Origin of the sequence: Aquimarina sp. AU58 (assembly GCF_900312745.1) — a bacterium.
In the GTDB taxonomy this organism is placed as follows: Bacteria; Bacteroidota; Bacteroidia; order Flavobacteriales; family Flavobacteriaceae; genus Aquimarina; species Aquimarina spinulae.
The window spans coordinates 403,701-519,043 of sequence record NZ_OMPD01000014.1; the positions used below are offsets into that span (position 1 = coordinate 403,701).

At 33.6% G+C, this 115,343-nt stretch carries 89 protein-coding genes (2 of these 89 cut by a window edge); 53 read left to right on the forward strand and 36 right to left on the reverse strand.

What is annotated here, in order from left to right; genetic code table 11:
- From DK441_RS26915 to DK441_RS13610, 27 genes are all read left to right on the forward strand, one after another.
- Nucleotides 1-132: the 3' portion of a DUF5908 family protein gene (locus DK441_RS26915; RefSeq protein WP_200822854.1), read on the forward strand. The gene continues 36 nt to the left of window position 1, outside the view; the window shows 132 of its 168 coding nt (coding positions 37-168); its start codon lies off the left edge, out of view; its stop codon occupies nucleotides 130-132.
- A gap of 3 nt (nucleotides 133-135) precedes the next feature.
- Nucleotides 136-861: a hypothetical protein gene (locus DK441_RS13485; RefSeq protein ID WP_109851193.1), complete on the forward strand. Its 726-nt coding sequence runs from the start codon at nucleotides 136-138 to the stop codon at nucleotides 859-861.
- 2 nt (nucleotides 862-863) lie between these two features.
- Nucleotides 864-2,609: a type VI secretion system tip protein VgrG gene (gene vgrG / locus DK441_RS13490; RefSeq protein ID WP_109851194.1), complete on the forward strand. Its 1,746-nt coding sequence runs from the start codon at nucleotides 864-866 to the stop codon at nucleotides 2,607-2,609.
- Between the two features lie 40 nt (nucleotides 2,610-2,649).
- Entirely contained in the window at nucleotides 2,650-2,940 is a 291-nt protein-coding gene (locus tag DK441_RS13495) for a PAAR domain-containing protein (protein WP_074405567.1), read from the forward strand.
- A gap of 2 nt (nucleotides 2,941-2,942) precedes the next feature.
- On the forward strand, nucleotides 2,943-3,353 hold the full coding sequence (locus tag DK441_RS13500) for a GPW/gp25 family protein (protein ID WP_074405566.1): 411 nt from the start codon (nucleotides 2,943-2,945) through the stop codon (nucleotides 3,351-3,353).
- 15 nt (nucleotides 3,354-3,368) lie between these two features.
- Nucleotides 3,369-6,857: a baseplate J/gp47 family protein gene (locus DK441_RS13505; protein WP_109851195.1), complete on the forward strand. Its 3,489-nt coding sequence runs from the start codon at nucleotides 3,369-3,371 to the stop codon at nucleotides 6,855-6,857.
- A complete protein-coding gene (locus tag DK441_RS13510; RefSeq protein WP_109851196.1) occupies nucleotides 6,845-9,547 on the forward strand; it encodes a hypothetical protein in 2,703 nt (900 codons plus the stop codon). The genes DK441_RS13505 and DK441_RS13510 overlap by 13 nt, the downstream gene beginning before the upstream one ends.
- Nucleotides 9,548-9,558: 11 nt before the next feature.
- On the forward strand, nucleotides 9,559-13,017 hold the full coding sequence (locus DK441_RS13515) for a PKD domain-containing protein (RefSeq protein ID WP_109851197.1): 3,459 nt from the start codon (nucleotides 9,559-9,561) through the stop codon (nucleotides 13,015-13,017).
- On the forward strand, nucleotides 13,010-14,578 hold the full coding sequence (locus DK441_RS13520) for a contractile injection system tape measure protein (protein WP_109851198.1): 1,569 nt from the start codon (nucleotides 13,010-13,012) through the stop codon (nucleotides 14,576-14,578). The genes DK441_RS13515 and DK441_RS13520 overlap by 8 nt, the downstream gene beginning before the upstream one ends.
- A gap of 11 nt (nucleotides 14,579-14,589) precedes the next feature.
- Nucleotides 14,590-15,165, forward strand: coding sequence for a hypothetical protein (locus DK441_RS13525; protein ID WP_035091343.1), 576 nt, complete (start codon nucleotides 14,590-14,592; stop codon nucleotides 15,163-15,165).
- 3 nt (nucleotides 15,166-15,168) lie between these two features.
- Nucleotides 15,169-16,038: a DUF6734 family protein gene (locus DK441_RS13530; protein WP_109851199.1), complete on the forward strand. Its 870-nt coding sequence runs from the start codon at nucleotides 15,169-15,171 to the stop codon at nucleotides 16,036-16,038.
- A 25-nt stretch (nucleotides 16,039-16,063) separates the two neighbouring features.
- A complete protein-coding gene (locus DK441_RS13535) occupies nucleotides 16,064-17,692 on the forward strand; it encodes a DUF4157 domain-containing protein (protein WP_109851200.1) in 1,629 nt (542 codons plus the stop codon).
- A 21-nt stretch (nucleotides 17,693-17,713) separates the two neighbouring features.
- Entirely contained in the window at nucleotides 17,714-18,343 is a 630-nt protein-coding gene (locus tag DK441_RS13540) for a hypothetical protein (RefSeq protein ID WP_109851201.1), read from the forward strand.
- Between the two features lie 27 nt (nucleotides 18,344-18,370).
- Complete coding sequence (locus DK441_RS13545; protein WP_109851202.1) at nucleotides 18,371-22,261, forward strand: DUF4157 domain-containing protein; 3,891 nt, start codon at nucleotides 18,371-18,373, stop codon at nucleotides 22,259-22,261.
- Nucleotides 22,262-22,277: 16 nt separating this feature from the next.
- The gene (locus tag DK441_RS13550; protein WP_108808033.1) at nucleotides 22,278-22,847 is read left to right on the forward strand and encodes a hypothetical protein; all 570 of its coding nucleotides are present in this window, start codon (nucleotides 22,278-22,280) and stop codon (nucleotides 22,845-22,847) included.
- 95 nt (nucleotides 22,848-22,942) lie between these two features.
- Entirely contained in the window at nucleotides 22,943-23,761 is an 819-nt protein-coding gene (locus DK441_RS13555; protein WP_109851203.1) for a peptidoglycan-binding protein, read from the forward strand.
- An 11-nt stretch (nucleotides 23,762-23,772) separates the two neighbouring features.
- A complete protein-coding gene (locus DK441_RS13560) occupies nucleotides 23,773-25,116 on the forward strand; it encodes an ATP-binding protein (RefSeq protein WP_074405555.1) in 1,344 nt (447 codons plus the stop codon).
- Nucleotides 25,117-25,453: 337 nt separating this feature from the next.
- Nucleotides 25,454-26,437, forward strand: coding sequence for a toll/interleukin-1 receptor domain-containing protein (locus DK441_RS13565; RefSeq protein WP_109851204.1), 984 nt, complete (start codon nucleotides 25,454-25,456; stop codon nucleotides 26,435-26,437).
- Between the two features lie 2 nt (nucleotides 26,438-26,439).
- The gene (locus DK441_RS13570) at nucleotides 26,440-27,510 is read left to right on the forward strand and encodes an isoaspartyl peptidase/L-asparaginase family protein (protein WP_109851205.1); all 1,071 of its coding nucleotides are present in this window, start codon (nucleotides 26,440-26,442) and stop codon (nucleotides 27,508-27,510) included.
- 158 nt (nucleotides 27,511-27,668) lie between these two features.
- A complete protein-coding gene (locus DK441_RS13575) occupies nucleotides 27,669-28,601 on the forward strand; it encodes a hypothetical protein (protein WP_160112093.1) in 933 nt (310 codons plus the stop codon).
- Between the two features lie 150 nt (nucleotides 28,602-28,751).
- A complete protein-coding gene (locus tag DK441_RS13580) occupies nucleotides 28,752-34,277 on the forward strand; it encodes an alpha-2-macroglobulin (RefSeq protein WP_109851207.1) in 5,526 nt (1,841 codons plus the stop codon).
- A 58-nt stretch (nucleotides 34,278-34,335) separates the two neighbouring features.
- The gene (locus DK441_RS13585; RefSeq protein ID WP_109851208.1) at nucleotides 34,336-34,848 is read left to right on the forward strand and encodes a hypothetical protein; all 513 of its coding nucleotides are present in this window, start codon (nucleotides 34,336-34,338) and stop codon (nucleotides 34,846-34,848) included.
- Between the two features lie 29 nt (nucleotides 34,849-34,877).
- Entirely contained in the window at nucleotides 34,878-35,171 is a 294-nt protein-coding gene (locus tag DK441_RS13590) for an antibiotic biosynthesis monooxygenase (protein ID WP_109851209.1), read from the forward strand.
- Between the two features lie 81 nt (nucleotides 35,172-35,252).
- Nucleotides 35,253-36,023 (forward strand): 5'-nucleotidase C-terminal domain-containing protein, encoded by a 771-nt coding sequence (locus DK441_RS13595; protein ID WP_109851210.1) that lies wholly within the window; start codon nucleotides 35,253-35,255, stop codon nucleotides 36,021-36,023.
- On the forward strand, nucleotides 36,013-36,930 hold the full coding sequence (locus DK441_RS13600; protein WP_109851211.1) for a bifunctional UDP-sugar hydrolase/5'-nucleotidase: 918 nt from the start codon (nucleotides 36,013-36,015) through the stop codon (nucleotides 36,928-36,930). The genes DK441_RS13595 and DK441_RS13600 overlap by 11 nt, the downstream gene beginning before the upstream one ends.
- Nucleotides 36,931-37,125: 195 nt before the next feature.
- Entirely contained in the window at nucleotides 37,126-39,486 is a 2,361-nt protein-coding gene (gene pbpC / locus DK441_RS13605) for a penicillin-binding protein 1C (RefSeq protein ID WP_109851212.1), read from the forward strand.
- 208 nt (nucleotides 39,487-39,694) lie between these two features.
- Nucleotides 39,695-41,986 carry a GEVED domain-containing protein gene (locus tag DK441_RS13610; RefSeq protein WP_109851213.1) on the forward strand — a complete coding sequence of 764 codons (2,292 nt, stop codon included), beginning with the start codon at nucleotides 39,695-39,697 and terminating at the stop codon, nucleotides 41,984-41,986.
- Between the two features lie 87 nt (nucleotides 41,987-42,073).
- Here DK441_RS13610 and DK441_RS13615 read toward each other — a convergent pair whose 3' ends face one another.
- Nucleotides 42,074-42,580, reverse strand: coding sequence for a YciI family protein (locus tag DK441_RS13615; protein WP_109851214.1), 507 nt, complete (start codon nucleotides 42,578-42,580; stop codon nucleotides 42,074-42,076).
- Between the two features lie 88 nt (nucleotides 42,581-42,668).
- Nucleotides 42,669-44,390: a CHASE domain-containing protein gene (locus DK441_RS13620; protein WP_109851215.1), complete on the reverse strand. Its 1,722-nt coding sequence runs from the start codon at nucleotides 44,388-44,390 to the stop codon at nucleotides 42,669-42,671.
- 396 nt (nucleotides 44,391-44,786) lie between these two features.
- On the opposite strand from DK441_RS13620, the gene DK441_RS13625 reads away from it, so the two are divergent.
- Both DK441_RS13625 and DK441_RS13630 read left to right on the forward strand, forming a co-directional pair.
- Entirely contained in the window at nucleotides 44,787-46,232 is a 1,446-nt protein-coding gene (locus DK441_RS13625) for a PAS domain S-box protein (RefSeq protein ID WP_109851216.1), read from the forward strand.
- On the forward strand, nucleotides 46,229-46,630 hold the full coding sequence (locus DK441_RS13630; RefSeq protein ID WP_074405541.1) for a response regulator: 402 nt from the start codon (nucleotides 46,229-46,231) through the stop codon (nucleotides 46,628-46,630). Before DK441_RS13625 ends, DK441_RS13630 begins: the two co-directional genes overlap by 4 nt.
- Nucleotides 46,631-46,729: 99 nt before the next feature.
- Here DK441_RS13630 and DK441_RS13635 read toward each other — a convergent pair whose 3' ends face one another.
- From DK441_RS13635 to DK441_RS13645, 3 genes are all read right to left on the reverse strand, one after another.
- Complete coding sequence (locus tag DK441_RS13635) at nucleotides 46,730-47,635, reverse strand: hypothetical protein (protein ID WP_109851217.1); 906 nt, start codon at nucleotides 47,633-47,635, stop codon at nucleotides 46,730-46,732.
- A 217-nt stretch (nucleotides 47,636-47,852) separates the two neighbouring features.
- A complete protein-coding gene (locus DK441_RS13640; RefSeq protein WP_109851218.1) occupies nucleotides 47,853-48,905 on the reverse strand; it encodes an SH3 domain-containing protein in 1,053 nt (350 codons plus the stop codon).
- A gap of 38 nt (nucleotides 48,906-48,943) precedes the next feature.
- Nucleotides 48,944-49,411, reverse strand: coding sequence for a CYTH domain-containing protein (locus tag DK441_RS13645; protein ID WP_109851219.1), 468 nt, complete (start codon nucleotides 49,409-49,411; stop codon nucleotides 48,944-48,946).
- Between the two features lie 71 nt (nucleotides 49,412-49,482).
- Here DK441_RS13645 and dinB point away from each other — a divergent pair, with 71 nt between their 5' ends.
- Nucleotides 49,483-50,616 (forward strand): DNA polymerase IV, encoded by a 1,134-nt coding sequence (dinB, locus tag DK441_RS13650; protein WP_109851220.1) that lies wholly within the window; start codon nucleotides 49,483-49,485, stop codon nucleotides 50,614-50,616.
- Between the two features lie 117 nt (nucleotides 50,617-50,733).
- Here dinB and DK441_RS13655 read toward each other — a convergent pair whose 3' ends face one another.
- Complete coding sequence (locus tag DK441_RS13655) at nucleotides 50,734-51,879, reverse strand: methionine aminotransferase (RefSeq protein ID WP_109851221.1); 1,146 nt, start codon at nucleotides 51,877-51,879, stop codon at nucleotides 50,734-50,736.
- A gap of 207 nt (nucleotides 51,880-52,086) precedes the next feature.
- Between DK441_RS13655 and DK441_RS13660 the strand changes: the two genes are divergently transcribed.
- Genes DK441_RS13660 through DK441_RS13670 form a run of 3 tightly spaced genes read left to right on the forward strand, consistent with a single transcriptional unit; the run spans nucleotide 52,087 to nucleotide 55,540 of the window.
- The gene (locus DK441_RS13660; protein ID WP_109851222.1) at nucleotides 52,087-52,758 is read left to right on the forward strand and encodes a succinate dehydrogenase cytochrome b subunit; all 672 of its coding nucleotides are present in this window, start codon (nucleotides 52,087-52,089) and stop codon (nucleotides 52,756-52,758) included.
- Between the two features lie 13 nt (nucleotides 52,759-52,771).
- Nucleotides 52,772-54,787 (forward strand): fumarate reductase/succinate dehydrogenase flavoprotein subunit, encoded by a 2,016-nt coding sequence (locus DK441_RS13665; protein ID WP_109851223.1) that lies wholly within the window; start codon nucleotides 52,772-52,774, stop codon nucleotides 54,785-54,787.
- A gap of 6 nt (nucleotides 54,788-54,793) precedes the next feature.
- The gene (locus tag DK441_RS13670; protein WP_025665805.1) at nucleotides 54,794-55,540 is read left to right on the forward strand and encodes a succinate dehydrogenase/fumarate reductase iron-sulfur subunit; all 747 of its coding nucleotides are present in this window, start codon (nucleotides 54,794-54,796) and stop codon (nucleotides 55,538-55,540) included.
- Nucleotides 55,541-55,780: 240 nt separating this feature from the next.
- Here the strand turns inward: DK441_RS13670 and DK441_RS13675 are convergent, their stop codons facing one another.
- Nucleotides 55,781-58,174, reverse strand: coding sequence for a M28 family peptidase (locus DK441_RS13675; RefSeq protein ID WP_109851224.1), 2,394 nt, complete (start codon nucleotides 58,172-58,174; stop codon nucleotides 55,781-55,783).
- Between the two features lie 213 nt (nucleotides 58,175-58,387).
- Here DK441_RS13675 and DK441_RS13680 point away from each other — a divergent pair, with 213 nt between their 5' ends.
- Nucleotides 58,388-58,858 (forward strand): CBS domain-containing protein, encoded by a 471-nt coding sequence (locus DK441_RS13680; RefSeq protein ID WP_109851225.1) that lies wholly within the window; start codon nucleotides 58,388-58,390, stop codon nucleotides 58,856-58,858.
- Nucleotides 58,859-58,900: 42 nt separating this feature from the next.
- Here DK441_RS13680 and DK441_RS13685 read toward each other — a convergent pair whose 3' ends face one another.
- From DK441_RS13685 to DK441_RS13710, 6 genes are all read right to left on the reverse strand, one after another.
- On the reverse strand, nucleotides 58,901-59,455 hold the full coding sequence (locus tag DK441_RS13685) for a pyridoxamine 5'-phosphate oxidase family protein (protein ID WP_109851226.1): 555 nt from the start codon (nucleotides 59,453-59,455) through the stop codon (nucleotides 58,901-58,903).
- 45 nt (nucleotides 59,456-59,500) lie between these two features.
- The gene (locus tag DK441_RS13690; protein WP_109851227.1) at nucleotides 59,501-59,848 is read right to left on the reverse strand and encodes a DUF2116 family Zn-ribbon domain-containing protein; all 348 of its coding nucleotides are present in this window, start codon (nucleotides 59,846-59,848) and stop codon (nucleotides 59,501-59,503) included.
- Between the two features lie 62 nt (nucleotides 59,849-59,910).
- On the reverse strand, nucleotides 59,911-60,813 hold the full coding sequence (locus DK441_RS13695) for a histone deacetylase (protein ID WP_109851228.1): 903 nt from the start codon (nucleotides 60,811-60,813) through the stop codon (nucleotides 59,911-59,913).
- A 5-nt stretch (nucleotides 60,814-60,818) separates the two neighbouring features.
- Entirely contained in the window at nucleotides 60,819-62,885 is a 2,067-nt protein-coding gene (metG, locus tag DK441_RS13700) for a methionine--tRNA ligase (RefSeq protein WP_109851229.1), read from the reverse strand.
- 102 nt (nucleotides 62,886-62,987) lie between these two features.
- Nucleotides 62,988-64,598 carry a DUF1501 domain-containing protein gene (locus tag DK441_RS13705; protein ID WP_109851230.1) on the reverse strand — a complete coding sequence of 537 codons (1,611 nt, stop codon included), beginning with the start codon at nucleotides 64,596-64,598 and terminating at the stop codon, nucleotides 62,988-62,990.
- Nucleotides 64,599-64,605: 7 nt separating this feature from the next.
- Nucleotides 64,606-66,114: a DUF1800 family protein gene (locus DK441_RS13710; RefSeq protein WP_109851231.1), complete on the reverse strand. Its 1,509-nt coding sequence runs from the start codon at nucleotides 66,112-66,114 to the stop codon at nucleotides 64,606-64,608.
- A 210-nt stretch (nucleotides 66,115-66,324) separates the two neighbouring features.
- Between DK441_RS13710 and DK441_RS13715 the strand changes: the two genes are divergently transcribed.
- From DK441_RS13715 to DK441_RS13745, 7 genes are all read left to right on the forward strand, one after another.
- Nucleotides 66,325-67,221: an LD-carboxypeptidase gene (locus DK441_RS13715; RefSeq protein WP_109853516.1), complete on the forward strand. Its 897-nt coding sequence runs from the start codon at nucleotides 66,325-66,327 to the stop codon at nucleotides 67,219-67,221.
- A 2-nt stretch (nucleotides 67,222-67,223) separates the two neighbouring features.
- On the forward strand, nucleotides 67,224-67,583 hold the full coding sequence (locus DK441_RS13720) for a YraN family protein (RefSeq protein ID WP_109851232.1): 360 nt from the start codon (nucleotides 67,224-67,226) through the stop codon (nucleotides 67,581-67,583).
- A gap of 96 nt (nucleotides 67,584-67,679) precedes the next feature.
- Complete coding sequence (locus DK441_RS13725; RefSeq protein WP_109851233.1) at nucleotides 67,680-68,804, forward strand: AraC family transcriptional regulator; 1,125 nt, start codon at nucleotides 67,680-67,682, stop codon at nucleotides 68,802-68,804.
- A gap of 154 nt (nucleotides 68,805-68,958) precedes the next feature.
- Nucleotides 68,959-70,038, forward strand: coding sequence for an AraC family transcriptional regulator (locus DK441_RS13730; RefSeq protein ID WP_109851234.1), 1,080 nt, complete (start codon nucleotides 68,959-68,961; stop codon nucleotides 70,036-70,038).
- Between the two features lie 103 nt (nucleotides 70,039-70,141).
- On the forward strand, nucleotides 70,142-71,530 hold the full coding sequence (locus DK441_RS13735) for a clostripain-related cysteine peptidase (RefSeq protein WP_109851235.1): 1,389 nt from the start codon (nucleotides 70,142-70,144) through the stop codon (nucleotides 71,528-71,530).
- 94 nt (nucleotides 71,531-71,624) lie between these two features.
- Nucleotides 71,625-72,743: an AraC family transcriptional regulator gene (locus DK441_RS13740; RefSeq protein ID WP_109851236.1), complete on the forward strand. Its 1,119-nt coding sequence runs from the start codon at nucleotides 71,625-71,627 to the stop codon at nucleotides 72,741-72,743.
- Nucleotides 72,744-72,823: 80 nt separating this feature from the next.
- Nucleotides 72,824-73,756 (forward strand): SMP-30/gluconolactonase/LRE family protein, encoded by a 933-nt coding sequence (locus DK441_RS13745; protein ID WP_109851237.1) that lies wholly within the window; start codon nucleotides 72,824-72,826, stop codon nucleotides 73,754-73,756.
- A 608-nt stretch (nucleotides 73,757-74,364) separates the two neighbouring features.
- On the opposite strand, the gene DK441_RS13755 is transcribed toward DK441_RS13745, so the two are convergent.
- The 3 genes from DK441_RS13755 to DK441_RS13765 form a co-directional block, all read right to left on the reverse strand.
- Complete coding sequence (locus DK441_RS13755; RefSeq protein WP_109851239.1) at nucleotides 74,365-75,555, reverse strand: serine hydrolase; 1,191 nt, start codon at nucleotides 75,553-75,555, stop codon at nucleotides 74,365-74,367.
- Between the two features lie 92 nt (nucleotides 75,556-75,647).
- On the reverse strand, nucleotides 75,648-76,508 hold the full coding sequence (locus DK441_RS13760) for a helix-turn-helix domain-containing protein (protein WP_235015765.1): 861 nt from the start codon (nucleotides 76,506-76,508) through the stop codon (nucleotides 75,648-75,650).
- Nucleotides 76,509-76,886: 378 nt separating this feature from the next.
- On the reverse strand, nucleotides 76,887-77,207 hold the full coding sequence (locus tag DK441_RS13765) for a hypothetical protein (RefSeq protein WP_109851240.1): 321 nt from the start codon (nucleotides 77,205-77,207) through the stop codon (nucleotides 76,887-76,889).
- Between the two features lie 241 nt (nucleotides 77,208-77,448).
- Here DK441_RS13765 and DK441_RS13770 point away from each other — a divergent pair, with 241 nt between their 5' ends.
- The gene (locus tag DK441_RS13770) at nucleotides 77,449-78,819 is read left to right on the forward strand and encodes a hypothetical protein (protein ID WP_109851241.1); all 1,371 of its coding nucleotides are present in this window, start codon (nucleotides 77,449-77,451) and stop codon (nucleotides 78,817-78,819) included.
- A 79-nt stretch (nucleotides 78,820-78,898) separates the two neighbouring features.
- Here the strand turns inward: DK441_RS13770 and mfd are convergent, their stop codons facing one another.
- Nucleotides 78,899-82,213: a transcription-repair coupling factor gene (gene mfd, locus DK441_RS13775; protein ID WP_370444340.1), complete on the reverse strand. Its 3,315-nt coding sequence runs from the start codon at nucleotides 82,211-82,213 to the stop codon at nucleotides 78,899-78,901.
- Between the two features lie 305 nt (nucleotides 82,214-82,518).
- Nucleotides 82,519-83,661, reverse strand: a complete 1,143-nt coding sequence (locus DK441_RS13780) for an aminotransferase class V-fold PLP-dependent enzyme (RefSeq protein ID WP_109851243.1) — start codon at nucleotides 83,659-83,661, stop codon at nucleotides 82,519-82,521.
- A gap of 695 nt (nucleotides 83,662-84,356) precedes the next feature.
- On the opposite strand from DK441_RS13780, the gene DK441_RS13785 reads away from it, so the two are divergent.
- The 3 genes from DK441_RS13785 to DK441_RS13795 all read left to right on the forward strand — a co-directional run bounded on the left by DK441_RS13785 (nucleotide 84,357) and on the right by DK441_RS13795 (nucleotide 87,387).
- Nucleotides 84,357-85,451 (forward strand): LamG domain-containing protein, encoded by a 1,095-nt coding sequence (locus tag DK441_RS13785; RefSeq protein ID WP_160112094.1) that lies wholly within the window; start codon nucleotides 84,357-84,359, stop codon nucleotides 85,449-85,451.
- Between the two features lie 542 nt (nucleotides 85,452-85,993).
- A complete protein-coding gene (locus DK441_RS13790) occupies nucleotides 85,994-86,809 on the forward strand; it encodes an SH3 domain-containing protein (protein WP_109851245.1) in 816 nt (271 codons plus the stop codon).
- Nucleotides 86,810-86,955: 146 nt separating this feature from the next.
- Nucleotides 86,956-87,387 carry a TerB family tellurite resistance protein gene (locus DK441_RS13795; protein WP_109851246.1) on the forward strand — a complete coding sequence of 144 codons (432 nt, stop codon included), beginning with the start codon at nucleotides 86,956-86,958 and terminating at the stop codon, nucleotides 87,385-87,387.
- Nucleotides 87,388-87,422: 35 nt separating this feature from the next.
- Here the strand turns inward: DK441_RS13795 and DK441_RS13800 are convergent, their stop codons facing one another.
- The 5 genes from DK441_RS13800 to fbp all read right to left on the reverse strand — a co-directional run bounded on the left by DK441_RS13800 (nucleotide 87,423) and on the right by fbp (nucleotide 91,884).
- Nucleotides 87,423-88,964 (reverse strand): ATP-binding protein, encoded by a 1,542-nt coding sequence (locus tag DK441_RS13800; RefSeq protein ID WP_109851247.1) that lies wholly within the window; start codon nucleotides 88,962-88,964, stop codon nucleotides 87,423-87,425.
- A 2-nt stretch (nucleotides 88,965-88,966) separates the two neighbouring features.
- Nucleotides 88,967-89,461 carry a Rab family GTPase gene (locus DK441_RS13805; RefSeq protein WP_025665780.1) on the reverse strand — a complete coding sequence of 165 codons (495 nt, stop codon included), beginning with the start codon at nucleotides 89,459-89,461 and terminating at the stop codon, nucleotides 88,967-88,969.
- Nucleotides 89,448-90,272 carry a cell envelope biogenesis protein OmpA gene (locus DK441_RS13810; RefSeq protein ID WP_109851248.1) on the reverse strand — a complete coding sequence of 275 codons (825 nt, stop codon included), beginning with the start codon at nucleotides 90,270-90,272 and terminating at the stop codon, nucleotides 89,448-89,450. The genes DK441_RS13805 and DK441_RS13810 overlap by 14 nt, the downstream gene beginning before the upstream one ends.
- A gap of 18 nt (nucleotides 90,273-90,290) precedes the next feature.
- Entirely contained in the window at nucleotides 90,291-90,644 is a 354-nt protein-coding gene (locus DK441_RS13815; protein WP_024769913.1) for a fructose 1,6-bisphosphatase, read from the reverse strand.
- A gap of 241 nt (nucleotides 90,645-90,885) precedes the next feature.
- Complete coding sequence (gene fbp, locus DK441_RS13820; protein ID WP_109851249.1) at nucleotides 90,886-91,884, reverse strand: class 1 fructose-bisphosphatase; 999 nt, start codon at nucleotides 91,882-91,884, stop codon at nucleotides 90,886-90,888.
- A 175-nt stretch (nucleotides 91,885-92,059) separates the two neighbouring features.
- On the opposite strand from fbp, the gene DK441_RS13825 reads away from it, so the two are divergent.
- The 4 genes from DK441_RS13825 to DK441_RS13840 all read left to right on the forward strand — a co-directional run bounded on the left by DK441_RS13825 (nucleotide 92,060) and on the right by DK441_RS13840 (nucleotide 97,041).
- Complete coding sequence (locus DK441_RS13825) at nucleotides 92,060-92,539, forward strand: GNAT family N-acetyltransferase (protein WP_109851250.1); 480 nt, start codon at nucleotides 92,060-92,062, stop codon at nucleotides 92,537-92,539.
- Nucleotides 92,540-92,589: 50 nt separating this feature from the next.
- Entirely contained in the window at nucleotides 92,590-93,843 is a 1,254-nt protein-coding gene (locus DK441_RS13830) for an aspartate kinase (protein ID WP_109851251.1), read from the forward strand.
- Between the two features lie 53 nt (nucleotides 93,844-93,896).
- The gene (locus DK441_RS13835; RefSeq protein ID WP_109851252.1) at nucleotides 93,897-95,705 is read left to right on the forward strand and encodes a lysophospholipid acyltransferase family protein; all 1,809 of its coding nucleotides are present in this window, start codon (nucleotides 93,897-93,899) and stop codon (nucleotides 95,703-95,705) included.
- Nucleotides 95,706-95,829: 124 nt separating this feature from the next.
- Complete coding sequence (locus DK441_RS13840; protein ID WP_109851253.1) at nucleotides 95,830-97,041, forward strand: mechanosensitive ion channel family protein; 1,212 nt, start codon at nucleotides 95,830-95,832, stop codon at nucleotides 97,039-97,041.
- A 208-nt stretch (nucleotides 97,042-97,249) separates the two neighbouring features.
- On the opposite strand, the gene DK441_RS13845 is transcribed toward DK441_RS13840, so the two are convergent.
- The 7 genes from DK441_RS13845 to DK441_RS13875 form a co-directional block, all read right to left on the reverse strand.
- Nucleotides 97,250-97,675 (reverse strand): arsenate reductase ArsC, encoded by a 426-nt coding sequence (locus tag DK441_RS13845; protein WP_025665772.1) that lies wholly within the window; start codon nucleotides 97,673-97,675, stop codon nucleotides 97,250-97,252.
- 59 nt (nucleotides 97,676-97,734) lie between these two features.
- Complete coding sequence (locus DK441_RS13850; RefSeq protein WP_109851254.1) at nucleotides 97,735-98,232, reverse strand: GNAT family N-acetyltransferase; 498 nt, start codon at nucleotides 98,230-98,232, stop codon at nucleotides 97,735-97,737.
- Complete coding sequence (locus DK441_RS13855) at nucleotides 98,233-98,718, reverse strand: DUF6428 family protein (protein WP_109851255.1); 486 nt, start codon at nucleotides 98,716-98,718, stop codon at nucleotides 98,233-98,235.
- A gap of 22 nt (nucleotides 98,719-98,740) precedes the next feature.
- Nucleotides 98,741-99,064 (reverse strand): helix-turn-helix transcriptional regulator, encoded by a 324-nt coding sequence (locus DK441_RS13860; protein ID WP_025665769.1) that lies wholly within the window; start codon nucleotides 99,062-99,064, stop codon nucleotides 98,741-98,743.
- Between the two features lie 93 nt (nucleotides 99,065-99,157).
- Nucleotides 99,158-100,594 (reverse strand): RagB/SusD family nutrient uptake outer membrane protein, encoded by a 1,437-nt coding sequence (locus tag DK441_RS13865; RefSeq protein WP_109851256.1) that lies wholly within the window; start codon nucleotides 100,592-100,594, stop codon nucleotides 99,158-99,160.
- A gap of 15 nt (nucleotides 100,595-100,609) precedes the next feature.
- Nucleotides 100,610-103,813, reverse strand: coding sequence for a TonB-dependent receptor (locus DK441_RS13870; RefSeq protein WP_109851257.1), 3,204 nt, complete (start codon nucleotides 103,811-103,813; stop codon nucleotides 100,610-100,612).
- A 414-nt stretch (nucleotides 103,814-104,227) separates the two neighbouring features.
- Nucleotides 104,228-104,635: a TM2 domain-containing protein gene (locus tag DK441_RS13875; protein ID WP_025665768.1), complete on the reverse strand. Its 408-nt coding sequence runs from the start codon at nucleotides 104,633-104,635 to the stop codon at nucleotides 104,228-104,230.
- A 208-nt stretch (nucleotides 104,636-104,843) separates the two neighbouring features.
- On the opposite strand from DK441_RS13875, the gene DK441_RS13880 reads away from it, so the two are divergent.
- The gene (locus DK441_RS13880) at nucleotides 104,844-105,266 is read left to right on the forward strand and encodes a hypothetical protein (protein ID WP_109851258.1); all 423 of its coding nucleotides are present in this window, start codon (nucleotides 104,844-104,846) and stop codon (nucleotides 105,264-105,266) included.
- A gap of 65 nt (nucleotides 105,267-105,331) precedes the next feature.
- On the opposite strand, the gene DK441_RS13885 is transcribed toward DK441_RS13880, so the two are convergent.
- From DK441_RS13885 to DK441_RS13910, 6 genes are all read right to left on the reverse strand, one after another.
- On the reverse strand, nucleotides 105,332-105,715 hold the full coding sequence (locus DK441_RS13885; protein ID WP_109851259.1) for a VOC family protein: 384 nt from the start codon (nucleotides 105,713-105,715) through the stop codon (nucleotides 105,332-105,334).
- Nucleotides 105,716-105,725: 10 nt separating this feature from the next.
- Nucleotides 105,726-106,184, reverse strand: coding sequence for a DUF1801 domain-containing protein (locus tag DK441_RS13890; RefSeq protein WP_109851260.1), 459 nt, complete (start codon nucleotides 106,182-106,184; stop codon nucleotides 105,726-105,728).
- Nucleotides 106,185-106,198: 14 nt separating this feature from the next.
- A complete protein-coding gene (locus DK441_RS13895; protein ID WP_160112095.1) occupies nucleotides 106,199-106,720 on the reverse strand; it encodes a DUF4199 domain-containing protein in 522 nt (173 codons plus the stop codon).
- A 101-nt stretch (nucleotides 106,721-106,821) separates the two neighbouring features.
- The gene (locus DK441_RS27200) at nucleotides 106,822-107,238 is read right to left on the reverse strand and encodes a response regulator transcription factor (RefSeq protein WP_109853518.1); all 417 of its coding nucleotides are present in this window, start codon (nucleotides 107,236-107,238) and stop codon (nucleotides 106,822-106,824) included.
- A gap of 25 nt (nucleotides 107,239-107,263) precedes the next feature.
- Entirely contained in the window at nucleotides 107,264-107,884 is a 621-nt protein-coding gene (locus tag DK441_RS13905; RefSeq protein WP_109851262.1) for a hypothetical protein, read from the reverse strand.
- The gene (locus DK441_RS13910; RefSeq protein WP_109851263.1) at nucleotides 107,878-108,819 is read right to left on the reverse strand and encodes a 2-hydroxyacid dehydrogenase; all 942 of its coding nucleotides are present in this window, start codon (nucleotides 108,817-108,819) and stop codon (nucleotides 107,878-107,880) included. Before DK441_RS13910 ends, DK441_RS13905 begins: the two co-directional genes overlap by 7 nt.
- A 91-nt stretch (nucleotides 108,820-108,910) precedes the next feature.
- Here DK441_RS13910 and DK441_RS13915 point away from each other — a divergent pair, with 91 nt between their 5' ends.
- The 3 genes from DK441_RS13915 to DK441_RS13925 all read left to right on the forward strand — a co-directional run.
- Nucleotides 108,911-110,596, forward strand: coding sequence for a tetratricopeptide repeat protein (locus DK441_RS13915; RefSeq protein WP_109851264.1), 1,686 nt, complete (start codon nucleotides 108,911-108,913; stop codon nucleotides 110,594-110,596).
- 169 nt (nucleotides 110,597-110,765) lie between these two features.
- Complete coding sequence (locus DK441_RS13920) at nucleotides 110,766-113,711, forward strand: T9SS type A sorting domain-containing protein (protein WP_109851265.1); 2,946 nt, start codon at nucleotides 110,766-110,768, stop codon at nucleotides 113,709-113,711.
- A 185-nt stretch (nucleotides 113,712-113,896) separates the two neighbouring features.
- On the forward strand, nucleotides 113,897-115,343 hold the start of the coding sequence (locus DK441_RS13925; protein WP_109851266.1) for an immunoglobulin-like domain-containing protein. The gene runs 4,724 nt beyond the window's last position; 1,447 of the gene's 6,171 nt are visible here — the first part of the coding sequence; it begins with the start codon at nucleotides 113,897-113,899; its stop codon lies off the right edge, out of view.

Genomic DNA, 115,343 nt, shown 5'->3' on the forward strand with positions numbered 1-115,343 from the left:
ATAAATGTAGACAATGATCAGAAAAATACAGATGTTCCAAAAGGAGGTAAGCCATTGGTAAACAAGGATACGATTGTCGCCGAATGTGTAGAGCAAATCATGGAGATCATTTCAAAACAGTCTGAACGATAAGCAATGAGTACCGGAGAATTAAAAAAATTAAAGGTTGTAGCCTATAGTGACCCACAGTTTAATGATAAAGTGGGAGACGGAGAATTTACCACATTGGTGAATCCGGAAAAATACACCTTTAATTATAAAATCGAGCAAAACGAGGATCAGGCTTCAGGTACCAGTGATTTATCTCCTAAGTTTAATAAAAAACTTCCTGAAGATCTTGAATTAGAATTTTTATTTGATAGATCAGGTGTCATTGTACACTATGGCAGTGATCCAGGGAGTAGTTCGGGTAATAAAGTTTTTAAAGACGAAGGTGATGGTATCATTGATGATATCGAAAAGTTTAAAAAAGTAATCCTCGATTACAACGGGGACGAACATAAGCCAAACTATCTAATGATTTCGTGGGGAACTCTTCTTTTCAAAGGGAGTCTTACCGAAATGAGCATAGAATTTAAACTTTTTAAACCAGACGGTACGCCGATCCGTGCGGTTGCGAAGGCAAAGTTTCAAGGTTTTGTAGAAGATGATCTTAGAGTAGCAAAAGAGAATAATCAATCTCCTGATTTAACACATGTACGTGTGGTAAAAGAAGGAGATACGTTGCCTTTAATGTCGCATCGTATTTATGGGGATTCTAAGTATTATTTAGAAGTAGCGAGGGTAAATGAGATTACTTCATTTAGAAAATTAGAAGTAGGAAAAGAAATTTTCTTTCCTCCAATAGAAAAAACATCATAAAAATGGCTGAAGGCAGTGTAATACAAACATCAAAAAATGCAGACCTTGTTACAAACAAGGTACTGGTCAACGGAGAAGAGTTGTCTAAGGCCTATCAGGTTAAAACAATTTCTATCGAAAAGGAGGTCAATAGAATCTCTACTGCCAAGTTGATTATAACAGATGGAGAACCCTCTAAGCAAGATTTTGAATTAAGTAATCAAGAACTAGTTGTACCAGGAGCAGAAATCGAAATTACTGCTGGATACCATTCTGATGAAGAAACGATTTTTAAAGGAATTGTCATTAAACATAATATAAAAATAAGAACTAATGGTTCTTATCTTATTGTGGAGTGTAAGGATGAAGCTGTCAAGCTTACAATAGGCAGAAAAAGCAAATATTTCTATGATAAAAAAGATAGTGATATTATCGAAGAAATTGTCGGCGATTATGGTATTGATAACGATGTAGAAGCTACTAAATATGAACATAAGGAATTGGTGCAATACAACGTGTCAGATTGGGATTATATAGTTTCACGAGCTCAGGCTAATGGTAAACTTTGCTTTGTAGATAACGGCGAATTAACTGTAGCCAAACCTGATTTTAGCTCAGATCCAGTGGAGACTGTAACCTTTGGATCAACTATTTTAGATTTGGATGCAGAGATTGATGCCAGACATCAGATCGATAAAGTTACTTCTTATGGATGGAACTATTCTGATCAGGAAATTGTAGAGGTAGAAGCTAATGACCCATCAGTTTCGTTAAATGGTAACTTATCTGCTTCGGATCTCTCTTCTGTAATCGCTTTAGAAAACTTAGAATTACGTCACGGAGGATCGCTTACTACAGAAGAATTACAAGATTGGAGTGACGCTAAATGGATGTTTCAGCAATTATCAAAAGTTAGAGGCCGAGTTAAATTTCAAGGAGTACCAGCGGTAAAACCAGGAACGTTATTAGAGCTACAAGGAGTAGGAGATAGATTTAATGGTAAGATCTATATCACAGGAGTAAGTCATCATATTGCAGAAGGAAATTGGACAGTAGATGCACAATTTGGGATCAACCCTAAATGGTTTTCTGAAACATATGATATCAATGCATTACCAGCATCAGGATTACTATCAGGAATTTGTGGACTACAAGTAGGAATCGTAAGTCAGCTTGAAGAAGACCCTGATGGAGAAGAAAGAATTTTAGTGCAAATACCAATCATCAATAACGAAGAACAAGGTATATGGTGTAGAGTAGCTTCATTAGATGCAGGTGAAAATCGAGGAGCATTCTTTAGGCCTGAAATAGAAGATGAGGTTATCGTTGGTTTTATAAATGATGATCCAAACGATGCAATAGTATTAGGAATGTTACATAGCAGTGCCAAACCTTCTCCTATTACCGCAAGTGATGATAATCATGAAAAAGGATTTGTTACCAGAAGCGAAATGAAAGTACTTTTTGATGATGATAAAAAGTCTATAACTATTGAAACACCTGCAGGAAAAAAAATAGTATTAGATGAAGATGCAGGTTCTATTATTGTCGAGGATGATAATTCGAATGTAATTACCATTGATAGTTCGGGTATAGCAGTAGAAAGTGCTGGGGATATTAGTTTAACAGCATCTGGAGATGTTAATATCGAAGGAACCAATGTAAATATAAAAGCAAGTGCAGAATGCAAAGCAGAAGGAGGAGCTGGTATAGAAGTTTCTTCCAGCGCAATTGCAACCCTTAAAGGGTCACTAGTTCAGATTAATTGATAAAATTTAAAAAGAACCAAAAACTATAAACAAATAAACAATGCCACCAGCAGCAAGAATTACAGATATGCATACCTGTCCATTAGTAACAGGAGTAGTACCTCACGTAGGAGGGCCCATATTACCAGCAGGAGAGCCAACCGTACTTATTGGTGGATTGCCGGCAGCACGAGTTGGGGATATGGCAGTATGTGTAGGACCGCCAGATACAATAATTATGGGATCTGGAACAGTAATGATAGGAGGAATGCCAGCGGCAAGAATGGGTGATAGTACCGCTCACGGAGGAGTAATTGTACTAGGAAGCCCTACAGTAATAATAGGAGGTTAGTTATGGAAAATAAAGATTCTTTTTTAGGTACAGGCTGGGGATTTCCACCAGAGTTTAATAAAACGGCAAAACATGTATTGATGACCTCTAATGAGGAAGATATTAAGAAGAGTTTAGAGATTTTATTAACAACCAGATTAGGAGAAAGAATTATGGTGCCTAATTACGGATGTAACCTGGATGAGCTTCTTTTTAAACCTTTGGATAGAACCTTAAAAACTTTTGTAATCGAACTGATTAAAACAGCAATACTCTATCATGAACCCAGAATAGATGTAATTAAAATAGACATCTCTGAAACAGATGAGTTAGAAGGGAAATTGCTAGTGAAAATTGATTATTTAATTAGAAGTACCAACTCAAGAAGAAATGTAGTTTTTCCTTTCTATAAAGAAGAAGGAACCAACATATAATGCGCTAATAAAACTATGTGTAACGACGGTAAACATACAGACAATATAATTTTCCAAAGAAATGGAACCGATCAGGAGGAACGCTTTAACAGTGTCTTGGATCCAGCTAATTTAGAACTTCATGATTTTGATCTTGAAGACTGGTTGTTGTTTGCGTATAATTTTGCCAAACACATAAATTTCTTTGAAACAAATGATAATCAGATCCCATCAGGTGATTGGCAAGAACTTTTTAATCATTTCGATTTTACTAATCAAGATATTCCTAAAAGAACAGATAGCGATTATCAATTGCTGAAAAATAAGATTTCCAAAACGATTGAAGATCTTGAAGCTAAAAGTAGTGTCACTCCTCATATGACATTGTTTATATGTTTTTTAAGGTTATTAGAATTTTCTAAGCAACGATTTAATAGCATTACCAAAAGACATCTGGATTTTTTCTATAAGGAAATATTACAGATAGAAAAACTACCAGCGACAGAGGATAAAGCCCATATAATTTTCGAACTAGCTAAAAAAAGTGTAGAAGAGAGAGTTGTAAAAGAAACTGCATTAGACGGTGGTAAAGATACCAATGGTAATAAACTCATTTACAAAACCACTGAAGAACTCATCGCCAATAAGGCCAAAGTTGCACAACTAAAGAGTTTATATAATGATATCAACCTGGGTGAGATCAAATATAGCTCGATGGCTAATTCGTTAGATGGACTAGAAGAAGCTTTACCAGATGATGCAAATTATTGGCTTCCGTTTGGGTATACATCAGGAGAGAAAAGATATACAGAGTTGCCAGACGCCAGATTAGGCTTTGCGATAGCTTCTCCAATGTTTCAATTGTCAGAAGGAACAAGAACCATAAGAATTGAGGTTAACTTCAAGGAAGATTTTGTGCTGACTAGGTTTAAAAAATTTACTGAAGAACAAGTAGCAGAAAAAGAAGAAGAAGAAAATTTAGCTCCTGATAAGATTAAGGAGTACTTATTAAATACGATTAGTGTACTCTATAGCTCAGAAGAGCAGTGGATAAATCTTTCATCATTTCTGCAAGAAACAGATGAAAACGTTTTAAAACCAGAGTCTGAAATAAAAGAAAATACACTTACATTAGTTTTTGAGATTCCTAAAGAAGCACCTGCCATTGTTCCTTATAACCAGGAAGTTTTGGGTGAAAAATTCACTTCTGATTTTCCGATAATTCGTTTTTTAATTGATACAAAAGTTCAGGATACAGATCCCGTAAATGATCAACCGTTACCATCAGAAGAAGTGTTTAATCAAGGGCATATTCTTTTTAGAAATTTAGTAAAGAAAAAAATTCAAAATATAACTACCAAAGTAGATGTTACGGGTGTGAAATCTTTGATTTTAGAAAATGATACGGGTACACTCAATGCAAAGAAGCCTTTTTACCCATTTACAACCCAACCGATTACAGGATCCTCTTTTACAATTGATTATCCAGAAATATTTTTAAAGAAGTGGGGTGATCTAAGTATAAATATTAAGTGGAAAAATACACCTCCCAATTGTTTCAAACAACATTATCTGGCCTATAAAGAAGATTACCTTAACGGAATAAGTAAAGATATCTTTATAGATGGTATGTTCACTGACCCTAATGTGGGTGACATTTCTGCAAATCAACCTGAAGATTTTGTTGATGAACCATCAGATGCCACATCAGATAACGGAGCATTAGTATTGAATACCAATGATGAAGATCTGATTGTTAAAAACGACGCATATTTTACGGCTACTTCTTCGGTTTTACTCAATGAAGTATGGAAGGATAGTGAAATCCCTGTGACGTTATTTGAAAATAAAAACAACAATTATGATTGTGGTAACCAACAAGATAATGTAGAGGGCGAAATGCCTACTTATGAAACTAATTTTTCAATTAATTTAGGTAGTGATCGATTGACAAAAAGTGGACCTATTCGCTTGACATTAGATCAATCCTTTTTACACTCATTATTTCCAAGGATTTATACTTTGGCATTATCCAGTGATAATGATGAGACTCTGATACCTAATGACCCATATACACCTTTTGCAGATACCATAAGCCTTAGTTATAGCGCTGAAGAAGACACAGATTTTACAGTAGATAGTGAAAACGAATATACCAACAATAGAATACAACTATTTCATGAAGATCCATTTGGACAATATGAAGAACATTCTTATTTAAAAATACAAGCGCAGAAGAAAAGCATCCTAACTAAAAATGCAGATACTGATAGTTGGATTGTACCTGATTATTGTCACGGAGGTGAATTATATATCGGATTAGAAGAAGCAGAAGTTTCGCAGCAGATTTCATTATTGGTTCAAATTTTAGAAGGTAGTGAAAATCCAGATGTAGATTCATTTGTTGGAAAACAAAAAGTAGAGTGGGCAGTACTCTGCAATAATCAATGGATGGACCTTGAAGAAAGCTTGCTGAACAATGGTATTGATAATTTCTTAAAATCGGGCATTGTTAAATTTAGTATTCCAAAACAAGCCACCAAAATCAACACTCGACTTCCAAAAGATTTTATTTGGATAAGAGCTAAAATGCACAAGGATTATGATGCGGTTTGTAAAGTGATTGACATTATGGCGCAGGCAGTATTGGCTCAATTTGAAAATAACAATAATGAGCTAACGCATCTCTATAATGGACTTCCGGCAGAATCTATCTCAAAACTAATTAGTAGGGTACCGCAGATAAAAGGTGCTTCACAACCCTATAATTCTTTTGATGGAAAACCACTAGAGTCTGATGACGAATATTACAGAAGAATAAGCGAAAGGTTAAGACATAAAAATAGAGCCATTACACTTTGGGATTACGAACATTTAATTATGCAAGAGTTTCCAGAAGTGTTTAGAGTAAAATGCTTGAATCATACCTCGAATGACTCTTTTTTATCACCCGGAGATGTAACGTTGGTTGCTATTCCAGATATCGTAGACAAAAATGTTTTTGACATATTCGAACCCAGACTGAGTACAGCTACTCTTAATAAAATTCAAAACTTCATTAATCAATTAAATACCATGCATGTAGAAGCCGTGGTGATGAATCCTCAATATGAGCAAGTACTAATTAAATTGAATGTAAAGTTTTATCAGCAATACGATGAGAACTTTTACCAAAAACAATTAAACGAAGATCTTGTCAAGTTCCTATCTCCATGGGCATTTGATACTTCACAAGAAATTGTTTTTGGGATAGAATTAAATCGTAGCACGCTTATCGACTATGTTGAGAAGCTATTCTATGTGGATTACTTATCCGAATTAGAAATGGCTAAACATCCTGATGGAGTAGAAGCCCCAGAAAATCCAAAGGATGAAGACTATCTAGAACAATTAGAATTTGTTCAGGTACTTTCTCCAACCAGTCCAAAACATATTTTGGTATCAGCAAAAAATCATCTGATATCAACCGATATTAAAATTTGTGATCCTATTATAATTGAAGAAGCAGAAACATGTCAGTATTAAACGAACATATTAGCATACCCAAAAAAGTCGCTACACAAGACGATTTAGACTTTTTCTATTTAAAAGAAAAAGGCATCGAATATATAGAACAATTAGGTGGCAAGTTATGGACAGACTTTAACTCGCATGATCCAGGGATTACGATGCTAGAAATGCTTTGTTATGCTATTACCGATTTAGGAATGAGAATTGAGCTTCCTATAGAAAATGTACTAGCATCTAATGATATTACCAAAAATGTAAAAACGCAGTTTTTCAAAGCCTCAGAAGTGTTGCCTACCAGCCCGGTAACTGCATTGGATTATCGCAAACTTTTTATAGATATAGAAGGAGTTAAGAATTGCTGGTTAGCAAAGCATAAAAAGAAAGTATATGCTAACTGTAAAGATGATCTGTTGTCCTATAATCCAGAAGATTTTAGTTTGATTCCGAGTGGGCAAAAAAAAGAATTTGTACTCAAAGGCTTATATGATTTATATGTTGATTTTGAAGAGCTAGACCAATCGGGTATAGATCAGGTAACCGAAAAAATTAGAGAACGCTATCATGCGTATCGAAATCTTTGCGAAGATTTAGTTACGATAGAGAAAATACAGGAATTCCCGGTAAAAATTTGTGCAGATATAGAGGTAAGTACAGATGCAGATGAAGAAAAAGTACATGCGTTGATGCTAAGAGCAATCGATGCGTATTTCTCAACCACCGTAAATTTTTATTCATTGACTCAAATGCTTGATAATGGATATTCAACTTTAGAGATTTTCGATGGTCCAGTTTTACAAAATGGTTTTATAGATACAAATGAACTTATCGAAGCAGATTTACGCAGCGAAGTAAGGTTGTCGGATATCATGAAAATCATTATAGGTATTCCCGGAGTCGCTAATATAAAAGATATCTCGCTGGGCTATTGTGGGGATCAAACTACTGATACCAATGAATGGGTGATATGTCTGGAAGAATATGAAAAACCAATTGTGTGTGATGAAAGTGTTTTTAACTACAACAAAGGATTATTACCACTCAATATTAATAAAAAACAGGTCGATATTTATCTCGAAGAATTAGAGAAAGAAGAACAAGAAGCTATTGCTGAAGCAGGAGCAGATAAAGAACTCGAAATTCCAAAAGGGAAATATCTTAAAACTGATAGTTATACAACCGTTCAAAATGATTTTCCTGATACCTATGGGATTAGTGAGGTAGGATTACCTGCTAGATCAACTACTGCAAGAAAGTCGCAAGCCAAGCAACTTAAGGGATATCTATTATTTTTTGATCAGATTTTGGCTAGTTATTTTAAGCATTTAGGTCAAGTTAAAGAATTACTCTCTGTAAGCGGAAACTTAACGCAAACTTTCTTTACTCAGGCCATACAGGATGTACAGAATCTAGACGAATTAGTTTCAAATTATCCTCTGGATAACGATGAATATCTAACCAATGTACTATATGAGGATCTAGATAACAATATTGAAAGGAGAAACGAGATTTTAGATCATTTGTTAGCGCGATTTGCAGAACGATTTACTGAGTATTCTTTTATTATGAAGTCTATTTATGCCAATACTACCGATGAAGTAGTACTAAGAAATAAAGAAGATTTTTTAAAAGATTATAAGGTTGTTAGCAAAGATAGAGGTAATGCGTTTAATTATTATAATCAGCCTACAGAAAATCTTTGGAATACTTCTAATGTTTCAGGTGTACAAAAAAGGATCGCTCGTCTTTTAGGGATTAAAGATTATAATAGAAGACACCTCACAGATTCTTTTGTAGAAATATATGATCTGATCAATAGTGATAATCAAAAAGTGTATAGATGGAGAATTAAAGATCTGAATAATTCCATCGTATTATCTGGTACAGAAGAATATTTTGATGCCGCTGCCGCAAATAGGGAGTTGTTTTTTGCTGTTCTTCAAATTATTCAAACCAGAGAATTTAAAGTTGAAGAAGTTTTTAAAGAAGGATTCTCTGATCATGCAGAGATTGATAATATACAGATTCATCAAGCTGATTCTGGTAAATATTCTTATGACATTATTAACCCTGCCATAGAGGATGAAAATGACCCAGATAGAATCATAGCAAAGCGATTCACCTATTATCAAACAAAAGGAGAAATAAAACAATCTATTCTGGATCTTATAAAGTTTATGAAGGAAGATTTTACAGAAGAAGGGTTATTTATTGTGGAGCATATGATGCTTCGTCCGGATATTAATCAAACGGATGTAAATGAGGGTGTTTTTATGCCAATTTGTACAGATGAATGTACCAATTGTGAGCCGATAGACCCCTATTCTTATCGTGTGAGTATCGTACTGCCTGGATATACACTTAGGTTTTCTAATACAGATTTTAGAAACTACATGGAACGAATTATCAAAGAAGAATTACCCGTCCATGTTCTAGCCAAAATATGCTGGGTTGGGTATAGAGAAAATGAAGTAGAAGACCCCAACGATAACGAATTATTGCAGTTTGAAAATGCATACAAAGCATATCTTCTGGCTAACACATCACTTGACCAAGAACAGCCAGAACCAGAACTAATTGAACTTATTGAAGCATTATCTAGTCTTAACAATGTATATCCAACAGGAAGACTATTTGACTGTGATAATGAGAACGAAGAATTATACGGAAGAATAATTTTAGGAAAAACGAATTTAGGATCATTATAAAAATCATTAAAATGTCAACCAAGCTTTCAACTATAACAACACAGTATCGAAGATTTACAAAAAATCAGGTGCTTACAGAAGGACACCTTAATGAGATCGTAGACTTTTTTGATGATCAAGATCGCTTGAGCAGAATTTGCCTTAGCGGTGTTGGAATTGTCTGTGGATTTAAGGTGTCGTGCGATGAGGTAAACAGCACAATTTCTATTTCTCAAGGAGCAGGAGTTACTACTGACGGAGATCTTTTTCATCTGTATCAAATTGATCAGGTAGAAGGGACAAAAATCATGAACATAGAGGCTAAAGAATATACACATTATAAAGTCTATAATAATGAAAAGGCAAATTACACACCTTTTTTCTATGATGGAGATACTCAGCTAGAGATTTTTGAATTGCTTACTGCAGAACAAGCCGAGATAGAAAACGATGATCATTTTGTACTTAGTGCGCTTCAAGGTAATACTGGCTTGGCAGTAAAAGAAGGAGTTGTATTACTATATCTTGAACAATACGAAAAAGAACTTGATCTATGTGTTAGTCTGTCCTGTGATAATCAAGGACAAGAAATGATAGGTAACTATAAAGCACTATTAGTGAGCAAAATCGTTGCAGAACAGATCAATGATGATGACCCTATTATAAGTAAAACGAATTTCTCGAATTTGTTTCATCAGTTGCCAGATGTAAGAGCTAATCGGGTAGTATGTCAACCAGAGGATTTTATACATTACAGAGAGCTTCAAAGAAGTTTTACTAACAGATTGTATCGAAATAATGTAGTTGGTGATCTTAGATTTGGTTTTCAGACCTTATTAACTGCAATGCAAATGCCAATATTGTTAGGAGCTATAGAAGATAATCTAGAGGCCTTATATTCATTTCCTGAAAATGATGTTCCACCTGATTTTCAATATAGGCATGACTTGTTTAAAGATATTGTGGATACCTACAATGAAATTAAGGAACTTCTATTTAATATGGATTGCACTTCTTGCTGTCCGGATATTATGTCGTTCCCTAAACATCTTATGCTTGGTGAGGTTGAGAAAACAGGACCGTGTTATGAATATAGACATGGTTTTTACAAATCGCCATTGCTAACTGATCAAAATGTAAGTACTTGTTCAGATTGTCTTACGGCAGATGGACTAGTACAACCAGGAAATGATACTACATTAGAAGAATTTATTATCGATCTTGAAGGTAATGAGATTGACATGTGTTATGGTGAAAACTCAGATGAGCAACGATTACATAGTCTTATAAAAAGAGCAGTTCAATTGCTAGCAAATTACAATGCCAATTATACATTTATAAAGATTACACCTTCTTTTGATCTTGGTAAACTTAGTAAGAAAGCGATACCTTTTTACAACAATGTTGGTGAACACCTTATTCAATTATGGGATTATGATAAAACTGTTCTAGGTAAACATAGAAATAATCTAGGTTATCACAGAGATTTATTAAATACAAAACGCCCATTAGAAATCTGCATAGATCATGATTTTTATAGAATCGAAGGACATCAAGGACGAAACTATATAGATGCATTACAGATTATACAGGATATCAGACGTGAACATGGTTTGGGATTCAATGTTGTAGTATTAAAAATTAATGAATCCGATGCCCAAGAGTTTGTAGAGAATTATACTACGTTTTATTTGAATAAGAATCACGGATTCGAACATAAAGGAGGTGTTGCACCTGGAGGTACATTTATAATGGTCTATATAGAAGGTGAATTTACATCTTATCCGTATCCTTATGGATATGGCTATCCGTATCCATATCCTGGGCCATCGTTAGCAGGTGATTTTGAAGGTGACGGAGAGGGAGAAGGAATTGAGGTTCTTAATCCTGTAATAGCTGATTTTACATTGCCGTATATGTGTTGCGATGAAAACTTTATCACACTCAGTTTACCCACTCAAGAACTTTGTTTTGATGAAACTACAGTACCATTACCTTTCCATATAACACCAACAGGAGGATATGTAGAAGCGCAAGTTCCGATTGGGCTTAATGGGGGTGTTACTATAAATCAGTTTGGTGAGTTTGTTTTTGACCCTAATTTGGTTAGCGAAGAGTTGATTGGAGAGACAATCACATTTACCGTAAACAATTTTGCCACAGAATGCGAGATTGTTATTACCAGAAGACCAGAGTTTGGAATTGCCGTAGCTAATATCTCGGAACCAACCGAAGACAATCAAGTAACGGTAATCTTCAATATTACGGGAGACAATCTTGAAGAAAATTTAGAATACACTTGGGATTTTGGAGATGGATCGAATCAGGTTCAATCAACTGAAACAACTGTGGAGCATACCTATCAATTCGCAATTTCAGGGGTGTTTACATTTACAGTTGTTGTGCAAGGAGGATTAAATGATTGTGCGAACCGCGAAGAATTAGAAGTCATTATCGAAGTTCCAGAAGAAATCTTAGTAACTATTGAGTCTAGTACAATTTGTAGGGGAGATGATGTATTTTATCCTTTTACTGTTCAACCAGAGGAAGCACAAGTAGTAATTACAGGGCAAGGAGTATCTTTTAGAAATGATCGTTTCGTATTTAGAGCTACTGATGTACCAGCTTCAGTGAGCTCTGTTCCTATTCTGGTTAATGGAGAATCTTCTGGAATAATAATTACTATACAAGAACAACCATTAGCTCAGTTCACTCATTTGATTGAAGAGAATACCCTAGTATTAACTAATAACTCTCAAAATGCAGCTCGATATCTCTGGAGTGTTGCAGGAGAAGAAATCGAACGTACAAACCGATCACAAGTAAGACGGTCACTTGATCTTTACGAAGGAACTTCAATTCAGGTATCTCTTAACGCCATAAGTGAATTCTGTGGAGAACGACAAGATGGACCAAGAACGATAATTATTAGAGATGGCGAGGGAGCATCAAACTGTATCAATACAGTAACTAATTTTGTTAGATCCTCAATCATACAACTTGAAAATGTTCGTAATTCTGATAGTATCGAGGAATTTAGTTCAGAAACGATTTCCACCGTTGAGAGAATAGCAGAACTTCTGGATCAGGTAAGCCAAGATATTGAAGCTTTTACAGTTGGAAATCATAACAATTTATTGCTCGAAATGTTTGAGCAGGCTACCTTCATTAGTCTGGTTGAAGGGCTTAGAAATTCAAATACAGAAGAAGAATTAACAGCAATAAGAGTAATAACTCAAGTATATACTCAATTATTTTATAATATTTTAAGATGTCAAAGTTCAGAAATGATTGAATCTATTATCGAACCAATTGGTTCGATACACAATCTTATCAACACAACTTTTGAAGAGTTTAGACAATTAGAATTTAATCCAGACTTAGATGGTACACTTAAAGAATTTCTGGAAAGCGTAAAAGAAGCCTTCCAGGAATCAACATTTTTAATAAGTCAGATAGATCAACTACTAGATACTTTAGGACGTGGATAACTTAAATAAACATATCATCAATAAATTTTTCATTGAAGTAAATACTAATTCTAAGGAAAAAGCATATTATTTCAAGGACAATATTGATACGTTTATTAAAGACTATCTGCTACCACGTTTAATGATATCTTTTAATGATTTGGGTTATAAAAACTCAGCTCATTTTATGCAGTTAGAACGATTAGATATTGAACTTGCTATACAACCAAAACAAGACCTCAAAGGTTTAGAGGAAGATATTTCTAATCAGATTAGAAAAAAAATACAAAAAATTAAAGAAGAAAAACTATATAAAACCAATAAAGAAGAAACTATTAAATTTCTAAAACCTAAAGAAAGACAACTTGAAAAGTTACTTCATTTTTTAGATAACGGCACAAATAGTTGGTTTAATGGTTCGGAGAAGCTATTAAACTTTAATGAAAATATATCCATACTTCAGGATAAAAAGATGATTCAAAAACTCATAGCTGTTCTTCAAAATCCTCTTTCACGAAAAAGGCTCATTTTACAGTTTACTGATGAAGAAATTCAAAAGATTTTTAATCATTTTATAACAAATAATCAATCTGAAAAAGAAACATCACTGAGGCCAGAGATAATGGTCAAAGAAGTAATTTTAAAAGGAAATATTGATAGCAAGAAGTTCACACTAAAAGAAAGGTTTCTTATTTGGGATATTGTATTTGATGTACTTATAGAAGTGGTTGATATGTCAAAAATTTCCAATAAGTTCACCCAATTAGTATTAGAAACTACAAGATGGGAAGTAGGTGAAAATAGAAGATATATAAAAACCTATTTTCTTGAATTACTTAAGGTAACACCAGCGCTAACAATAATCCAGAATTTACCAAAAGAAATTAAGAAAATATCCCAAGTATTAGATTCTTATCAAGATAATATAGCTCAATCTATTGAGAAACATATGGATCAGGAAACTTCAATAGTTTTCAAAAACACACAAAAAGGAAACGAGGACAAACTAGATGCTACTCATTTTAATCTTATGAAATCAGAAGAAATGGACTACAATAGGGATAACAGTCTTGATATACCCGAAGATTTTGAAGATGTATATGTAAACCATGCTGGTCTTGTACTTGTACATCCGTTTCTGAACCAGCTTTTTAAGAATTGTGGAGTAATTAATGAACAAAATGAGTTTTTAGATAAAGAAAAAGCAGTGCATATACTGCACTATCTTGCTACAGGAAAGGAACAACAGCTTGAAAATAATATGGTGTTCGAAAAATTTCTATGTAACCTTCCTTCAAAATATCCAATCAATCGTTTTGTACCACTCGAGAATAAAGTGAAAAATCATGCAGATCAAATGCTAACGGCACTGATAGAGCATTGGGAGGTAATAAAAAACTCTTCTAATGATTTGTTAAGAAACGAATTCCTGCAACGTTCCGGAAAGTTGATGCATACAGAAAGTCGTCCCAGAATTATTTTAGAAAGAAAAACTCAAGATATACTGTTAGACAAAATCCCGTGGAATATATCTATGATAAAACTCCCTTGGAAAAATAAAATCATTTTTGTGGATTGGTAAAATAAAAACCTATGCAATTAGAGGTAGAAGACATAACATACGAAGAAAAAGATAGAGCCAATATTTTTTTAGAACAACAAGAAGTGTTCAAACAGATTTTTGAATTGCTAGATTGTTCTAAGATAGCTTTTGTTGGTGGTGTAGCGGATTATATAAACCTGCGGTCTTATTATGATATGCCAGTCCATGATTTGGATATTATATATCAGGATGAAGAAGACCTAGTTTCTGTTATAGAGAAATATAACTTAATAAGACATGGAATTAATTTTTATAACATAAATGAATCTAAGGAGGTACTGGTTTCTGAGATATTCATAAATAATAAGAGAGTCCATATTGATTATTTTAAACGAAACTTTGCCATGATAGAATTAAAGGAGTCGTATCTCCTGGGACGTAAGGTTCTACATTGTTCTTTTAGTGAAATGATGAAATTTCATAATGATCATATCCCTCTTTTGACTTCTCAAGCGATGGGATCAAATTATGAATGGAGAAGACTCTACAAGCATAGCAAAAAAGCATCACTATATAATAATGTTTGCTACCTAAAGGAAAAAGAACTTCAGCTGTTAAGAAAGTAAATTATGAATCAAGAACCTAGAATAATATTTAGTTTAAATACAGCTCCTATAGCAAATAATCGATGGAATATGGGAAATAGATTTATAGAAACCATTTATATGACTGCTTTGAGCATATTGTATTGTCATTTATGGTATGAAGATATAGAATTATATGTAGATGATATGGCATATAAGTTTTTATATATGTTGCCTTGTAGAGTAACAAAAATGCCTTTTACACATGATAAAGAATTATGGTCTGCATCAAAAATAAAAGCGATTCAACTGCAGACCAAACCTTTTGTTCATCTGGATACGGATGTTTTTATTAAAAATAAAATAGACTTCAATTTTGATAAAGTATTATTAGAAAGGAAAGAAGGAGGGTATATGATACATTATAAAAAGCAAATTGAATTTTTTAATCAATTTACCGATAACCTACCTTTTTGGAATAAAGATTTAGGACACTCTTTTAGTTGTGGAGTATTGGGCTTTAAAGATCTTTCTCTACGCAATAGATTTATCCAAGCATATTTTGAGTTAGAAGATATTTATATCAAGGTTAAACATCAATTTAGTCCTTTGAAAAAGAAAGGATACGAACCAGTTATTCTGATAGAACAATATACACTTGCCTGTATGTTGGACTACGAGAACATTAAACCATCATTGCTGCTTAGTGGAAGAAGTATTAAAGAACATTCTAAGCAAGCTGAAGAAATCGGTTATAGTCATCTTTTTGGGGTAACAAAGTATAAGAAAAACATTATAGAAGAAATAGAGTACAGATTGTTTAAAATCTTTCCATACTGGTATGATCAGGTTAAAACAGCCTTAGAAAAACAAAAAATAGTTAAAAAAAAATACTCCAATAATCAAGTAGTTTAAACACTATTTGTAAAATAATAGAATCATGAGATTACAAAGGAGAAGAAAATCGAGTCCCAAACTACAGCAGGAAAAACCCTTTATTCAACCAAAACTTAAGGTTGGGAAACCAGGAGATAAGCATGAGGTAGAAGCCGATCAAATGGCCGATCAAGTGGTTAACAATGCTAATGATTCTGGAAGTGCTGTTCAGAAAAAAGAAACCATGGAAGAAGATAAGGTGCAAGCTAGTATGTTTAAAGATAGGAGTGAGGGAACAGTAAGAAGAAAAGAAGAAGAGGAACCAGTGCAAGCTATGGAAGAGGAAGAACCTGTTCAGAAACAAGAAGAAGAGGAACCAGTGCAAGCTATGAAAGAGGAAGAACCTGTTCAGAAACAAGAAGAAGAGGAACCAGTGCAAGCTATGGAAGAGGAAGAACCTGTTCAGAAACAAGAAGAAGAGGAACCAGTGCAAGCTATGGAAGAGGAAGAACCTGTTCAGAAACAAGAAGAAGAGGAACCAGTGCAAGCTATGAAAGAGGAAGAACCTGTTCAGAAACAGGAAGAAGAGGAACCAGTGCAAGCTATGGAAGAGGAAGAACCTGTTCAGAAACAAGAAGAAGAGGAACCAGTACAAGCTATGAAAGAGGAAGAACCTGTTCAGGCCAAAGAAGAGGAAAAGGTGCAAAAAAAAGCAAATAACCAAAATGGCAACATAGAGTCAAAGTTAAAGAGTAGAAAAGGTAAAGGAACAAAGCTTTCTGGAGACATAAAAAATGAAATGGAGACAGGTTTCGGAGCTAGTTTTAATGCTGTAAATATCCATACTGATACTGAGGCAGTACAAATGAGTGAAGCTATGGGAGCGCAAGCATTTACGAATGGAAATGATATATATTTTAATAAAGGGAAATATAATCCAAATTCTAAAAGTGGCAAGCACTTACTAGCTCACGAGCTTACACATACTATTCAGCAAAAAGGAAAGGTAAAAAAGAACATACAAAAACAACAAGGACACCAGCCAGCACAGCAACAAACGGCACCCATTAATGTGACATTAAATATGGCATTACCCAATAATCCTACTCCAAATTATTCAAGAACTGCTGATCAACTGGGTGCTTGGGAAAAGGCGGATTTTCATTTTCGCCCTCAGATTACTCATCGTTGTGCTGGAGGAAATCAACAAAGTTATGTGCAAGAGGCTGGTATTACTTTGGCAAATCCTACTTTATTATTGTTTGTGGCCAGACACATACATGAAAATGCTTCCGGATATGCATTACCAAGAGCTCAACGTATACCTTGGATTCAGATTAAGAGAAGAATATTAGCACATGCAACACATCACTTTACCATATACAGGGATGTGGTTGCACAAATGAGAGCATTAATACTAGCAGATTTATCGGCATTACCATCTTCTGCTAACCCTGCTAATATTTCGCAATCTCAATTAGATACTTTTTTAGTTTCCAGATTACAATATTGGATGGCAAAATTGAGACATAAACTTTGGGAAGAAACTTGTAATTGGGAACATACAGATTATCCAAGATTGTTTAGAGACATACCTTCGGTTAGTGGTTCGGTCATACCTGATTGTGGAAGTGAACCACCAGTACCTCCATATCCTATAGTGCCTACACGAGTGAATGGGACAACTCCTTAATCATAATAAAAAAATGGAATTATGAGAGATTTGATAAATGATTTGCATCTGTATGAATTAGTATTGTTAGGCTTGGGAATACTACTGTTTTTTATACTTAGTGTTGGACTTGTGTATTATATAATTAAGAAAGAAGAAATCAAAAAATTATTATTCTTTTTTCCAATTTCAATTATAATGATTGGATATCCAAGTATCCAGGAATTTACCATTTCTAAGGATAAAATAGCCTTTACTAAACATCAGGATGAGGTGATGAAAAACCCTAAAGATTCGGTAGCAAGACAAAAGTTTTCAGAGGTTACAGAAAAACTAGAAAAACGTGCAAAAACTGCAGAAGATATAGTTCGAATAAGTGAAGCTAAACTATTATTAGGAAACTCAGAAGAAGCAATTAAATATGCAGATAAAGCTATTCAAGAAGAAGAAATAACAAGTTCAGAGGTTCTTGATCGTACGCAAATAAGTACAACTACAAAAGCAATTCAATTGAAGAATTTAGCAAAAATTCAGAACATAAATGTAAAAGAAGTAGATAAAAATACTCTTCAAAATCAAATAAGAAATATAGAAGTTTCCAAGGATCTGGAGGCTGTAAAGAAAGTAGTCGCAAAAAAAACATTACAAAAATATCATAGGAATAATAATTAAAATTTAGACAAAACATTTTTATACTATATGTTTCGATCTGCATCGGTAAATACAACAAATGCTAAGTCAGGTAATTCTTCCTTATTTCAAAAAGATAAGAGTGAAGAAGGGTTTGTGCAACCTAAACTTACCGTTGGTAAACCCAATGATAAGTACGAAGTTGAGGCAGATAGAGTTGCAGATCAAGTGGTGGCAAAAACGTCAGAATCGACTACTCCTTTCTTTAGTCCGGCTCCTTTTGTACAACGCCAAACAGATGAAAAAGAAGGTGATGTTCAACAAAAACCGATTGCAGAAAGCATTACCCCAGTAGTTTTAAGACAACCTGAAGAAGAAACAGCACAAAAGAGCACAGAAGTCCAAAATAAGGCAGAAGTAAGTGATGGAGTATCTATGAAACCATCAGATCACTCGTCAACTAATTTTGATACCCAGAAACAGGAAGAAGAGGTTCAGGAAAAAGAAGAAGAAGAGGTTTCAGAAGTACAACAAAAAAGTAAAATACTTCAAAGAAAAGAAATAGGTGTACCTACTGTAACGAATACAATTGAATCCAGGATTCAAAGAGCTTCAGACAATGGTAAACCCATGAATAAATCGGTTAAAAGCTCTATGGAATCTGGTTTTGGAACAGATTTTTCTGGAGTTAAAGTTCATACAGATAGCGAATCTTCTAGCCTTAATAAGCAGATGAGTTCGAAAGCTTTCACCTATAAAAACAATGTCTTCTTTGGCGAGAATCAATATCAACCTGAAACTAAAGAAGGTAAACATTTGATCGCTCATGAGCTTACTCATGTGGTACAACAAGGACATGCTCAGAAAGGGGAAAATGCAGTTGCTACAGAAACGGTTCAACCTAAGGTACAACGATTAGGGATTAGTGATGCGCTTGATTATTTTGCAGATGCAGCACATAATATCCCTGGTTTTAGAATGTTCACTATTATTTTAGGGATCAACCCGATTAATATGAGTAGTGTGGATCGAAGTGCCGCTAATATTATGCGAGCTATTGTCGAGTTCTTACCTGGAGGAAACCTGATCACCAGAGTATTGGATAAATACAATGTGTTTACCGATGCTGCAGAATTAATGAATCAAAAAATAGAAGCGTTAAATCTATCTGGAGCATCTATAAAGAAGGACATTGACGATTTTCTGGATGGCCTTGGTTGGAGCGATATTTTTAATCTTGGCGGTGTCTGGCGTGACGCCATGGGGATCATCTCCAGACCTATAAATGCAGTAATTGAAATTGGTAAAAGTGCACTGTCATTTATATGGGATATTGTTAGAAAAGCTATCCTAACTCCATTAGCTGTCCTAGCACAAAATACTGACGGATATGACCTATTAAAAGCCTTGATAGGTGAAGATCCGATTACTAAAGAAGCTTATCCACCAACTGCCGAAAATCTAATAGGCGGATTTATGAAATTTATTGGTCAGGAAGAAATCTGGACCAATATACAACAAGGAAATGCTGTTGGTCGAGCATGGGTGTGGTTTCAGCAAACAATGTCAGGAATCAAAGCAATTATGTCTGCAATTCCTGGTACCATTATTACTACAATTAAGTCTCTTACCTGGGAAGACATCATTATACTTCCGAATGCCTTTATCAAAGTAGGAAAGGCCTTTGCCAGTATCGCCGGTAGTTTTTTAAGTTTTGGGCTTTCAACGGTTATAGAACTTCTAAAAATACTATTTAGTGTAGTAGCACCAGGAGTATTAGTATATATAGAAAAAGCACAAGGAGCGTTTAATCAAATACTAGAAAATCCAATTGGGTTTGTAGGTAATCTGATCAACGCAGCTAAACTTGGATTTAACAAATTTGCACGAAACATTGGTGAGCATCTTAAAAATAGTCTATTAGATTGGTTGTTAGGGTCTTTGGCTGGAGCCGGTATTTATATTCCTCAAGCCCTCAGCTTTCAGGAAATTATCAAGTTTGTATTATCTGTATTAGGACTTACTTGGGAGAATCTGAGAGCCAAATTAGTGGAGCAATTAGGTGAACCTGCAGTGGTAGCATTAGAGACGGGATTTGAATTAGTAAAAATTCTCGTTACAGAAGGACCAGCCGCTGCTTGGGAGAAGATCATGGAGCATCTTAGCAATTTACAAGAGATGATTATTTCGGAGATCAGTCAGTTTGTAATTGTAAAAGTTGTGCAAAAAGCAGTAACCAAGCTTGTCACTATGCTAAACCCGGCAGGAGCAGTCATTCAAGCAATTATAGCTATTTATGATACGGTTACATTCCTGATCGAAAAACTGCAAAAGATCGCTCGTGTAGCAGCAGCTATTATAGACTCACTAGCAGCGATTGCCAATGGAGTTATTACTCAGGCAGCTGCCAAAGTAGAAAGTACATTGGCTGGAATGCTAACATTAGCGATCAACTTCTTAGCTAAGTTCACAGGATTAGATAAGGTCTCTGAAAAGATTATAGAAATCGTAGAAAAAATCAGAGAACCGATCGATACTGCCATGACCAATGTCGTTACTTGGGTTGTGACTACAGCTAAAAACTTCCTTAAGAAAATATTAGGTGGAGGAGATGAAGGAGAAAACCCTGAGGATAATGACGGGGTTGTTGGTGATGGAGAAATAGGAGAGCAAGTAACATTTAGCGATGGTGAAGAAGGGCATAAATTATGGGTAGAGGATTCTGGATCTCCTGTTTTAAAGGTTGCTAGCGCGAATCCTAAAGCGGTTGGTGATAAGCTTACTGAATGGCAGAATAACATTGATAAAATTTCTGAAGGCAAGAGAGGAGAAGTAAGCCAATCGATTAGCAGTGCTCAAGGTCTGGTTACGGCAATTAATCAGTTAATTACTACATACCAGCAACAAGAGGCAACGGCTACACCTGAGAATGATGCTCCAGTAGAAACAACCGATACTTCCATCGAAAATAAACAGAAAGAGCTAAAAGTATTGCTTCAGAAGTTATTTAGTGATTTTAAGGAAAAAAATACCTTAACAGTAGAAGTTGCGGAGAATGATAAAATTAAAGCTCCTTATAAAGGAGATAAAAAGTTTAGAGCGGTTGTTAAAAAAGTTGATGATAGTAATGAAGATCCAGAAAAAAATAAGGTAGAACATCAATTTAATTGGGAACGTTTAAAACAAAGAAATCAAGAGAACACTTTTACTGCCTTTAATGAAAAATGGGGCTCTGAAATTGAAACTGATTCTGGAGGTAGTAGCGAACATAGTGATTATAAACCTCAAAATATTGAGCGATCAGTAGAAGGCGATTCCTTTGTGTTGAATTATGATTATGGACCTGAAGGTTTAGGCAAAGATGAATTGGAGACCATAGAAGTCAAAATGAAAATCGATGATATTTCAGGAAGAAAAGTAAACCATGCGGTAACTGGTATGAACTTAGGAATTAAAGCTTCAGGATCCAGAGGTAGAACAGATAGTGCAGGTAAATTAATGAGAGAAGGTGTAGATACAACCGATTTACCGCAAATGAATTCTGCACATATTATTGCAGACTGGTTTCAAGGAAGTGGTTATAAACAAGGGTTAAATTTAATTTTAACTAGTGATACCTATAATCAGACCACAATGGCAGGAGCAGAAGGGAAACTTGTCGGGAAAATTCAAAAACTTCAGTCACAACATGAGCCATTATTAATTACTTTTGATCTACAAGTAACAGCAATTTATGAAGTGACAAATGATGATAAAGTTGTGGAAACACTTAAGAATTTAAAATCTGATATAACACCGGAAGGATTGGCTAAGGTGCATCAAAAATTAGCAGGAGATCAAGATCCAAGAAGATGTGAAAAAGTTACCTATGATGTATTGGCCGTTAAAGCGGGAGGTGTTGGAGTAGAGCATTCTATTAGACAAATAGAAATAGGACCAGACGTAAATCTAAAAATATAACAATAAGAAATAATTTATGGAAGAGGTGATTAATTTTTTAAATGATTTTTTTCAATCAGAGGTTAATGCTATTAAAGCTAGTGATCAAGCTGATCTAGATAATTTTAATGACAAACTTGAAATAATGAATCAATTTCTTGTGGATGATTTAAAAAATAATCTAGGAATGATTCCTTTAAAGGAATTAAAAGATCCTAATTATTATGAAAGGGTAAAAAATTATCCACCACCAGATCCTAGGTTTCTTTTTAGGATTGATACTTACAAGAGTAATGATAAAGATTATTATAGATATCATTGTTTTGTTTCTGATAGTAATCCTGATGATTGGAGGAGTTATCTGAATTCTTTTGTTGTAGATAAGGAGGGTGGGGAATTTAAAATTTTTTCCATGTTTTTCTTTTCTGATAAAGGTATGGGTGGAGATAAAAAATGGCATTTCAATGCAGGAGAAGATAGATTTATGAATAAAGAGAATGGACAATATTTGTTGAATATAGAATCATTAGGTGATCGAATCGAAATCAATAGAATTACAGAACCTTCTGATGACGCAGATAGCATGAAAGAATATAATAAAGATTAAGTATTCATCCAGAAAACACCCCATAAAAGAACCGTTGTATACCCCCGAAAAAAGTCGGGATATAGCATTAGATTTATATACAAATCCATAGTAAGATGAAAAAAACGGCATATAAAAAGGAGCTAGTAATTAGAAATACACAGCAAAGAAATGGCTCTTCAAACAGTAGAAAAGAGGTAAGGAAGATTCAATCCTGGCTAACCTTATTTAGTATTCAGCATCCTAGTAGTGGTACAGCAACCAGTATTGATGGCGATTTTGGTCCCGCAACCGAAAGAGCCGTTAAGAATTTTCAACGTATAAAAGGGGTGTCAGAAAATGGCGTAGTAGATCAAGGTTTGTTTAGTGAATTGTCTGCTAACTTAAAAGATGCTTTTGAAAGACCATTACAGAGTACTGATGTTAGAAGTTTGATTGCTGAAGTGGCAGAGAATCACCTACAAAATCATCCTTTTGAATTGGTTATTAATAGACAATCTAATAGTGGTCCTTGGGTGCGAAGTTATATGGATGGAGGTGATGGAGAAGATTTTTTTTGGTGTATGGGATTTGCACAAACTATTCTTGATCAGGCTGTAAGTCATGTGGGTAAAAGATTTACTTCGTTAATGCCTTCCACATTTAGTTGTGACTCGGTAGGTAATGCCGGAATTGCAAGAGGATTACTTTCTAAAAATAAAAAAATTAGAAGGAATTCTGACTTAGTAAAACCTGGAGACTTGTTTTTGATTGAAAGTAGCCCGCTGGATTGGACACATACAGGAATTATAACATCGATCCAAGGTGATGTAATTGAAACCATTGAAGGGAATACTAATTTTCAAGGCTCTAGAAATGGTGTTACTGTGCGTAAACGAATGCGTAATTATATGAGATCCAGGATAGATGTATTCTCAATCGAACCTTTAACTTAAAATACCTGTCGATGGAACCTGTTTTTACAAAAAATACTACTCATTTTAATGGCAAATTTTCCTTCTTACAAGAGGTGATAGAATATCGTTTGCGATACGAGTACACCAGTGAAGAAGCTGTTTTTCCTGTTTTTGATACAATGGTGGCAGATGATTCATCGTTTTCTCAATTTGTCAACAAACTTGATTTGTCTCAAGAAGAGATTATTATTTTATTAACAGCATTAATTCCACATGTTTCGCCCTATTTTTTTATAGATATTATTACTGATTTTTTTCCAAATGGAGGTGAACTTCCAGAATTTGGTGGTGTAAAAGGAAAAAATCATAGGGGTATTATCCCTACCGGAGAAACTATTCAATTTATGTTAGCTGGCAAGGATCTGCAAAAACGGATAGAGGTTACATCTTATTTTGAACCTACACATCCATTCGTAAAAAAAGGCGTTCTAAGATTAGATGCTGTACCTACAGGAGAGCCTATTATGAGTGGGCGATTGATTCTGGATCAGGAATATGTAGAGCTGTTTACTACAGGGAGAATGGTAAAACCTACTCTTAGTAAAGATTTCCCTGCCGAAAGGATTGAAACGTTGCTTTCCTGGGATGATCTTGTGCTTAATACAAAAACCCTTAACCAGATAAAAGAAATTGAAACCTGGCTTCAGTATAATCATGTGGTTTTGGATGATTGGAAGATGGGAACTAGAATTAAACCTGGATATCGTGTCTTGTTTTCTGGCCCTCCGGGAACCGGAAAAACCTTAACTGCTACATTATTAGGTAAATATACCGGTGAAGATGTATATCGTATTGATCTTTCTATGGTCGTTTCAAAATATATAGGAGAAACAGAAAAAAACCTTTCTAGACTTTTTGATAAAGCTAAAAATAAATCCTGGATACTGTTTTTTGATGAAGCAGATGCCATTTTTGGTAAAAGAACGAATGTAAGAGATGCACATGATAAGTATGCTAATCAAGAAGTATCGTACTTACTACAACGTATAGAATCCCATCCTGGATTAGTGATTCTGGCTTCAAATTTTAAAAACAACATAGATGTAGCCTTTACTCGTCGATTTCAAACAATTATAGAGTTTGAAAATCCATCTTATCAAGAACGACAGTTATTATGGCAAAAAAACCTTCCTGCCGCTATAGCTTTAGGAGAAACGGTTTCGTTAGAAGAGATTTCCAAAAAATATGCGCTTACTGGGGCGAATATCATCAATGTGATACAATACACCTGTCTTAAGACCATAGCTCAAAATCATAAAGTTATCCAATTAGAAACTATTCTCGAAGGGATTAAAAAAGAATATTTGAAAGAAGGAAAAATGATTACGATCTAATATCAAATGAATTTTAAAATGAGCTATTAATAATTTAAATTATATGGGTTGTTTTAAAATTCATTTGGCATAAGGTGCTGGTTTAGATTAAAACCAATACCTATCTCTTCATAAAGTATCATCATATTTCAAAACACTATAGCTACAGCTTTTTATCCTTTATTATCAGTGACTTCATAGTTTTAAACACACCTCTTTTTACGGTTTAAAAGTAAAAGTTTTGTTGGAATATTTCCTATAGAAATTGGAAATATTCCAAATAAACAAAGTAATTTTGTAGTAGTAGTTTTTAGTAAGAATTAGTCAGTTTTAGGTTAAAAAGAAAAAGAAGTCAGTGATGAAAAACAAGAATTATGAATATGATGTTGCGCTTTCTTTTGCTGGAGAGAATAGAGCGTATGTAGAGGAGGTTGCGAATAGCCTCAGGATAAGAGGAATTAAAGTGTTTTACGATCTGTTTGAAGAAACAAATTTGTGGGGTAAAAACTTATATGAATATTTATCCGAGATTTATCAAAACAGGGCAAGATATACGGTATTATTTATATCTGGGTTTTACAATCAAAAATTATGGACAAACCATGAGAGGGCCTCTATGCAAGCAAGGGCATTTCAGGAAAGTAGAGAGTATATTTTGCCAGCTAGATTTGATGATACAGAGATTCCTGGGATATTGAAAACTGTAGGATATATTAACTTAAAAGATAGAAGTCCAGACGAGTTTGCAGGGCTGATCGAAAAAAAAATAAAAAAAGATCAAACCTTTTTGAAAAGTAAATGGTCAAAAATTTCTACCCTGATCAATCCAAAACCTTTCATTTTTACTATTAAAGTGATAAATGAAAAAGAGGAATCTATTAAAAATGCCAAAGTAGTTTTGGTCGCTAATAATTCTACATACCTTGAAGGGTTTTCTGATGAAAAAGGATTAGCACATTTTATTATTCGAACGCGTAAATTATATACTGTGCTTATTGCGCACCCAGAATATCCGGCCGTATTATTTAAAGATATTAACCCAAAGGAGGATATAGAAGTAACTGTAGAAAAATTAAAAGGATCAGGTTCTGTGATCCTTAATAAATCTGGAGAAACACCAGGGATTATGGGGAGGATAAAACCTGTGTTGAAATCAAACAATAGGATATCATTATATGCTGATAATATAGCGATTGAAGGGGGACAACATCAACCTTATGATATTGAGTTAAATAAATCAATAATTTTAGAAGATAATGGAGGAAATAGTATACATTTAACCTTCAGATTCTTTCAAGGGAGAATCGCTTTAATCGATTATTGTAAACACAAATTATCTTAATTATGAAAAGAGTAATCATCTTTTTTAGTTTTATTTTGTTTTTGGCTTGTAAAGAACAGCCAAAGGAAACGGCAGAAACACCTATTATCGAAACTGCCAAGGAGGAAATTAAAAAGCCAGAGGATAGTTTTGGAATTGTAATTCATGGTGGAGCAGGAACTATCTTGAAAAAGAATATGACTCCAGAAAAAGAAGCGGCGTACAAAGCTAAACTTGAAGAAGCAATAAAAGTAGGACATACCATTCTTAAAAATGGAGGTACTAGCCTTGAAGCTGTCGAAAAAACGATAAATGTTCTTGAGAATTCTCCATTATTTAATGCAGGTAAAGGAGCAGTATTTACCAATGAAGGAACTAATGAATTAGATGCTTCTATTATGGATGGTAGTACCCTTAATGCCGGGGCAGTAGCAGGAGTTAAAACCGTTAAAAACCCGATCAATCTGGCTAGAGAAGTAATGCTTAATTCTCCTCACGTATTATTATCAGGTAGTGGTGCCGAATTATTTGCTAAAGAAAGAGACCTTGAGATTGTTGATCCGGCTTATTTCTTTACAGAAGATCGTATGAAATCGCTAGAGAGAGTAAAAGAAAAACTAAAAAACAAGGAAGCAAATAAAACAACTGCTTTTTATGATCCGTTTATAAAAGACTCTAAGTTTGGAACGGTTGGTTGTGCTGCACTAGATAAAAATGGCAATTTAGCAGCAGGAACCTCTACAGGAGGGATGACTAATAAAAAATGGAATCGTATAGGAGATTCACCAATTATTGGAGCAGGAACATATGCCAATAATGCAACTTGTGCAGTATCAAGTACAGGATGGGGTGAGTATTTTATCCGAGCGATGGTGGCACATGATATTTCGGCATTAATGGAGTATAAAGGGCTTTCTCTTGAGGAAGCTGCTAAAGAAGTAATACAGAAAAAACTTACTGACCTCGGCGGTACAGGAGGAATTGTAGCGATAGATAATAAGGGTAATGTAACGATGGAATTTAATACAGCGGGAATGTATCGTGCAACAATGAACGCTACCGGAGATCTTACTATAGGAATTTATAAAGAATAATTCTCCTGTTTTTTATTTTAAAAATTTACCCTCCTACTAAGGAGGGTTTTTTATTTTGAAGATATTGTAGGGCAAAAAATCACTATTTTCTGGGGGAAATAGAACCAGAAATCTCATTACTTTTACCCAATAATTACAATAATATAAATGGTAGACTGATGAAAAGAATATTGATTTTTGTAATAATTTGTATGATGAATAAAAGTATGGCTCAGAATAAGGAAAATATAGTTGGTTTATACGCATTAGGCTCTCATTCCCCAGAAGGAGGAAGTCATCTGTTTGTTTTAGAAAATGGCAAATTTGTGATTACTTACTTTGGAGGTGTACAAGTAGGAAACTGGCGTATAGATAGAGATCAAACTTTTTTATTTACCCCAAATACCAAAAAAAATGAATTCGAACTTTATGGAAGATATAATAAAAAGGCACAAAACAGTTTAAAGATCTCTTTTATGGGGTTTGAAGAATCACGAAGTTTTGTGTGTTTAAAAAAATCAAAAGATGATCACTATATCATGAAACAGGTATTTAATGATGATGCTAACTGTTTTGGCTATCCTTATGTAGGCACTTTTAAAAAAGATTCAGATGTGATTTCTTTTATGGCGATAAATGAAGGAATGAATACAGCTATATATGATTTTAATATAAAAGGATTGAATGATTTTATAGCTTGTTTTTTTACTAGAGAAAATGAGGCATATCCTTTTTATGTTACGTTAAAAGACAACAAACTATATATAGATGAAAACGAATATTCAGAAAAACACCCTTTGCCAACAGAAGGAGAAGATATAGAATTTATTAGAGCAATAGCCAATAAGAATACTTCTGAAACTGTACTCCTTTATAACTCCTCATATAACCACTTTAAAGAGGATATTAATGCAAATCATATTTTTGATAAAGAAAAACAAGCATATATTATTCCTGGACTTTACAAAGAAGGAAATGAAAATAGAATAGATGATGAAGCATTTTTTGATATGTCCATCATCTATAAATATGAATTGTGTACAGGTACATTTGCCAAATCAGTTGATTATAAAATTGAAGATAAACCTATTTTTCAGGTTAATTGTAAATAAATGAATGTAGAAACGTTGGATGAGGATCAAAAAAATAGACTAAAAAACATATTAAATAATAGAATTGAAATTTACAATATTAAGCAGGCTAAGATAGTGTAGAATACAGTTAAATAATTACTACCTTTAATCCGCTAAACATCGACTAATATGAAATTATCGCGAATTCTCTATCTGTTACTTTTTGTAACACTTGTATTTTCTTGTAAGAAAAAAGATGATCAATCTATAGCTGAGGCAAATGCTTCAGAATTAAACAAATATCAAGAATATATCTCAGATGTATCTTCAGGGGTAATTTCGGTTTTGGATAATGTGTATGTCGTATTACAAACACCAGTAGAAGGTTGGGATGATAATCAAGAACTACCAAAAGATATACTTACTGTATCACCAAAAGTAAAAGGTAAAATTATTGCCGTAAATAATCGAACTATTTCTTTTCAACCAGAAGAAGGGTTTGACGAGGACACAGCTTACACTTTTACGCTAGATCTAGAAGAATTAGTTAAAGATTTTGAGGACGATCTAGATGAAGAATTTGTTTTTACAGTGAAAACATTAAAACAACAGTTTTCTATAATTACCGATAATCTTCAGTCGTATAGTAAAGATTGGCAATATATAGATGGAACAATAACATCTAGTGATCAAATGAAATTTGATGTAGCAAAACAACTTATTACTGCATCGCAAAAAGGAAAAAAAGTAGCTGTAAAATTTAGTGAGTCAATCGATAAAAGCCGTCAGTTTAGTTTTAGAATAGATAGTATTCAACGTTTTGAAGAAGATTCAGAAGTTACTATTAAATGGTCTGGTAAATCTTTCGATATAGACACAGAAGGAGAAGACGTATTATCCATTCCAGGGAAGAATAATTTTTCTATAATTAGTGTTTCGGTTGCTAATGTAGATAACCAATATGTCGAAATCAATTTTTCTGATCCACTTAAGAAGAATCAAAACTTTAATGGTCTGGTTACTATTTCTGGAGCCAAAAATTTAAAATATACTGTACAGGGCAATGTCCTTAAAGTATATCCAAAACAAGAACTTAAAGGAACATTAGAGGTGACTGTTTTTGAAGGGATTAAAAGTACAGATAACTATAAATTAAAGAATACGTATACCGAAAAAGTATCTTTTCAACAACCAAATCCAGAGATTCGCTTACTGCAAAGCGGAGTGATTTTACCTACTTCGGATAATCTGAAATTTAATTTTGAAGCGATCAACCTTCGTGCTGTCGAAGTACAGGTAGTTAAAGTCTTTGAAAATAACGTCCTTCAGTTTTTACAAAACAATAACCTTAACGGTTCTGGTGATTTAAGAAGTGTAGCAAGACCAATTGCCAAAAAACTAATTAATCTTCAGGAAAATCCATCTTTAAATCTTAGCAAATGGAATGCTTTTGCAATTGATTTAAAAAAGCTGATTACACCAGATCCCGGAGCAATCTATAGAGTAGAACTAAATTATCGTAAAGCCTATTCGCTGTACAAATGTGACGGAGCAGCTGCAGATGATACTCCGATTAATGAATTGACAGATAATTATGACGAAGAAGAGGAATCTAGTTTTTGGGATAGCTCTCAATACTATTATGATGATTATTACGACTACAATTGGGAAGAAAGAGAGAACCCATGTAGCACTTCTTACTTTAGAGATAAAAAGATCAGTGCAAACGTATTAGCTTCTAATCTGGGAGTAGTCGTTAAAAAAGGACTTAATAATGCATATATGGTTACGGTTAATGATATTATTACCACCAGCCCTGTATCAAATGTAAAAGTAACTTTTTACAATTATCAGCAGCAAGAGATGGGAGTGGCGACTACCGATGCAGAAGGAATAACTGGTTTTGATGCAGATCGCCCGGCATATTTTGCTATTGCCCAATCCGGAAAACAGCAAACCTATGTGAAATTAAATGATGGAAACGCATTATCGGTAAGCAAATTTGATGTTTCTGGAGTGAGATTACAAAAAGGAATCAAAGGATATATTTACGGAGAACGTGGTGTTTGGCGTCCTGGAGACACCTTATTTTTATCTTTTATGCTTAATGATAATGCAAATAAATTACCCAAAGGACACCCGGTAAAATTTGAATTACGTGATCCATATGGTAAAGTGACTTACCAGGAAACAAAGACTAACGGTACCAACAATTTCTACAAATTTATTGTACATACTTCTGATGAAGCGCCTACTGGTAATTGGCAAGCCAAAGTTAATGTTGGGGGAGCTAATTTTAGCAAAACACTTAAAATTGAAACCATAAAACCTAATCGTCTTAAAATCAAAACGACTTTTGATGATGAAGTTTTGGGAGTTAATAAGAACATACAAGGTAATCTCGAAGTATTATGGTTACACGGTGCAATAGCAAAAAACCTGAAAACAGATATCAATGTTCGATTCAATCCAAAAACAACCCGTTTTAAAACCTTCCCGGGATATGTTTTTGATGATCCAACCCGTAGGTTTGGAACCGAGGAACAAGAAGTATTTCAAGGGCAAATTTCTAACGAAGGAAAAGCGAGTTTTAGCCTTAGACCAAAACTAGAAAATAAAGCTGCAGGAATGCTAAAAGCGTCTTTTATTACGAAAGTATATGAAAACGGAGGAGATTTTAGTACCGATGTGATTAGTAAAGAATTTTCTCCATATAGTACCTATATTGGAGTAAATGTTCCTAAAGGTGACAAAGCACGAGGGATGTTGTTAACCGATACAAAACATAATTTTGAAGTGGTTTCTGTAGATGACAAAGGAAACCCTAAATCGGTCAAAGACCTTGAAGTCTTTATCTATAAAGTCGATTGGAGATGGTGGTGGGATACATCAGAAGATAATCTGTCTTCTTATAATAGAGGATCATATCATAACGAAGTATTTAAGACCAAAGTAACAACTGGTAGTAATGGTAAAGCAAACTTCAATTTTGAATTAAAATACCCAGAGTGGGGAAGATATCTGGTAAGAGTAGTAGATCCAAATGGAGGACATGCTACCGGAAAAATAATGTATATCGATTGGCCAGGTTGGGCTGGGAAATCACGTAAAAATGATCCTTCGGCGGCAACAATGTTGTTATTCTCTACAGATAAAAACACCTATAATGTTGGAGAGAAAGCTATTGTAACCTTTCCGTCTAGTGAAGGAGGAAGAGCATTAGTAACAGTAGAAAATGGTACCGAGGTACTATCTTCACAATGGGTAACTCCGCAAAAAGGAGAAACTAAGTTCGAATTACCCATCGAAGAATTATACACTCCCAATGTGTATATTCATATTACATTATTACAACCACATGCAGATACAGCAAACGATTTACCAATACGTTTGTACGGGATCGTTCCAATTTCTGTTGAAGACCCAAATACCAAGGTGCAACCTAAGTTAACAATGCCAGATGTATTGCGACCAGAAGAAACAATCACACTGAAAGTTGGAGAAAATAATGGTAAATCTATGACCTATTCTATTGCTATTGTAGATGAAGGTTTATTGGATTTAACACGATTTAAAACACCAAATCCCTGGAATAGTTTTTACGCACGTGAAGCACTTGGAGTAAAGACCTGGGATGTATATGATGATGTAATTGGAGCCTATGGCGGAAGCATTAATCAGGTATTTAGTATTGGTGGTGATGCAGAAGCAGGGGGTAGTAAATCAAAAAAAGCGAACAGATTTAAACCTATGGTTGTTTTTAAAGGGCCATTTGAACTTAAAAAAGGAGAGACACGTGCTCATAAAATTAAAATTCCAAAATATGTAGGATCTGTACGTACCATGATAGTGGCTTCAGATGCAGAAAAGGCAGCTTATGGTAGTGTAGACAAGACTACACCAGTACGTAAACCACTAATGGTTCTAACTTCAATTCCTCGTAAAATTACTCCGGGAGAAAAAGTAACCATACCGGTTACCGTTTTTGCGATGGAAAATAAAGTGAAAAATGTAACTGTTACCTTAAAGCCTAATAAAGGATTTACAGTGATTGGTGAGGCACAACAAAAACTATCGTTCCCTCAACCCGATGAGAAAATGGCCTATTTTGATATCGAAGTGTTAGAAGGAGCTTCTCTTACAGATATCGAAGTAGTGGCCAGTGGTGGTGGAGAAAAAGCATCATACAAGGTTCCAATCAATATAGTGAACCCAAATCCAATGACAACAGAAGTTACTTCGATTGTTCTAGAACCTAATAGTGAACAGGAAGTAGACTTTGCAGCATTTGGAATTGATGGAAGTAACAGTGCAACGATTGAATTTTCATCATTACCACCAATGAATTTCGAAAGTAGATTAAGCTACCTGATTCGTTATCCACATGGTTGTGTTGAACAAACAACTTCGGCGGCATTCCCACAATTGTATCTCGGCGAAGTCTTCAATTTATCATCTGATAAAAAGCAGAAAATACAGAAAAATATAGAAGCCGCAATGTATAGACTAAAACGTTTTATACAACCTAATGGCGGGATGTCATATTGGCCGGGATATAGTAACCCAAATGATTGGGGGACTACCTATGCTGGTCATTTCTTGCTTGAAGCAAACAAACAAGGGTATGTATTACCAATAGGTTTTAAAAGTAGCTGGATTAATTATCAACAGCAACAGGCTAAACGATGGAGAAGCGGCAATAATGACTTGGCGCAAGCCTATCGATTATATACATTAGCACTCGCCGGTAGTCCTGATCTATCCTCGATGAACAGATTAAGAGAGACTTCGGGATTATCTAATGACGCCAAATTGAGATTAGCAGCAGCTTATGGGTTAATTACTCAAATAAAAGCAGCAAATCAATTGCTTAATTCGGCAAATATTGATTTTCAGCCAAGAAATAATAATCATTACACCTATGGATCTACAAGTCGAAATCGGGCAATGGCACTAGAAACACTTGTAGCTTTAGACCAAAAAGCGAAAGCGCAGAAAGTAGCAGTAGATTTAGCAAAAGAATTATCTTCCAAAAACTGGATGAGTACACAAACTACATCCTACGCATTAATGGCAATGGCAAAATATGCAGCCTATGTAGGCGGTAAAGGAGTAAACATAAACTATATTCTTAACGGAAAATCAACAAATGCCAATACAGATAAAACATTGGCTACTTCTGGTGAAATATCTATTTTAAAAAACAATAAACTAGTGCTTAAAAACAATAAGGATAACACCATTTTTGTGCAAATTGCAACAAGTGGAATTCTACCTGTTGGTAAGGAAAAAGTAATTCAAAGTAAGTTTAAGGCAATTGTAGATTATAAGACCAGGGATGGTAATATAATCAATCCGATTCTATTAACCCAAGGAACAGATTTTGTGGCAGAAGTAACGATTACTAATACTACAGGTTCTAAAGTAAAAGATGTTGCATTGACCGAAATTTTCCCTTCAGGGTGGGAAGTAGTCAATACACGATTTACAGATTTTGGATCGTTTAAAGCTAATGCTGTTACTCATACCGATATACGTGATGATAGAGTGAATTTCTATTTTGATCTAAAACCAAACGAAAGTAAAACAATGACCATTTTATTAAATGCTTCTTATTTGGGTAAATACTATCTTCCTGGTATTCAATGTGAGGCCATGTATGATAATGATTATTTAGTAAGAAGTAAAGGAAAATGGGTTGATGTGGTGAAGTAGATTAAAAAGTTTGGCCAAAAATAATCTCTTTAATCCGAATTATAATAGTACTAATATTATGAAAAAACACCTGCTTAAATACATAGCTCTCTTTGTCATAGGATTGTATTCTTCTCAAGTCATTGCATGTGATTGCGATTGCAAGGGAGATTGCTCATTTTCCTCAGTTTCGACAGGAGGGTTTGTTGCTCTGGTAAAAGTAATTGAGTATTCTGAATTTTTGGAGTTTGAAGATGATGGAAAATTGAAGAAAATGCCTTTGGCGATGAAAGTAGAAGTTATTAAAAAATATAAAGGTGAAGATACCCGTAAAACCATACAAATTTGGGGAGATAACGGAATGCTATGTCGGCCATATACCGATTATTTTAAAATTGGAAACCATTATTTAATTGCCCCAAACAAAATCTGGAAGGATTCTGAAAATGGAAAAGTAAATGATTATGATTTCTTTGCATGTGAGACTGGTTTTTTGGATGTTGATCTTAAAAAAAAGATGGTCCATGGAGCATATTCCAAAAGCATAAATAAAATTTCATTAGATAAAATAGAAACCACTTTAAGTAAGTAAAAATTGTTCCCGCAATAGTTGATAAAATAATGATTTTAGAGCAAGCAATTTTATATATAAAACCTGGAGAATCAGAAGCTTTTGAGAAAGCTTTTAAAGAAGCTCAAAAAATCATTTCTACTATGAAAGGATATATTAGGCATGATGTATTGAAATGTATAGAAGAAAATGATAAATATATATTGTTGGTAGAGTGGAAAACGATTGAGGATCATGAAACAGGTTTCAGAACATCTGAAGAGTACCAACAATGGAAAAAATTATTACATCATTTTTATGACCCTTTTCCTGTAGTGCAACATTATGAATCTATATTGTCCTGATATAGCAAAGCGGTTATTTTAACTTAACCATAAAGCAACATATTGTTTTTTTTATTACCATTGTCGAAAAGTCGAAAATATATGAATACTAAGTTTTATAAGCTCTTATTAGGTCTTTTTGGTTTGATAAGTATTTATTCCTGTAAGCAACAATCGATTTCTGTAAATAAGATCTCAGCAATTCAACAAAAAATTGATTCCACAATAGTTGCAGATAAAGCTATAGATTCATTTATTGCACCTTTCCGAGATCATTTAAATAAAACTTTGGATGCTACACTGTGTATTGCTGAGGTAGATTTTACTAAACACGATGAAAAATTAGAAAGCAAATTAGGTAACCTTATAGCAGATATTTCTTTACACCAGGTAGAACCGATTTTTAAAAAGAGATATAATAAAGAAATTGATTTTGTATTATTAAATCATGGGGGTCTACGGGCACCAATTCTTAAAGGGCCGGTTACTGCTAGAACAGCCTTTGAAGTGATGCCTTTTGAAAATGAATTGGTAGTAACAGAATTATCTTATGAAAAAGTACGGGAGTTAGTTTCTTATTTGACCGAAAAACAACGAGCACACCCTGTTTCTAATTTACAACTCAGTATTGTAAAACAATCAAAAGAAGTACAAAAATTAATTATTAATGGTGAATCAATACAAAAAGATAAAACCTATTTAGTACTTACTACAGATTATTTGCAACAAGGAGGAGATAGTATGAATTTCTTTAAAGACCCTATACAATTATATAAAACAGATTATAAATTCAGAAATGCACTAATCGATTATTTTAAATCAATAGACACCTTAAAAGTACAACTCGATAAAAGAATGAGATATGCAGAATAGGAGAAGATTTATACAGCAAATAGCATCGGCAACAGCTTTAGCTAGTTTAGGAGGGGGAAGCTTAGTATCCTGTGTTAAACCAACATCAAAAAAGATAACAGTACTACATACCAACGATGTACATAGCCAGATTGACCCTCTACCAAATAATCATTATAAATACCCGGGATTAGGAGGATTTGCCAGAAGAGCATCGATTATAGAAAAAGTACGAAAAGAAAATCCCAATACTATTTTATTAGATGCAGGGGATATCTTTCAAGGTACTCCATATTTTAATTATTATGGTGGGGAAATTGAATTTAAACTAATGTCAAAACTAAACTATGATCTTGCTACCATTGGAAATCATGATTTTGATAATGGAATAAATGGATTATTGAACCAATTGCCTAATGCAACTTTTGATTTTGTATCTGCCAACTATGATTTTAAAAATACGGTGCTAGATGGTTTAGTAAAACCATATAAAATATTAATTAGAGATGGGATTAAAATCGGAGTCTTTGGATTAGGAGTCGAACTGGAAGGTTTAGTGAATAAAAGTTTATATAAAGAAACCCAATATCTCGACCCTATCGAAATTGCTCAAGATATCACCAGAATATTAAAAGAAGAGCAGCATTGCGACCTTGTGATTTGCCTTTCTCATATTGGATATGAGTATAAAAATGCTCAAGATGTAGTTTCTGACCTTCATCTAGCCAAAAAGACAAAAGATATCGACCTGATTATAGGCGGTCATACACATACATTATTACCGAAACCAGTAATTGTAGATAATGTAATAGGAGAAAAAGTACTCATTAACCAATGTGGTAAAAGCGGAGTGTATATGGGGCAAATTGATTTTTATTTTGACACCAACAGGAATAAAACAGCAGAAGGAAGATCAATAGAGGTTTAAAATACTTTTTTGAATAATATATATTCATCCATCATACACATTGAACTCATCTTGACTTTTTGTTTTTAACCGAAAATGAAGTGAAATTTGACCAGATGAGATGCTTTTTGAAAGTCATAGCAGGGCCTACGGCTAAAAAAAGTAACGAAATATGGGTGAAATTCAACCATTTTTTAGGAAATAGAAAAAGTCAAGATGAGTTCATTGCTTAAAAACATAAAAAACTATATAAACACCCATCCAAAACGCTTCTTAATTCTTGGAGTAGCGTTGATTGTATATTATTTTTTATTACCAAGACCATTATTTGATGATCCCACTGCAACAGTAATTGAGACCAGAAACGGTGAATTATTAGGTGCCAAAATTGCATCTGATGGGCAATGGCGTTTTCCTCAGACCGATAGTGTACCCAAAAAATTTGAACGATGTATCATTGCATTTGAAGATCAGCAATTTTATAGACATTTTGGATTTAACCCTGTTGCGATGGGAGAAGCAATTATCGAAAATAGTAGTGCAGGTAAAGTGGTTAGAGGAGGAAGTACAATTACTCAACAGGTTATTCGTTTGGCACGAAAAGGTAAAAAACGCACCTATTTTGAAAAACTAAAAGAATTAATACTGGCCACACGACTGGAGTTTGGAGCTTCTAAAGAAGAGATTTTGAAACTATACGCATCTCATGCTCCTTTTGGTGGTAACGTGGTGGGAATCGATATGGCAGCCTGGCGTTATTTTGGATTACCCGCGCATCAATTATCCTGGGCAGAGACCGCAACACTTGCGGTATTACCAAATGCCCCTTCTTTAATCTACCCTGGAAAAAATCAAATTAAATTATTAAAGAAAAGAAACCGATTGCTTCTTACGCTTTTAGAAGAAGAAACCATTGATTCATTAACATATCAACTATCAATAAGCGAAACACTACCTAAGAAGCCATACTTTTTACCGCAAACAACTCCGCATTTATTAGAAAGATTAGCAAAAAAACATGAAGGCAAGAGAGTACAAACTACAATCGATCCAATACTACAAAAACAGGTTAATCGAGTGGTTAAAAGACACTATGAGGTATTAAAACAAAATGAAGTACATAATATGGCAGTTTTGATTTTGGATGTTGATACCAGAGAAGTACTAAGTTATGTGGGGAATTCACCAACAGATAAAGCGCATCAAAAGGATGTAGATATTATCAAGGCAGGCCGCAGTACGGGAAGTACATTAAAACCATTATTATATGCTGCAATGATGGATAAAGGCGAATTGTTACCAGAACAATTGGTTTCTGATATTCCTACAGTAATTTCGGGGTATAATCCCAAGAATTTTGATGAAAGCTATAGTGGTGCTGTTGCAGCAAATCGAGCTTTGGCACGTTCTTTAAATATACCAGCAGTTCGATTATTACAAAAATATGGTTTACAGAGATTTAGAGATGAAATGAATACATTTCAAATTAGAGATTTGAGATATGGGGCTGACCATTATGGATTGTCATTGATTGTTGGAGGAGCAGAAGGAAACCTTTGGGATCTTAGTAAAACATATGCAGGTTTTGCGGGTACGTTAAATCACTATCAAAGTACCTCTAGTGAATATTTTACCAAAGAATTTACCGAACCAATCGTTTTGGCTGAAAGGGAAGTAGATTTTGGTAAAAGAACACAACAAAAACCAGTATATGGTGCCGGGAGCATTTGGTTAACCTTTGAGGCTATGAAAAAAGTAAACCGACCAGAAGGTGATGAAGCCTGGGAATTCTATGATTCTTCTAGAGAGATTGCCTGGAAAACAGGAACCAGCTTTGGTAATAGGGATGCCTGGGCAATTGGTGCTAGCCAAAAGTATGTGGTAGGAATTTGGATTGGCAATGCCGATGGAGAAGGACGACCAGAACTCACAGGATTAAATTCGGCTGCACCTGTTTTATTTGATGTATATAATCTATTGCCAAAATCTAAGTGGTTCCCTGCTCCTTATGATGATCTAATTACTGTTACGGTCTGTACTAAAAGTGGTTTTTTGGCGGGTAGTAATTGTCCAACCAAACTAATAGATGTTCCCGTTTCGGAAACCAGAACCAAACCTTGTCCATACCATCAATTAGTACACTTGGATAGGACAAGGCAATACAGAGTAAATTCTTCTTGTGAACCTGTTGGTAATATGATTCATGAATCTTGGTTTGTTCTACCACCGTTACAAGAGTATTTTTTTAAAACAGCTAATTCTGATTATCGATCCTTACCACCATATCGACCCGATTGTATAAAAGAATCTCAGGAACGAATGGATTTTATTTTTCCAAAACCTAATAGTAGTGTATATTTACCTAAAGGATTTGATGGTAAAACTAATGAGGTAATTCTTAAAATTGCACATACAAATCCCGAAACCCGTGTATTTTGGTATATAGATCATCAATTTGTTGGCACAACTAAGCAGTTTCATGAAATGCCTGTAGCCCCTAAACCAGGAATACATATTATTACCGTTTTAGACGAAAAAGGAAATGAATTAAAACGGAAAATAGAAATCAAAGATTGATTTTGATTTAATCCCGTAATTACTCTGTTTTTTCCACGTAAGCAATCTAAAACAAGTTGTTAACAAAATTGTAAAACATTGCAATTTTGTGTTAAAACAACTTATTTGTTAAATTTTGAACAATTCTCTTGTTATCTTAGAATCAACATTTTACAAACTAGCTAGCGTTAATTATTAACGTATAACTCAAACTTAACTCTTAAAACCAATGAAAAATGCAATTTTATTGCTTGTCATATTGTTATGTTCAAGCATTACCGCCTATTCCCAAATAGGCCAAGGAGGAGAACCTTTGTTCTCTAATGAACGTGTTTCAAAATCAAGTCAAATTCCTAATGTCACATTACCTAAACTAGATATTGCTAAACTACTAAAGGAAGATGCATTAGAATCAAGTAAAGACGTACCAATGCGTTTTGCGTATGCTCATAAAACGAATCTTAATCCGAAAAATTCTGGAAAATGGTATACCAATTCGAAAGGTGACCGATATTGGTTGATTGAGATTGAATCGAAAGGAGCATTGTCACTTAATCTTACTTTTTCGAATTTCAAAATTCCTGAAGGAGGTAAATTATTTGTCTATAACAGAGACAAATCTGATGTTCGTGGCGCATTTACTTCTGCTAATAATAAAAACTCAAAACGATTGGGTTTAGCTCCTGTAAAAGGAGACAAAATCATAGTAGAATATTTTCAACCGGCTCAGGTAAAACAACAACCAGATCTAAACATTTCTGCAGTTGCCCATGATTATAGAGGAATAATGAGCATGGCAAAAAACTTTGGAGATTCTGGATCTTGTAATAACAATGTAGTTTGTGCAGAAGGAGATCCATGGAGAGATCAAATCAGATCAGTAGCATTAGCAATTTTAGGAAATGGAACCAGATGGTGCTCTGGATCTTTAATGAATAATACTGCAAATAATGGAACACCATATTTTTTGACAGCAAATCACTGTACATCTGGTCGTGACGTGACCAACTGGGTATTTGTTTTTAACTATGAATCTCCTGGGTGTAGCAATAACTCTGACGGGTCAACTAGTCAGTCTATTTCTGGTTCTCAAATGATGGATAGCGGCTCAGGTTCAGATTATGCATTATTAAAACTTTCTTCTACACCACCTTCTGCATATAATGTATATTATTCGGGATGGGATGCCACGGGAAGTATTCCTACTCAAACTACAGGTATTCATCACCCTGCTGGTGATGTGAAAAAGATATCATTTGATAGTGATCCATCTTCAATCACATCGTATTATGGAGGATCAGGATCAGGAACTACCCACTGGAGAGTAAGTGATTGGGATGATGGAACCACAGAAGGAGGATCTTCTGGATCTCCTCTCTATGATCAAAATAAAAGGGTTGTAGGTCAATTGCATGGTGGAGACGCTGCTTGTGGTAATAACTCACCAGATTGGTATGGTCGCCTCTCGGTGACATATCCAAATATTTGCCAATGGCTGGCTCCTGGATGTACTACCAAAATAGTGGACGGATATAACCCTGGCAGTGGCGGAGATACACAGGCACCTTCTGCTCCTGCGGGATTAAGTGCTTCTAATGTTGCAGCAACTTCTGTATCACTTTCATGGAATGCCTCTACCGATAATGTTGGGGTGACTGGATATGATGTGTATCAAGGGAATTCAATTGCCACATCGGTAACCGGTACTTCTGCAAATATTACGGGATTGACTGCTAATACAGCATATCAATTTAGAGTAAAGGCCAAAGATGCAGCAGGAAATATTTCTGGATTTAGTAATACAGTTAATGTAACTACTACAGGCGGTGGTGGAGTTACTTATTGTTCTGCAAATGGAAATAATGCTTCTGAAGAATATATTAGTAGAGTGCAACTAGGATCTATTGATAAAACTTCTACCGCAGGAAGTGGAGGATATAGCGATTTTACATCAGAATCTACAAATCTATCAAAAGGAAGCTCAAATACGATTACGGTAACACCTACCTGGGCAGGTACAACATATAGTGAAGCATATAGAGTCTGGATAGATTATAATCAAGATGGTGATTTTACAGATGCCGGAGAACAAGTCTGGACACAATCTGCAACTCAAAACGCAACCGTAAGCGGAAGCTTTACAGTACCTTCGTCTGCTACCAACGGAACGACTAGAATGCGGGTTACTATGAGATATAATACATCTCCTTCTCCTTGCGGATCATTTAATTATGGAGAGGTCGAAGATTATACTGTTGTGATTGGTGGATCAGTAGTTGCTAAACAAAATAATAATGTAACACTTTATCCTAATCCGGCTAGAGATATACTAAATATATCTTTCAAGACGCAATCAAAAGAAATCTCATATTCGGTAATAGATATTTTAGGAAAAACAATTATCTCGGTATCAGGTAAAAATCAATCTACCATAGATGTTGGACATTTGAAACAGGGAATTTACTTTCTGAAATTTACCGACGGAAACAATCAATATACTAAACGCTTTGTGAAGCGATAAAGTCAAACTAGCTAGCTTAGTATGTAAAATATGAAAAAGAGAGTGGGATTCCTGAGTTTTATCAGGAACTCACTCTTTTTTATTTACTTACCTCAAAGGAAATCCTTTTGCTGCCCACCAAGGATGTATTTCGATAGTTAGACGGCCGGATTTTACCATAGGATCCATGTTAGCCAAGCTATCTGCCATTTTTTGTGTTGGTGTATTGTAAATTGTGATTCCACGAATATCACCATCATCTCCAAAAGGTCCCGAAATATCGGCGTATCCTTCTTTATACATTCTACCAAGATGTCCAAGATGTAATTTTTGTAAACTATCTGCTTCTTCCTTATTTTGAGAACGATTGGGGCCTTTTTTTAAGAAAGCAATAAAATACTGTTGCATAATCACGGTATCTCCGGTTTCTTCATCTATATAATCAAAGATCTTAAAGCCATTTTTTTGCAACTTTTCCTTGATTGATTTTACTGAAGGTTCAATTTCTTCGGTAACCTCTTTTGTAGTCTCCGATTGTGGAATGCTTTCTTCTTTAGGTTGTTGTTTACAAGAGAAAAGGAATAGTAATGCAAAAAATATGAGTAGTTTTTTCATCTTAATGAAGCTTTTAGTCATTTCTGGTGTTAAAATAATGAATTTTACTCGAATTGGATGGTGTTTCAATTTAGTAACCAAAACATAATCAGATAGTGATTTTAAATGTAGTCCCCTTACCTAGAGTACTTTCTACATGAACCTTAGCATTGTTCATGTCTAAAAAATCTTTGGTGATCAATAAACCTATACCTGTACTACTTTCTCCTCCTGTACCTTCTTTTTTATGAGTCTTATTGTATTCAAAAAGCCTATTTAATTCATCAGGGTTCATACCGATTCCTGTATCTTCGATTTCAATAAGGTGTTTGGTTTTGGATTGATGTAGTCGTACTTGAATTTCTCCCTCTTTTTGAGTGTATTTTATAGCATTAGAGATGATATTTCTTAAGCTGGCCAAAATCATATTCTTATCTGCATGAATATAGGTGTCATTGGTAAAATAATGTGTAGAAAACTTTAGGCTTTTTAGGTTTATAATAGGCTGAAAATATTCAGTAATATTTTCAAATAACTCGATAATACTGAATAGAGATTTTTCTGGTTTTAACGCTAATAAATCATTTTTAGACCAACTAATAAGGTTTTCTAAGGTAAAATGAATAGAGGTGGTATTTTGCTCAATAGATTTTATAATTTCTTTTAATTGAGTTTTGTCATAGCTTTCAAAGTCTTCTAAGACTAGTTTCAGAAGTACATCCATAGTTCCTATTCCTCCTCTTACATCATGGGATATTAGAGACAGGAATTTTGACTTCATGATATTAAGTTGTGTTAGTTGAGTATTTCTTTTAGAGAAAGAATAAAAAAGTAATACAAGTAAAGAGGTGAATACTACTCCAGCTATTAGAATGATTAAAGGATAAGATGTTCTTTCGTTTTTTATATATGTAATTGTAGGATCGGCGACTAACACCCATTTTTTCCCCCATAAGATTGGTAAATCAAATTGATGTGTGAAATTTATCTGGGCATCGACTTGTTTAGATTGATAGGTAAATAAGGTATCTTTAGAAATTCCGTCTTTTTGATTTAGTAACGACATCCGAATTTCTTTAGATATATTGGTGTTATTAGCAGCTTCAAAGATTTTCGAAAATTTGAAAACCCCAAGTACAAATCCTTTAAGGTTTTTTGGGTCGTAGTTTTTTTGAGATTCATTATCAATAAAAATAGGCAGAAAAGCTAAGCATCCTTCTGGATTTGTTTTTTCTTGCACTAATTTCACATTTCCGCTAATAAGGGGTTTACCCAATAATTGTGAGGATTTAAGAGTGTTATACCGCTCTTTTTCTGAACCTAAGTCATATCCAAAAGCATTTTTGTTTTTTGCGAAAGGATCAACATAATAGACAGGAAAATATTCTTTTCTGATTTTTGCATTTACCAATTGATTAAAACTGTCTTTTTCTGAAAAGCTAAAATCAGAAAATTCTTGTTGATGCTTTTTCTCATAAAAGGACCTCATTTCATGTTTTACCCAGGGAACCCATTCTAAAGCCAAAAAACTACTATTTCTTTTACGTATAGATTGAGATTCTGTAATAAACATTTGATAACTAGGGATCTCGTTTGATTTGAATAATGTGGCTAGTGTGTGTAAGGAGACTAGGTTTAACTCAAATTCTCTGTGCAGAGATGCTGCAAATTGATCAACTTCATTCTTGAATTTGATTTCAATTTTTTTTTGCTCGAGGATATAATAGGATCTTGCCAGAAGTATTGAGAGTGATAATCCTATAGCCCAAATAACAGGAATACAATATTTAGAATCAATAAGGGATTTTAAATAATACCGTTTTCTTTTCATAATTTTTAGAAGCTCAATAGATCTTTTATATTAATGGGGTTGTAGTAGTAAAAAGAAGAACTCTTCAGATGTTTTGAAAAGGGATATAAGCTTCAGAATTCTTAATAGGGGTAACTTTCTTAATAGGGATAATTTAAAGATAGTAATTATTATGTTGATTATGATGAATAGAAGATGTAAATTTTATTTTTTTATTATTGATTTACAGTTGTTTATGTTGTGTTATTGTAGTAACTTTAATACAAACATTATATCCCTATTATTCTGATGTTTTACCTTACCCTGAGACCGGTTTTTTAATAGTAAAAACAAATAACTACAATGATAGTTGTATTAGGCTACCTCATTAATAAATTTAAATGTCAAAATTTCATATAATGCTGTAATGACAATACGATGAAAACAAGTTCTGTATATATAAAAAAAAATGTACTTAATAATGATCTTATCACAATAGTAAATGATAATGGATATTTTGTTGAGTCAAACCCTCAGTGGTCTGTTTTATTAGGATATAGTAAAAAGGAATTGTTAAGTATTCCTTATTTAACTTTGGTGCACTATGAAGATAGGAGTAAGGCCAAACAAGCAATCGAGAACCAACTACAAACTCCTAACTCTAAACCATTCATAGTTAGACTTATTAGTAAAATGGGAGATATAATATGGTTAGAATCTATTATAACCAAGATAGGATATGAAGAAGGCTTTTTACTAATTGCAAAAGATATAACTCAAAAAAAAACAGAAAAATCTTCAATAGAAGCAGATTTAATTGCTCTAAAACTTAAAAATAGACAATTAGAAGATCTATTTAATTTAAGCCAGGATTTAATAACCATTTCAAATCCTGAAGGGTATTTTACCAAATTAAACCCGCAATGGAGTAAAACTATGGGATATACCGAAACAGAATTAATGGATAAACCTTACTTAACATTTGTGCATCCAGATGATCAACAAAATACTGTTGCAGAAGCAGCAAAACAATTTGATGGGACTACCATATTTAACTTTAGGAATAGATACCTTACTAAAGCAGGAGAAATTGTTTGGTTAGATTGGAACGCCACCGCATTAGATCATACCGGAGAAGTATTTGGAATTGCCAGAAATATTACAAAAGCCATTAGACAAGAACAAAAAATAGAAGCGACATTACAGGAATTGATAGCAAAAAATAAGCAATTAGAGGACTATGCCTATATTACCTCTCATAATTTAAGATCACCAGTGGCTAATATTTTTATGCTTACCAAATTTTTGGAAGAAAGTACGCTTACCGAAGAGCAAATGAATTATACAGATATGATCAAAAACTCTGCAGAGGTACTTAATAAAACAATGAAAGATTTGATAAACGTTGTGCAGATTAATGAATCTACAGATATGACTATTCAAAATATTTCTCTTCAAGAAACATGTATAGAAGTAAAAAGGCAATTAAGTGCAAAAATCATGGAGACTCAGGCAAAAATCATTACTGATTTTAAAGTTGAAGAAATTTCCTATTCGATTGCTTATTTAAGAAGTATATTTCTTAATCTTATTTCAAACTCACTAAAATACTGCTCTTCCAAAAGAAACCCTGTCATTCATATTTCTTCTGAAAAAGTGAATAATAGAATTCAACTAATATTTAAAGATAATGGATTGGGAATTGACTTAGATAAATATAGAGATAAAGTGTTTGGGTTTAGAAAAACGTTTCATAAAAATGCTGGCGCCAAAGGATTAGGGCTTTTCATAATTAAAAATCAAATCGAAGCCTTAAAAGGGACAATAGCTATTGATAGCGAACTTGATAAAGGAACTAAATTTACTATAAATATTGTGTTATGATTAAGGAGAACCATATTTTATGTCTAATAGATGATGATAACATTCACCAGTTTATCATAAAAAAAATCGTACATAAGCTTAGCCCTAATCAAAAACTACTTGTATTCTCTAATGGAGAAGAAGGTATTAATTTCATAAGATCAACAATTGGGAAAATAGAGAAGTTACCAGATTTAATTTTACTAGACATAAATATGCCTGTTATGGATGGTTGGGGATTTCTGGAAGAATTCGTTACAATCACTCCAGAAATTAAAAAAGATATTATTATTTACATCTTATCATCGTCAGACAATCCAACAGATACAGAAAAAGCTAAAGAATTTGAATTGGTTTCTGGATATCTTATTAAACCTATTAATGAAGATCAATTAGAGTCACTATTAGAAAGTGTCTGACTTATACATTAAGTCTCTATTGTCATCAAACTCATATCTATGCTAGATAACCCCATCAAGTATATTTGTATTTGATGGGAGTTATTTTTATCATGCATACTATCTAGTGGTATATACTAATCCAAATGAAAAAACAGATTCTTTATTATAATTTCTACCATCTAGAGTAGTACTGTAACCAGCAGAAATACCTAAAGCGTTTTTGTAAACGGGAACATAAAAATCGAAAGAAAGATTAGTGAAATCTACTTCGGTTTCTGGTAAGATAGCGGGTCCTCCTGCATTACCAAATTCTGGGGTGCCAATATCATATCCCGACATAGAGTTTTGTATGTCGAGTTTAGCATGTACATAAAGAAATTTATTATAGTACCCTATTTTGGCACTGTACAACATAGCATTAGGAATATCAAAATCATTACTGTTACGTATACTATATCCTAATTGTAGTTCACTAAATATTTTAAACGGAGTGGTATATTGAAATATAGCTGAACCATTAACAGTGGTAGCTTCATTACCTAGAGAAAGTACGCCTCCTCCTTTATAATTCCCTACAGGAAATGTTACTCCAGAAGCACCTCCTAGGGTTATCTGGGAAGAGTTGTCAAATTTTTTCTCCAAAACTCTGGCTTTTAGAAAAATCCCTAAATCCTGAATACCATCTACCTGTGCTACATTTTGAACGGGATCAAGTGCTCCATCTTCACTTTCGACACTAATATATGGTAGAGTAACGGTTGTAGATAACCAGTTTGTGATGGCATATTGGCTATAAAAAGAAATAATAGATGAAGAAATTTCTCCTAAACCAGCAGGGTTTCCTTCAGATAATGTAGACCCTCTATAGAACTGATCATAACTCTTGTATCCATAACTGGGGGCTAAGGTAAAAGAATTCTTTTTAGGGTAAAATCCGTTTACAGGAACTTGTCCTATCACATTTAAAAATGGGAAAATACATAATGTGATCCCTATTAGGGATCTTTTAGATTTGTGCAACATAACTGTAATTTTGGTTAATAAATTAGTTGGCTTAGCCGTGCTTATTCAGTTCACCTTACCAATATTACATGTTACTCTTTTGTTAAGATTTATTAAAGCAATGTTAATAGAAGTCAAAAACTTATTGATCTTACTTTTTTACCATAATAAGTGTGGTTTTTACTTGATTGAGAAAGAATATTAAGATGTATACTTGTTTAACAAAATGAGAATCAATTTATAATACTTTTATTTTTATATATTGATAACAATGTTCTTTAAATCCTTCATTTTCGGCATGTTGTAATGACATTATCTTCATGCAAAACTCATCTTTGTTGATCCAAAAAATACTATTCTCTTCTTGTGAATGGAACCATCCTTGAAAATTAACCATCAATCTCAATATATACTTGTTTTTTTCTATATCAAATAACTGTAGATCTGTCGGTTCTATAGTTTGTCCATCTATAGAAGCGGTGATCATTTTTTTCCAATTTGGCGAAATAATTGGTTTTTCGGCAAGAGTATCTTTTCTGGCCGTAGCCTTATTAATTAATAAATGTTCACTATATCCTATATAATCTCCTCGAATCACATAGACGTTTAAACTATCTATAGCTCCTAAATAATGATAAGACGCATAACCCATATCTTTTTCTCGTATATCTAGCAATGTAATAACGCCCTGATCAGTAGGCAAATCTATTTTCCCATTGTTTTTTTTAATCTCTAACGTATCTTCTTTTATTGTTATGAAGTTGTTTTGTCTTTGTTTTAACTCTTCATAAGTTTTTTTTGAGATTAACTCTAAAATAAGATATTTATCTATATCACTATCCTTATTATATGAACGAGTAGAGTTTAAATCAGTATTAGATAATCGATATGGCATTGGGTTTTCTCTGGTTAAGAATCCATCAAAAACATAGCCTTTTATACTGGTGGTTTCTTTTGAATCTATTAATACCCATTTACCATCAATTGTTTTTGTGCCTTCTTTAACCTGAAAAGTTTGATGAGTCTCTTCAATAATTTCAACAGGAGTCCCGTAATCCAAAGTACTTATCTTTTCGGCATTAATATCAGGCTGTTTTCGTACACTAAGCCCGTTAATAGCTGTTATATAATGAAATATAGTATTGTCAATTTTTTCTGAAGATGCTTCTATGTTGTTTTGACGATCATTTTTATGCTCATCCCGTTTATCTTTTGTACTACTACTATCTTTACAGTTCAAGAAAGACATAACAATAAGTAGTAACATGATCAGATTTAAAAGCTTCCTCATTCTATTAGTTTTTAAAATATTTTAAAGTAAAAAATGATTTACCAGGTTTTGTATGGCTTTTTACTTAATTGAGAATTATAATATCTTCTATCACCTGTAACTTCTTTTCCTAACCAATCTGGTTTTAGGAATGTTTCATTTTCATTGTCTAATTCAATTTCGGCTATGATGAGATCTTTGTTTTCTCCAAAGAATTCATCGACTTCGTAAATGTGATTTCCCAGAGGGATTTCATATCGTATTTTTTCTATAATTCCTTTTTCACATAAAAGCATTAATTGCTCTGCATCTGATACATCGATTTCTTTTTCCCATTCAAATCGTGAAGTCCCCGAAGTATTACCAATTCCTTTTACGGTGATAAAGGCATATTCTCCTCTGATTCGTATACGAACTGTTCGTACTGGATCGGTATTTAGAAATCCCTGTATGATGCGAGTACTTTTTTGTGCTTCATTTTTAAATGTTTGAGAGGTAACCAGGAATTTACGTTCGATTTCAATCATGATTAATTATTCGATTATTTCAGACGATGTAGAAATGTTTTATAATCAGAGATAAAGATATTATAATTTGAATGATCAATATCTATTATTTTTGTAAAGTGGAAGAGTTGGGTACATATAGAAAAATCATACATGTCGATATGGATGCATTCTATGCTTCGGTAGAACAATTGGATAATCCCGAACTTAGAGGAAAGCCGTTAGCCGTTGGCGGCGGTGGAAAACGAGGAGTGGTTAGTGCAGCCAGTTATGAAGCCCGAGTATTTGGTGTGCGATCTGCTATGCCTGGTTTTAAAGCAAGAAAACTTTGTCCTGATCTGATTTTTGTTCGACCTCGATTTGATCGGTATCAAGAAATTTCTTCTCGAATCAGGAAAATATTTTTTGAGTATACAGATTTGGTAGAGCCTTTATCACTGGATGAGGCTTATCTGGATGTTACCGAGAATAAAAAAGGCAATCCCAGTGCAACACTTATTGCTCAGGAAATTAGAAAACAGATTTTTGATGAGATAGGATTAACTGCTTCTGCAGGAATATCGATTAATAAATTTATTGCCAAAGTAGCAAGTGACTATAATAAACCTAACGGACAAAAAACAGTAAACCCCGAAGAAGTAATTGAGTTTCTGGAAGGTCTGGATGTTAAAAAATTCTATGGAGTAGGTAAAGTCACCCAGGCTAAAATGTATCAAATGGGGATTTATACCGGTAAAGATTTAAAATTAAAATCAGAAGAGTTTCTTACTCAGCATTTTGGTAAATCAGGAGGGCACTACTACCGTATTGTACGAGGAATTCATTTAAGCGAGGTAAAACCCAACCGTGAGCGTAAATCCCTGGCAGCAGAACGTACTTTTAGCGAAAATATAGCTTCAGAAATCTATATGCTCGAGCGATTAGAAAGTATTGCAGAAGAGCTTCAAAAACGTCTTAAACGAAGCAAAGTTGCCGGTAGAACGGTGACTCTAAAAATAAGATATAGTGATTTTACGCTACAGACCCGTAGTAAAACATTGCCTTATTTTGTAAGTGATACCAATATCTTATTAGAAACCGCAAAAGAGTTGTTGTATCAGGATAAGATGAAGGATTCTGTTCGATTATTAGGGATTTCACTATCTAATCTCAATACAGGTAAGGAGAAGAAAAAAGAAAAGGAAAAAGAAGAAGTAGAGATTATTCAGTTACGATTTGATTTTTAAAACTATATTGAGAATAACTTTTTTAGCATAAAAATCACTATTCTCGGTAGTCCTACTAAACTTACCGAAGTACAATTCTTCTTTTAGTCGAATCACTCGAATGGATATAATTTTAGATCAAATCTCGCACAAAATATCTGCGGCTCGTTTTAACGTTTCTTCGGTTTTAGCAAAGCAAAACCGTAGTACTTTATCGTCTTTTTGATTTAAGTTAAAAACGGATACCGGGATAGATGCAATTTTATATTCTTTGGTTAACCTTTCAGCGAAAGCTACATCATTTTCATCAGTAATAGCAGAATAATCTAATACCTGAAAATAAGTTCCTGATGCAGGAATAAACTTAAAACGAGAATCGGTAATCATAGATAGGAAAAAATCCCGTTTTTGCTGATAAAAATCCGGAAGGGAAAGATAATGCTCCGGAACTTTTAAATATTCGGCCAAGGCATATTGCATAGGATGACTACTAGAAAAAACATTAAATTGATGCACTTTTCTAAATTCTGTCATTAATTCTTTTGGAGCCAGGCAATACCCCATTTTCCAACCGGTAGTATGAAATGTCTTTCCGAAAGAAGCAGTAATAAAAGCACGTTCGGCTAGTCCGGGAAATAATGCAGCACTTTGATGTTTCTGATCATCAAAAATGATGTGCTCATAAACTTCATCACTCAATAAAATGATATCTGTGTTCTTAATTAGTTTTTCTAACTGAAGCATATCTTCTTTTGATAAAATACTACCACTGGGATTATGAGGTGTGTTAATAATGATCATTTTGGTTTTGGAAGTGATTTTAGAAGCCACTTCTTGCCAATCAACGCTAAAATTAGGAGCAGTTAATTGAACTGGAACGATTGTTCCTCCATATAATTTGATTGATGGTTCATACGAATCATAGGCAGGTTTAAATATAATTACCTCATCCCCAGGATGTATAAAAGCCGAAATAATAGTAAAAATTGCCTGTGTAGCACCAGAGGTTATCGTAATATCGGTTTCGGGATGATAATGACTGCCGTATAGCGCGTTGGTTTTTTTAGTTATAACTTCTCTTAAAGAAAGCGATCCAGGCATTGGCGCATATTGATTATACCCGTTTTGCATGGCCCGAGTTACCAAATTAATTAGTTCTGGACTTGCTTCAAAATTAGGAAAACCCTGAGACAGATTTAACGCTTCATGTTTATGAGCTAATTGACTCATTACTGTGAATATGGTAGTTGAAACCTCTGGAAGTTTGGAATTGATATTTTGCATAAGGTAAAATTAGCATAATTGTAAAAAAAAGCGTTGTTTTTTGTTTAAAGTTAATACTGTATTTCAAACGTTTTAGTGCTTAGCGATAAACAAAGCCTCTTTCTTTTTTATATTCATTATAAATAGCGAAATAAACCCAAGGTAAAGCTTGGCTAAAAAAGCATTGAACCCTATTTTTGCTTCACAACTAATTAAACATTTTAAATAATGGGTGGATTGATAAAATCTTCAATAGCTAGAAAAGTTGCGATGGCACTTTCAGGACTTTTCTTAGTTTTTTTCTTATTACAACACTTTACTATCAATTTTACTTCAATTTTCAGCGCTGATACGTTCAATGAGATATCTCATTTTATGGGTACAAATCCGTTAGTTCAATTTGTATTGCAACCTGTTTTAATTTTTGGAGTAGTGTTTCATTTTGTGATGGGGTTTGTATTAGAAATCAAAAACAAAAATGCCAGAGCGGTTAAGTATGCAAAATATAATGGAGGAGCTAACGCTTCTTGGATGTCTAGAAATATGATTTATTCTGGATTAGTGATTCTTGCATTTTTAGGATTACATTTCTATGATTTTTGGGTTCCGGAAATAGTACATAAATATGTAGAGTTTGCTCCAGAGGATCCTACACGATATTATCATGAATTGACTGAAAAGTTTGAAAGCCATATTCGTACGATATTATATGTGCTTTCTTTTGTGTTTTTGGCATTGCATTTATGGCATGGGTTTGCGTCTTCGTTTCAATCCGTAGGATTTAATAATAAATACTCGGTAGCAGCAACTAAATTTGCTAAGGTGTTTGCAATTGTAATTCCTTTAGGTTTTATAATTATTGCATTAACACTTCATCTTAATTATGTGCTAAATCATTAAAAACACCACTATTATGTCAATTTTAGATTCTAAAATACCTGAAGGTCCACTGGCAGATAAGTGGACAAATTATAAAAATAAAATTAACCTGGTTAACCCTGCGAATAAACGAAATATAGATGTTATCGTTGTTGGTACAGGATTAGCAGGAGGAAGTGCGGCTGCTACATTGGCCGAGCTTGGATATAATGTAAAAACATTCTGTTATCAGGATTCTCCTCGTCGTGCACATTCGATTGCAGCACAAGGAGGAATTAACGCAGCAAAAAACTATCAGGGCGACGGTGATTCTGATTACCGGTTGTTTTATGATACCGTAAAAGGAGGAGATTATCGTTCTAGAGAGGCTAATGTATATCGATTGGCTGAAGTTTCAGGAAATATTATCGATCAGTGTGTAGCACAAGGAGTTCCTTTTGCACGCGAATATGGCGGATTGTTAGATAACCGTTCTTTTGGAGGGGTATTAGTATCTCGTACATTTTATGCCAAAGGACAAACAGGGCAGCAATTACTTCTAGGAGCATATTCTGCAATGAATCGCCAGATTAACAGAGGAAAAATACAAGCTTTTAACCGTCACGAAATGTTAGATTTAGTGAAGATTGATGGAAAAGCTCGTGGAATTATTGCTCGTGATCTGGTTACAGGAGAAATAGAACGTCATTCTGCTCACGCCGTGGTATTGGCTAGTGGTGGGTACGGAAATGTATTCTTCTTAAGTACCAATGCAATGGGGAGTAACGTAATGGCAGCGTGGAGAGCACACCGTAGAGGAGCTTTTTTTGCGAATCCTTGTTATACCCAGATTCATCCAACTTGTATACCTGTATCGGGAGATCATCAGTCTAAATTAACGTTGATGTCTGAGTCACTGCGTAACGATGGACGTATATGGGTACCAAAAAGAAAGGAAGATGTAGAAGCAATACGTGAAGGTAAATTAAAACCAACACAGTTATCAGAAGAAGAAAGAGATTACTATCTCGAACGTCGCTATCCAGCTTTTGGTAATCTGGTACCACGTGATGTAGCTTCGAGAGCAGCAAAAGAACGTTGTGATGCCGGTTTTGGAGTGAATAAAACAGGAGAAGCTGTATATCTGGATTTCGCATCAGCGATCCAACGATACGGAAAAGAAAAAGCAATGACTTCGGGTATGCATAACCCTTCTAAGGAAGAAATTACGAAGATGGGAGAGGAAGTTATCGAAAGTAAATATGGAAATCTATTTCAGATGTATGAAAAGATTGTAGATGAAAATCCATATAAATCTCCGATGATGATCTACCCTGCAGTACATTATACGATGGGAGGTCTTTGGGTTGATTATAACTTACAAACCACCATACCAGGATGCTATGCTGCAGGAGAAGCCAATTTCTCTGATCACGGTGCAAACCGCCTTGGTGCATCAGCATTGATGCAAGGGCTAGCAGACGGATATTTTGTGTTGCCATATACGATTGGGGATTATTTATCTAGTGATATTCGAACAGGAAAAATCCCAACAGATACACCAGAGTTTGATCAAGCCGAAAAAGAAGTGAAAGATCGAATCGAGAAGTTAATGGGTGGATCAGGAGAACATTCTGTAGATTATTACCATAAGAAATTAGGTAAAATCATGTGGAATAAATGTGGAATGTCTCGTAATGAGAAAGAGCTAAAAGAAGCTATCGAAGAAATCGCAGTACTACGTGAGGACTTTTGGAAAAATGTAAAAGTTCCGGGAACGGTTAATAGTATGAATCCAGAACTGGAAAAAGCAGGAAGAGTAGCTGATTTCTTAGAATTAGGAGAATTATTTGCCAAAGATGCATTAAATCGAAATGAATCTTGTGGAGGACATTTTAGAGAAGAATCTGTAGAGCAATCTGGAGAACAAAAAGGAGAAGCTCTTAGAGATGATAAAAACTTTAAGTATGTAGCAGCGTGGGAGTATAAAGGAGAACCTAAAGATGCACAACTCCATAAAGAAGACCTGGTCTTCGAAAATATTGAATTAAAAACACGTTCTTATAAATAAAAAGCTATGAATCTTACATTAAAAATATGGCGTCAAAGTGATGCTAATTCCAAAGGAAAGTTAGTAGACTATAAAATTTCTGGAATAGAAGGAGACATGTCTTTTTTAGAAATGTTAGACGTGTTAAATGAAGACTTGATCAATAAAGGAGAAGAGCCTGTAGTTTTTGATCACGATTGTAGAGAAGGGATCTGCGGTGCTTGTTCATTACAGATCAATGGAGAACCTCATGGGCCAGACCGTTTGATAACTACCTGTCAATTACATATGCGTAAGTTTAATGATGGAGATACGATCTATATAGAACCATTTAGAGCTAAAGCATTCCCGGTAGTAAAGGATTTAATGGTAGATCGTTCTTCTTTTGAGCGTATACAGCAGGCAGGAGGATATATTTCTGTTAATACTTCGGGAAATACACAAGATGCAAATGCTATCCCTATTCGTAAAGAAGATGCAGACGAGGCTATGGATGCAGCAACCTGTATTGGTTGTGGTGCTTGTGTAGCAGCTTGTAAAAATGCCTCGGCAATGCTATTTACTTCGGCTAAAGTTTCGCAATTTGCGTTGCTACCACAAGGTCAGGTAGAAGCTACAGAACGTGTACTGGCAATGGTAAACCAAATGGATGAAGAAGGATTTGGTAACTGTACTAATACAGGTGCCTGTGAAATTGAGTGTCCTAAAGGAATATCATTAGAAAATATAGCACGTATGAATCGTGAATATTTAAAAGCAAGTATGAAAGGATAGTTATATTCGTTACAATTATAAAATAGAAACCGAAGTATATACTACTTCGGTTTTTTTATTGCATAATTTTTTCAAAATATTGATAATAAGCTGTTTCGTAGTAATTATTGGTCTCAATTGGCTGTTTTTAAGCATTTAAAGTTAGATTTAAGCCAGTTTCTTCATGAACGGGGGAGTAATCTTTTAAATCTTCAAAAAATAGACATATGCCCACCAGAATCATATTTTTGAGTATCGCGTTTATTCATTTATTTCTTGAGTTTGGATAGGTGTATTATCCAGTATGAGTGTGGTATCAATTTTTTTCTCCTGATATTCTTCTATTGCAAAACCTTTTTTGATAACTACAGCATCATTTATTACAAATGGTTTGGGCATCATATTTTTATTTCTCGAAGGGATTGAGAAATGTTCATTGGTAAGTAAGTCATAAGAAGATTCATATAACACAAATTTTGGTAGTGAGTCCTTATGAAACTGCATTTGTAATTCTAACGGTTGATTTTTACTTACATGATATGTAAGCAGGTTCTGACTCCATCTTTTTGTAAATGCATTGTAGGTCTTACCATTAGAGTAATCAAAATCTACTGCGGTTTCACCATTAACTCGTAAAGCATTAAAATTAAACAGGGTTTCGGTATATAAATCAACTCTTTGGATATCTCGTTGAGGAGCAATACATAACTCCAGATGTCTCAGGTTTCCGATTATAGTATCTTTACTAATGTCTAATTTTGGTTGTCTTATGCTTTTGATAGGAGCTTGATTGGCATAAGCAAAAGATCTTCGATATTTACTTTGTAGTGTGTTTACATTATAAGTTTCGGCAATGTTTTCTTCTGGGTTAATATAATTTTGTGTCCATGAATCAAGAATATTATCATAAGAAGCCCACACGGCCTTATTTTGATCAGCATCTAAGATGTAGACAAGACTATTAGGTTTTTGCCTTTTTTCTGTAAAATCTGATTTTATATGAGCAGCAATAAAGAAGACTAGACTTAGAAGGAGGCATAAATTACCAAATAAATTTTTTCTTTGATAAAACCCAAAAATAGGGATTAAAACACCAAATAATAGAACCGACAAGACAGAAGAAACAAAAAGGATTTTTAAGCCCAAAGCTACAGGAAAAGCCGCAATAAAAGGAGATATAATAAAGATAGCAGGTAACGCCAAAACAACCATTAATACTGAATTAGGTCTTTTTTGTCGAATAAGAACAACTAATGATATCAATCCAAATAATACGACAATTATAAAATAACTGGCACCTTTAAGGTATAAAGCCGCCATAGTACAAATAACCAACCAAATAAACAATGGCCCTATAAGTAAACTGGCTTGATTTTTACTTTTACTAAGTTTGGCATATACTTTAAAACAAATAGCAATTGATAATAATACAAAAACGGTGATATATTGATAACCATTATACGTAAACCCATGTTGAATTTCATTATAATGAGGATAGATGATCTTAATCAGTTGCCATCCACCAAAAGTTAATCCTCCTGCAAATATCAGGCATAAAAGAAAAGCACCTAATCCTATTAAAGCTTCTTTGAAATCTATTCGATATGCAAATTTTCCGTAAAAAATTAGTACTATAAATAAGATAATTGCAATAATCAATAAAGCATATATCCAACTAAAAGGGTATTTAACAAGATTAAAAATCGGAGCATTAAAATAAATATAGTCCCGATCAGACTTAAGTACACTTAGGTCGACCTCAGAAAAGTAGGAAAGTAGAGGCATTAAGTAACTTCCTTGATGTTGCAATGTGCTTAGATCTAGATTTTGCCATGTGTCATTGGCAGTATGGTAATCAAAGTGGTCATCTATAAACGCAAAATTGAAGCCTTCGATATCTCCTTGTTTTCTTAAAACCGTAAGATCGGTATCGTTAGGTAGCATTTTATAAATACTATACGCAAGAGAATTAGTAACAGGATATTTTGCACCAGCTTTAGAGAATTCGCTAATCATTTTTCCATTCTTACCATTAGTTTCTATAAGCATATAAGAATTACCACCACTTCCTCTGGCTTCAAAATTAAGAGCAAGTCCAACATCTTTGGCCCAGGGATGTTTTTTTACAAAAAGATCTGCTCCAATAAGCCCGATTTCTTCTCCATCGGTAATACAAATGATAATATCATTTTTAGGAACCTTATTTGTAGCCAAATACGCTCTGATTCCTTCAAGAATAGTTGCGACACCACTACCAGCATCACTAGCTCCGTATGAAGAATGTGGCGAACTGTCATAATGAGACATAAGCACCAGCGACTTTGTAGAATTACTACCCTTAATCTTTGCAATGATATTTTTGGGTCTGCTTATTGCTCCTCCTTTAGAAATAGAAGTGCCTTCTTGAATTTCGGGTTGCAATCCTAGTTTTTTTAATTCATCCAGGATGTATGTTTTTGTTTCTTCATGTGCCGAACTACCGAGATAGTGAGATTGTTTAGAGATATTTTTTACATGTTCTAAAGCCCGAAGTGTAGAGAATTCCTGTTTAGAGGTCTTGAGATCTGTTATTTTTTGTGGTCTACTACTGTAAAATGTGTAAACTAATGAAATAAAAAGGAGGAGCAACGTAAGTAAAGAGGGAAACTTTCGCATGTGTGAATATTGGTTTAGGCTAAAGGTAAGAAATAAGCTACAATTATTAAAAATATACCTTCCGAAATGATACTTGATGATTTCATTCAATAGTTAAAAAATGATATAGTTAAAGGTATAAAAATTACATTTTAATTACATTAAAATTAAAATCTAACTTGATTAAGTTATTGTAAATCACTATATTTAAGATTCACTAAATCACTAGATATTATGGGAATAATCAGTTTTCAAGGAGCTCGCTCTAAGACGAAGAAGCAGGATGAGACACTAATAAAAGTCTCTGATTATATGACAAGAGATTTGATTACATTTAGTCCTGGTCAACCAGTTATGGAGGTTATTGAGACATTAGTAAAGCATAAAATATCAGGAGGACCTGTGGTTGATGATAACAATCAATTATTAGGTATTATTTCTGAAGGCGATTGCATCAAACAATTAAATGAAAGCCGTTATTATAATATGCCTATTGAAGATACCAGAGTAGAAAAATTTATGGTTAAAGATGTAGAAACAATAGATGGTAATCTTAATATTTTTGATGCGGCCAACAAGTTTTTACAGACCAAAAGAAGACGTTTTCCTATTTTGGAAGATGGTAAGTTAGTTGGACAAATTAGCCAGAAAGATGTAATGAAAGCAGCATTAAAAATGAATAGCCAAAATTGGAGAAACCGGTAACCAAATAATAATAGAAGCTAAGAATAACGGATGTTGTAACCTTTAGTTCTTATCAGATCCCGTTATTCTAGTTTCGAAACCATCAATACTAACAGCATTCTTTTCTTTTCGATAATTCTCTAGTCGCTCCTCTCCTTGTTTTTCGGACCAGGATTTTAATTGTGTTCTTTCTTCTTTAAAATCCATAAACGGAACAGCATATCCACAAGAGGTTTGTACCATATCTACATGCATTTCAATAATTTGTCTTGAACCTACGATCTTAGGAAATAAATGAATATAATTATGATAAGTTTCATCTTGTTTATGAAATATGCTGGCAGTTCCGTAAAGTCTTAAGATTAAAGGTTTTCCTTCAAAAGCACAGAATAGAATGGTCATTCTATTATTTTTTATGACATGGGCAGCAGTTTCGTTTCCACTTCCTGTAAGATTTAACCATACAATTTTGTTTGGTCCAATAACCCGAAATGTATCCATTCCTTTAGGAGAAATATTAACCCGTCCTTTATTGGCTGCTGTTCCTACAAAGAAAATGTTTTGTTTTGCTATAAAATCTTTTAATTCTGAACTTATCTCTGTTAATATTTTTGCCATTTTCTTATGATTATAACCTATTTTTAGTCAGAGAATAGGGTTAATTTAATTTCTTTTTACAATTGCATAAAAATCATTTTCTAGCGGAAGGTATCCTTGATCATACACAAAATAATAGGTGTTTCCGGTTTTGGTAACATAGATACTGGTGAAATGCTGAAAATCAAACCCTTTAGCCATCAATTTTGTCTTAGTAGTTTTAGTTTTATCCTTTGGATTTAATTCTTCGAGAATGCGATAGTTTTTACGCAATAGATTGTTGATATTACGGATCAGATTTTTACTATCCTTATTGAGTTGATTGTTATATGCATTACGACAGTAATCACTACAGAACTTTTTATCTGCTCGACCAACAATTTTATCACCACATACCGGGCATTCTTTTTGCATCAGAATATAATTTGATATGAAGATACAATAAATATCCGTTTACAAATGATTAACACCAAATGTCAAAAGAAAATATCTTGTGCTAATCTGTAGGTGTTGGCGTGCGCTTCTATAATAGTTTTGATATCTGGAGAATAACCACCACCCATAGAACACATTACTGGGATGTCAAGATCTTTGCATGTCTGAAGTACAAATCTGTCACGTTCTGCACAACCAGACAGAGTACACCCTAATTTCCCTAATTTATCGGTAGATAAGATGTCTACACCACTCAAATAATACATAAAATCAGGTTCCTGGTCATTGATAAGTTGAGGGAGCGTTTCTTTTAGGATTTTTAAGTATTCGTGATCTTCGGTTTGATTGGGGAGTTCAATATCCAGATCTGATTTTTCTTTTTTGAAAGGATAATTGTTTGCTCCATGCATCGAGAACGTGAATACAGTATCATCATTTTCGAATATTTCTGCAGTTCCATTACCTTGGTGTACATCGAGATCTACGATCAGTATTTTTTTTGCTAAACCATGTTGCAAAAGATATCTGGCCCCAATTGCCTGATCATTTAATAGACAAAATGCTTCCCCACGATCTGTATACGCATGATGAGTGCCACCAGCTATATTCATGGCGATACCATGTTGCATAGCATATTGAGAAGCTTTGATAGTACCATCAGCAATAATTACCTCACGATCGATAAGCTCTTTTGATAGCGGAAAACCAATTTTTCTAGCTGTTTTGGGATCTAACGATAATTCGATAAGACTTTTATAATAGCCTTTTGTGTGGACTGTTAGAATAGGTGCTGCATCTGGAATATTAGGGGTAAAGAAATTCTCTTCTTTACAGGTTCCTTCATAAAGTAATTGTTTAGGCAATAACTCGTATTTAACCATCGGAAACCGATGCTTTTCTGGCAAAGGATGTGTATAGATCGGGTGATACGCTATTTTGAGCATATAACTTAACTAATAACTGCCCCGGGGTTTACTCCATCCTCGTCAGGATTTAAGAATACGAGTTTTCCTTCAGGTGTTTCGGTCATTAGGATCATTCCTTCACTTTCTACACCTCTTAATGCTCTTGGAGCAAGGTTAACCAGAACCGTTACCTTTTTACCTACAATTTCCTGTGGAGAAAAGTGTTCTGCTATACCTGAAACGATCGTTCTAGTATTAATTCCTGTATCTACTTTAAGTACTAAAAGCTTTTTGGCTTTTGGCATCTTCTCGGCTTCGATGATAGTCCCAACGCGAATATCTAATTTGGTAAAATCATCAAAAGTCGCTGTATCTTTTTGTGGTTCCACCACTTTATTTTCTGCTTCGTTAGCTTTTTTGGTTGCTTCCAATTTGTCTAGTTGTTTTTGGATTTCGGCATCTTCGATTTTAGAAAACAGCAATTCTCCTTTCTCAATTTGATGTCCTGCCGGAAGAAGTACCTCTTTTGTGGCAACTTCATTCCATGTAGATTCTTGATCAAGTCTCGAAAAACCAAGGATTGATTTTAATTTCCTTGAAGTGAATGGTAGAAATGGCTCTGATAGTGTAGCTAATGCAGATGCAATTTGCAATGCAACATACATAATAGTTTTGGTACGCTCTTCGTCTGTTTTAATCAATTTCCAGGGTTCTTCATCTGCCAGATATTTATTTCCTAATCGGGCAACATTTAGCAGTTCCTGACTGGCTTCTCTAAATCGATATCGTTCTATAGAACTTGCAATAACCGCGGGATAGGCTTTAAGTTCTGCTAAGGTTTGCTCATCAACTTCAGAAAAAGTATTTGGCGAAGGTACTACACCACCATAATATTTATTGGTTAATACAACTACTCGATTGATAAAGTTTCCGAATATGGCAACCAATTCATTGTTATTTCGTGCCTGAAAATCTTTCCAGGTAAAGTCATTATCTTTAGTTTCGGGAGCATTGGCAGTTAATGCATATCGCAATACATCCTGTTGATCAGGAAATTCTTCTAGATATTCATGTAACCAGACTGCCCAGTTTTTTGATGTAGAGAGTTTATTACCTTCGAGATTTAAAAACTCATTAGCAGGTACGTTTTCGGGGAGTATATAGCTTCCTTCTGCTTTAAGCATACTTGGGAAAATAATACAGTGAAAAACAATGTTATCTTTTCCTATAAAGTGAACTAATTTTGTGTTCTTATCTTTCCAGTAAGGTTCCCAGTCTTTTCCTTCTCGTGATGCCCATTCTTTGGTAGAAGAGATATATCCTATAGGAGCATCAAACCATACATACAGTACTTTTCCTTCTGCGCCAGCTACTGGAACAGGAATTCCCCAATCCAAATCACGTGTTACTGCACGAGGGCGTAATCCATCATCTACCCAAGATTTGATTTGGCCATATACATTGGTTTTCCAATCTTTTTTATGCCCGTCGAGAACCCATTCTCTTAGAAAACCCTCATATTGATCTAGAGGTAAAAACCAATGTTTGGTTTGTTTTAGAATAGGCTCTGCACCAGAAATTGTTGATTTAGGATTGATAAGGTCTGTTGCATTAAGAGAGCTACCACAATTTTCGCATTGATCACCATACGCCTCTTCGTGACCGCACTTAGGGCAAGTACCTACTACAAATCGATCTGCCAGAAATTGATCGGCCTCTGGATCATATAGCTGTTCTGATGTTTCTTCTATGAATTTACCATCATCGTATAGTTTCTTAAAAAACTCTGAAGCGGTTTCATGATGAATAGGGGCAGAGGTTCTTGAGTAATTATCAAATGAAATTCCAAAATCATTAAAAGACTTTTTAATGATGGTATGGTACTTATCTATAATTACTTGTGGTGAAACTCCTTCTTTTTTAGCTCGCATAGGGATAGCAGCGCCATGCTCATCACTACCACAAATAAAAGCAACATCATTGCCAGTCATTCTAAGGAAACGTGAGTAAATATCTGCTGGGATATAAACCCCTGCCAGGTGGCCTATGTGAATAGGGCCATTGGTATATGGTAAAGCTGCTGTAATTGTATATCTTCCCGTCGTGCTCATAATGCTAAAAAATAAGGCACAAAGGTAATAAAAACACTTGCAAAATGTAACCCTGCATCATCCAATTATTTTGAACGAATGCAGGGATTGTATTCATCTATTTTATGAAATCAAAATTGATTTACTATAATTACCATTATTGGTCTGAATCTGATATACATAAGGGCCAGTACTTAGCCTTGTGTTTGCAGATAGTTTTACATCAATAACATGTTCTCCTTCTGTTAATACCTCATTTCTTAAGGTAGCTACTTTTTGTCCTACCACGTTATAAAGTGCAATATCTACATGAGTGGTTTCGGGATTTGCAATATTTATATAGGTTTGACTGTCACTATAGGTAACAATGTGAGTGATTCCTTCTCCATCGATAGGGATATTAGGATTAATACCAGAGCAATTGAACCCTAAATCTAAGGATTCAAAAGAACTACCCAAAAGGACTCTTCCTACAGTATTTTCATCAATACATAACCAATCTTTCATTACCGTGGCATAAACCTGCCTGAAATCTGTAGTGTTAAATACATTACCTCCACGGGTTAAGTTCGATAAATCAGGATGTTCTCCAGCAAAACCGTTTCCGTTAAGGGCAGAGCCAAAAAACATGGTTGGTGCTGCAGTACCATGATCTGTTCCCAGAGATCCATTTTCTCTAAATCGTCTACCAAACTCAGACATAGTCATAGTAAGTACTTTATCATCCCATCCTGCTGCGGTAAGATCTTTATAGAAGTTACTCACGGCTTCAGAAAATGAATTAAGAAGCTCCTGGTGTCTTTGTATTTGATTGTTATGAGTGTCGAACCCACCTAAAGTCACTAAATATACTTTGGTTCCCAGGTTTCCTTTGATTAACCTGGAAATAATACTTAATTGTCTACCCAGGCTATCATCAAGGTATCCTCCAAAATCAGTAGATCGTTCATATGCTGCACTAATTACATCGGCATAGGTAAATGTAGTGTTTGTAACTTCTCTAAGATGTCGTACTCTGTCATCATAAGTACATTCTCCAAGACCATCTGTACTATACGAAGTCCCGTTTTCTGCAATCTGTAGTAATCTTCTGGGATCAGAAACGGCAAAAGAGAAATCATTCTCTGGCCCTTTAAAAATTAAGTTCCCTATACTTCCTATTTGTATGGAAGGAGGGCTGGCTGGTGGGTTAAAAATATAATCGGGGTAAATTTCCTGAAAATATCTTCCCATAAAACCAGTTCTATCTTCTTCTTCTAAGTTAGTATTGGCATAGATATCAGAACCTCTAAAATGAGATAAAGATGAATCTTCGTATCCTACACCATGAACGACTCTCATTTGACCATCACCCCAAACACTTTCTAATTTGTTCATTGGTTTTGGCATGGCATAATCATCATCAAGTGTAATAAATTCACTTGGAGGGATTTTTATAAGAGGCCTGGCATTGGCATAAATATCATAATCATAAACAGGGATAATGGTATTAAATCCATCATTACCTCCTTGTAATCTAACAAGAATTAAAATATTGTCATTTGGTGCCTGACTAAGGGCTATTGATAAAGGGGAAGGTCGTGAAACCGAAAGAGGTGTATTACCCAACATCATTGATCCGCCACCAACAAGGCCTAATGCCTGAAGGAAAGATCTTCTGTTCCATTTTATATGGTCTTCTGTATTACAAGACCCGTCTTTTTTTATATTTTGGGAGTGATTAGTTTCGCACATAAGATTTTTATTTAAGTTGGAATTCAGGGATTTCTGCAATGTAATCTAGTAGAGCAGCAAATTGTTGAGGTACTTGAGGAAAACCTAAAGTCCACGTACCATCTTCATAATAATTGTCTGGGATACCATCAATCTTAAAAGCTCCTAAGGCTTCAGCAAAAGTAATGGCATCACCAATCCCTCTTGGGAAGAAATAATTTAGAATAGTTCTTACCACAAGATCTACATCTGCGGTAGACACTAACAGATTGCCATCGCTTTGTTCACCGATTGGCATTCCTACTAAAAAATCTCTAAATTGTTCCTGATTTTGGCTCCATGTGCGACTTACAATATATCGAATACTTTCCCAGCGACCGATCAATAAATCGGGGCTAATCCAGTCGTCATCGCCTTGCCAACCTTCAACATCTATTGGGTTTAATACGTCTTGTCCCAATGTGCGTACTGTATTTCGGTAAAAATCGATATGATCTACATCTGCAGGTAGCGCAAATCCTAATTCATTAAAAAAACTTATGTTTAAATCACAAGGGCTTTTGATAATTGCCCCTATAGCTTCTATATTAAAAAAATGTTCACTTTTAAATAATTGGCGAAGTACTGCTGCTATTTGATAACCGTTTGTAATAAAAGTTTGCACCATTTGGGCAACAATAGCATCATTACAAGTAGGGCTTACAAAATAGGTGTACAGTTTTGCGCAAATAAAGGTTGCAACTTGATTACTTCTTTGTTGAAATAAAATATTAACAACATCGTCATAGGTCCAGTTTCCGGTTTGACCGAAAATAGTCTTGGAGTCATTGCTAAACTGTGCTGGATCAAAAAGAACATCTCCCCAGGGAATATCATTTGTATTGACATACCCGGTTAGTGCTTTTGCTGTCTCCTGAATATCATCTTCTGTATATGCATTGTCTACACCAAGGGTAAAAAGCTCATATAGCTCTCGGGCATAATTTTCATTAGGCCTATCCCTTATATTTTCATCACCATTAAGATATACCAACATGGCATTCGATATACCTATATCGTATACAAAATCTCTAAAATTCCCCAAAGCGTGTATTTGAAGAAGGTTGTAATACTGAGATTGATATGCGGGGCTACGATAGGTATCATCTTCGGTGACAAAATGATTACTCCAAAATAAGGTAAGACGCTCTCTTACTTTGTTTTGAATCAAATCATTTATCATTTGATTTTTTCCTTGGGTTCGATAAAAACCTATATCATTATTGGGGTTAGCTGTCTCTGCAGCTTCAAATTGATCTCTATTCCATAAACCCCATGCTGGAGGGGGAGTGGCATTTAGAGCAATAGCATCATCAATAAGCTGATCAACCAATGCAGAAGGATTGTTTTGAGCCAAAGCAGCAAGAACCTCTGCTTTTGATGCTCCAAAAGCAATTCTACGATACAAATGATTTATTTTGCTTACGTTCCAGGGGTTTCCTGGAGAAGGCACATATTCTGCTAGGGAAGCAAGATTACATGAAGTATCCGACATCATAGGCAATAGGGTTTAAAAGTAGAGTAACGGGGACAAAATTCCTTACAATATAATAGATTATAACGAAAGTATTTGTTAATTAGTATCTCAAAATTGAAAAAAAACAAGAAATGAACCTTATAAGAAGTCGTTGCTGTCTATAAGATAAATGTTTTTTTATCATAATAAATCTATTGCACTACTATTAAAAAAATAAACTCAAGCGTGAAAATACTAGAACCAGATTTTGTTAAAAAAGGAGATAAAATTGCTATTGTTTCTACTGCAAGAAAGATTAATTTAAAGGAAATAAGAGAAGCAGTAGCACTATTAGAAAAATGGGGATTAGTCCCTGTGATTGGTTCAACGATTGGAAAAGAAGAAAATCAATTTGCGGGATCAGATCAGGAACGAGCATCTGATTTTCAAAAGATGTTAGATGATAAGGAAATCAAAGGGATTTGGTGTGCAAGAGGAGGGTATGGAACTGTAAGAATCATCGATAAAATTGATTTTTCAAATATGTTGAAATACCCAAAATGGATTATAGGATATTCTGATGTTACGGTACTTCACTCTCATCTACATAAACTAGGCATATGTTCGTTACATGCGCCTATGCCAATAGATATCCATAAAGGAACAGAGGCGTCGATCGCCTCGTTAAAAGATACTGTTTTTGGAAAAAAAGTTAAGTATAACATTTCTTCTTCTAAAAAAAATATTGTAGGAAGTTGTAGAGGTCGGTTAATAGGAGGTAATTTATCTATTTTATATTCTCTATGTGGTTCTGCGTCGTCTATAAACACTTCTGGCAAAATTTTATGTATAGAGGATCTTGATGAGTATCTTTATCATATCGATCGTATGCTGCAAAATCTTAAACGTAATGGGTATTTTGACAATCTATCTGGATTAATTGTCGGAGGAATGACCAAAATGCATGATAATAATGTTTCTTTTGGAAAAAAAGCTAAAAGGATTATTCTCGATATTGTACAGGAGTATGATTTTCCGGTGGTGTTTAATTTTCCAATGGGGCATGTTGAGGATAATAGAGCTTTGATTATGGGTGCAGAAGCTTTTTTACAAGTAGATAAGGATCAAGTAACATTAGAATATATATAAGTATGGCAGAACATAATGCTCTTGGTAAAAAAGGAGAAAAAATGGCGGTTGATTTTCTTATCGAAAAAGGATATGCTATTCTAGAAAGAAATTATAGGTATCTGAAACATGAAGTTGATATTATTGCCAGAAAAGAGAATACTGTGGTCGCAGTAGAAGTAAAGACGCGAAGCACACCCGAATTTGGTAATCCTCAGGATTTTGTAAAACCTAAACAAATACAATCTCTGGTCAAGGTCATTGATCATTATGTTACTGACCAAGATTTGGATGTAGAAGTACGTTTTGATATCATCGCTATTATAAAAAATAAGTTGGGCACCAGGATAGAGCATCTGGAGGATGCATTTTATCATTTTTAAACCTGTAATGCTGTTTTTCGTAGTATGGTTGTATCCATTCGGTCGAAAAATATTTGATAATACGATAGTTTTGTGTGAAAAATAAATTACTTCTGTATGCAGTCTTTTGAATTAATCGACCTAATTGTATTTTTAGGTATTAGTCAGGGAATATTTTTGGCTGTAGTGATTCAGGTGATACAAAATAAGAATAGATATGCGAATAGAACATTATCTCTGATTTTAGTCATAGCTTCGATAATGTTAACGGGTCGATTTTTCTTTACTATAGAGACCGATAACAAAATCTTTTTTAGACTGGCACTTTTCGTAGATATACTAGTGTTTATATTTGGTCCCTTGTTATATCTTTATTATCGAAGATTAATATTTAATGAAAAATCAAAATACACATTACACTATACATATTTTATTCCTGCGGCAGGAATGTTAGTATATCATTTTTGGACGTATCAATTTTCTTATAATGAATTTGTTTTACTAGTTCAGAATGGTAGTCTTACACTATCTTTTTTAATTATAGAGGCAGTTGGAATTCTGTTCAACTTATATCTTGGATATCGATGTTTTCGGTTACTAGGGGTATATCAAAAAGAAGAAAAAAACAATTTATCATATTCTCAAAACCTAGTAAGATATCTTAATGCGATTCTGATTATAGGGAGCTTGTTTTTATTGTTATGGATAATAAGCTTTATACTGGGGTATGGCTTTAACATATATTCCTTGTTTTTAAGTTACAATTCTATATGGATAGCGGTTTGTGTTTTTGTGTATATCATAGGTTTTTATAGTTTAAAACAACCTGATATTTTTAGAATGCCTTTGTCCATAAAAAAGCATTTTAAAAACAAAGAACGACTTGATGATGAAATGATTAAAAAATTAGAGGCTAGACTAGAAAAACTCATGATAAATGAGAAAATTTATTTGAATCATAAACTTACTCTGGTTGATCTGGCAAAAGGATTAAATACATCAACTAATGATGTCTCCTGGTTACTCAATAACATTCATAAATGCACTTTTTATGATTATATCAATACATATAGAGTGAAAACATTTGTAGAAAAGATTGAGAATGGGGAACATCATTATCATACACTCCTAGCATTATCAATGGATTCTGGATTTAACTCTAAGTCTACTTTCAATAAAGCATTTAAAGCGATTATTAAAGATACGCCAAGTAATTATATTAAGAAGTTAAATACAATCTAATGTTACTAGATTGGTTAGGTTGTGCCCAAAAGATCGATCAACATTAATCTATATCAAAGAACTAGTAAATCTGCTTATATTTACCCTAAAACAAAAACCAGATTTTTAGATAAATTAACGTTAATAATTTGAGCATAATTAATTTCTACAAAGATTGAACAAAATAATATTAGATTTTGCAATTATTGCCAGTGGTATTATAGGATATTTTATAAGTATCTCATTAATCACTACTTCTTTTTATAAGAGTCGTGCAAATAACTACCTTTCCTTCTCCCTATTCTTACTAACAAGTTTGACCTTATTAGGTAGATATGGTGCAGGAAATGCCGTTTTGGCATTCTTAAACTATATCATGTTGGATTTTCTAGTTGCTGTTACTTTATTCACCTATTTTCTAATTCAAATTGAACATGGGTATCTTAAAAAGAAATGGTATAAATGGCTATACTTTCCTTTCTTTAGCTCTTTGAGTATTGAAATTATTCTTCATTTAGATTCTATTTTCAATCTTTATAATTCAGATTTTGCTGTTCTGGTATTTTATATTAAGAATTATACATCGTTTGCCTACAATCTATTTTTAATATTTTGGGGGAGAAGTTTAATAAAGAGTTCCAATACTATTTCAGAAGATAAAAAGCATTGGTTGTTAAGATTAAACTTTTTGATTATATGTATTATTGCAAGTTGGCTTTTGTTTATAATATTCAATTCAGAATATGTTGTAAATTTTCTATGGATAATCATTTCTTTTTTCTCGTGGTGGATATTGTATTATGGAGTGTTCAAACTCCAGATAGTAGCACAAAAAGACGAAATACATGAATACTTAGCTTCAAAAAGGACAAATGGCACTCAAACAAAAAAGAAAATAAACGAAACCACTGTTTCTAAAATTATCACCCAGTTACATATATTAATGGATGAGGATGAGTTATACAAAAATCCACTTTTAAGTAGATTAGATCTAGCCACTCGATTAGGAACAAGCGAGGGGTATTTGTCACAGATTATAAATCAGGAACTCAATAAAAGTGTCATTCAGTTTGTAAATGAATATCGAATTGAAGCTGCTAAAAATCTATTGCATAACCCTATATTTAATAAATACTCTGTTGAAGCTATTGGTATGGAAGCTGGTTTCAAATCTAACAGTGCTTTCTATAATACTTTCAAAACCAGTCTGGAGATGTCTCCGGGAGCCTTTAGAAAGCTTCAAAAAACCTCCTAATTCGTATAATTCCATTGTTTTAGGAATTCTTCAATCCCAAAATTACTTTTTTATTTTTTTGAAAAACATACTTTCACATCAGAAAATCAAAAACATAATTTTAATGAAAAACGTCTTCAAAATATTATTTATTATTCTTTTTACTTTATCTACAACAACGATTCATAGCCAAACCGATAATGGTTGGACGATCATGTATTATGCTGCTGGATCAAATTCTTCGGAACTAGATCTTTTACAAAATATGGATCAGATGATTAAAGGAAAACAATCGAAAGGCTATGAGGTAATTACACTAATAGATAGAATCGAAGGGTATTCTAAAGATTCAAAGACTCTAGGTGAAAATTTCACAGACACCAAACTTTATAAATTTGATGATAACAGCTATCAAGAATTATCGGGAAAAGAGATACTGCCAGAATTGAAAAAAGAAGCATCCCATGAGGCTAATATGGGGGATGCTGATCTATTAAAGCGGTTTATCATATATTGTAAGAAATATTATCCTGCCAAACATTATATGTTGATTCTGCGATCACATGGAAATGGCTGGCGCATGTGTCCAGACAGAGAAGCAGGAGTTGATGATGCTCTACATTCTACTGAACTCGGTGAAGTCTTGTCTAATGAAGAATCGGTAGATGTATTAGGATTAGATGTATGCTCGATGGCAGGATTGGAAAATTTTTATGAATGGAGGCCCAGCGAGACTTCATTTTCTGCGAATTATATCCTTGCTTCGGCTCCTGTGTCAGCTTCATGGGATTATAAAAGTATATTTAGTCGCTTACAAACAGATGGAAAAACCAGTAAAGAGAATAATTATTTTGAATCGGGAAAAGAAAACCCCCTTAATCCATTTAAAATGACTCCAGATCAATTCTCGAAATTGCTCATAGAAGAAATATATGATAACCAACGATGGTCTTCTTGGGGGTTATTTAATAATATTAAGATTACTGATGTTAAATTAAAAATAGACGAATTAGCAAGACTTCTTTCTGTAGAAAAAAATGCTGATATATACTCCATTATAGAACAGGCTTCTGGATATTACAATGAAAAAGGTGTTGAAGAAGTAAAACAAGAAGTAGCCTTTCCTTATATAGATGCTTATGATTTTGCACAGCAAATTAGCAATAATCAAAAATTAGATCAAAAAACCAGAGCAAAAGCAAGTGAAGTTTGTAAAATCATAGATCAATTGGTATTGTACTCGTATTATGGAGGTAAAGGTCCTTTGCCAAAAAAAAGCAATTTTGAAGAAGGGAAAAATGGCGTTTATATAATTGCTCCTCAAGGAAATAAGGTGTACCCTCCAACTGGGAAAACTTTTTGGGAACATTCAAAAAAATGGTTTAGTCCATACGATCAAAAGCATATAACAGGTGCTTATGGTTTATATGACTGGTGTAGCGATGGCATGAAACCAGAAAATGAAAAAGTAGATAACTTTTACGAATATTTGGACTTTCTTTTTACAAAATAAGGATAACTTCATTTTTAAAAGTGCGATATGATCCATTCGGTCGAAAAGTATGAGATAATATGGTAGTTTTGTGGTAAACAGTAATTATTTGTTAATGCAATCTTTCGAATTCATCGATCTTATACTTTTTTTTGGGATAAGCCAGGGTGTTTTTTTAGCAGTTACTCTTCAGATTATTAAAAACAAAAACAAAGCAGCAAACAAAATCCTTTCGATTATGCTAATGCTTTCTGTTTTTATGCTTTTGGGGAGAATGATTTTTTTTAAATTTTTGACTGCAAGATTATTTCAATGGGCAATTCTTATTGATTCGGTGATCTTCTTATTTGGACCACTATGTTATATGTATAGCAGACGATTAATATTTTCTAAAAATGACACATTTAGACTTTCCTGGTCTCATTATATACCTGTAAGTTTTCATCTTTTATTTTCGTTTTACATTTTTTCTTTTAATGGAGATGAGTTTTTGGATAATTTATCGGCGGGATTCTTTAAAACACCTTTTTTAATTATTGAGGGAGCAGGGATTGTTTCTAATGTATACTATTGGATTCTTAATGTGAAAATTTTAAAGACATATATTCATAACGAGAAAAACCATGTTTCTTATACTCAAAGTTTGGTGTCGTTTTTGAAATTTTTTCAAATCTCAATCTTTATTGTCATTACGGTTTGGATGATCAGTTTTATCTCGATGAACTTTTTTAATTATTCTATAAAATTTATTAGTTATAACTCGGTTTGGGGTACAATCTCAATATTTATATTTGTAATCGGATATTATAGTCTTAAAGAACCAGAGTTGTTTAGAATATCGTTTCAAAAAGAAAAAACAAAATCACAGCAACGTTTACCGCAAGATCAGATTATTTCAATAGGAAAAGAATTAAATACCCTAATCGAGAAAGAAAAGATTTTTCTAAAATCTGATTTAACGCTTCGCGACCTCTCTCTAAGATTACATACCTCTACTCATAATATTTCATGGTATCTTAATCATGTGTCAAAAAGTAACTTTTATGATTACATTAATCATTTTAGGATACAGGAATTTTTATCAAAGATAGATAATAACGAACATCTTCATCATACGATACTTGCCATTGCTATGGAAGTTGGTTTTAATTCGAAATCTACTTTTAATAAGGCCTTTAAATTAGAGGTTAAGGATACGCCAAGGAATTACATTAAAGGATTAAAGGCAGCTTAAAATAAGTGCGAATTGATCCAAACCGTCGATTTTTATGAAGTGCCTAAATACTTTAGAGCAAACTTAAAAAATCATTCAACATGAAAACATGTATTAAACACATTAGTATAAAAGCAGTAATGCTTTTTGTTTTATCCTCGATATCAATCACACTAATTTCTTGTTACGGAGATGGATTTGATCCAGACCTCGAGGTAGAAACTGTAGTTTCTCCTTTTTTTGGTAATGATGCTGTTAGTGTAGATAAATATGGCAATATTTATGTCTCCGAGTTTGGTCAGTTTGCAGGAGCAAATGGTAATGGAACGAGGGTTTTTAAAATATCCAAAAATGGTGAGGTTACAGAATTCGCGTCAAACTTAACAGGTCCATTAGGGAATGCAATTGACCTACAAGGTAACCTGTATGTTGTTAACAGTAGTGGTGGTGGATCAGGAGATGTTCTTAAAATTACACCAGATGGTACACAAACTGTATTGGCAGCTATTAGTGGTTTCCCATCTGGGTTAACTTTGGATCATAATAATAATCTATATGTGTCAAATTTTGGCACCCCGACGGTTCATAAAATCACTACAGAAGGAGAAGTAACCGTATATGCATCAGACCCTAAATTAGCAGGTGGTGTAGGGATTGATTTTGATCGTAAAGGAAATTTAATTGTTGGCAATTTTGGTACGGCAGATATTTTATCTATAGATCCAGAAGGAAATGTATCTCTTATTACAACTATTACCGATGCCGTGGTTAATGGTTTTGGAATTGGGTATATAACTGTTATTAGAAATACGATTTTTGCTACTGGTATTGGAGTTAATAAAATATTTAAAATTTCTATGGATGGTACAGTAGAGGAGTTTGCGGGTACCGGAGATGCTGCTCAAACTGATGGGTTACTTAAAGAAGCATCGTTTAATGGTCCGAACGGGATTACTTCTGACCCATTGCGTACGGCAATTTATATATCAGAATTTGGAGGAACAGGAGGAGTTAGAAAGATTAAATTTTATTAAAATTATTACAAAATAGATGTCAATAGGTTTGATTGTATACAAAAGGTCGATTCATAATATAGATAGATCTTAAATTTGGGATAAACCAAAAATACTACTTAAAAATAGGTTATGTAGTTCATATTAGGTTGATCTATATCATTAATTATTCATCTTAAATCTATATCATTATGTTACAATCAATTTTACAATTAAAACAAGTTAAACCATTAGATAGAAATGCTAAAGTAAATATTAATGGAGGGCGCTTTAATAATTCAGTTTGTCCTAGGGAAGGAGATATTTGTTCTTCAAGCTTTTTACTAATCCCTTGTCTAGGGCCTATAAATGAAATTGAATGTATTAATGGAGTTTGGACTTCTTGTAGTAAATGTTGATTAGCTAAGAGAGGTACGATCAAAACTCATTTGGAGGAGCAGTTTGATAGAAAAAAGCAGTGAGATTAATTCAATTTTAAGTAATAGTGAGTATTTAAAATTAGTAAAGGTGGGAATCAATGGATTCCCACCTTTTTCACTTTATTATACATTGTAATTAGTGCTTACACCATTGCTTTTAGGATGCTTAAGATGAGTAATAAAGCTAATAAGATTAGGCTTTTCATAATATTAAGGTTTATGGATAAAAAGATGTATTAAATCGTATGCGTATTTAAAAAGGGTAGATGGTGGTTCGGTTTTGTTTATTAATAGAGAGATTGATGCATTATATTCTGGAAATAATACAAAGATTGATGTTGCTCCCGTTGCCATACCGGCATGATGAAAAACCTGAACGGGATAATTGTCCTTAAAAACTGATTTTGATATATGACTTCGCCAACCAATAGCATAACTCTGCTCATTTATTTGTCCATTGGTTAAGGTTACAGGTTGTGTAAGGGATTGTACAGTTCTTTTGTTTAGGAGTTTATGATTTAGAAATGCATTTCCTAAGGTTACAAGATCTGTTGGGGTTGCTATAAAACCACCGCCAGCCCATTTATTACTATTGTTTACCTTGTATACCTCTTTGTATTGATTGTTTTCGACTTCATAAAATTTTGATAGATTTTTTATTTTGATAGATTTTTTTTCGATGTTAATGTTTGTGCCAATGGGGTTGAATACAGAAGTTTTCATAAAATCAGGAAAATCCATTTCTGAAGCTCCTTCAATCATTGCACTAAGTAGTGTATAGTTGTAAGTGCTATAGCTGAAATCTGTACCCGGGGAGAATAATAAGTCATCATTATTAAACACAGCAACACTTTCTTTGGTGGTAGCATACTCATCATTGTTGTAATATTCCCAAATGGGGAAACAAGAACAGATTCCGTAATTACGTATTCCCGAAGTATGAGAAGCAAGTTGTCTTAATGTTATTTCTGAAAGCGTTTTACTGGCATATGGGACAAATTCTTTGACTTTAGAATCAAAACTGAGCTTCCTGTTTTGAAGAAGAACTCCTAATCCAATCGAAGTCACGGCTTTTGAAGTACTACCAATTCTAAATTTTGTTTTTAAACTCACTTTTTTGTCTTTTTCTATATCCTCATAACCAATGGCATTGGCCCAAACTATTTTACCGTTTTTACCAACGGCAACAGAAATTGCAGGTGTTTCTATACGAGTAAATATATCTTGGAGAAGACTATCTGCTTTTTTTGAAATCGAATCTTGATGCTGTACAACTGGTTGTGATTTGGTGATTTTAGGAAAGGCAGACCAACCAGAAGTATGAACAAAAATAGGCTCTAATAGATAAAATAATAATGGGATAACAATTACCAAAATAGATATGATGCATATTTTTTTCATGATGATATTTATTTAAAATAGGATATACGAGATACTATCACTGAATAACAATTCAATGATTTTATAAAATGTTTAGAACATATTTTTAATAGTTAACCAAGAGCAATTTCTTTTTGCTTTGCTTTTAGCATTTGAGAAACTTTATAAAGTAGGATGATTTCTAGAATAATTGTAGGAGTAAGTAAAACCAATCCAATAAGAGATAAAATGATGGTAACCATAAAACCATAGGTAATGATTTCAAAAATACCCGTCACAGTGGCAAGTGTTCCTAGGCCATTTTGCAGACGTAATATCGATATCCCAAATAATATTCCAATAACGCCATAAGTTACTGCTTCGGCTCCCAGAACGAACTGATAATCAAAATCAACAATGTATAGTGATAGAATATCATAGATATAAAATAATACTCCAATAAAAATAAAAATGAATGCAGTAATTCGTAATAGGTAATTTTTAAAAATCTTTCCGGTGAGAATAAACCCTCTAGTAAATAGAATAACTGAAGCCAGCATGGCTATTTTTAATACAATATAAACAATGTTATTTGTAACCATTAGATCTTCGGTGTATCTGTAATAGTCTACAACAATTTCTGCAAATCCAATAATAAAATATACGATCCCACTGATCCATGCGATAGAAAGTTGTTTGATTAGAAAACCAACTTCTTTACTATCATCTATATCGAGGAGAAATAATTTTTTAAACTCTTTAGTTACTCGGGATTCTTCTGTTTGTATTCTTTCGAGGTCATAGTTCAGTGCTGATAAAATGGTTTTTATAGTATAACTTCTTGGAGTTACTTCTCCAGCTTCAATACGCTGGATCGTACGAACACTAATATTACATTGTTCTACCAGTTCTTCTTGAGTAAGTCCTTTAGATTTTCTGAGTTCAGAAATTTTTTGACCTAATTCTGGCTGTTTCATGATTTGATTAATTTTCATTTTGTTCAGCAATATTAGTTCTCAGAAATAGGTTCTCAAATTTTTTAGCTTGTATTTCACCCGACATTCACCCGACAATCAATGTATAGCAATGCGTTTCAAGGATTTGTAAAAGAATCTCTAGAATTCGAAATATAGGAATTATTCTATGGAATGTGTTATGAATTTTTCTAGAAATAATTTTTTGTAGATAACATACTTGTGTTTTTAAACACTTTTAAGGTTAGAGATGGCGGCAGTTATGCTAATAGTAATTCCTATATGTTTTTGGGAAAGTGAATTTAGGTGTATTGATTATTGGTGATGTAAGGCATTGGCGGTTATGCAAATTATGGATTGATTTTGAATTATAGACTAAGAACGTTTATTTAAGAAGTACTATGCTGTTCTTATTTTTAATGCTCTTAGATAACTTTTAACTTCAATGTACATTGCTTCTTTACTGTATACATCATCAATATTATTAAAGCAATGATACCCAAAAGAATAATTCATAGAAAATTCTTCTATATCGATTAATTCTGGATTGTTTTTATAGTTTTCTATTTCTTCTGTAAATCTCTTCTTTAGGTTTGAATAATTTATTGCATATAGTTTATTGGTATTAAAACCATCTATCAATTGACTAACTCGATTATTTATCTTTTGTAATTGTTTCCAGGAATCTTTTAAAAAACTAAATTCTTCTCTTGTATTCATAATCAATGTTGGTTTATATGATGATAAAATTAAAAAATATATACCTCGTTAAAAGGTATTTGTCGGTAAAACACATTAAAACTATCGTTAAAGTGTTATTTTTTATCGACGGATGGTTTTTTAGGATTAGAAAAAAATGTAAAATCAGTACAGAAATTTTAGATTTCTATAAAAAAGAGTAACATTTATCTCTGCTAAGACATTTATATTTCGAAGGTATTTATATCATAGAAAACATATTATGAAGAAATTATTATTTTTAGCTTTACTTGCCATTACTGTTAGTTGTTCAAAAGATGATGAACCTATACTTAACCCAGATACAGATGCTGGAACTGAATCTGTAAATGACAGTATCACGTACTTTACCTTAAAGGTAAATGAATTTTATATTGGTGAAATAGTGAATTCGGGCTATCTTATTATTAATGATAACGAAGGAAATATTTTGGCTCACACCCAGATAGAAAATAATAAAGAATACGTTTTTAAAGCAAAAAAAGGAGAGGAGAAAGAGTCTTTTACAGTTTCTAGATTTATATACAGAAACAGAGAATTTTCACAAATCAATTTTTTAAAATCATCTTTTAATATTAAAAAAGGAACAATTTGGGATTTTAAAGGATATGATCCTAGTAGTATTACTGCAACTACAAAAAAAACAAATGAGAGATTAAAAAGTTTCTCCTTGAAAATTCAAAATATTAGTGGGCATAGTGGTGCTAAGGTATCTTCAAACAATAGAGGTAGTATTTGGAGTTCGTCTTCTGAAACTACCAACTCAATAAATTACGAGCCTATTTCATGCGATGAAAATCAGAATAAATTTTTAATTACAGTTCATTTTAAATCAGAAAAATCAAAATATTTTTTTATTGATAATGTACAAGACCAACAAGAAATTATTATAGACGGAAGTGAGCTAAAAGAATTTGATTCGTATATCCCTATTAATTTACCAAACGATGGGAATACTTATTCTAAAGGTTTGAGAGCTAATCTTACAACAGAAGAAATATTTGAAACAGCTTCAATTACTAAAATTGAAAGCGAAGCAGCATCTACTTTTGGTATACTAGAGGGTTTTTATAATTTTTATATACATATTACTACATCGAATACTGCAAAAAATTATAGTTATTCATATCAAAATCAAAAAGTATCTCCTTCACTTGAAGCTATAACTATTCTACCATACAGTACAGATTTCAAACTGATCAATAGTTCTAAAAATGCTTTTGAGTTTACAACGAGTCAAAAATATACTACTAAAGTATCCAGATGGTCACATCAAATTAGTGATTTTAACGAGAATCAAGATCGTTATGATAGGTGGGTTTTTCAAAGTAATGAGCTTGCATATCAAACTATACCAAAACTACCTCAGGAGTTTTTTGACCTCTATCCTCATTTTGAGGTAGAAAATTTAAAATATGAGGAGACCAAATTTTTAAGTTATAAAGGTTTTTTTACAGATGAGAATTCTTCTGAAAACAGCAATACTATGTTTACAGAATCATTGACCTTTAGCAATCCCGATTACAATAAGTCTTTTAAAAAGAATAAAGATTTTGAAGAAATAATTAATGAACTTCAAAAGTACAATTATTAGTTTTATCGAACCTTTTGATATTCTTAAATTAACATGAGTTCGATGTAATTTTCTATTGAACTCATGTTACTTATTATCATTATGCTTCAATATCAATTTTAGGTTGTAGCGGTTGCAATACTTGCAGTGCCTTATCAACAGAATTAACATTTTCAAAAGTTAACAATAAGCGTAACCCATTCCTGGTGTTCTTTTCTTTCATTTTACAAATTCCAGGATTTTGTTGTACAAATTGCAATACATATGTAAATGCCGGACTTTGATAAAAACCAGATTGTTGATCACTAATAAAATAGCCAATCAATTTATCTTGTTTCATAATAATTTTTTCTAACCCAATAGATGTGGCAATCCATTTGATTCGAACCGAATTTAATAAATCTACCGCCTGATCTGGTAATTCACCAAAACGGTCAATCAATCGTTTTTCGTACTCCTGTAAATCTGATTCTTTTTTGATTGTATTAAGCTCGGTGTATAGGCTAAGACGTTCGGTAATATTATTGATATAATCATCTGGGAATAGCAATTCGAAATCGGTATCGATCTGTGTATCTTTTAAATATACCTTATCTGTTGCTTCTTCTTTATATAATTCTGCAAACTCATTTTCTTTGAGTTCTTCGATGGCTTCATTTAGGATTTTCTGGTATGTTTCGAAACCAATTTCATTAATAAATCCACTCTGCTCTCCTCCTAATAGGTCTCCTGCTCCTCGAATTTCGAGATCTTTCATCGCAATATTAAAACCACTTCCCAGTTCAGAGAATTGCTCTAGTGCTGTGATACGTTTACGGGCATCTTCGGTCATAGCAGAATAGGGAGGAGTGATAAAGTAACAAAATGCTTTTTTATTACTTCGACCTACACGTCCTCGCATTTGGTGCAGATCAGAAAGTCCAAAATTATTGGCATTATTGATAAAAATGGTATTTGCATTCGGAACATCTAACCCGCTTTCTACAATAGTGGTAGAAATTAATACATCAAACTCTCCATTCATAAAAGAAAGCATGAGGCTTTCTAGTTTTTTTCCTTCCATTTGCCCATGACCAACGCCTACTTTGGCATCGGGAACTAAGCGTTGTACCATCCCCGCAACCTCTTTAATGTTTTCGATTCTGTTATGAATAAAAAACACCTGACCACCACGTTGGATTTCATAACTTACAGCATCTCGTATTGTTTCTTCGCTAAATCGTATTACGTTGGTCTCAATGGGATAACGATTAGGAGGGGGAGTCGTAATGGTAGATAAATCCCGTGCTGCCATAAGGCTAAACTGTAATGTTCTTGGGATTGGTGTAGCAGTTAAAGTTAGCGTATCTACATTTTCTTTTATGGTCTTGAGTTTATCTTTTACCGATACTCCAAATTTTTGTTCTTCGTCAATAACCAATAATCCGAGATCTTTAAACTTCACATTTTTGTTAACTAGCTGGTGAGTCCCGATAATGATATCTACTTTACCTACGGCTAGATCTTCGAGAGTCTCTCTTTTTTGTTTTGCTGTGCGAAAACGATTTATATATTCTACTGTTACCGGAAAATCTTTAAGACGTTCTCTAAACGTTTTTGCATGTTGAAATGCAAGAATAGTAGTGGGTACCAGAATAGCGACTTGTTTTCCATTATCAACAGCCTTAAATGCTGCCCGAATAGCGACTTCGGTTTTACCAAAACCAACATCTCCACAAATAAGCCGATCCATTGGGCGTTCACTTTCCATATCGGTTTTTACGGCTTCTGTAGCCGTACTTTGATCGGGGGTATCTTCATATATAAAAGAAGCCTCTAACTCATGTTGTAAATAACTATCTGGATTGTACTGAAATCCTTTTTGTAGTTTCCGCTTTGCATATAACTGAATCAAATTGAAAGCTATATGTTTTACCCGAGCTTTGGTCTTTTGTTTAAGTGTTTTCCAGGCTTTAGAACCTAATTTGTATAGCTGCGGAGGTTTACCATCTTTACCATTAAACTTTGAAATTTTATGAAGCGAATGTATACTTAAGTATAGTACATCTCTTTCTCCATAAATTAGTTTGATAGCTTCTTGTTTTCTACCTTCAACATCTATCTTCTGTAATCCACCAAATTTACCAATCCCATGATCAATATGAGTTACATAATCACCTACATCCAGATTGGTGAGCTCTTTTAGAGTGATAGCCTGCTTTTTGGCATATCCATTTTTAAGATTAAACTTATGGTAACGTTCGAATATCTGGTGATCTGTATAGCATGCAATTTTACGGTCGTGATCAATAAACCCTTGAAAGGCAGAAAAAACAATAGTTTCGTATTGTTTTACATCAAGATCTGCATCATCAAAAATATCATGAAAGCGTTTTGCCTGTTGTTCACTTACACAGAAGATATAGTTCTTATAACCCGTTTCATGATTCTCATTCAGTTTTTTGATCAGTAAATCGAATTGTTTATTGAAAGAAGGTTGAGGTTTGGTGTCAAATTTTATGGCATAATCTGCTTTGGTAATAGGACGGTTACCGATTTCGATCAATGTAAAGCCCAATAATTGCTTTTTGATTAGTTCTGATGTAGCAAAAAGTTCTGTTGGGGTACCATGCTTGATATCCTTTGAAAGCGTTTTGAAGGCCTCTTCGGCTTTTTCGAAATTTTTATCAATTCTGGCAGAAAGAAGGTCAATGTCTTTTGTGACAATTACTGTTTTCGAAGTAATATATTTTAAGAAACTCTCTCTGGTTTCTTGCAATGCTTTGTTCTCGACATTGGGGATGATAGAGATTTTTTTAATTTGATCTGTAGATAGTTGAGTTTCTACATCAAAAGTTCTAATACTATCAACTTCATCGCCAAAAAATTCGATTCTATAGGGCTCATCATTACTAAAAGAAAACACATCTACAATTCCTCCACGAACCGAAAATTCTCCAGGTTCGGTAACAAAATCTACTCTTTGAAACTGATATTCGAATAACACTTCATTTACAAAATCGAGCGAAAGCGTATCATTAATATTAATTTTTAAGGTATTTTTTTCGAGTTCTTTTCGAGTTACTACTTTTTCGAATAATGCATCAGGATAAGTAATAATTAGTGCTGGTTTTTTTCTGGAATTGATGCGATTAAGTACTTCGGCTCTTAGTAATACATTTGCATTATCGGTTTCTTCAATTTGGTAGGGTCTACGATAACTCCCGGGGTAAAAAAGCACATTTTTATCCCCAAGTAGTTGTTCGAGATCATTGAGGTAATACGCAGCCTCTTCTTTGTCATTAAAAATACAGAGAAATGGTTTTTCGGCTTGTGTAAAGCTGTTTTGAATAATAAATGATAACGATGATCCAATACTTCCTTGCAGATGTATTTTTGTTTCAGGCTGGGCAATAGCTTCTCCCAGTTTCTGCATTTGCTGAGACTGTGCAACAATTTGCGAGATTAAATTTACACTCACGTAATGATGTTTTATGGCAAATATAAGAGCTATATCAATTTCTGGCAAAGGGATTTTAAATTTCTATGTTAGAATGTATTACGTGAGGGATAGTAGCGGCATCCTTTTGCTTGTTATATTTTGAAATCCAAGCTGTTTGTTCTAATGCATAATTCGGGTTTAAAACTGTTTAAAGGGTTTTTTATAAGCAAAAGATATAGCAGATAGCCCGACCCGAAGGGCACGCCAAAAAATATATATTTAATCTGTTTTAACTTATATTAATCAAATTGTGCTAGTAATCGATTAAAATCTGTTTCAGAATTGTATACATTAGAAGAAACTCGAATGGCATTACCACGAAAAGAAATAAAGATGTTTTCTTTTTTTAGTTTCGTTTTTAATTTTTCTAAATCGATATGATCTGGTAAATAAATACCAAAAAGATGATGCGCTCTATGATGATCTTCTTCGATAAAACAACCTAAGTTTCTAAGCTGTTGTATGGCAGTTGTAGAGATCGTTTTACAATATTGCTGGATAGCTTCTGGTGACCATTCGATTAATTGTTCTATAGCGCGAATCAACATTGGGGTTAATACAAAATTACTAGATTCTCCAACCGAATATCTGGCAGCCTTTTCCTTATAGCGATCTTCATATTGGGTTAATCTGGTAAAATCTTCACTGTTATAACGGTTCATCCAGTTATGCTCTATAGGTGTTCCTTCATTAAAAGCATCTCCATAATATGCTACTCCAGTAGAATAAGGACCAAGTAACCATTTATATCCTGCACAAATTAAGGCATCGGGTTTAATTTCTGAAACAGAGAAAGGAAGTGCTCCTACACTTTGAGTCCCGTCAATGATTAAAAAAGCATTTACATCTTTAGTCTTTGCGCGTATTGCCTTTAGGTCAAACAATGTGCCATCTGCCCAGTGCACATGAGACATTGCTACAACAGCAGTTTTTCTGGTAATGGCATTCAGGATATTCTGATTCCATAGTGCACCTCGATCCTTAAAGCTTTTTGGAGGTTTGATTACCGTTATAGAAGCACTATGTTTATTTGCTACCTCTTGCCAAACATATACATTACTGGGAAACTGTTCATCAACTACTACAATTTCATCTCCAGGATTGATGGGGATGTTATTAGCAGCATTCGCAATACCGTAGGATACCGAGGGGATAATAGCAATGTTTCTATAATCAGGTGCGTTGACCAAAGTGGCAAAACGTTGTTTTAAAATCTCTCTTTGAGTAAAAAAATCTTGGGGTGTGATTTCATTAGGTCTGGCTTTTTGGATAACAGAGGCAAGACCAACTTCTGTTACAGATTTTAATTGAGGAGCCATATAAGCCCCATTTAGATAAGTGATATTGTCTGATAGATCAAAGAGGTGTTTTTGATGTTGCATGTATTATATCTGTTATTGAATATAAAAAAGCAATAAATATTGCTTTCTGTAAAGGTAGATATTAGGAATATGTGATGATATTGATCAAAGTTAAAACTATCCTAATTATACGAGAATTTAGTTTCGTTAATCAGAAAATAGCATAAGAATATAAAATTGAGTTTGCTCGGGGGATCAATAAAATAAGGATATATAGGCCTTTTTTTGAACAAGAAGAAAAAATATCAAAAAAAAAGCAACTTTTTTTTGCCAGTCCCGAAAAACGAAACTGGCATGTTTTATTATTGCACTATAAAACGATTGCAATGATAACAAATCCAATTTTAAATCCTGATCAGGGTAGGACTAAGTCAGGAGGAAATTTTGGACTATGTAGGGTAGGGTTACCCCTTTATTTTTCAGCTATTAGCTGATTTTTTGCAATTCTTAAAATTCTCCTGTGCCTTGGCATGGGAGGGTTTTATTAGAAGTGATTTGAACTTTTTGTCTGGGAGCGAAAAAATAGGCTTTTGTGACATAATAATATCTTTTTTAAGTAGCATAGCCTTAGCTACGGTGCGAAAGAAAGATGAAATTAGGGTGCAAAATGTATTTTTGCAGCCCAGAATTAAAAGCTCAAATGACTTCTTGTTGTAATGTACAAAGAAAATAGAATATTGATAAGAAATAGTAACAATTTTATAAAAACAATGAATATGAAAAACTTTTTATTTAGTGCCATTTTGGTACTTATATCAACATTTGGTATTGCACAAACTGCAAACGATGCTCTAATAGGATATTGGCCTTTTAACGGTAATGCGAATGATGTAAAGGGAAACAATAATGGTGTTGTTTTTGGAAATATTACATCTGCTATAGGAAAAGATGGACAAGAAAATACAGCGTATTATTTTGATGGTGTGGATGATTATATTCAAATTCTTATCCCACAGCTTTCACAAATGACTATTGCATTTTGGATAAAACCGGATGGGATTGTCGATGATACGAGATTTTTAACTGATCTAACTGGTGATTCACCTGATGTTATGGGAGTAGGATATTATAATCAAACCATACGAATGTGGGGGCGGCCTGATTGGAAAACTGTTGTAGGAGGATATGATCAAGCCAATCAAGTAAAATGGTCTTTGGTTTGTTTGACAATTGATGCTAATAATATGACAGGTTATTTGAATGGTGTTCGAGGGGCGACCCAAAGTTTTAATCAAATGATCACTAATTTGGGCATAGGAAAAAAATATTCTCTTAATGGAAATTCTTATGGTAGCGATTTCAAAGGAAGTATGGATGAGTTTATGATATTTAATAGAGTATTAACTGATTCAGAAATTCAATCATTGGCTGGAGGTGATTCAAATACAATTTCGAGTGGTTGGAAAACCGATAATTCAAAAGTATATGTCACTACAGAATCGGTTGGTATTGGCACTTCTTCTCCAGATTCTAAACTCACTGTAAAAGGAAAAATCCATGCCGAGGAAGTAAAAATTGACCTAAGCGTTCCTGCACCAGATTATGTGTTTACCAAAGAGTATGATCTATTAACTATAGAAGAAGTACAAGATCATATTAAAGAAAAAGGACATTTACCTAATATCCCTTCTGCAATCGAAATGGAGAAGTATGGTGTAGAACTAGGGATTATGAATATGAAGCTTCTTGAAAAAATCGAAGAACTTACTTTATATACGATTACTCAGGAAAAACAATTAAAAGAACAGCAAAAAATAAATGAAGCTTTAGAGGCGCGATTGAAAAAAATCGAAGGTTTATTATTAAAGTAAATTTCTTGTGCTAAAATTTTAGATACTAGAAAAATGTAAACAAAAACAAAAAGCGAGATCAAAATTACCTCGCTTTTTTACATTTTATATACCAGTCCCGATGGGAGTGATGCTATCCTATATCTTCTCATGGCTTATCTGTGTATAGCATAACTAGAAGAAGCAGGTAGTTGTTTTAAAAAATTAATAAATGGTTTAAAGTTTAATCCGAATTTAATGTATAAAGTTTTCATATTTTATGATTTTTAAATTAGTAATACATCTTTGGATATAGTATAAACAATTGCCGTGCCAAAAATTTAAAAACGTTGTAAAGTCAATGATGTCAATATATTACAAGGAGTGTGTTTTTGGATGAACATGTATAAAGTGTTCAATCTTTATTTTTTTTATAGTTTTATTTCTAATACTTATATGAAACTATGGGTAGTTGAGTTTGGTATAACTTTTAAACTGATCATAAGCCATCAAATAGTAGTATTTCACTGAAAATAGGGTAGTTTTAAAAACAAGTCTTATTTAAATTTGAAAAAAAATGTAAAATGAAAAAGGTAAGAATATTATTTTTTTTAGTTGTTATTATGGTGAACTTAGGCTATGGGAAAATCGAAGGTAATACAGGTCTATATACTTTGACCACCAATGATACAACTTTAGTAATAACAGGAAATAATATTTGGGTTCGCGAATATCCAAAAACAGGAGAAGTTGTATTTACTCTAAATGATGGAGCGGTATGTCGTGTTTTGGAAAAAGGTGAGGAACAAATTATTCGAGGGAATAAGGATTTTTGGTATAAGATTGAACATAGTGGTAAAATTGGATGGGTTTTTGGTTCGCAAACTTCGATAAAACAGAATGCCGATTTTAAAAATTTTGAGCCCTTTCTGGAATATTTTTTACAAACTTCCTTTTTTGGAAAAAAAATTGATAGTTTGATACATTTTAGAGCTCCAATGATTATAGATTTTATCCATAAAGATATAGGTTTTTATAGATTATATAACCCTGGTGCTGCTTGTGTACTTAATCAATCTTATGATAATTATAGTGCTATAATGCCTAAAGTAGATATCCCTGTTTTTTTTGCAGAAGAACTTCCGAAAGAAGGTTTTTGCGAAAAAAGCCCCGGTCCAGATGGGGTATATTATAAAAGAATTGACAGTTTACCCAGATATCTAGAGATGGATGAAGTTTTTGAAATGGAAAAAATCGATATTCCTTCAAATTATAAAGATGGGCTAAAGGTCAAAGTGAATGTTGTAGACAAAAAATGGATCATCAAAACGATGTATTTTATAGTGGCTGATAATAAATGGTGGCTTGTAGTTATTGACGATTGTGATTGTTCTGCATAAAATAGAGATTAGAACGATTGCTCAAAAAACCTTCTTTTTTGAGCAAATTATGCATCCAAATAGTCTAGTTCAAAAAAATGACAATTATTAATTTTAAAAGGTATATAGTTTAGTTATATTTGCGGCAAATTAAACAAAAGTATACAATGTCAATATCTGATTTATTTGATAGCGGATTTCAGAAAAGAAACCAGGACCATTTTGCAGCAATTGTAAAAATAGCAATGAGTGATGGAGTGATTACTGACGAAGAGAAGACTTTTTTAGATAGATTAGCCACCAGACTGGGTATTTCTGAGAATGATTACAAAGAAATTTTAAAAGATTATAGTACACATCCTATTAATCCTCCTACAAGTTACGAAAGAAGACTTGAGCGCTTGTATGATTTGTCTAGAATGGTTTATGCAGACCATGTAAAGGGTGAAGGTCAGGTAGTTTTATTAGAAAAGCTAAGTATTGGATTAGGGTTTAATCCAGAAAATGCAAAATACATAGTTGATAAAGCTTTAAACCTGGTTGATCAGGGAGTAGATAGTGATACTTTTGAAGAAGAGGTTAAAAATATGAATAGATAATCAAGGATCTATTTTAAATCATAAAAAAAGGCAGCTTAATCGGCTGCCTTTTTTGCTATTTGTCTTGTGATTTTATAAATCAATTCTTCTTGCTCGAAGGGTTTGGCTATAAAGTCATCCATTCCGGATCGTATACATTTATCCCTGGCTGCATCATTAGCTTTACCAGAAAAACCAATAATAGGTACTTCAGAAATAAATTTATCTCCATAATTGTTTCGGATCATATGCGTGGCCTGATATCCATCGATTTTAGAAACGGTAAGATCCATTAAAATCAAATCATATTTGCGTCGTTCGATATAGTTAATAGCTTCTTCGCCATTAATAGCAATATCAACAAAAAAGTTACCTTGTGAGATCAATACCTTCATAATTAGATATTGTGTTATTTCTTCATCTTCTACGACCAGGATTCTATATTTGGTTGCACTTTTTGGCAATTTATATTTTTTCTTTTTTCGTGCTGGAGTCGTTTTTATGATCTCAAATTTAAATGGGAGTTTTATATTAAATGTGGTTCCTTTTTCTGGCTCACTGGTTACTTTTATTTCTCCATTTAAAAGATCTACCAGGTTTTTTACTATTGCTAGCCCAAGACCAGTCCCAGAAATTCGTTTGTCGAGATCAAAACGAGTAAATCGTTCAAAAAGATAAGGGATGTTTTCTTCCATAATCCCAATCCCGGTATCTTCAATTTTAAAATTAAGACTTAGCTTATTGGTACGTTGATAATTTTTGGTTACCGAAAGAATAACCTTTCCTTCTTCGGTAAATTTAAAAGCATTGGTTAGGATATTATTTAAAATCTGATATATCCTGGTTCTGTCTCCGATGAGATATTCCTGAATGCTGGGATCTATATTAGTCTCAAAAGTAATTTGTTTTTCTTCGGCGACCTTAGCATAAGATTCACGAAACCCATCTATTAAAGTATGAAAAGCAAAACGTTCTTCTACAATTTTTAGTTTTCCTGATTCTATTTTAGACAGATCGATCATATCGTCTATAAGAGCGTTAAGATGCAGGCTTTCTCTTTTTATAATCCTGGCAAGTTCTTCTTGCTCGAAAGTTAGCTTGGTTTTTTCCAGGACTTCTACAAACCCTAATATACTTGTGAGAGGTGTTCTTATCTCATGATTGATATTAGCAATAAAACTATTCTTAAATTCTTCTTTTTCCAGAAGATATTTGTTCTTAAGTTCGAGTTCTTTGGCTAATAAAATGGATTCATTTTTTTGCTGTGCTATTTGATTCAGGTCTTTATATTTCCCTGTATAATCAAAAAGAATAATTATGATTTCTTCTTTTTCAAGAGTAAATGTGATGTCGCAAATCTTTTCTATTTCACCATCTTCTAAGTGAATACAGGGAAAGTTTAATGCTTTTTTACCAGAAGAGGTGTTTTTTTCAAATTCTCGCAGGATTTCAAAAAAGGGATGAGCATCAAAAATTAATGTACCTTCTTTCCAATTAAAAAAAGTATGATCACTTTCTGTAATGATATTATCATACGTAACATGAATGATTTGTACTTGAGGATTAAATTGCGAATGGTCGTTTTGATGTTTCGTCATGCTCACTTGGTTATTTCTTCTGCCAAATCTAAAAAGAAACTCTCGACATTTTTATTTGTTTTAGCACTGGTTAGACCATCAAAAGGAATATTTTTTTCGGTAAGTTGACGTCTGATTTCTTTTTCATTAACCAGGTCGAGCTTATTACCTAATACTCTGGCGGGTACTTTGATGTAGTTTTCTTTAAGGTATTCTAGATCTTTGGTAAGCGTTGCATATGTTTCTTCTCTGGTAAGATCAAAGACATAAATAAAGGCATGCGAACCAAGGAGATATGATTTTCGGGTGTCTTCTATGCTAATAGAATGCCCTTCTGTATCCCAGATGATCATAGATAGTTCTCTACCATCGGGTAGTTGTATCAATTTCTTTTTTATTTGGACTCCAAGGGTTACCTTGTATTCTTCAGAAAATTCGTTGTCCATAAAACGTCTGAATAGAGACGTTTTTCCGACACCAAAGTGTCCTAAAAGGACTACTTTTTTAGACAATTTCATCTGCAAAATGTTTTTTTAATTTTTTAGTAAAAAGGGTACTGTTTTCTAAGTCTTTGCTAGAAATATTATTTTTGGCAAAATCTAGAATCTGATCTTCCAGAACTTCTTTAAACATCATGGTATATGCTCCAGAAATTACGGCAGCTACATAATAAGAATAAAAATTTTGTATGTGTATAGTATACAATTCATATTCTATGAGTTCTAAATTTTGATTTCCTCCTTCAAAAGCATCTTCAACAAAACTTTTTATTGCTGTAAGCATTCCGGCAACCATTTCTTTATCTATGGTGCCTTCTGATAACGGGCTGTAATCTGCAATTAGTATACCAGAGTTTTTTTCGATAACAAACATTTGGATTAGCCTTGGTTTTGCGTAATCCGTTATAGCAAGATCTCCTTCGCTAACTCCTTGAACTTTGGCTTTGGTTCTTCTAAACCAGTTTCTAAAGGAAAATGCTTTTTTTGTTTTTCTGCTGATGTTTTCGCTCAATAATTTCATTTCATGAGCGATATATTTCTTGATCATTTTACCGATAATAGGAAATAAAGCTTCTACCACGGCATCTTGAGAGTTTTTAATTTCTTCTCGTAATGTTTCTGTAATAGTTGGCCCCAGAGTTTTAGGGATTTCCTGTACGAATTCTTCTAGTTTATCATCAATAATAGGATCAACTTTATGGGAGAGTTCTTTTTTTTGGTGAACAATTTTGGTTAAATCATCAACTTTTTGAGCAATGGAGTCAGCAAATTCGTGTTCTTCTGCAAAAAGAAGTTCTTTAAGAATTTTAAGTTTATCCTGCTCTTCCATAATTTTGGATAGATTGGATTATTTTTGGTTGATTTTTTCACCAAGATTGATAAGAAGATCTCCCAATGTTTTTTTATCAACTTTTTTGGTATCCAGCATATCGGTTTTATCAGCTAAATTATCTTCTAATTCGGTGATTCTGATGTTTATATCTGTACTTAGGTTGTCGATTGCTTGATTTAGCTCTTTACGCGTATCATCGATAAAGTCTTCTAGTTCTTTCTTTTTTGAAGTAATTTCTTTTTTTACTTTCTCAAACTCTGAATTATAAGCAGCAATATTTTCCCCAAAGATCAAATTCTTTATTGCTTCTATTTTTGAAGAAGGGTCATCAGCAACTTTTTCTTCAACAGCTTTATTTTCTTTAGCCATTTTAATCGGTTTATTAGATTCTTAATTTTGAACTTACGTAAAATTAACATAAAAACGTTAAAAAAGCCGCTATAATGGCGATAATGTTAATCTCATCAATTCAAAATCCTATTCTTTTAAAAAGATTGTGTTGTACGTTTTACTTTTAAATTTGGGGTGAGGGTATACGAAGTTTTATAAAAATACAAATATTCGATATACAAGGATAGTAAAAAATAAGGTTATTTTGATCTATTTAGACTTATTTCATAAATGACTCTACTTTTTTGACCATATTTTTACTACCACAAATAAAAGGAGTACGCTCGTGTAGTTGAGTTGGTTTGATGTCCATAATTCGTCTGTACCCATCACTAGCTTTACCTCCTGCCTGCTCTGCAATAAAAGCCATAGGATTACACTCGTATAAAAGACGAAGTTTTCCATTAGGAGATTTTGAAGTGTTTGGGTACATGTAAACTCCTCCTTTTATCATATTACGATGAATATCACTTACCAAAGAACCAATATATCGAGAAGTATATGGGCGATCTTCTTTTTCTTCCTGACAATATTTAATATAATCTTTAATCCCTTGAGGGAAATGAATATAATTTCCTTCATTAACCGAGTATATGTTACCGTCTTCTGGAAATTTCATGTTGGGATGTGATAAGTAGTATGTCCCTAATGCAGGGTTTAATGTAAAACCATTAACACCATGACCTGTAGTATACACAAGCATAGTAGAGGTTCCATAAATTATATATCCAGCTGCCACTTGTAAATTACCGGGCTGTAAAAAATCATCCAGAGTTACAGGAGTTCCCGTAGGGGTTATCCTGCGATAGATCGAGAAAATAGTTCCCACAGAAACATTAACGTCTATATTAGAACTTCCATCCAAAGGATCCATAAGCACTACATAATTATTGCGATGGTCGTTTTTTTGTCCTTTTATAGTAATGAATTCATCGTTTTCTTCAGAAGCAATTCCGCATACAATTTCTCTGTTTGTTAGCGTATTGATAAAGGTTTCATTAGCTAATACATCTAGCTTTTGCTGATCTTCACCTTGTATATTGGTTTCTCCTGCAGCTCCTGTAATATCTACTAATCCTGCTTTGTTTACCTCGTGATTCACCATTTTTGCAGCTAATCGAATAGAGTTGATCAAACGAGAAAGTTCTCCACTAGCATATGGGAAATCTTTTTGGTTTTCTATTATAAATTCTCCTAGGGTTTGATTTCTTCTTGTCATTTATGGTGAATTTTAGTTGCTGCAAAAGTATTATTTTTTAGGTAACTATAACGTTTTCGGAGGTTTTAATTATTAAACTTCATTAAGAATTGTAAAAACATATTATGTGACTACATAACATTAGAAAATTGTCTGATTTCTGGTTCATATTTTATAGTTTTGATAAACTTTTTTTATGAATTATGTGATTAGAGATGCCAGAGAGGAAGATATGACCCAAGTACTGGGTTTGATCCAGGAATTGGCAATTTTTGAAAAAGAACCTGATGCAGTAGAAATAACTGTTGAAGAGCTTATACGTGAAGGTTTTGGGGACCATCCACTTTTTCATTGTTTTGTGGCAGAGGTAAAGGATGAAATAGTAGGAATAGCTCTGGTGTATTATCGATTTTCTACCTGGCAAGGGCGCTCTGTTCATTTAGAAGATCTTATTGTTAAAGAATCTATGAGAGGAACCGGTTTGGGTAGTGCATTATACAAAGAAGTATTAAAATACGCTAAATCAAAAGGAGTGCGAAGAGTAGAATGGGTTGTTTTGGATTGGAATACTCCTGCTATTGATTTTTATGAAAAAAGTGGAGCAAAGCTTTTAAAAGATTGGTACCTGGTTCAAATGGATAAGGATGGGGTTAATAAATTTGTGTCAGAATCATAATGCTTTCAATTTAACATTACCTAATTTAATAGTAAAAAAACACTTGGTTAATGAGAGTTTTTAAATTCGGAGGGGCATCTGTAAAAGATGCTAATGGAGTGAAAAATGTACTCAATGTACTTGAGAAAACAGGGTTTTCTAATCTTGTTATTGTTATTTCTGCAATGGGTAAGACCACTAATGCTTTAGAACATATTGTCGAATTATATACTAACAATAGCAAGGAGCTTAAGATATCACTTCGGGATCTAGAGATATATCATAACGAAATTCTGGAAACACTTTTTGAAAACAAACAACATCTTGTTTTTAAAAAAATTGAAGGTCTTTTATTAGATATGCAAACTACACTAAATAGAAATAAATCAACTCAATATGATTATGTCTATGATCAAATAGTACCTTATGGAGAGTTAATTTCTACTACTATTGTAAGCGAATATCTAAACCATAAAGGGTATCAAAATACGTGGTTAGATGCAAGAGATTTTATTAAAACAGATACTGCCTATAGAGACGCCGAAGTAGATTGGCAAAATACTCAACACCTCATACTCGAGAAAGTCAATAAAAATAGCCTTAGCATTACCCAGGGGTTTATCGGATCTGATGAAAATAATTTTACTACGACTTTGGGCAGAGAGGGGAGTGATTATACTGCCGGGATTTTGGCGTATTGTTTAAATGCAGATAGTGTAAGTATCTGGAAAGATGTGCCTGGTGTTCTTAATGCAGATCCCAGGGTGTTTGATAAAACTCAATTACTGTCTCATATCTCTTATGAAGAGGCTATAGAACTAGCATTTTATGGGGCATCTGTAATTCATCCAAAAACGATTCAACCTTTACAGCGTAAAGAAATACCACTATATGTTAAGTCATTTCTTAATCCTGTCGATCAAGGGACTTCTGTAAAGAAAGGTCAACCCTTAGACCCTCATTTACCTTGTTATATTGTAAAGAAAAATCAGGTTTTAGTCTCGCTTTCTTCTTTAGATTTTTCATTTATTGTCGAAAATAATATTAGTGAGATCTTTAGTCTTTTTCATCAATATCATATAAAAGTAGATCTGATTCAGAATTCTGCAATTAGTTTTTCGGTATGCCTTGACGATAAGTTTGATCATTTTGAAAAACTTTTAGGTAAACTTAAAGCAAAATTTAGAGTTACTTATAATACAAATGTATCTTTATTTACGATTAGACACTTTACAAATGAAGCTATTACCTCTTTAGAAAAAAATAAAGATATTTTGCTAAAACAAATAACCAGAGAGACTTATCAAATGGTATCCCGAGATTAGTGATATCAATTCAAGGATTTTGCTATATTTGCAGTTAGCGCAAATTGTATTTAATGCCCATAGTCACAGCAAGAGAAGTAGCCGCGGGGCTCAAAATGGATAAATTTGGTTTTATAGGCACCTTTATTGGTTGGGTGATTCTTAAGGCTACCCGAATATCAAAAATAAATCGACAGTATGATAAACTTAGCCATTTAAAAGGGCTGGAATATATAAATACAACACTTGATTTATATGGTGTTACTTTTGAAATTCCCGAAGAAGATTTAAAACGATTACCAAAAGAAGGACCGTTTATTACATTGTCAAATCATCCACTTGGCGGAATTGATGGAGGAGTATTACTTAAATTAATGCTTGAACATCGTTCTGATTATAAGATTATCGCAAATTTTTTATTACATAGTTTTAAGCCTATAGAGCCTTATGTTATGCCTGTCAATCCTTTTGAGGATAGAAAAGAAGCAAAATCTAGTCATAAAGGAATTAAGGAAGCTATTTTACATCTTCGAGAAGGGAAGCCGTTAGGTATTTTTCCCGCAGGAGAGGTATCTACTTTTAAAGAAGGAAAGAATTATGTAGATAGACCATGGGAACCTAGTGCAATGAGACTAGTTCAAAAAGCAAAAGTCCCTGTAATTCCTATATATTTTCATGCTCGTAATAGCAGGCTTTTTTATCGCCTGGCCTCGATAAGTGATATTCTACGAACAGCTAAATTGCCGAGTGAACTTTTTTCTCAGGAAAATAAAGTTATCAAAGTGCGAATTGGTAATCCAGTTTCGGTAAAAGATCAGGAAGAGTATACTAATCTTGAAGATTTTACTAATTTCTTACGTAAGAAAACGTATATGCTAGCCAATCCTTTTGAGAAAAAGACATTAAGAGAATCAATTCCTCAAAATTTGAAATTACCAAAATCACCTAAAGAAATAGCTGTCGAAGGTAATATCAATGCCATAGAATCAGAGTTGCAATACTGTAGAAATCATGATAAACGATTGTTGATCAGTAAGAATTATGAAGTTTTTCTGGCAAAGAAAAAGCATATTCCAAATGTAGTTCGTGAAATAGGAAGGCTTAGAGAAATTACGTTTAGAGCAATTGGTGAGGGAACTAATAATTCGTTGGATCTGGATCCTTTTGATGAATATTACCACCATATGTTTCTATGGGATAATGAGGCTAAAAAAATGGTTGGAGCATATCGTATGGGAATGGGTTCACAGATTTATGCTAACCGTGGTATTGATGGGTTTTACCTTCAGGATTTATTTAGGTTTGAACCAGAGTTACATAAAATGATGAATGAATCTATCGAAATGGGTAGGGCTTTTATTATTAAAGAGTATCAACAACGTCCTATGCCATTATTTTTACTTTGGAAAGGTATAGTACATTGTACACTTCGTTTCCCAGAGCATAAGTATCTTATAGGAGGAGTTAGTATTAGCAATAAATTTAGTAATTTTTCTAAATCTCTGATGATAGAGTTTATGAAATCTCATTATTATGATCCTTATGTAGCGCAATATGTTAGGCCTAAAAAAGAGTTTAAGGTAAAGCTAAAAGATGCAGATAAAGATTTTGTCTTTGATGAAAGTAAAAGTGATCTCAATAAATTTGATAAAATTATCGATGAAGTAGAACCAGGAAGTCTTCGTATTCCGGTTTTAATTAAAAAATATATTAAGCAAAATGCTAAAGTAGTAGCATTTAATGTTGACCCATTATTTAATAATGCGGTTGATGGTTTGATGTATATTCGTATCGCCGATCTCCCCGATAGTACTGTAAAACCTGTTATGGAAGAATTTCAGGCAGAATTAGAGCAGAAGTATTTTAAAAACGGTGATAAATAAGATTCTTGATACACATTGTTTTTAAGATTAGATTTTTTTGATAATTTTTTCTCGTTTAGTCTTTAAAAAAGCAAAAATTAAAGTAACTTCAGTAGTGTTTCGAATTGACTTAATTAACTAGGTTATGGTTATTGAATACATATATTTTGCTATTGCCCTTGTTGGGGTTTTATTCTTCTTCTATGTAATGCGTAGGGTTTTTAGATGGTTGCAAAAAAAGGCTAGTGCATTAGAGACTAATATTTTTTTTAGTAGTAATAAGGCTGTTCAATTTTTTAAGTTTATCACTCCAAGAAGAGAACGTCATATTCTAAAGGTTGTAATTAGGCTATTTAGAATAACCGTAAGTGTTACCTTTTTGATTTTATATCTTCCTTTTATGTTTAGTTTGGTTCCGCAAACCAAGGTATATGCAGATACTGTTTTGGGATATATAAAAAAGCCATTGTTATTTCTGTATGATGGTATTATTGGGTTTATCCCTAATTTATTTTTTATAGTTGTTATTTTCTTTATTACAAAGTACTTACTTCGATTTTTAAAATATGTTACGAATGAACTAGAACAAGAAGCCGTTCGATTAGAAGGGTTTCACGCGGATTGGGCACGCCCGACATTTAATTTGCTAAGAGTTATTATTATTGCTTTTGCAGTAATTATAATTTTCCCATATATACCAGGTTCAGATTCTCCGGCATTTAAAGGAGTATCTATCTTCTTTGGGGTATTATTTTCTTTGGGATCTACTTCTGCTATTTCTAATATCGTAGCAGGTATTGTAATTACGTATATGCGCCCCTTTAAAGTAGGAGATCGTGTACAAATAGGAGAGACTATAGGAGATATTACAGATCGAAGTCTATTAGTGACACGAGTAAAAACTATTAAAAATTTAGATATTACTATTCCCAATTCTTCTATTCTGGGAAATCACATTGTTAATTTTAGTAAAAATGCTATTGATGATGTTGGAATTATATTGCATACTTCGGTTACTATAGGATACGATGTTTCTAGTAATAATGTATTGAAAGCTTTAATAGAAGGAGCAAAAAAAACAGATTTGATTTTACCAGATCCTTCACCATTTGTATTGATTAAAAGCCTTGATGATTTTTATGTAAACTATGAAATCAATGCGTATACCAGAACCCCCGAAAAAGCAGCATTGATTTATTCGATGCTACATGAGAATTTAAAGAATGCACTTCATGATGCCGAAATTGAAATATTATCACCTCATTATCAAGCAATAAGAGATGGGAATGTATTGACTGTACCGCCAGAGAATATTCCCGAAAATTATGCGAAACCTGGGTTTAAAGTAGAAAAATAATCGATTTTATTTTTTCTAAATGTATATAGAATATCAAAAAACAACTCTTATATGTGTATTGATATTAGTTAAGAAAGTTTTAAAAAAGGGCAGCACAAAAGTTAACTTTTGTGCTGCCCTTTTTTATTTATCCAGAGGAATATAACCTACAAGGTTTTATAGATGTATCGATTTAGAAACGCTATCAGAGAGTTCTAAGCAGTGTTTATTACGATACCGTTTTTGGGATATTTTTTTCTACAAAATCTTCGCAATATTCTTTAATCTGATTTCTGGTTTTTGTAAATGCGATATGAATTTCTTCTTCTGTACCTTCTACCTTTGATGGGTCAAAGAAATTATAATGCAATCGTTCTGCCTTACCGGGGAAGAAAGGACATCTTTCTTTGGCATTATCACACACGGTAATAATAAAATCAAATTGTATATCCAGATATTCATCTAGATTATTAGAAGTATGAGTAGAGATATCAATACCATCTTCTTTCATAATAGCTATTGCTCTGGGATTTACTCCATGAGTTTCTACTCCCGCACTATAAATAGTTGCATTGTCTTTGGCAAAATGCTTTAAATATCCTTCTGCCATTTGACTCCTACAAGAATTACCTGTGCATAATACTAAAATATTCATAAGTGTTTTTGTTTTTAGTTACTCTCTTTTTAGAAGAGAATTTGCGGTGTTTATTGTGGTTATATAATTATTTTACTTCTCCGTTCCAAGAGGATATTATCGTGCCAGATATCATCTAATTTTGCCACTTTTTCTCGATATCCTATTTCTCTAAACCCTAAAGATTTATGTAAATCAATACTCGCTTTGTTATTTCTAAAAACCCCGGCCTGTAGAGTCCAGAATCCAGCTTTTTCGCTTTTTTCAATTAATTTGGATAAAAGTAGTTTACCTATACCCAAACCCCTACATTTTTGTGTTATATAAATGCTAACTTCTGCTACTCCTTTATACACTTCTCTTTTCGAGGTAGGGGACAGGGCGGCCCAGCCTGCAATAGTATTTTTACGAATAGCCTTGATTCTACAAGGTTTTGAATGCGAAACATCCCATGCTTTCCAAGTAGGTACCTGAGTTTCAAAAGTGGCAACTCCTGTATCAATTCCTTCTTTATAGATCGCAGAGATCGCGGGCCAATCCTTTTGGGTAAAATATGCTATTTTTATTGAGATATCCATCTAACAACAACCACTACCTGGGGCGCAAGAAGCAGCTTCTTCAGTATTAGTTTCTGTAATCCCACATACTTCTTTTGCTTTACAGTCTGTAGGATTTACAGTAAGTTTCAGTATTAATTGATCTTTTTTAATTTCAAAATCTGAAATGTGCAATTGTGCAGTATGAAACATAGTATTTCCATATTCTATTTTTACTACAGCATCCATTTCATAAGATTTCATCTTTCCTACCTTTCTTAATATTGCCAGAGCTTTATAGGTGCTCATATAATCTGATTTACCTAATTCACCTGGGCTTTCCCATAGTTGAATAATAGTTTCTTTCCAGAAATCGGTACCAGCTCCGCAATCTACGGCATCTACGGTAATATGTTTTACTTCGGTAATATGGTAATTAGTCCCTACCAACATTCCCGGAGCATATTCGAATAATAATGATTTATCTTGATGTTCTGCTAATAGAGTTATAAAGTCTGATGTATTCATGATTTTTAATGATTAATAAAGTTTAACAACAATTTTTTTTGGTGGTATTAAAAAATGAGTTTAGATTTTTTTGCAAAGCAGTCCATCGATCGATATCGATACAGTAACACATGCTTTTGCCCTCGATTTCTCCTTTGAGTAATCCTATGCTTTTTAATTCTTTAAGGTGTTGAGATATCGTAGCTTGTGCCAATCCTATTTCTTCAACCAAATCATTACATATACATGTATTTTGTTTACTGATATATTGAAGAATAGCAATACGTGCAGGATGCCCTAATATTTTGAAGAACTGTGCCAATTCATTTTGTTGTTGATCGAATATTTGCGTCTTGGTAATTCCCATAATTAATATTATAATATCGCAATATTACGATAACAAAATGAAATAAAAAAGCCAGAAGTTAAAATTTCCAGCTTTTTCAGGTTTTGTTATCGCTTATCGATCAGCGTTTACACTATCATCGATAAACTCATTTGAATCAATTTCTTCCTGTGGAACTTTCAAAAAGAAACGCTTGTCATCAGGTGTTAAACTAGCGGAAGTACCAATTCTGTGGTTTCCAGTTCTGGTAATACCTTTTCTATATCTTTTGGCATCAAACCATTCTACACCATTTTCAGCATATAGTTCTTTTCTTCGCTCTACCAATATCTCATCTAATAATGCTGTTCCTGTATTGGTTGATTTTACAGCTTCAGGATCCCTGTTTGATTGTAAAGCAAATAGAAGATTGTGAGCACCAGCAGCATCTCCATTATGATATTTGGCTTCTGCTTCGATCAATATCATTTCGGCAGTTCTCATAAAGGGGACATCACATGCAAACGTAAAAGCAAATTTATTACTTACCCATCTCCAAAAAACATTATCTCCTCCACCATAGCGATTTTCGAATAAGTTTCTTACATCAGTATCAGAAAATAGAGCTACAAAGTCATTGTTAAAATAGGTCCCGTAATAAGTAAGCACTCTATGATCTGCAATAACATGAGGAGCTCCAGCCCATCCCTGGTTTTGATCTTCGGTTTGAGCCATTCCCCACATCCATTCATCACTTTCGGCAATATCATCAAATCCATTATTATATTGTTCTGGATGTAAAACACTAGAAGGAGAGCCTCCATAAGCTTTTCTTGCTGCTTCTTCGGCACCAGTCCAGTTATTCATGGTTTGGTAAACTTGTGCCAGCATACCATTAGCTACGTTTACATTTACATAAGATTTACTGATTCTATCCGTAGAAAGATTTTCTACAGCAAAGGTTAAATCCTCTAATATAAAATCATACATCTCTTGTAATGTGCTCATCCCTTTTGGTCCGGTCACTGAAGCAGGCTCTTTATACAATGGTGGCGCTGATAGTGAAGGGTCATAGTTATAGGCATGTTGAAACTCTAACGCCAGTTGAAAGTAGAAATATGCTCTTATTGCTTTTGCCTGGGCAATCATTTGTGTTTTGAATGACTCTTCAACAGCTGTTGTAGCTTCTACTCCTCTGATGAAATGATTGGTTTCATCTATAATAATATAAGGGTATGTCCAGGAAAAACGAGGTCTTCTCCATGTAGGTTCTCTATTGATATTTTCATAATCCCATTGATACCAGGTAGCTTTGTTAATAACATCATTTCCTTTTACAGAACGTGCATACAACATGGCATTAAACCCACTAGAATCAACAGAACTCCAGTCAGCTCTTAAATAGCGAATAATACCGGACATGTATGCATTAATTCCTTTTTTTGAGCCAAAAACAACTTCTGAGCTTACCTGAGTAGCAGGTTGTGGCTCATCTAAAAAATCATTTTCACAACTTGTCAGATTAAAAACAAGAAGGAATAGTACTATATTTTTTATATGTAACTTTTTCATAATAGTTTCTTTTGTTTAAAATTCTAGATTAACTCCAAATGAATATATTCTTTGGTTAAAAGCTCTCTGATTTGTACTTCCTGCTATATTTTGTTCTGGGTCAATACCTTTATGACTTTGAAAGGTAAACAGGTTATCACCCTGGAAAAATACACGCATACTTGAAAGACTAAATTTTGACATTAAATCTGATGGGAAATTATACCCAAGGTTTAGTGCTTTTAGTCGTACATAGTTGTTTTTGAACAAAAACCTGTCTGATTGGCTATTGTAGTCATTATTGCTAGCCAATAAACGAGGTACATCAGTTATATCCCCGGGCTTTTGCCAGCGATCAGCCAAATCTACAGAAATGGCACGGCCTGCGGTCTCTATACTTCCCATCAATGCAGCATATTGAGAGTCATATAGATAGCCTCCATAGCTATAGTTGAATAGTATGCTCATGTCAAAATCTCCTACTCTTACATAGTTTCTAAATCCTCCATAAAAATCAGGTAGTGATTCTTTACCAGTATCATATCTGGTTGCATCAGAAAAAACATTAGTAGTCTCACGCTCTCCGGTAGGATTACCTTCGGTATCCAGAATATCTTTATACCATAAAGCTTCTCCTGTCTGTGCATCTACCCCGGCGTATTCTCTTAAGTAAAATTCATACATGGATTTGCCCACTTCCCATCTTTTGGTACCATTAATGAAACTTTCCTGAGTTAATTCCAGAATTTCATTATTTTCAAAAGTGATATTAAAGTTGGTCGTCCATTCAAAATTTGCTTTAGAAATAATTTTTGTGTCTAAGGTTATTTCTAATCCATAATTTTTAAGGGAACCTGCATTGGTAGTAAATGAAGTGGCTCCGGTAGATGCTGGTGTTGGAACATCATAAAATAAGTCAATAGATTTTCGGTTATAATATTCTACAGTACCTGAGATAGTATTATTAAAAAGACCAAAATCAATACCTGTATTAAGCAATGCTGTTTTTTCCCATGTAATTCTGGGGTCGTTAGGAAAAGCAAGAAGTACCCCTGGTTGATCTCCTTCACTATAGTCTGATAAAAATAAGGTTTGGTAGGGAAAGGTAGCAAGTCCATCACTATTTCCTAATTCACCATAGGAAGCTTTTAGCTTCAAGTAGTTTAAAGTACTGTTATCAGCTAAGAAGTTTTCGTCTGATACGACCCATGAACCTCCTACAGAATAGAAATCCCCCCATCGTACATCACTGGCAAATCTACTGGTACCATCTTTTCTATAAGATCCTTCAAGGTAGTATTTGTTATCATAATTATAGGCAAGTCTTCCCATATAACTTGTAATATGAGTTTTTTCGGTAAATCCAGTGGCACCTGTTGGGGTAGTACCAGCACTTAGTGCTATTACATTAGGTAAAAAACCTTGAGCTGTAGCAGAAAGGGGTTTAAATTTGTATTTATAGGCTTCCTGGATTAATGTAGCATTTATATTGTGTGCATTAAAACTCTTTTTGAAGTTTAGAGAGTTGGTTAAGTTCGTAGTTATTTCTACATTTCTTTGTTGTGTAATAAAACCATCTACTGATGCATTTTCTCCAAACTCACTATTACCATATCTAAAGGAGTCAAAAACATAATGCGTATGAGATAATTGAGTTTTGAAATTTAAATCAGGAGTAATATTCACTTTAAGATTTCCATTAAGGGTAATATTATCTCTATTTTCTTCTCTTATGTCATTAAACAACTGCGCATATGCATTTTGACCTGGAGAAAAAGGCCGTTGCCCATTTACAGATTGACTTGCTCTTCCTCCATAATCAAATATCTTATTGCCTAAACCATCTAGCATTATTTGCCCGTCTGCATCTCTTTGGTATAGAGGGTAGACGGGAGATGCATTCCACATCCAGAACGTAGCTCCTGAATTAAATGCTCCTGATTGTAGAGGTGTATTTGACTCTGAGGTAGAGTATGTAATTCCTAATCCTGCACTTAACCACTTGTTGATATTAGAATCTACATTTAATCGGGTAGTAATACGTTCAAACTTTGATGTTGCTACAGACCCTTCCTGGTTAAGGTAGTTGGCAGATAAGAAATATTTTGTATCTTTACTTCCTCCTGATACAGATAAACTATGATCAGTTCTTATCGCACTATTATTTTGAAATAAATCTCTCCAATCGGTTTCCCATAATTTGTTTGAAGTAACCAAATTACCATTTATGTCTACTGGCTCAGGTGTCCCTCCACCATAAGGGTTATATGTTAAAAACCCTTCTACCAGATTATTTGTAGCATAAGTTGCAGCTGTAGCAGCATCCTCTCCTTCTACATACAATCTACTATTTCGAATAGCCTCCCAGCTATGTTTAAATTGCTCATCAACATTCATGATTTCATGAGGTTTTACAGCCTGATTGGCAAAACCTGTTGTAGAACGTAATGTTACTTTTGGAGCTGAATTAATATTTCCTCTCTTAGTAGTAATTACAACTACTCCATTTGCTGCTCTTGATCCGTATAGTGCTGTAGAAGAGGCGTCTTTTAAAACATTTATAGATTCAATTTGATCAGCACTAAAAACATTGATGTTACCATTATATGGAGCTCCATCTACAATAATCAGTGGTCCGCTTCGACCATTCTCATTATCGGGATCCAGAGTACCTACCCCTCTGATTCTGATAATAGGATTGGCTCCTGGTTGTCCACCTTGAGAAATCAAATTTACTCCTGGCACACTACCTTGAATTGATGTAGTAATATTAGTTGCCTGTTGTTTTTTGATGATTTCTTCACCAACTACCACGACCGATCCAACGATAGATTTTTTGGTTTGTCGTCCATAGGCTACAATTACAATTTCATCAAGACCTTCTGCATCTTCCTGCATCGAAACATTAATGATATTTGAAGATCCTACAGTCATTTCTATAGACGCCATTCCTATGTAGTTGAAAACCAGAACCTGACCTGTACTGGCTTTGATAGTGTAGTTTCCATCAAAATCTGTTTGAGTTCCTATAGTCGTGTTTTTGATATTTACTGTGGCTCCGGGGAGTGGCAAATTATTCTGGTCTGAGACCATACCGGTTATTTCTCTTTCTTGAAAAATATTTCCGTATGTGTTTGTTGATCCTATACATAATAATAAAACAAAAGCTCGCATGATTGATACTATTGAGTTTTTGTTCTTTGTTAGGTCAAGAAAAACATTGACAATTTTTTTATTCATGATTTTGTTTTTTCAAATTGATACTTACTTTCTTACATGTTTATTACTTGTAGTAAAACACATTTATATGGCAGGATTCAAAATGTGTTTATGATAATTTTTTAACATATTATTTTGTTTTCTCATCAAAATTTTAAAAAAAAAACAAAATAAGTATGAGAATGATCGGTTTTGTAAGTAAAATCTGAAAAGTATTTGGTGTATAGGGTGTAATCTTATGAAATAACGAATTTACTTCGGGAAAATCATAAAAGAATTGTGCGAATTACAATAAGGTTTTGAGTTTAATACGTATTAAGATTACGGAAAAGAAGTATATTGAATGTGTTGATGGTGAAGTGTTTTATTATCGCAATATTACGATAATAAAATGAAATAAAAAAGCCAGAAGTTAAAATTTCCAGCTTTTTATTATTAGAACCAAGGCTTTCTACCAACCTGATATGTTTGATAAAACTCGTCATCAGATTTTGTTAAATACATAATACCTTCTACAAGACCGATAATTGATGGAACGTATATAGTTAATATTCCTATGCCTAAACACATTAGAGGAAATGAGATTAAAGTTATTCCCAGTAGAATAAAACCTTCTTTTTGGTATCCTAAAATGAATTTATGAACTCCAAGCCATCCTAAAAAAATAGCTAAAATACCAGCAAGAACTTTTTTATTATCTGCAGAATTAACAAGTTCTTTAGCCTCTTCAGCAAAATCACTGGCTGCTTCTTTGGCATCATTAGCAAATTCTTTTGCCGCTTCTGCCGCTTCTTCTGCTCCTTTTTTTATATCGTCCCCTAGGTTGTTATTTTCTTCACTCATGTTGTTAAAAAGATTTATTAGTTTGGAGAAAATTACAAAAAAATATCAATTAAAAATCAGAAGATTAACAAGAATATTTGTAGGTGCTAATTATTAGTATATAGGATAACTATAGTAGGGTATATTTTGATAAGTCATATTTATTGTTATATTTGGTATAACAACTTTGAATAAAAAAACAAACACTAACCTTTTAAATTTGAAAACTATGATATGGGGAATCTCATTAATCGTTTTAAGTATTCTTGCAGTACCATCATTACTATTATCTAAAAAACCAAATGCAAAAGAGCTTTTAGAGAAAATTGAACCTTACCAGGGTTGGATTGGATTTATATTTTGTATTTGGGGTATTTGGGGTATTATTTCTGCAATTTTAAACCTGGGATGGCTTACAACATATCCTATTTGGTGGATAACCTTGTTAGCAGGAAATATTATTTCTGCAGCATTAGGATTTATGCTTGGATTTGGTCTCATCAGTAAATATTTTTTATCCAAAAGTGAAGAGGCAAAAGAAAAAGCAAATCGCCTTAGAGAAAAACTAGCTCCCAAACAAGGTAAGCTAGGTATCATAGGAATAATAGTTGGCTGCTGGATGATTGTAGCATCTCTTTTATTCTTTATGTAATATTCTAAATGAAATTATATATAAAAAAAGGTTGGCTACGTAGCCAACCTTTTTTTGTTAGAGTTTTATAAGAATGCCTTATCGACTGGTTCCCAAAGCTCAATTTTATTACCTTCTGGATCTACAATCCATCCAAATTTACCATATTCATATTCTTCTACTTTATCAATAACAGTTACTCCTTCACTTTTAAGAACTTCGAGAAGTTCGGTTAGGTTTTCTACTCTGAAATTCATCATAAATTCTTTCTTACTTGGGGCAAAATAAGTGGTGTTGTCTTTAAAAGGACTCCATTGTGTAGAACAATCGTTACCTTCTTTGTCTTTCCACCAGAATGTACAACCATAATCATCTGTATTAAAACCCAGATGATCCCTGTACCAATCTTTTGTTTTTTTTGGATCAGCTGTTTTAAAAAATATACCCCCTATTCCTGTTACTCGTTTCATAGTTATATTGTTATTTGTTTTTTACTTTAGATTCATACATTGTAATCCATTCTTGTGGAGTCATTTTGCTAGATAATTCTGCGATCAATTTTATCGGAATCTGATCTATTTTTTTGAAACGGATACAACTTTTACCCATATCTAATTTTGTTTTTACATACTTAGGATATTCACCAACAAACCAGTTCATTAATTCGGGATTTGCATAAATACCACTATGATAGACTGCTATAAAATTCTTCTGCGAAGCAATATTCATAAAGGGTAAAGGTAATTTAGGATCACAGTGGTACCCATCTGGATATAAGCTGTGCGGTACAACATACCCTATCATACCATAGCTAATCTCTTCAGAAAATCCTTTGGGAAGATTATCTTTTATTACTTTTCTAAGCATACTCATGGCTTCCTTTCTTTCTTCAGGAATAGCTTCTATATATTCATCAGGTGTTTTGGCTTTATATTGCATACTATTTTTTATTGTTAATTACCTGGTATTGGTTTACGTTGTAGTATTAATGCTGAAATTAATGAAATTATAAATCCAATCATAAATACTGTTGCAAACATTAAAAAGAAGCTCATAAACCTATTAGAAAATAGTTCTTTTTGGGCTTCTAGCTCTGCCAATTTAATTTCAAGTTCGGCCTGTGGGAGAGAATTTTTCATTTGTTCAACGTAATGCGAATAGTATTCTGTCATAAAATCCGGATTGATATATTTGATATAAATTACATCTAATATCCCAAACGCCAAAGCAGCAATAAGAGTGATAAGTATACCGATCAATAATGCTTTTCCGAAGGAAACAATACCATTATTTTCTTTATCCCGATAATGTTTAATACCAAGGAATACAAAAAGTAACGATACTATTATACCTGCATATCCAATTACTTCTTGAATAGAGTAATCCAGATTTTTCCCTAAAAACCATCCTGCAAGTGCTAACAGACATATAGAAATGGCACTTCGTAACCCATAACGTATAATTGTATTTTTCATTGATTTATATGTATTTATTATTAGACCCAAATGTAAATTTAGGCTAATAAATAGCATTCATACTAAAGTATGAAATTTAGAATATATGAGGTTGAAATGCCCTAAAGAGGTATAATTTGTAGCTCTTTTGCAATTTGTATAGCTTGAGTACGTCGTTTTGCATCAAGTTTTATCAGCATATTAGAAACATGAGTTTTTATAGTACTTTCTGAGACGAAGAGTTTTTCGGCTATCTCTTTATTTGATAATCCCATAGCAATCTGGCATAAGACTTCATACTCTCGTTTGCTTAATCCCAGTTCTTCAATTTTTTGATAATTTATTTCCTGTGTAGGTTTTTTCTTTTTGTGCAGAACTCTTCTGTTTATTACTATACCAATTACAAAAAAAATAACCGCGATTATGGCGATTACAGTTTCTATCGATGTATCTCCTGCAATAACACTGTACTTACTTAACTGAAAAAGAGCTAGTATTGCCAGAACTAAAGCTGCAAAAGTAAAAATTGTTTTCTTCACTCTATAAATGTAGTAAAACTGAAATTTAATTTGAAAGCAAATCAATTTCCTGTTGAAGATTTTCTTTCGCTTTCCCTTCAAATTTTTTGTAGAAATATTCAGATTTAAAGATGGCCTGCATATGTATAAAATGATTTAAAACTTTGATTCTTCCTTTGTTGTACATAAAATCAGGATAGTATTTATATTCTTTCCTTACGTTTTTGTAATAAGTCTCATAGTTTTTCCAATCGCTTCCTAATATAGAGAGATCAGCATCGGTAAAATAATTGATGTCACTGCTTTCAGAATTGTTGTGCCCTTTGGTGGCCAATATCATATCAGAGCAAAGCGTGATACGGTTTTTGTCTATCGATGATGAATTTAGCACTTCTATTGCTTTCTTTGCACTTTGTTCTTCATTATCCTGTTTTAGGATATTATAAATATAATCATGATAAAACAATGCAAATAAAACCATATCCCAATCTTTGATTTTGTTTTTGACTTCAACCAAATTATGATACAGATGGTCTAGATGTGACAGATTATGATAGTATCTGGTCTTTTTACTATGTTGTTTAACAATATCGCCCCACAAAGACTCAATATATTCTGAATCTTGAGTGTAGTTTGATAATAATGTAGTAAATACTTGTTTTAACAAAACTCGGCTTTAATTTTATCAACGATTGTCTGTGCTAATTTTTCTTTAGACTCTACAGTCCAACCAGCAACATGCGGACTTAAGATCACATTATTCATTTTAAGGAGTTTCGTAAATTCTTTTGGCATGTCATTTTCTGAAGTAAATAAGTTTTCAAAAGATGATTTTTCGTATTCTAAAACATCTAACCCTGCTCCTAAGATTTTTCCTTCTTCTATACCTTTGACCAGATCTTTGGTAACTACACTTTTTCCTCGTGCCGTATTGATCAACCAAAAAGGCTTTTTAAACTTGTTAATAAACGTTGTATCGATCATGCTAATTGTTTTAGGGGTCTCTGGGGTATGAAGGCTTAATACATCGGTCTTTTCAAAAAGTTCATCAAGTTCTACTTGTGTTGCATCGCTGTTTTCTACATCATCTTTAATATCATAACAAATAACTTCTACAGCAAAACCACGTAGTTTTTTGGCAAAGGCTCTACCCATATTACCATACCCGATAATACCCACCGTTTTTCCATCTAGTTCTACACCACGATGCTCTTCGCGAAGCCATTGTCCGTTTCGTACACTATGATCTCCATTATTTAATTTATTAAATAACGATAATATCATTCCTAATGCATGTTCACCCACAGCATTACGATTCCCTTCTGGTGCATTAAATAGTTTAACTCCTAATTTCTCGGCATGTTGGATATCAATATTTTCTAATCCGGCACCTATTCGACCTATAAATTTTAGGTTTTTTGCTTTGTCTAAAAATATTTTGTCAATTTTAAATCTACTACGAATGATAATCCCACTATAATTATGAATTTTGGATTGGATTTCTTCTTTTGTAGAAGTATAATCTTCATCATTTTCAAAACCTGCAGTGGTAAGCTGATTTAAAAGTAAAGGATGATTTGTATCAAGGTGAAGTATTTTCATATATTTTGTATAGGTTTTCAAAATTAGTTAATAAAAGATTAGATACAGTATCTTTGGTATATATCATCTCTTAATTTTAGAAATATTTAAGATGAGGTCATCATTTTATTACATTTTATTCTTGTATTTTATATCGACATGGTCTGTTTTTTCACAAGAAAAGGATACTATTCTTATTCGTTTACAAAAGGAAGTTCAGCTTGCCTCGACTGATTCTATAAGAATTAATGCATTAATTGATTTAAGTGCTTATCAAATGGAAGAAACGTTGAGCCTGGCCGAAAGTTCTTTACAAGAGGCTTTTCAACTTATGAAAAACAAAGGAGAAAATGTGGATCAACGTCAATTAGGAGCGGGATATATACAAATGGGTGTTCTTAACCGTCGCAAAGCATTTCATGCTATTGCTATAGATTATTATTTAAGGGCTTTAGATATTTTTAAGACGCATAATGATTCTTTGTTAATCTCAGATGTATATCACAATCTGGGTATGGTTTATAGGCATCAAAAAGATAACCATAAAGCAATTAAGAGCTATCGACGCTCTATTGCAATCAAAGAAAAGATTGAGGATATACATGGGCTAGGAGCAGGTTATAACATGATGGGAGTTTCCTATAGAAAACTTGGTAAATTAGACTCAGCTGAAATATACTACGATAAAGCAAAAGAACTTTTTACTTCAATCAATAGTGTAGAGGATTTACAACGAGTTAATAATAATATGGCAACTTTATATAGTGTTCAAAAACAATATGATAAAGCATTGAAATTAAATAAGGAAAATGTGGCTCGGGCTACAAAACTTGGTAAAAAATACTCTCTTACCATTGCATATTATAATTTGGCAAGAATATATATAAAAATGAAGAATTATCAAGAGGCAATGAAAGCTGTAGATAGTTCTCTGTTTATTGCTAAGAAAGAAGGCTTTAGAGAAAATATTGCTAATGCATATTTAAGGAAAAGCTTTATTTATAATAAAATGAGAGATTATAAAAATGCATACGAACACTATCGTATTTTTAACAGACACTCAGACTCAATTTTTAATATAGATAATATCAAAAGGATACAAGAATTAGAGTTAAATCATAAATTCTATCAAGAGAAACTGGCAGATAGTCTGTCTTTCGCACAAGAAAAAAGAGAAGTAGCATTACTTGCTGAGGCAGAAACTTCAAGGAAGTGGTTATATATGATGTTGTTTTTTATAACAGTTATAGCTGCATTGTTTATAGGATTCTTTTTACGAAGAAACTATCATAACCAATCCAAGGTATTAACCGAAAAACTTAAAAAAGAACAAATACAAAAAGAATTACTAGATATAAGAATAAAAGCAAGTGAAGAAGAAACCAAACGACTGATTGCCGATAATAGTATGCGTTTAGAATTTAAACAAGAGTTATTAGACCGATTAAAAAATGAAATAGCACCAGAAGCTTCAAACAAAGTGAAAGAAGCAATTAATTCTCTAACTTCAGAGCTACAGATGCAGATTAAGACCGAAGGAAAATTATCTGAACTACAATCTAAAATTGAAGAAGTCAATAAAGGTTTTGATGTTAAACTTCGCGACTTATATCCATCACTTACTAAAACTGAACGTGAAATGTGTGCATTGCTTCGACTCAATCTTTCGATAAAAGAAGTTATGACGGTCCGTAATGTCTCGTTAGATTCAGTGAAATCTACACGTTACCGCATCCGTAAAAAACTTGGGCTTTCCTCTGGAGAAGAATTAGAACAATTTATACAGACTATTGTTTAAACTCGTATACGTAACCCTACGTAAATTGTAGCAAAAACAGGAATTTGCCACTTTTTACCACCATTAAAATTTCCATAAAAGGCGGTTGTCTTTTATTTTTGTAATCGGTTTATAATTCAATCATAAATATCGAATAGTAAACCGCATATAAATCTAAAAAGCCCCTTACATGAAAAGAAAACTACTCTTCAATATTGCCATCTTATTCTTTTTTGGTAACACTTTTGTATATGCTCAGACCTTAAACGAAACCTTAGGAACCGGATCTGGTGTAAGTATTACAACCGGAGATTACAATACCATGTATGGAGATAGTACGGGAACTGCACTAACTTCGGCCAGTCGATCAACCTTTGTAGGCTTTGGAGCAGGAAAAAATAACACAACGAGTGACAATACCTTTATAGGGTATTATGCCGGTCATGCCAATGACAGAGGTGAGGATAATGTTTTTATCGGTTTTGAAGCAGGTGCATTAAATAACCCTGAAGGTGGTAGTACACAGGTTGGAGATGACAATACTTTTATAGGGAGTGAATCGGGAGAGCGAAATACCACAGGGTACGACAATACCTTTATAGGTGAAGAATCTGGACAAAAGAATACTACAGGGTACGAAAATGTATTTATCGGTGAAGATGCAGGGTTTGACTTTACAACAGGTTATGAAAATACCTTTGTTGGACATCGAGCCGGTTCCGGGGACTCATTTCGAGGAGGTACCGGATATAAAAATACAGGAATAGGGAATGTATCTCTTGAAGATATCAGAGAAGGACATCATAACACTGCAGTTGGGGATTCATCAGGAGTTGATATAGGTAATGGGATTTATAATACGATGATTGGAGCTGCGGCTGGAGTGGCTACAGAAGAAGCCGATTTCAATACATTTATAGGTGCTATGGCGGGTTGGGATAATAATAGGACTAATAATACCACAGATGCAAATAGAAATACATATGTGGGGTATTTGTCTGGAGCTTCTAATCGAGAAGGGCAGGATAATGCTGGATTCGGAGCTTTTTCTGGCTACGGAAGAGCTCAAAGAACTACTGCTGGTGGAGAAGGATATACGTATTTTGGTGGGGATACAAGAAGATACAGAACAACATTTTTTGGATCTCAAGCCATTGCTGCCCAAAATGATGTGATTACCATGGGATATTATTCCTATAATGAAGGGCAATATGCCATTGGAATCGGTAATCAAGGAGATATGCAAAATGCAGTGGGGGCTATAGGAATGGGACATCAATTTGGTACTACCGATAATTCTGATTATTCCATAGGGATCGGATATCAAGCTAATATTGCTCAATCCAATGCGATTGGTATTGGCCGATCAGTAGATGTAGATAATACAGAAGCCATTGCGATTGGGGCCAATGCAGTAGCACAAAACAATGGTGCTATTGTAATCGGAACTGGGGCTGCTTCTAATGATCTGATTGATAATACTGATGGAGACCCCGATGCTGCAAAAAATATTGCAATAGGGTATAATGCCGTTGTGAGTGGTAACAATGCTATTGCTATAGGAACTGGAGCTGCTGCTGCGAATGATGATACAATGTTATTAGGAGGAGCTACCAATCCCGTAAGTGTAGGGATCGGTACCGATGCTCCTAATACATATGCATCCTTAGACCTAACAGGAACCGATAAAGGGTTATTCGTAAATAGAATGACAACCGCACAACGAACGGCACTAGAACCAAGATTTCCAACACAGCCATCATCTAAGGGGATTAGAGAATCAGAAGAGGGATTAACGGTATACGATACCGATGAAAAAGCATTGTATTTTTGGAATGGAACCGAGTGGAGTAGTGCAATTAAAGATAACCTGGGGGATCATACGGCAACAACCATGCTTAACATGGCAGATAATGTGATACGTTTTGATTATGGAGAAGATAATGGAATAGAATTTAATGGTCGTGACCGATACAAAATTTCCTATGGAGGAAGTACAAACTATGATTACGGGCCTGTTACAGGAGTAAGTATCAAAACTTCTATGAGTACTTCTGCCGATAATGGGTGGACCTGGGGACCTTATAACGCTGCCCCCGTAGCCGCAATAAGTACAGAAGGAAAAATGCAAATTGCGAATAGCCTTAATATTGCTGGAGCCTATGAATTTCCTATTGTAGATGGTGCTGCTAATCAAGTGTTGACTACTGATGGTGTGGGTGCATTAACCTGGTCTGCACAACTAGATAATCAAGAGCTTTCATTAAGTATCAATACGCTAAGCATTTCTGGAGGGACTGATACTGTAGACTTATCAGGATATTTAGACAATACCGATAATCAGGATTTAAGTTTGTCTTCAAATACCCTTAGCTTAACCAATGATGCAACTTCTGTAGATTTATCAAGCTATCTTGACAATACTGATGCTCAAGCGATATCATTAGCAACGAACACTTTGAGTATTACAGGTAATGCTTCTACAGTAGATCTTTCATCATATTTAGATAATACCGATAGTCAAATCTTAACGCTTACTAATAATAACCTAAGTATCTCTGATGGAAATACTATAGATCTTTCTACCTATGTAAATTCTGATCAACAGGATTTAACATTGGCTACTCTAAATGATACAAATCTTACTATCGAAATAGAAAACGGAGCCTCGGTTACTGTGGATTTAGCCCCTATAGTTTCTTCGCTGGAAACCAATCTTATTGATGCACAAAATGAGATTTCGGATTTAGAAGAGGAAAATACTACACAACAAACAGAGATTGATGAACAAAGATCTCAAATTAATGACTTAATAAATAGAATAGAAGCTTTAGAGGGTTGCGCCTGCGATACGAGTGGTAGTATTAATAAAGGAAACTCTCCTATATTGTATCAAAACATTCCTAATCCTTTTAATGGCACTACCTCGATTAAGTATTATTTACCAGACGGCATTAACAATGCTTCAGTTGTATTTAGCAATTCAATAGGACAATTGGTGTCTACAGTTGCCATTAAGGACAATGGAGATGGTGAACTTCATATTAATAGCGATGGGTTAGCTGCAGGAACATATTTTTATACCTTATATGTGGGTAGCCGAAAAATTGATACCAAAAAAATGGTGATAGAGTAGATTAATTATTCTTGATCATCATATACGTAACCCTACGTAAATTGCTTTAAAAACAAGGGTTTGCCACTTTTTGCCACCGTTAAAATTATCTTAAAACCAGATAAATGATATATTATTGCAAAAAAAATCAAGAACCATTTTTGTGTTGCTCTTGAATAGCATATACAGTTTTAAAAGCCCCATATATGAATAGAAAATTACACCTAACTTTTTTCTTGTTATTTAGTTATGTCATAGTTGCCCAGGAAACTTATGTGCCTGATGATAATTTTGAAAATTATTTAGAAACACATGATGCTGATGGAAATGTTGTTGCAGTAGGAAATGCATCCAGTATGGGTAATGGTATTGCCAATGATAATTATGTAACTACTTCAAGAATAGAAGGTGTTACTGATTTAGATATTTCCAGATTATTGATCGCAGATGCCACGGGATTAGGAGATTTTGCTGCTTTACAAAATTTCACCTGTTTTGAAAACTCCATAACCAGTATTGATCTTTCTAAGAATACAGCATTACAAACGATTAATGTTGGCAAAAATAGCCTTACCAGCTTAGATCTTTCAGGAAATCTAATGCTAACTTCTTTGAGTTGTAGTCGAAATGAAATTACAACCTTAAATGTATCTCAAAATACGATGTTGGAAACTTTAGGTTGTAGTAATAATCAACTTAGTAGTCTAGATGTTACCAACAATGACGCTTTAAAGAACCTATATTGTTATAGTAATCCTTTAGGAAGTTTGGATGTAACAAAAAACTTGTTATTAGAAGATCTGGATTGTGTTGATAATCAGCTTACCGTTTTGGATGTTTCTCAAAATTTAGAATTACAAGAATTACAGGTTTATGAAAATTCACTAACAAGCTTAGATGTAAGTAAGAATATAAAATTAATTGAATTATATGCAGAATATAATCAACTCACAAGTTTAGATGTCTCCAAAAATGTAGCATTAGTCGATTTATCGTGCTATAGTAATCAGTTGACTTATCTTAATATGAGAAATGGTAACAATACCAATCTCGATCATAGAGATTTTGACATCACCAATAATCCTGGTCTGACTTGTGTAGTAGTAGATAATCCAACATACGCAAATACCAATTTAACCGATAAAGATATACAAACTGTATACAACACTTTTTGTACCCAGACCTATGTTCCAGATGATAATTTCGAAAATTATTTAGAAACACACAACGAACTTGGTTTAGTAGTACCGATTGGAGATCCAACAAGTATGGGAAATGGTATTGCTAACGATAATTACGTAGGAACAGAAAGAATTAAAAATGACACTACTTTGGGTGTTAGTAATCAAGGGATTACTGATTTTACAGGACTAGAAGATTTTGAAAATGTAGAAAGATTGTACACAAACAGCAATACAATTTCAAACTTAGACCTTACGGCAAATACAAAATTAATTGAAGTAAGCTGCCAGTCCATGGGGCTTATCAGTTTAAATATTTCAGGATTAACTTCTCTGGAAATACTAAGAGCTCGAGAAAATAATTTAATGGCTATAGATTTGAGCTCCAATACAGCATTACATTCATTAAATTTAGATGATAATAATTTTAGCAGTATAGATGTAAGTGCAAACACAGCTCTTTCAGATTTTA

Coding starts and splice junctions, on each gene's coding strand:
- DK441_RS13785 (WP_160112094.1), top strand. CDS start 84,357: ATGAAAAACTTTTTATTTAGTGCCATTTTGGTACTTATATCAACATTT.
- DK441_RS13770 (WP_109851241.1), top strand. CDS start 77,449: ATGAAGAAATTATTATTTTTAGCTTTACTTGCCATTACTGTTAGTTGT.
- DK441_RS13595 (WP_109851210.1), top strand. CDS start 35,253: ATGAATACTAAGTTTTATAAGCTCTTATTAGGTCTTTTTGGTTTGATA.
- DK441_RS13540 (WP_109851201.1), top strand. CDS start 17,714: ATGAGAGATTTGATAAATGATTTGCATCTGTATGAATTAGTATTGTTA.
- DK441_RS13765 (WP_109851240.1), bottom strand. CDS start 77,207: ATGAATACAAGAGAAGAATTTAGTTTTTTAAAAGATTCCTGGAAACAA.
- DK441_RS13680 (WP_109851225.1), top strand. CDS start 58,388: ATGGGAATAATCAGTTTTCAAGGAGCTCGCTCTAAGACGAAGAAGCAG.
- DK441_RS13805 (WP_025665780.1), bottom strand. CDS start 89,461: ATGAAATTGTCTAAAAAAGTAGTCCTTTTAGGACACTTTGGTGTCGGA.
- DK441_RS13675 (WP_109851224.1), bottom strand. CDS start 58,174: ATGCGAAAGTTTCCCTCTTTACTTACGTTGCTCCTCCTTTTTATTTCA.
- vgrG (WP_109851194.1), top strand. CDS start 864: ATGGCTGAAGGCAGTGTAATACAAACATCAAAAAATGCAGACCTTGTT.
- DK441_RS13600 (WP_109851211.1), top strand. CDS start 36,013: ATGCAGAATAGGAGAAGATTTATACAGCAAATAGCATCGGCAACAGCT.
- DK441_RS13580 (WP_109851207.1), top strand. CDS start 28,752: ATGAAATTATCGCGAATTCTCTATCTGTTACTTTTTGTAACACTTGTA.
- DK441_RS13565 (WP_109851204.1), top strand. CDS start 25,454: ATGAAAAACAAGAATTATGAATATGATGTTGCGCTTTCTTTTGCTGGA.
- DK441_RS13835 (WP_109851252.1), top strand. CDS start 93,897: ATGCCCATAGTCACAGCAAGAGAAGTAGCCGCGGGGCTCAAAATGGAT.
- DK441_RS13515 (WP_109851197.1), top strand. CDS start 9,559: ATGTCAACCAAGCTTTCAACTATAACAACACAGTATCGAAGATTTACA.
- DK441_RS13745 (WP_109851237.1), top strand. CDS start 72,824: ATGAAAACATGTATTAAACACATTAGTATAAAAGCAGTAATGCTTTTT.
- DK441_RS13530 (WP_109851199.1), top strand. CDS start 15,169: ATGAATCAAGAACCTAGAATAATATTTAGTTTAAATACAGCTCCTATA.
- DK441_RS13890 (WP_109851260.1), bottom strand. CDS start 106,184: ATGCAATATAAAGCCAAAACACCTGATGAATATATAGAAGCTATTCCT.
- DK441_RS13510 (WP_109851196.1), top strand. CDS start 6,845: ATGTCAGTATTAAACGAACATATTAGCATACCCAAAAAAGTCGCTACA.
- DK441_RS13885 (WP_109851259.1), bottom strand. CDS start 105,715: ATGAAACGAGTAACAGGAATAGGGGGTATATTTTTTAAAACAGCTGAT.
- DK441_RS13755 (WP_109851239.1), bottom strand. CDS start 75,555: ATGAAAAAAATATGCATCATATCTATTTTGGTAATTGTTATCCCATTA.
- DK441_RS13825 (WP_109851250.1), top strand. CDS start 92,060: ATGAATTATGTGATTAGAGATGCCAGAGAGGAAGATATGACCCAAGTA.
- DK441_RS13860 (WP_025665769.1), bottom strand. CDS start 99,064: ATGGGAATTACCAAGACGCAAATATTCGATCAACAACAAAATGAATTG.
- DK441_RS13735 (WP_109851235.1), top strand. CDS start 70,142: ATGAAAAACGTCTTCAAAATATTATTTATTATTCTTTTTACTTTATCT.
- DK441_RS13670 (WP_025665805.1), top strand. CDS start 54,794: ATGAATCTTACATTAAAAATATGGCGTCAAAGTGATGCTAATTCCAAA.
- DK441_RS13615 (WP_109851214.1), bottom strand. CDS start 42,580: ATGAAAAAACTACTCATATTTTTTGCATTACTATTCCTTTTCTCTTGT.
- DK441_RS13815 (WP_024769913.1), bottom strand. CDS start 90,644: ATGGCTAAAGAAAATAAAGCTGTTGAAGAAAAAGTTGCTGATGACCCT.
- DK441_RS13880 (WP_109851258.1), top strand. CDS start 104,844: ATGATATGGGGAATCTCATTAATCGTTTTAAGTATTCTTGCAGTACCA.
- DK441_RS13575 (WP_160112093.1), top strand. CDS start 27,669: ATGAAAAGAATATTGATTTTTGTAATAATTTGTATGATGAATAAAAGT.
- DK441_RS13850 (WP_109851254.1), bottom strand. CDS start 98,232: ATGGATATCTCAATAAAAATAGCATATTTTACCCAAAAGGATTGGCCC.
- DK441_RS13910 (WP_109851263.1), bottom strand. CDS start 108,819: ATGAAAATACTTCACCTTGATACAAATCATCCTTTACTTTTAAATCAG.
- pbpC (WP_109851212.1), top strand. CDS start 37,126: ATGAGTTCATTGCTTAAAAACATAAAAAACTATATAAACACCCATCCA.
- DK441_RS13720 (WP_109851232.1), top strand. CDS start 67,224: ATGGCAGAACATAATGCTCTTGGTAAAAAAGGAGAAAAAATGGCGGTT.
- DK441_RS13840 (WP_109851253.1), top strand. CDS start 95,830: ATGGTTATTGAATACATATATTTTGCTATTGCCCTTGTTGGGGTTTTA.
- metG (WP_109851229.1), bottom strand. CDS start 62,885: ATGAGCACGACGGGAAGATATACAATTACAGCAGCTTTACCATATACC.
- DK441_RS13560 (WP_074405555.1), top strand. CDS start 23,773: ATGGAACCTGTTTTTACAAAAAATACTACTCATTTTAATGGCAAATTT.
- DK441_RS13500 (WP_074405566.1), top strand. CDS start 2,943: ATGGAAAATAAAGATTCTTTTTTAGGTACAGGCTGGGGATTTCCACCA.
- DK441_RS13710 (WP_109851231.1), bottom strand. CDS start 66,114: ATGATGTCGGATACTTCATGTAATCTTGCTTCCCTAGCAGAATATGTG.
- DK441_RS13585 (WP_109851208.1), top strand. CDS start 34,336: ATGAAAAAACACCTGCTTAAATACATAGCTCTCTTTGTCATAGGATTG.
- DK441_RS13845 (WP_025665772.1), bottom strand. CDS start 97,675: ATGAATATTTTAGTATTATGCACAGGTAATTCTTGTAGGAGTCAAATG.
- DK441_RS13685 (WP_109851226.1), bottom strand. CDS start 59,455: ATGGCAAAAATATTAACAGAGATAAGTTCAGAATTAAAAGATTTTATA.
- DK441_RS13545 (WP_109851202.1), top strand. CDS start 18,371: ATGTTTCGATCTGCATCGGTAAATACAACAAATGCTAAGTCAGGTAAT.
- DK441_RS13780 (WP_109851243.1), bottom strand. CDS start 83,661: ATGCAACATCAAAAACACCTCTTTGATCTATCAGACAATATCACTTAT.
- DK441_RS13625 (WP_109851216.1), top strand. CDS start 44,787: ATGAAAACAAGTTCTGTATATATAAAAAAAAATGTACTTAATAATGAT.
- DK441_RS13570 (WP_109851205.1), top strand. CDS start 26,440: ATGAAAAGAGTAATCATCTTTTTTAGTTTTATTTTGTTTTTGGCTTGT.
- DK441_RS13620 (WP_109851215.1), bottom strand. CDS start 44,390: ATGAAAAGAAAACGGTATTATTTAAAATCCCTTATTGATTCTAAATAT.
- DK441_RS13665 (WP_109851223.1), top strand. CDS start 52,772: ATGTCAATTTTAGATTCTAAAATACCTGAAGGTCCACTGGCAGATAAG.
- DK441_RS13695 (WP_109851228.1), bottom strand. CDS start 60,813: ATGCTCAAAATAGCGTATCACCCGATCTATACACATCCTTTGCCAGAA.
- DK441_RS13555 (WP_109851203.1), top strand. CDS start 22,943: ATGAAAAAAACGGCATATAAAAAGGAGCTAGTAATTAGAAATACACAG.
- DK441_RS13495 (WP_074405567.1), top strand. CDS start 2,650: ATGCCACCAGCAGCAAGAATTACAGATATGCATACCTGTCCATTAGTA.
- DK441_RS13725 (WP_109851233.1), top strand. CDS start 67,680: ATGCAGTCTTTTGAATTAATCGACCTAATTGTATTTTTAGGTATTAGT.
- DK441_RS13895 (WP_160112095.1), bottom strand. CDS start 106,720: ATGAAAAATACAATTATACGTTATGGGTTACGAAGTGCCATTTCTATA.
- DK441_RS13630 (WP_074405541.1), top strand. CDS start 46,229: ATGATTAAGGAGAACCATATTTTATGTCTAATAGATGATGATAACATT.
- DK441_RS13525 (WP_035091343.1), top strand. CDS start 14,590: ATGCAATTAGAGGTAGAAGACATAACATACGAAGAAAAAGATAGAGCC.
- DK441_RS13690 (WP_109851227.1), bottom strand. CDS start 59,848: ATGCAAAAAGAATGCCCGGTATGTGGTGATAAAATTGTTGGTCGAGCA.
- DK441_RS13535 (WP_109851200.1), top strand. CDS start 16,064: ATGAGATTACAAAGGAGAAGAAAATCGAGTCCCAAACTACAGCAGGAA.
- DK441_RS13655 (WP_109851221.1), bottom strand. CDS start 51,879: ATGCAAAATATCAATTCCAAACTTCCAGAGGTTTCAACTACCATATTC.
- DK441_RS13485 (WP_109851193.1), top strand. CDS start 136: ATGAGTACCGGAGAATTAAAAAAATTAAAGGTTGTAGCCTATAGTGAC.
- DK441_RS13590 (WP_109851209.1), top strand. CDS start 34,878: ATGATTTTAGAGCAAGCAATTTTATATATAAAACCTGGAGAATCAGAA.
- DK441_RS13795 (WP_109851246.1), top strand. CDS start 86,956: ATGTCAATATCTGATTTATTTGATAGCGGATTTCAGAAAAGAAACCAG.
- DK441_RS13760 (WP_235015765.1), bottom strand. CDS start 76,508: ATGAAAATTAATCAAATCATGAAACAGCCAGAATTAGGTCAAAAAATT.
- DK441_RS13645 (WP_109851219.1), bottom strand. CDS start 49,411: ATGATTGAAATCGAACGTAAATTCCTGGTTACCTCTCAAACATTTAAA.
- DK441_RS13870 (WP_109851257.1), bottom strand. CDS start 103,813: ATGAATAAAAAAATTGTCAATGTTTTTCTTGACCTAACAAAGAACAAA.
- DK441_RS13740 (WP_109851236.1), top strand. CDS start 71,625: ATGCAATCTTTCGAATTCATCGATCTTATACTTTTTTTTGGGATAAGC.
- DK441_RS13790 (WP_109851245.1), top strand. CDS start 85,994: ATGAAAAAGGTAAGAATATTATTTTTTTTAGTTGTTATTATGGTGAAC.
- DK441_RS13505 (WP_109851195.1), top strand. CDS start 3,369: ATGTGTAACGACGGTAAACATACAGACAATATAATTTTCCAAAGAAAT.
- DK441_RS13660 (WP_109851222.1), top strand. CDS start 52,087: ATGGGTGGATTGATAAAATCTTCAATAGCTAGAAAAGTTGCGATGGCA.
- fbp (WP_109851249.1), bottom strand. CDS start 91,884: ATGACAAGAAGAAATCAAACCCTAGGAGAATTTATAATAGAAAACCAA.
- DK441_RS13610 (WP_109851213.1), top strand. CDS start 39,695: ATGAAAAATGCAATTTTATTGCTTGTCATATTGTTATGTTCAAGCATT.
- dinB (WP_109851220.1), top strand. CDS start 49,483: ATGATCAATATCTATTATTTTTGTAAAGTGGAAGAGTTGGGTACATAT.
- DK441_RS13920 (WP_109851265.1), top strand. CDS start 110,766: ATGAAAAGAAAACTACTCTTCAATATTGCCATCTTATTCTTTTTTGGT.
- DK441_RS13635 (WP_109851217.1), bottom strand. CDS start 47,635: ATGTTGCACAAATCTAAAAGATCCCTAATAGGGATCACATTATGTATT.
- DK441_RS13865 (WP_109851256.1), bottom strand. CDS start 100,594: ATGAAAAAGTTACATATAAAAAATATAGTACTATTCCTTCTTGTTTTT.
- DK441_RS13875 (WP_025665768.1), bottom strand. CDS start 104,635: ATGAGTGAAGAAAATAACAACCTAGGGGACGATATAAAAAAAGGAGCA.
- DK441_RS13800 (WP_109851247.1), bottom strand. CDS start 88,964: ATGACGAAACATCAAAACGACCATTCGCAATTTAATCCTCAAGTACAA.
- DK441_RS13915 (WP_109851264.1), top strand. CDS start 108,911: ATGAGGTCATCATTTTATTACATTTTATTCTTGTATTTTATATCGACA.
- DK441_RS13550 (WP_108808033.1), top strand. CDS start 22,278: ATGGAAGAGGTGATTAATTTTTTAAATGATTTTTTTCAATCAGAGGTT.
- mfd (WP_370444340.1), bottom strand. CDS start 82,213: ATGCAGAAACTGGGAGAAGCTATTGCCCAGCCTGAAACAAAAATACAT.
- DK441_RS13830 (WP_109851251.1), top strand. CDS start 92,590: ATGAGAGTTTTTAAATTCGGAGGGGCATCTGTAAAAGATGCTAATGGA.
- DK441_RS13705 (WP_109851230.1), bottom strand. CDS start 64,598: ATGTGCGAAACTAATCACTCCCAAAATATAAAAAAAGACGGGTCTTGT.
- DK441_RS13640 (WP_109851218.1), bottom strand. CDS start 48,905: ATGAGGAAGCTTTTAAATCTGATCATGTTACTACTTATTGTTATGTCT.
- DK441_RS13855 (WP_109851255.1), bottom strand. CDS start 98,718: ATGAATACATCAGACTTTATAACTCTATTAGCAGAACATCAAGATAAA.
- DK441_RS13810 (WP_109851248.1), bottom strand. CDS start 90,272: ATGGAAGAGCAGGATAAACTTAAAATTCTTAAAGAACTTCTTTTTGCA.